The sequence below is a fragment of the Ruegeria sp. CDSA079 genome, assembly GCF_059612245.1.
The window spans coordinates 109233-223092 of record NZ_JBXWQF010000002.1; the positions used below are offsets into that span (position 1 = coordinate 109233).

Annotated in this window: 110 protein-coding genes (2 of these 110 only partly in view); 31 read left to right on the forward strand and 79 right to left on the reverse strand. The window is 58.2% G+C overall.

Going from position 1 to position 113860, the window contains the following annotated elements; all coding sequences use genetic code 11:
• Both AC2FJZ_RS02640 and AC2FJZ_RS02645 read right to left on the reverse strand, forming a co-directional pair.
• Window positions 1–621 carry the 5' portion of an HAD family hydrolase gene (locus AC2FJZ_RS02640; protein ID WP_050602744.1) on the reverse strand. The gene continues 75 nt to the left of window position 1, outside the view, so the window shows 621 of its 696 coding nt (coding positions 1–621); it begins with the start codon at window positions 619–621; the stop codon falls past the left edge of the window.
• 24 nt (window positions 622–645) lie between these two features.
• Window positions 646–930, reverse strand: a complete 285-nt coding sequence (locus tag AC2FJZ_RS02645) for a DUF3572 domain-containing protein (RefSeq protein ID WP_050602745.1) — start codon at window positions 928–930, stop codon at window positions 646–648.
• An 88-nt stretch (window positions 931–1018) separates the two neighbouring features.
• Between AC2FJZ_RS02645 and AC2FJZ_RS02650 the strand changes: the two genes are divergently transcribed.
• Window positions 1019–2419, forward strand: coding sequence for a diguanylate cyclase (locus AC2FJZ_RS02650; RefSeq protein WP_496775971.1), 1401 nt, complete (start codon window positions 1019–1021; stop codon window positions 2417–2419).
• Between the two features lie 5 nt (window positions 2420–2424).
• On the opposite strand, the gene AC2FJZ_RS02655 is transcribed toward AC2FJZ_RS02650, so the two are convergent.
• From AC2FJZ_RS02655 to AC2FJZ_RS02670, 4 genes are read right to left on the reverse strand one after another with little or no spacing between them, the layout of a single operon-like run.
• Window positions 2425–2898, reverse strand: a complete 474-nt coding sequence (locus AC2FJZ_RS02655; protein ID WP_496775972.1) for a periplasmic heavy metal sensor — start codon at window positions 2896–2898, stop codon at window positions 2425–2427.
• Entirely contained in the window at window positions 2895–3248 is a 354-nt protein-coding gene (locus tag AC2FJZ_RS02660; RefSeq protein WP_496775973.1) for a hypothetical protein, read from the reverse strand. The genes AC2FJZ_RS02655 and AC2FJZ_RS02660 overlap by 4 nt, the downstream gene beginning before the upstream one ends.
• Window positions 3238–3855 carry an RNA polymerase sigma factor gene (locus AC2FJZ_RS02665; RefSeq protein ID WP_496775974.1) on the reverse strand — a complete coding sequence of 206 codons (618 nt, stop codon included), beginning with the start codon at window positions 3853–3855 and terminating at the stop codon, window positions 3238–3240. Before AC2FJZ_RS02665 ends, AC2FJZ_RS02660 begins: the two co-directional genes overlap by 11 nt.
• Before the next feature lie 6 nt (window positions 3856–3861).
• Window positions 3862–4332, reverse strand: coding sequence for an EF-hand domain-containing protein (locus AC2FJZ_RS02670; protein WP_496775975.1), 471 nt, complete (start codon window positions 4330–4332; stop codon window positions 3862–3864).
• Window positions 4333–4554: 222 nt separating this feature from the next.
• Here AC2FJZ_RS02670 and AC2FJZ_RS02675 point away from each other — a divergent pair, with 222 nt between their 5' ends.
• Both AC2FJZ_RS02675 and AC2FJZ_RS02680 read left to right on the forward strand, forming a co-directional pair.
• Entirely contained in the window at window positions 4555–4953 is a 399-nt protein-coding gene (locus AC2FJZ_RS02675) for a DUF983 domain-containing protein (RefSeq protein ID WP_496667878.1), read from the forward strand.
• Window positions 4954–4978: 25 nt separating this feature from the next.
• Window positions 4979–5680 (forward strand): NUDIX hydrolase, encoded by a 702-nt coding sequence (locus AC2FJZ_RS02680; protein WP_496667877.1) that lies wholly within the window; start codon window positions 4979–4981, stop codon window positions 5678–5680.
• Between the two features lie 10 nt (window positions 5681–5690).
• On the opposite strand, the gene AC2FJZ_RS02685 is transcribed toward AC2FJZ_RS02680, so the two are convergent.
• The 30 genes from AC2FJZ_RS02685 to AC2FJZ_RS02830 all read right to left on the reverse strand — a co-directional run bounded on the left by AC2FJZ_RS02685 (window position 5691) and on the right by AC2FJZ_RS02830 (window position 34551).
• Window positions 5691–7358: a ribonuclease J gene (locus tag AC2FJZ_RS02685; protein WP_496775976.1), complete on the reverse strand. Its 1668-nt coding sequence runs from the start codon at window positions 7356–7358 to the stop codon at window positions 5691–5693.
• Window positions 7355–8134: a type III pantothenate kinase gene (locus tag AC2FJZ_RS02690; protein ID WP_496667874.1), complete on the reverse strand. Its 780-nt coding sequence runs from the start codon at window positions 8132–8134 to the stop codon at window positions 7355–7357. The genes AC2FJZ_RS02685 and AC2FJZ_RS02690 overlap by 4 nt, the downstream gene beginning before the upstream one ends.
• Window positions 8135–8145: 11 nt before the next feature.
• Window positions 8146–8895, reverse strand: coding sequence for a biotin--[acetyl-CoA-carboxylase] ligase (locus AC2FJZ_RS02695; RefSeq protein WP_496775977.1), 750 nt, complete (start codon window positions 8893–8895; stop codon window positions 8146–8148).
• Window positions 8896–8949: 54 nt separating this feature from the next.
• The gene (gene nuoN, locus AC2FJZ_RS02700) at window positions 8950–10392 is read right to left on the reverse strand and encodes an NADH-quinone oxidoreductase subunit NuoN (protein WP_496775978.1); all 1443 of its coding nucleotides are present in this window, start codon (window positions 10390–10392) and stop codon (window positions 8950–8952) included.
• A 15-nt stretch (window positions 10393–10407) separates the two neighbouring features.
• Window positions 10408–11952, reverse strand: coding sequence for an NADH-quinone oxidoreductase subunit M (locus AC2FJZ_RS02705; RefSeq protein ID WP_496775979.1), 1545 nt, complete (start codon window positions 11950–11952; stop codon window positions 10408–10410).
• Window positions 11952–14105, reverse strand: coding sequence for an NADH-quinone oxidoreductase subunit L (nuoL, locus tag AC2FJZ_RS02710; protein ID WP_496775980.1), 2154 nt, complete (start codon window positions 14103–14105; stop codon window positions 11952–11954). Before nuoL ends, AC2FJZ_RS02705 begins: the two co-directional genes overlap by 1 nt.
• Window positions 14106–14112: 7 nt before the next feature.
• Entirely contained in the window at window positions 14113–14418 is a 306-nt protein-coding gene (nuoK, locus tag AC2FJZ_RS02715; RefSeq protein ID WP_050602759.1) for an NADH-quinone oxidoreductase subunit NuoK, read from the reverse strand.
• A 4-nt stretch (window positions 14419–14422) separates the two neighbouring features.
• Complete coding sequence (locus tag AC2FJZ_RS02720) at window positions 14423–15025, reverse strand: NADH-quinone oxidoreductase subunit J (RefSeq protein WP_170348161.1); 603 nt, start codon at window positions 15023–15025, stop codon at window positions 14423–14425.
• Window positions 15022–15432, reverse strand: a complete 411-nt coding sequence (locus AC2FJZ_RS02725; RefSeq protein ID WP_496775981.1) for a carboxymuconolactone decarboxylase family protein — start codon at window positions 15430–15432, stop codon at window positions 15022–15024. The genes AC2FJZ_RS02720 and AC2FJZ_RS02725 overlap by 4 nt, the downstream gene beginning before the upstream one ends.
• Window positions 15429–15923, reverse strand: coding sequence for an NADH-quinone oxidoreductase subunit NuoI (gene nuoI / locus AC2FJZ_RS02730; protein WP_496775982.1), 495 nt, complete (start codon window positions 15921–15923; stop codon window positions 15429–15431). The genes AC2FJZ_RS02725 and nuoI overlap by 4 nt, the downstream gene beginning before the upstream one ends.
• A gap of 2 nt (window positions 15924–15925) precedes the next feature.
• Window positions 15926–16963 carry an NADH-quinone oxidoreductase subunit NuoH gene (gene nuoH, locus AC2FJZ_RS02735; RefSeq protein WP_496667867.1) on the reverse strand — a complete coding sequence of 346 codons (1038 nt, stop codon included), beginning with the start codon at window positions 16961–16963 and terminating at the stop codon, window positions 15926–15928.
• Between the two features lie 204 nt (window positions 16964–17167).
• Entirely contained in the window at window positions 17168–19189 is a 2022-nt protein-coding gene (nuoG, locus tag AC2FJZ_RS02740) for an NADH-quinone oxidoreductase subunit NuoG (RefSeq protein WP_496667866.1), read from the reverse strand.
• Window positions 19190–19192: 3 nt separating this feature from the next.
• Window positions 19193–19597 carry a DUF5333 domain-containing protein gene (locus tag AC2FJZ_RS02745; protein WP_496775983.1) on the reverse strand — a complete coding sequence of 135 codons (405 nt, stop codon included), beginning with the start codon at window positions 19595–19597 and terminating at the stop codon, window positions 19193–19195.
• A gap of 101 nt (window positions 19598–19698) precedes the next feature.
• The gene (locus AC2FJZ_RS02750) at window positions 19699–20049 is read right to left on the reverse strand and encodes a hypothetical protein (RefSeq protein ID WP_496775984.1); all 351 of its coding nucleotides are present in this window, start codon (window positions 20047–20049) and stop codon (window positions 19699–19701) included.
• Between the two features lie 37 nt (window positions 20050–20086).
• Entirely contained in the window at window positions 20087–20503 is a 417-nt protein-coding gene (locus tag AC2FJZ_RS02755) for an MAPEG family protein (RefSeq protein ID WP_496775985.1), read from the reverse strand.
• Window positions 20504–20508: 5 nt separating this feature from the next.
• The gene (nuoF, locus tag AC2FJZ_RS02760) at window positions 20509–21807 is read right to left on the reverse strand and encodes an NADH-quinone oxidoreductase subunit NuoF (RefSeq protein WP_496775986.1); all 1299 of its coding nucleotides are present in this window, start codon (window positions 21805–21807) and stop codon (window positions 20509–20511) included.
• A gap of 6 nt (window positions 21808–21813) precedes the next feature.
• The gene (locus AC2FJZ_RS02765; RefSeq protein WP_496775987.1) at window positions 21814–22041 is read right to left on the reverse strand and encodes a DUF5337 domain-containing protein; all 228 of its coding nucleotides are present in this window, start codon (window positions 22039–22041) and stop codon (window positions 21814–21816) included.
• Window positions 22042–22071: 30 nt separating this feature from the next.
• Window positions 22072–23211, reverse strand: a complete 1140-nt coding sequence (locus AC2FJZ_RS02770) for an NADH-quinone oxidoreductase subunit E (RefSeq protein ID WP_496775988.1) — start codon at window positions 23209–23211, stop codon at window positions 22072–22074.
• A complete protein-coding gene (locus AC2FJZ_RS02775; protein ID WP_496667858.1) occupies window positions 23211–24434 on the reverse strand; it encodes an NADH-quinone oxidoreductase subunit D in 1224 nt (407 codons plus the stop codon). Before AC2FJZ_RS02775 ends, AC2FJZ_RS02770 begins: the two co-directional genes overlap by 1 nt.
• Before the next feature lie 126 nt (window positions 24435–24560).
• Entirely contained in the window at window positions 24561–24737 is a 177-nt protein-coding gene (locus tag AC2FJZ_RS02780; protein ID WP_050602773.1) for a hypothetical protein, read from the reverse strand.
• 2 nt (window positions 24738–24739) lie between these two features.
• The gene (locus AC2FJZ_RS02785; protein ID WP_050602774.1) at window positions 24740–25342 is read right to left on the reverse strand and encodes an NADH-quinone oxidoreductase subunit C; all 603 of its coding nucleotides are present in this window, start codon (window positions 25340–25342) and stop codon (window positions 24740–24742) included.
• 11 nt (window positions 25343–25353) lie between these two features.
• A complete protein-coding gene (locus tag AC2FJZ_RS02790; RefSeq protein ID WP_010442777.1) occupies window positions 25354–25887 on the reverse strand; it encodes a NuoB/complex I 20 kDa subunit family protein in 534 nt (177 codons plus the stop codon).
• The gene (locus AC2FJZ_RS02795) at window positions 25878–26243 is read right to left on the reverse strand and encodes an NADH-quinone oxidoreductase subunit A (RefSeq protein ID WP_050602775.1); all 366 of its coding nucleotides are present in this window, start codon (window positions 26241–26243) and stop codon (window positions 25878–25880) included. The genes AC2FJZ_RS02790 and AC2FJZ_RS02795 overlap by 10 nt, the downstream gene beginning before the upstream one ends.
• 193 nt (window positions 26244–26436) lie before the next feature.
• On the reverse strand, window positions 26437–27219 hold the full coding sequence (locus tag AC2FJZ_RS02800; protein ID WP_496775989.1) for a crotonase/enoyl-CoA hydratase family protein: 783 nt from the start codon (window positions 27217–27219) through the stop codon (window positions 26437–26439).
• 1 nt (window position 27220) lies between these two features.
• On the reverse strand, window positions 27221–28072 hold the full coding sequence (locus AC2FJZ_RS02805; protein WP_050602777.1) for a hydroxymethylglutaryl-CoA lyase: 852 nt from the start codon (window positions 28070–28072) through the stop codon (window positions 27221–27223).
• Between the two features lie 78 nt (window positions 28073–28150).
• Window positions 28151–30082, reverse strand: coding sequence for an acetyl/propionyl/methylcrotonyl-CoA carboxylase subunit alpha (locus AC2FJZ_RS02810; RefSeq protein WP_496775990.1), 1932 nt, complete (start codon window positions 30080–30082; stop codon window positions 28151–28153).
• Window positions 30083–30085: 3 nt separating this feature from the next.
• The gene (locus tag AC2FJZ_RS02815) at window positions 30086–30511 is read right to left on the reverse strand and encodes an ASCH domain-containing protein (RefSeq protein ID WP_496775991.1); all 426 of its coding nucleotides are present in this window, start codon (window positions 30509–30511) and stop codon (window positions 30086–30088) included.
• A gap of 1 nt (window position 30512) precedes the next feature.
• Window positions 30513–32117: a carboxyl transferase domain-containing protein gene (locus AC2FJZ_RS02820; protein ID WP_496775992.1), complete on the reverse strand. Its 1605-nt coding sequence runs from the start codon at window positions 32115–32117 to the stop codon at window positions 30513–30515.
• Complete coding sequence (locus AC2FJZ_RS02825) at window positions 32114–33031, reverse strand: hypothetical protein (RefSeq protein ID WP_496775993.1); 918 nt, start codon at window positions 33029–33031, stop codon at window positions 32114–32116. Before AC2FJZ_RS02825 ends, AC2FJZ_RS02820 begins: the two co-directional genes overlap by 4 nt.
• Window positions 33028–34551 carry an AMP-binding protein gene (locus AC2FJZ_RS02830; protein ID WP_496775994.1) on the reverse strand — a complete coding sequence of 508 codons (1524 nt, stop codon included), beginning with the start codon at window positions 34549–34551 and terminating at the stop codon, window positions 33028–33030. Before AC2FJZ_RS02830 ends, AC2FJZ_RS02825 begins: the two co-directional genes overlap by 4 nt.
• Window positions 34552–34687: 136 nt before the next feature.
• Here AC2FJZ_RS02830 and AC2FJZ_RS02835 point away from each other — a divergent pair, with 136 nt between their 5' ends.
• Window positions 34688–35290, forward strand: a complete 603-nt coding sequence (locus AC2FJZ_RS02835) for an OmpW/AlkL family protein (protein WP_050602783.1) — start codon at window positions 34688–34690, stop codon at window positions 35288–35290.
• Window positions 35291–35341: 51 nt separating this feature from the next.
• Here the strand turns inward: AC2FJZ_RS02835 and AC2FJZ_RS02840 are convergent, their stop codons facing one another.
• The 3 genes from AC2FJZ_RS02840 to AC2FJZ_RS02850 all read right to left on the reverse strand — a co-directional run bounded on the left by AC2FJZ_RS02840 (window position 35342) and on the right by AC2FJZ_RS02850 (window position 38568).
• Window positions 35342–36505: an isovaleryl-CoA dehydrogenase gene (locus AC2FJZ_RS02840; protein ID WP_496775995.1), complete on the reverse strand. Its 1164-nt coding sequence runs from the start codon at window positions 36503–36505 to the stop codon at window positions 35342–35344.
• Between the two features lie 161 nt (window positions 36506–36666).
• Entirely contained in the window at window positions 36667–37857 is a 1191-nt protein-coding gene (locus AC2FJZ_RS02845) for a DegT/DnrJ/EryC1/StrS family aminotransferase (RefSeq protein ID WP_496775996.1), read from the reverse strand.
• 39 nt (window positions 37858–37896) lie between these two features.
• Window positions 37897–38568, reverse strand: a complete 672-nt coding sequence (locus AC2FJZ_RS02850) for an HAD-IA family hydrolase (RefSeq protein ID WP_050602786.1) — start codon at window positions 38566–38568, stop codon at window positions 37897–37899.
• 134 nt (window positions 38569–38702) lie between these two features.
• Between AC2FJZ_RS02850 and glmU the strand changes: the two genes are divergently transcribed.
• The 4 genes from glmU to AC2FJZ_RS02870 are packed head-to-tail and all read left to right on the forward strand — an operon-like array spanning window position 38703 to window position 43138.
• Window positions 38703–40058, forward strand: a complete 1356-nt coding sequence (glmU, locus tag AC2FJZ_RS02855) for a bifunctional UDP-N-acetylglucosamine diphosphorylase/glucosamine-1-phosphate N-acetyltransferase GlmU (protein WP_496775997.1) — start codon at window positions 38703–38705, stop codon at window positions 40056–40058.
• A 4-nt stretch (window positions 40059–40062) separates the two neighbouring features.
• On the forward strand, window positions 40063–41886 hold the full coding sequence (gene glmS, locus AC2FJZ_RS02860; RefSeq protein ID WP_496775998.1) for a glutamine--fructose-6-phosphate transaminase (isomerizing): 1824 nt from the start codon (window positions 40063–40065) through the stop codon (window positions 41884–41886).
• Window positions 41883–42452, forward strand: coding sequence for a GNAT family N-acetyltransferase (locus AC2FJZ_RS02865; protein ID WP_496775999.1), 570 nt, complete (start codon window positions 41883–41885; stop codon window positions 42450–42452). Before glmS ends, AC2FJZ_RS02865 begins: the two co-directional genes overlap by 4 nt.
• On the forward strand, window positions 42449–43138 hold the full coding sequence (locus AC2FJZ_RS02870) for a DNA alkylation repair protein (RefSeq protein WP_496776000.1): 690 nt from the start codon (window positions 42449–42451) through the stop codon (window positions 43136–43138). Before AC2FJZ_RS02865 ends, AC2FJZ_RS02870 begins: the two co-directional genes overlap by 4 nt.
• Here AC2FJZ_RS02870 and AC2FJZ_RS02875 read toward each other — a convergent pair.
• Window positions 43126–43557 carry a hypothetical protein gene (locus tag AC2FJZ_RS02875; protein WP_496776001.1) on the reverse strand — a complete coding sequence of 144 codons (432 nt, stop codon included), beginning with the start codon at window positions 43555–43557 and terminating at the stop codon, window positions 43126–43128. The two genes, AC2FJZ_RS02870 and AC2FJZ_RS02875, sit on opposite strands and share 13 nt — an antisense overlap.
• 91 nt (window positions 43558–43648) lie before the next feature.
• Here AC2FJZ_RS02875 and moaA point away from each other — a divergent pair, with 91 nt between their 5' ends.
• Complete coding sequence (moaA, locus tag AC2FJZ_RS02880; protein ID WP_496776126.1) at window positions 43649–44656, forward strand: GTP 3',8-cyclase MoaA; 1008 nt, start codon at window positions 43649–43651, stop codon at window positions 44654–44656.
• A gap of 1 nt (window position 44657) precedes the next feature.
• Window positions 44658–45980, forward strand: a complete 1323-nt coding sequence (locus AC2FJZ_RS02885; protein WP_496776002.1) for a 3-deoxy-D-manno-octulosonic acid transferase — start codon at window positions 44658–44660, stop codon at window positions 45978–45980.
• A 42-nt stretch (window positions 45981–46022) separates the two neighbouring features.
• Here the strand turns inward: AC2FJZ_RS02885 and AC2FJZ_RS02890 are convergent, their stop codons facing one another.
• From AC2FJZ_RS02890 to AC2FJZ_RS02910, 5 genes are read right to left on the reverse strand one after another with little or no spacing between them, the layout of a single operon-like run.
• The gene (locus tag AC2FJZ_RS02890) at window positions 46023–47186 is read right to left on the reverse strand and encodes a M20 aminoacylase family protein (RefSeq protein WP_050602792.1); all 1164 of its coding nucleotides are present in this window, start codon (window positions 47184–47186) and stop codon (window positions 46023–46025) included.
• A 17-nt stretch (window positions 47187–47203) separates the two neighbouring features.
• Window positions 47204–48367 carry a M20 aminoacylase family protein gene (locus tag AC2FJZ_RS02895; RefSeq protein WP_496776003.1) on the reverse strand — a complete coding sequence of 388 codons (1164 nt, stop codon included), beginning with the start codon at window positions 48365–48367 and terminating at the stop codon, window positions 47204–47206.
• A 15-nt stretch (window positions 48368–48382) separates the two neighbouring features.
• Complete coding sequence (locus AC2FJZ_RS02900) at window positions 48383–49549, reverse strand: M20 aminoacylase family protein (protein WP_050602794.1); 1167 nt, start codon at window positions 49547–49549, stop codon at window positions 48383–48385.
• A 43-nt stretch (window positions 49550–49592) separates the two neighbouring features.
• A complete protein-coding gene (gene argE / locus AC2FJZ_RS02905) occupies window positions 49593–50759 on the reverse strand; it encodes an acetylornithine deacetylase (RefSeq protein WP_496776004.1) in 1167 nt (388 codons plus the stop codon).
• Window positions 50760–50764: 5 nt separating this feature from the next.
• Complete coding sequence (locus AC2FJZ_RS02910; protein WP_050603016.1) at window positions 50765–52585, reverse strand: ABC transporter ATP-binding protein; 1821 nt, start codon at window positions 52583–52585, stop codon at window positions 50765–50767.
• A gap of 283 nt (window positions 52586–52868) precedes the next feature.
• On the opposite strand from AC2FJZ_RS02910, the gene AC2FJZ_RS02915 reads away from it, so the two are divergent.
• The 3 genes from AC2FJZ_RS02915 to AC2FJZ_RS02925 all read left to right on the forward strand — a co-directional run bounded on the left by AC2FJZ_RS02915 (window position 52869) and on the right by AC2FJZ_RS02925 (window position 56650).
• Window positions 52869–54575: a peptide ABC transporter substrate-binding protein gene (locus AC2FJZ_RS02915; RefSeq protein ID WP_050602796.1), complete on the forward strand. Its 1707-nt coding sequence runs from the start codon at window positions 52869–52871 to the stop codon at window positions 54573–54575.
• 94 nt (window positions 54576–54669) lie between these two features.
• The gene (locus AC2FJZ_RS02920) at window positions 54670–55677 is read left to right on the forward strand and encodes an ABC transporter permease (protein ID WP_496667838.1); all 1008 of its coding nucleotides are present in this window, start codon (window positions 54670–54672) and stop codon (window positions 55675–55677) included.
• Window positions 55670–56650, forward strand: a complete 981-nt coding sequence (locus tag AC2FJZ_RS02925) for an ABC transporter permease (RefSeq protein WP_050602798.1) — start codon at window positions 55670–55672, stop codon at window positions 56648–56650. The genes AC2FJZ_RS02920 and AC2FJZ_RS02925 overlap by 8 nt, the downstream gene beginning before the upstream one ends.
• A 7-nt stretch (window positions 56651–56657) precedes the next feature.
• Here the strand turns inward: AC2FJZ_RS02925 and AC2FJZ_RS02930 are convergent, their stop codons facing one another.
• From AC2FJZ_RS02930 to AC2FJZ_RS02955, 6 genes are all read right to left on the reverse strand, one after another.
• On the reverse strand, window positions 56658–57794 hold the full coding sequence (locus AC2FJZ_RS02930; protein WP_496776005.1) for an MFS transporter: 1137 nt from the start codon (window positions 57792–57794) through the stop codon (window positions 56658–56660).
• Window positions 57795–57862: 68 nt separating this feature from the next.
• Window positions 57863–59140 carry a DUF3422 family protein gene (locus AC2FJZ_RS02935; RefSeq protein WP_496776006.1) on the reverse strand — a complete coding sequence of 426 codons (1278 nt, stop codon included), beginning with the start codon at window positions 59138–59140 and terminating at the stop codon, window positions 57863–57865.
• Window positions 59141–59247: 107 nt separating this feature from the next.
• Window positions 59248–59604 carry a VOC family protein gene (locus AC2FJZ_RS02940; protein WP_496776007.1) on the reverse strand — a complete coding sequence of 119 codons (357 nt, stop codon included), beginning with the start codon at window positions 59602–59604 and terminating at the stop codon, window positions 59248–59250.
• A gap of 151 nt (window positions 59605–59755) precedes the next feature.
• On the reverse strand, window positions 59756–61210 hold the full coding sequence (locus AC2FJZ_RS02945) for an NAD(P)(+) transhydrogenase (Re/Si-specific) subunit beta (RefSeq protein ID WP_496776008.1): 1455 nt from the start codon (window positions 61208–61210) through the stop codon (window positions 59756–59758).
• Window positions 61211–61223: 13 nt separating this feature from the next.
• Complete coding sequence (locus AC2FJZ_RS02950) at window positions 61224–62795, reverse strand: Re/Si-specific NAD(P)(+) transhydrogenase subunit alpha (RefSeq protein ID WP_496776009.1); 1572 nt, start codon at window positions 62793–62795, stop codon at window positions 61224–61226.
• 127 nt (window positions 62796–62922) lie between these two features.
• A complete protein-coding gene (locus AC2FJZ_RS02955; protein ID WP_496776010.1) occupies window positions 62923–63372 on the reverse strand; it encodes a methyltransferase family protein in 450 nt (149 codons plus the stop codon).
• A 172-nt stretch (window positions 63373–63544) separates the two neighbouring features.
• On the opposite strand from AC2FJZ_RS02955, the gene kynU reads away from it, so the two are divergent.
• The gene (gene kynU / locus AC2FJZ_RS02960; protein WP_496776011.1) at window positions 63545–64738 is read left to right on the forward strand and encodes a kynureninase; all 1194 of its coding nucleotides are present in this window, start codon (window positions 63545–63547) and stop codon (window positions 64736–64738) included.
• Here the strand turns inward: kynU and AC2FJZ_RS02965 are convergent.
• On the reverse strand, window positions 64731–65309 hold the full coding sequence (locus AC2FJZ_RS02965; protein WP_496667831.1) for a TetR/AcrR family transcriptional regulator: 579 nt from the start codon (window positions 65307–65309) through the stop codon (window positions 64731–64733). The two genes, kynU and AC2FJZ_RS02965, sit on opposite strands and share 8 nt — an antisense overlap.
• A gap of 99 nt (window positions 65310–65408) precedes the next feature.
• Between AC2FJZ_RS02965 and AC2FJZ_RS02970 the strand changes: the two genes are divergently transcribed.
• Both AC2FJZ_RS02970 and AC2FJZ_RS02975 read left to right on the forward strand, forming a co-directional pair.
• The gene (locus AC2FJZ_RS02970) at window positions 65409–65873 is read left to right on the forward strand and encodes a (2Fe-2S)-binding protein (protein WP_496776012.1); all 465 of its coding nucleotides are present in this window, start codon (window positions 65409–65411) and stop codon (window positions 65871–65873) included.
• A gap of 3 nt (window positions 65874–65876) precedes the next feature.
• Entirely contained in the window at window positions 65877–68117 is a 2241-nt protein-coding gene (locus AC2FJZ_RS02975; protein WP_496776013.1) for a xanthine dehydrogenase family protein molybdopterin-binding subunit, read from the forward strand.
• 47 nt (window positions 68118–68164) lie between these two features.
• Here AC2FJZ_RS02975 and AC2FJZ_RS02980 read toward each other — a convergent pair whose 3' ends face one another.
• The 3 genes from AC2FJZ_RS02980 to AC2FJZ_RS02990 all read right to left on the reverse strand — a co-directional run bounded on the left by AC2FJZ_RS02980 (window position 68165) and on the right by AC2FJZ_RS02990 (window position 71804).
• On the reverse strand, window positions 68165–68944 hold the full coding sequence (locus AC2FJZ_RS02980) for a gamma-glutamyl-gamma-aminobutyrate hydrolase family protein (protein ID WP_496776014.1): 780 nt from the start codon (window positions 68942–68944) through the stop codon (window positions 68165–68167).
• 223 nt (window positions 68945–69167) lie between these two features.
• The gene (locus tag AC2FJZ_RS02985) at window positions 69168–69593 is read right to left on the reverse strand and encodes a GlcG/HbpS family heme-binding protein (RefSeq protein WP_496667827.1); all 426 of its coding nucleotides are present in this window, start codon (window positions 69591–69593) and stop codon (window positions 69168–69170) included.
• Window positions 69594–69668: 75 nt separating this feature from the next.
• Window positions 69669–71804 (reverse strand): malate synthase G, encoded by a 2136-nt coding sequence (locus AC2FJZ_RS02990; protein ID WP_496776015.1) that lies wholly within the window; start codon window positions 71802–71804, stop codon window positions 69669–69671.
• 208 nt (window positions 71805–72012) lie between these two features.
• Here AC2FJZ_RS02990 and pepN point away from each other — a divergent pair, with 208 nt between their 5' ends.
• The 7 genes from pepN (at window position 72013) to cysK (ending at window position 81339) form a co-directional block, all read left to right on the forward strand.
• On the forward strand, window positions 72013–74565 hold the full coding sequence (gene pepN, locus AC2FJZ_RS02995; RefSeq protein ID WP_496776016.1) for an aminopeptidase N: 2553 nt from the start codon (window positions 72013–72015) through the stop codon (window positions 74563–74565).
• A complete protein-coding gene (locus AC2FJZ_RS03000; protein ID WP_496776017.1) occupies window positions 74562–74990 on the forward strand; it encodes a hypothetical protein in 429 nt (142 codons plus the stop codon). The genes pepN and AC2FJZ_RS03000 overlap by 4 nt, the downstream gene beginning before the upstream one ends.
• A gap of 129 nt (window positions 74991–75119) precedes the next feature.
• Window positions 75120–76379 (forward strand): hypothetical protein, encoded by a 1260-nt coding sequence (locus tag AC2FJZ_RS03005; protein ID WP_496776018.1) that lies wholly within the window; start codon window positions 75120–75122, stop codon window positions 76377–76379.
• 81 nt (window positions 76380–76460) lie between these two features.
• Window positions 76461–78029: an Asp-tRNA(Asn)/Glu-tRNA(Gln) amidotransferase subunit GatB gene (gene gatB, locus AC2FJZ_RS03010; RefSeq protein ID WP_496776019.1), complete on the forward strand. Its 1569-nt coding sequence runs from the start codon at window positions 76461–76463 to the stop codon at window positions 78027–78029.
• 147 nt (window positions 78030–78176) lie between these two features.
• Window positions 78177–79433 carry a peptidase T gene (gene pepT, locus AC2FJZ_RS03015; protein WP_496776020.1) on the forward strand — a complete coding sequence of 419 codons (1257 nt, stop codon included), beginning with the start codon at window positions 78177–78179 and terminating at the stop codon, window positions 79431–79433.
• Between the two features lie 80 nt (window positions 79434–79513).
• Entirely contained in the window at window positions 79514–79933 is a 420-nt protein-coding gene (locus AC2FJZ_RS03020; protein WP_496667820.1) for a DUF4177 domain-containing protein, read from the forward strand.
• Window positions 79934–80262: 329 nt separating this feature from the next.
• A complete protein-coding gene (gene cysK, locus AC2FJZ_RS03025; RefSeq protein ID WP_496776021.1) occupies window positions 80263–81339 on the forward strand; it encodes a cysteine synthase A in 1077 nt (358 codons plus the stop codon).
• Between the two features lie 12 nt (window positions 81340–81351).
• Here the strand turns inward: cysK and AC2FJZ_RS03030 are convergent, their stop codons facing one another.
• Window positions 81352–81606: a BolA family protein gene (locus AC2FJZ_RS03030; RefSeq protein WP_496667818.1), complete on the reverse strand. Its 255-nt coding sequence runs from the start codon at window positions 81604–81606 to the stop codon at window positions 81352–81354.
• Window positions 81607–81713: 107 nt separating this feature from the next.
• On the opposite strand from AC2FJZ_RS03030, the gene AC2FJZ_RS03035 reads away from it, so the two are divergent.
• Both AC2FJZ_RS03035 and AC2FJZ_RS03040 read left to right on the forward strand, forming a co-directional pair.
• Window positions 81714–82340 (forward strand): J domain-containing protein, encoded by a 627-nt coding sequence (locus AC2FJZ_RS03035; RefSeq protein ID WP_050602819.1) that lies wholly within the window; start codon window positions 81714–81716, stop codon window positions 82338–82340.
• Between the two features lie 137 nt (window positions 82341–82477).
• On the forward strand, window positions 82478–83026 hold the full coding sequence (locus AC2FJZ_RS03040) for an NYN domain-containing protein (RefSeq protein WP_496667816.1): 549 nt from the start codon (window positions 82478–82480) through the stop codon (window positions 83024–83026).
• Window positions 83027–83180: 154 nt separating this feature from the next.
• Here the strand turns inward: AC2FJZ_RS03040 and AC2FJZ_RS03045 are convergent, their stop codons facing one another.
• The gene (locus tag AC2FJZ_RS03045; RefSeq protein ID WP_496776022.1) at window positions 83181–84026 is read right to left on the reverse strand and encodes a Hint domain-containing protein; all 846 of its coding nucleotides are present in this window, start codon (window positions 84024–84026) and stop codon (window positions 83181–83183) included.
• Window positions 84027–84404: 378 nt separating this feature from the next.
• On the opposite strand from AC2FJZ_RS03045, the gene cobS reads away from it, so the two are divergent.
• The 4 genes from cobS (at window position 84405) to AC2FJZ_RS03065 (ending at window position 89725) form a co-directional block, all read left to right on the forward strand.
• Window positions 84405–85391 (forward strand): cobaltochelatase subunit CobS, encoded by a 987-nt coding sequence (gene cobS, locus AC2FJZ_RS03050; protein WP_050602823.1) that lies wholly within the window; start codon window positions 84405–84407, stop codon window positions 85389–85391.
• A gap of 123 nt (window positions 85392–85514) precedes the next feature.
• The gene (cobT, locus tag AC2FJZ_RS03055) at window positions 85515–87392 is read left to right on the forward strand and encodes a cobaltochelatase subunit CobT (RefSeq protein WP_496667813.1); all 1878 of its coding nucleotides are present in this window, start codon (window positions 85515–85517) and stop codon (window positions 87390–87392) included.
• Between the two features lie 137 nt (window positions 87393–87529).
• On the forward strand, window positions 87530–89320 hold the full coding sequence (locus tag AC2FJZ_RS03060) for an aminopeptidase P family protein (protein ID WP_496776023.1): 1791 nt from the start codon (window positions 87530–87532) through the stop codon (window positions 89318–89320).
• Window positions 89321–89383: 63 nt separating this feature from the next.
• Window positions 89384–89725, forward strand: coding sequence for a DUF427 domain-containing protein (locus AC2FJZ_RS03065; RefSeq protein ID WP_496667811.1), 342 nt, complete (start codon window positions 89384–89386; stop codon window positions 89723–89725).
• 63 nt (window positions 89726–89788) lie between these two features.
• Here the strand turns inward: AC2FJZ_RS03065 and AC2FJZ_RS03070 are convergent, their stop codons facing one another.
• Entirely contained in the window at window positions 89789–91078 is a 1290-nt protein-coding gene (locus AC2FJZ_RS03070; protein WP_496776024.1) for a TAXI family TRAP transporter solute-binding subunit, read from the reverse strand.
• Between the two features lie 326 nt (window positions 91079–91404).
• Here AC2FJZ_RS03070 and AC2FJZ_RS03075 point away from each other — a divergent pair, with 326 nt between their 5' ends.
• Window positions 91405–92772, forward strand: coding sequence for a DUF3179 domain-containing protein (locus tag AC2FJZ_RS03075; protein ID WP_496776025.1), 1368 nt, complete (start codon window positions 91405–91407; stop codon window positions 92770–92772).
• 3 nt (window positions 92773–92775) lie between these two features.
• On the opposite strand, the gene AC2FJZ_RS03080 is transcribed toward AC2FJZ_RS03075, so the two are convergent.
• From AC2FJZ_RS03080 to AC2FJZ_RS03160, 17 genes are all read right to left on the reverse strand, one after another.
• The gene (locus tag AC2FJZ_RS03080; protein WP_496776026.1) at window positions 92776–94461 is read right to left on the reverse strand and encodes a chloride channel protein; all 1686 of its coding nucleotides are present in this window, start codon (window positions 94459–94461) and stop codon (window positions 92776–92778) included.
• 100 nt (window positions 94462–94561) lie between these two features.
• Window positions 94562–96211, reverse strand: coding sequence for a DNA repair protein RecN (gene recN, locus AC2FJZ_RS03085; protein WP_496776027.1), 1650 nt, complete (start codon window positions 96209–96211; stop codon window positions 94562–94564).
• Between the two features lie 36 nt (window positions 96212–96247).
• The gene (locus AC2FJZ_RS03090) at window positions 96248–97090 is read right to left on the reverse strand and encodes an outer membrane protein assembly factor BamD (RefSeq protein WP_496667806.1); all 843 of its coding nucleotides are present in this window, start codon (window positions 97088–97090) and stop codon (window positions 96248–96250) included.
• A gap of 126 nt (window positions 97091–97216) precedes the next feature.
• Entirely contained in the window at window positions 97217–98137 is a 921-nt protein-coding gene (gene lpxC, locus AC2FJZ_RS03095) for a UDP-3-O-acyl-N-acetylglucosamine deacetylase (RefSeq protein WP_496776028.1), read from the reverse strand.
• Between the two features lie 213 nt (window positions 98138–98350).
• Window positions 98351–99958 (reverse strand): cell division protein FtsZ, encoded by a 1608-nt coding sequence (gene ftsZ / locus AC2FJZ_RS03100; RefSeq protein ID WP_496667804.1) that lies wholly within the window; start codon window positions 99956–99958, stop codon window positions 98351–98353.
• Between the two features lie 347 nt (window positions 99959–100305).
• On the reverse strand, window positions 100306–100725 hold the full coding sequence (locus AC2FJZ_RS03105; protein ID WP_496776029.1) for a hypothetical protein: 420 nt from the start codon (window positions 100723–100725) through the stop codon (window positions 100306–100308).
• Window positions 100712–102046 (reverse strand): cell division protein FtsA, encoded by a 1335-nt coding sequence (gene ftsA, locus AC2FJZ_RS03110; protein WP_050603019.1) that lies wholly within the window; start codon window positions 102044–102046, stop codon window positions 100712–100714. Before ftsA ends, AC2FJZ_RS03105 begins: the two co-directional genes overlap by 14 nt.
• An 8-nt stretch (window positions 102047–102054) precedes the next feature.
• Window positions 102055–103062 carry a cell division protein FtsQ/DivIB gene (locus tag AC2FJZ_RS03115; protein ID WP_496667802.1) on the reverse strand — a complete coding sequence of 336 codons (1008 nt, stop codon included), beginning with the start codon at window positions 103060–103062 and terminating at the stop codon, window positions 102055–102057.
• Window positions 103050–103973, reverse strand: a complete 924-nt coding sequence (locus AC2FJZ_RS03120) for a D-alanine--D-alanine ligase (protein WP_496776030.1) — start codon at window positions 103971–103973, stop codon at window positions 103050–103052. Before AC2FJZ_RS03120 ends, AC2FJZ_RS03115 begins: the two co-directional genes overlap by 13 nt.
• A gap of 103 nt (window positions 103974–104076) precedes the next feature.
• The gene (gene murB / locus AC2FJZ_RS03125) at window positions 104077–105003 is read right to left on the reverse strand and encodes a UDP-N-acetylmuramate dehydrogenase (RefSeq protein ID WP_496776031.1); all 927 of its coding nucleotides are present in this window, start codon (window positions 105001–105003) and stop codon (window positions 104077–104079) included.
• A complete protein-coding gene (locus AC2FJZ_RS03130) occupies window positions 105000–105293 on the reverse strand; it encodes a hypothetical protein (RefSeq protein WP_050602836.1) in 294 nt (97 codons plus the stop codon). Before AC2FJZ_RS03130 ends, murB begins: the two co-directional genes overlap by 4 nt.
• A gap of 21 nt (window positions 105294–105314) precedes the next feature.
• Window positions 105315–105581, reverse strand: coding sequence for a DUF2484 family protein (locus tag AC2FJZ_RS03135; protein ID WP_496776032.1), 267 nt, complete (start codon window positions 105579–105581; stop codon window positions 105315–105317).
• The gene (locus tag AC2FJZ_RS03140; protein WP_050602838.1) at window positions 105578–105826 is read right to left on the reverse strand and encodes a DUF2484 family protein; all 249 of its coding nucleotides are present in this window, start codon (window positions 105824–105826) and stop codon (window positions 105578–105580) included. The genes AC2FJZ_RS03135 and AC2FJZ_RS03140 overlap by 4 nt, the downstream gene beginning before the upstream one ends.
• Window positions 105827–105900: 74 nt before the next feature.
• A complete protein-coding gene (gene murC, locus AC2FJZ_RS03145) occupies window positions 105901–107310 on the reverse strand; it encodes a UDP-N-acetylmuramate--L-alanine ligase (protein ID WP_050602839.1) in 1410 nt (469 codons plus the stop codon).
• Window positions 107307–108404: a UDP-N-acetylglucosamine--N-acetylmuramyl-(pentapeptide) pyrophosphoryl-undecaprenol N-acetylglucosamine transferase gene (locus tag AC2FJZ_RS03150; RefSeq protein ID WP_496776033.1), complete on the reverse strand. Its 1098-nt coding sequence runs from the start codon at window positions 108402–108404 to the stop codon at window positions 107307–107309. The genes murC and AC2FJZ_RS03150 overlap by 4 nt, the downstream gene beginning before the upstream one ends.
• The gene (gene ftsW, locus AC2FJZ_RS03155; RefSeq protein ID WP_050602841.1) at window positions 108404–109567 is read right to left on the reverse strand and encodes a putative lipid II flippase FtsW; all 1164 of its coding nucleotides are present in this window, start codon (window positions 109565–109567) and stop codon (window positions 108404–108406) included. The genes AC2FJZ_RS03150 and ftsW overlap by 1 nt, the downstream gene beginning before the upstream one ends.
• 166 nt (window positions 109568–109733) lie before the next feature.
• Complete coding sequence (locus AC2FJZ_RS03160; protein ID WP_496667797.1) at window positions 109734–110030, reverse strand: putative quinol monooxygenase; 297 nt, start codon at window positions 110028–110030, stop codon at window positions 109734–109736.
• Window positions 110031–110175: 145 nt separating this feature from the next.
• Here AC2FJZ_RS03160 and AC2FJZ_RS03165 point away from each other — a divergent pair, with 145 nt between their 5' ends.
• A complete protein-coding gene (locus tag AC2FJZ_RS03165; RefSeq protein WP_496776127.1) occupies window positions 110176–111357 on the forward strand; it encodes a BaiN/RdsA family NAD(P)/FAD-dependent oxidoreductase in 1182 nt (393 codons plus the stop codon).
• A 50-nt stretch (window positions 111358–111407) separates the two neighbouring features.
• Here AC2FJZ_RS03165 and AC2FJZ_RS03170 read toward each other — a convergent pair whose 3' ends face one another.
• The 4 genes from AC2FJZ_RS03170 to mraY all read right to left on the reverse strand — a co-directional run.
• Window positions 111408–111782, reverse strand: coding sequence for a glycine zipper family protein (locus AC2FJZ_RS03170; protein WP_253276814.1), 375 nt, complete (start codon window positions 111780–111782; stop codon window positions 111408–111410).
• A gap of 112 nt (window positions 111783–111894) precedes the next feature.
• Window positions 111895–113289, reverse strand: coding sequence for a UDP-N-acetylmuramoyl-L-alanine--D-glutamate ligase (gene murD, locus AC2FJZ_RS03175; RefSeq protein WP_496776034.1), 1395 nt, complete (start codon window positions 113287–113289; stop codon window positions 111895–111897).
• A gap of 4 nt (window positions 113290–113293) precedes the next feature.
• Window positions 113294–113635, reverse strand: a complete 342-nt coding sequence (locus tag AC2FJZ_RS03180) for a hypothetical protein (RefSeq protein WP_496667795.1) — start codon at window positions 113633–113635, stop codon at window positions 113294–113296.
• 14 nt (window positions 113636–113649) lie between these two features.
• Window positions 113650–113860 carry the final stretch of a phospho-N-acetylmuramoyl-pentapeptide-transferase gene (mraY, locus tag AC2FJZ_RS03185; RefSeq protein WP_050602846.1) on the reverse strand. The gene runs 872 nt beyond the window's last position, so 211 of the gene's 1083 nt are visible here — the last part of the coding sequence; its start codon lies beyond the right edge, outside the window — the gene reads right to left on this strand; it ends in the stop codon at window positions 113650–113652.

The window sequence follows — 113860 nt, forward strand, 5'->3', positions numbered from 1 at the left end:
ATCTGCCTCGGCCAGCCCCGTCAGAACACCGATGGTGGTCATCCCTGCGGCGCGTCCTGCCTGCAGATCATGGAGGCTATCACCCACCATTACAACGCGGGACGGCTCGACCCCAACATGGGCCGCAAAGGCCAGCAACTGACCGGGGCCCGGTTTGAATCCGTGCCCGCTGTCATATCCGGCGACAAAGTCGAAATGTTCCCGGATCCCTGCGGACTTCAGATGCTGCAGGGCCGGGTGTTCACTGTCATTGGTCGCGACACCAAGCTTGATTCCTGCATTTCGCAGAGCTTCAAGAAACGGGACCAGAGGAACAGCAGGGGCCTGCGGGGCCGCGGCGGCTTCGGCATTCATCACGTCCACAATCTGGTGTACGGTCATATCTGGAAAGTGATCGGCCAAAACGTCAGCGATTTCCTCGACGGTCGCGGCAATCACGATGCTGTCTTCGGCATATTGCTCTTGCTCAAGATCATAGCCGATAACACGCCCAATCTCGGCCGCACGGTCTTTGTCACCATCTGTCAGACGCAGCAACATAGAGCGTCCAAAGCCGCCCCATGTGTTTGCAAAATCAAACAGCGTGCCATCTTTGTCGAAGACGATTGCATCTATCGGCATCAGTTGCTCCTAAGGGTCAGGAATTCAGGTCCAGTGTATTTCTGCGCCGCCGGACAAAACCCCACGCGCCTGCGCGGGAAGATCATAGGCGATCGAGTTCGCGTCACAAAACGCCATGACCCACGAGTCGTCAAGCACCATAAAATCAAGCACCGATGCCAGAAAATCCCGATCCCCTGCCCGCTCACGCACATCGTCTATCGAAGCACCCGTCGATCCTAGGAATATGGGCAACAGCTCGTCGTTACCAACCAGCCAACCCAGGGCCGTCAAAGCAAGTGTTTCAGCAGAATCGGACGATATCGGCATAAATCGGGCTCATATCCAGTCGTGGAAAGGGTTTGTTAACCAGACTCATAAACACTTTGTTCACGCATGCAATCAATGGTGAGCAACTATGTCTGTGCAGGGAACCATCCTTGTCCTCGACGGGGTATCAACCAATCGCATCATGCTGAAGGTTCAGCTGACAGCGGCTTGGTATCACGTGGTGCAAGGTGAAAAGCTAGAAGGACTGCAGGCGCTTGTGCGCCGCACGCAACCTGATTTGGTACTGACCGCTCAGACTCTGCCCGATGGAACTGCTGCGGATGTCAAGAACGCGATTGCGACAGTTCCCGGCCTCGAGGATGTGCCTATCGTTGCCATCGCCGCACAAAACGACAGAAACGCGCGTCTGCGCGCCCTGAAGGATGGGTTTGACGATGTACTGACACACCCTTTCAAAGACACCTTATTGCTGGCGCGTATCCGCAGCCTGTTGCGCGCGCGCGCCGTCACACAGGACCTGCAGGCCAGCAACAGTTCACAACCTATCGGGTTCGGGGAACCTGCGCCAAGCATCATCCGCCCCCCCAAGGCGGCACAGGTCAGTATTCTGACACATGCGGTGCAAAACGGTGTCCTGTGGCACAAAGCGTTAAGCGAACAGCGGCAATATTCCCTGTCCTGGCACCTTCAGTCGAATCTTCAAAGCGTATTGTCAGGTGCGGTTCCCGATGCCGTTATTGTCGAACTGGGCACACATCCGTCCGATTTGAATATCCTGGCTGATCTAAGGTCGCGAAGCATTACACGAAATACCGTGCTGATCGGGGTGATGCAGGACAACGATACCCTTCAAGCGTCAGAGGCGCTGGACCGCGGCGCAGATGCCGTTTGCCTGGGCGGGTTCTGCACGCAGGAAATCTTGCTGCGGCTGGACAATCAGATCGCCCGCAAGGCGCGGTTGGATCATCTGCGGGTTTCGCTGAGAAAAGGCATCGCCGAGTCGTGGATCGATCCTTTAACCGGGCTGCACAATCGGCGTTTTGCCATGCGAGCACTGGATCAAATCGCACGCGAATCCGCTCGGACCGGGCGCGGATTTGCGGTCATGCTGGCCGATCTCGATCACTTCAAAGCCATCAATGACGACCATGGCCACGCCAGTGGCGATCACGTTCTGACGCAGGCAGCGGAACGTATGCGCGGTGCCTTGGGGTCTCGTGGCTTTGTCGCCCGTATCGGAGGCGAAGAATTCATGATCGGGATGCCCGACGTGTCACCCACTCAAGCCAAGCAAATGGCCGAAACCCTTTGCAGCAGCGTTTGCAGCACGCCGTTCAGGCTTTCGAACGAGGGACGACAGGTCGATGTGACAGTCAGCATCGGGTTGAAGATGTCTCAGCCCTCTTTACCCGCTCAGGACTGCGTATCCTCTTATGTTGAAACCCTGATAGATTCCGCCGACAAAGCGCTGTACGCAGCGAAAAAGGCCGGGCGCAATCAGGTGAGAATCCGGCAAAATGCAGCGTGAGCTTGTCAGTCCTTTTTCTTGTGCCCCTGCTTCCCGCGCTTGACGACGTCTTGTAACCGATCGGCATATGCCTGCCGTTCGCCGTCGCTCATGGCGGTAACACGCGCCAACCATTGAGATTGCAGCGCCTCTTGCAGGGCGGCTGTGGCGTCTGCCTGCTGCTGCAAAAGCACTTCGACGGCGACTGGGTCAAAAGGAACCCTGCGCAACGCCTGGCTCATCGCCTCAAAGTCCTGCGTGCGGCCTTTGCTTCCTTTTTTGTGAAGGCCCGACAGCTCGCCCCGCATTGCCTTGCGTTCGTCTTTTGGCAAAGCCCGGTACAAGGCTGGGCCAAATCCCGGTGGTGCCTTGGCATGATCTTCGCCTTTCAGGCGCAACACGGTTCCTAAGGCCACTCCAACGATCAACAGGTTCACAGCCAGAGACACGGCCAGGACAAGTGGCATCCACCGGCGTTTGGGTTTGGGGTCAGCGTTCATTCCGTGGTCTCCAGAAAGCTTGTGTCATATCCAAGGTCTGCCACAAAATACGCAGTCTCTTGCGACGTCAGCAGATTGACGGGATCGGGCAAAAAGGCAGGAGCTGAAAACCCGATCCAGACCCCGGCCGCACTGGCCGCCACCAGGCCACTCAACCCCTGCCAGCCGCCCAGATTGCGCACCAGCCTGTCCAACAGCGCAGGTCTTGGCCGCGGCGCGGGTTTCATTCGGTTCAGGCGCACGGCCTCGGCATCCGTCTGGATGCGCACGGCCAGATCATCCGGCAATGCGGGCCGTTGTTGCCGCGCCTGAGCAAACAATTGATCCAGTTCCAGGTTGTCATCTGCCATTGTCATACCCCAGTTCTTCACGCCGCCCCGCCAGAATGGCGGCCAGACTTCGTTTTCCCCGCGCTGTCAGACTTTCGACCGCTTCCACGGAAATGCCCATGATCCCGGCAATCTCGGGGTTGGGCAATTCTTCAATGTGGCGCAGCACCACCGCTTGCCGCTGCCGCTCGGGCAGTTCGGCCAACGCGATCTGCAAGGCATCCTTGCGCGCCTGGTCCTGCATCCGGTCAACCACGCTGGCTTTACCATCTTCAGGCTCAGGAACATCCGACAATCTGTCGGGTGTCTTCTTGCGCCGAAGGTCCACGCACAGGTTCAAAGTCACCCGGTACAGCCAGGTCGAGACTTTGGCCTGACCGGACACCCAATCCGGTGCCAATTGCCACAACCGCATCATCGCCTCTTGTGTCACGTCTTCCGCTTCGGCCCGATTGCCCAACATGCGCAACGCAACCGAGTAACAGCGTGGACCCAGACGGTCAGTAAGAACCCGAGCGGCCTCGGCATTGCCATCAGCAAAGCGGCCCAGCAACTCATCGTCGCTGAGAGTGCCCGCGCTGCTCATCGCACCGCGGGCGTCTTGTGGGTGGGAGGTCAGATCCTCCATCCTGCATCAGCTGTCGTCTGCGTCCGAGTTGTGATGCTTTTTCTTGTGGTGCCGCCCCATCCGGTCCTTGGCATCGGCATATTCCTGCTCCGAGATTCCGCCACTGTTATCCGCGTCCATCCGATCAAACATCTTGTCAGCACGGCGGGGTTTCGGCAACTCGTCCTGGTTTAGAAACCCGTCTTTGTTCACATCATTTTTTTCGAACATCTTGGCGACGCGGTCACTCGCCCTTTTCTGTGCAGCGGCTTGCATCTCTTCAAGGCTCAGCTGGCCATCACCATCGGTATCCGCTTGTGTGAAGCGCGCTGTGCGATGGGCCTCGATCTCTTGTTGCGTCACCTGACCATCACCATCGGCGTCGAGCTCTTGAAAGGATACAGGCTCGCGCCCGCCTTTTCCGGCAGCCAGGACAGATGTGCCGGTGACGGCAACTGCAGACAAAACGATGGCCGTGATGAATGTCGCGTTTTTCATTTCGGTTTTCCCTTGTTGACGCGGCCCCAGTGCCGCTGCTCATACCTATTCAAACGCAGGCGAACGGGAATTCCGTCGCAGGAAAGTGACACTTTTTTCTGGAATGAGTTGAGACGCTCATGATGTTCTTCTAGTTTCAAGCGTTGCAAAGCGACGCACCCCCCTTTCAAATCCACCCGTTCAGACGCATTATCCCGCAAAGATTAATGCGCGAGTTATATTATGACGGATCAGACGATCGACACCGCGACCGAGTCAGAGCGTGAAACATGGCCCGCCCTTGTCAAAGGGTTTCGGTGCAAATGCCCCAACTGTGGTGAAGGCAAGCTGTTGCACAGCTACCTCAAGGTCAATGATAGCTGCTCGAATTGCGGGCAGGAGCTGTTTCATCACCGCGCCGACGATGGGCCCGCCTACCTGACGATTCTTCTTGTTGGCCACCTGCTCGCGCCTGCTCTGCACGTGTCTTACGTCCATTGGCGACCAGACCCCTGGACCATGGCCATCACCTTGTCGATTGGTTGCATTGCTCTGTCGCTGTACCTTCTGCCTCGACTGAAGGGGGCCGTTGTCGCGTATCAATGGGCCCGCCGTATGCACGGTTTCGACACATCCAAGTAAACCCAATGGGCCGTTTAGCGTAGACATGACAGCAGACAAGACCGCCATCCGGGACGCCGCAACTGTGATCGTTCTGCGGGACAGATGGACCAACCCCTCGATCCTTATGGGTCAGCGCGGGTCCAAGGCCGCGTTCATGCCAAATAAGTTCGTGTTTCCTGGCGGGGCCGTTGATCCAACGGATTCAAAGATCCCCTTGGCCACCAAGCTGCCCGATCTGTGCCATGACCGCTTGGCCGAACAGGCAGAGCCAGGGTTGCAACATGCGCTGGCCGCTGCTGCCATTCGAGAGCTCTGGGAAGAAACAGGGCTTGTTCTGGGCCAGCCGAGTGCTTGGTCAGGTCTCGCACCTGACGACTGGCAGAGTTTTTCCGCCATGGGATACGTGCCGTCTGCAGCTGCGTTGCAGTTCGTATTCCGCGCGGTAACACCACCCGGACGCCCTCGTCGGTTTGACGCACGGTTCTTTTTAGTCGACGCAGACGCCCTTCAAGGTGATCTGGACGATTTCAGCCGCGCCTCGGATGAGCTGTCGCACCTGCAATGGGTGCAACTGGATCGGGCCCGAGATCTGGATCTGCCATTTATTACAGAAGTCGTTCTGGCGGAAATCGCGGCCCGGGTTACATCCCCCGAGCCGCCATCGTCAGTTCCATTCTACAAGAATAACGACGAATCCAATCTGTTCCTGCGCCTCAGGGGCTTGACCATGCCGGAACACGATTGACGGTTCCGGTTCACCGCATCCGGCTGACAACCACCGTCACTTCGGGCTTCTTGCCGATTTCCGTTCTTGCGGTCTGCCGAACGATCCGGCGCATTTCGTCTTCCAGCTTGTCGTCATCGCGCAGTGTTTTGGCAGCAGCCCGCATCAGGAACTGATTCAGGTCCTCTTCCAGAACCTCTACCAAAGCAGCGCGCGAGGTTCCGATCTCGGGCAGGCCCATCGTATCGCACCAAGGCTCGCCCAGCGGTTCATCTTCCTCGTCCAGAACCACGGTTACGGTGACATGCCCGTTCAAAGCCATGCGGATACGATCCCGCACCACCCCGTCCAACGCGCCGATCTTGACCGTCCCGTCCAGATAGGTGCGCCCGGTTTCGACATAATCGACAACCGTCGGGGCGTTACCGCTTAGATCCAGCATGGTACCGTTCACTGCCAGCACGCCGGTTCTGCCGCCTTGCTCTGCCAGTTTGACGTGTTCACGCAGATGACGGTGTTCTCCATGCATGGGAATCACGACCTGCGGATTGATCAGCGCATGCACCTTTTCAAGATCGGGTCGGTTGGCGTGGCCTGACACGTGATAGAGCCCCGAACTGTCATCCACCACATCCACTCCCTTCTCGCTGAGCTGGTTCATGATAAAGATCACGCCCCGTTCGTTGCCCGGAATGGTTTTCGAGGAAAACAAGAACAGGTCGCCTTCGGCCAGTTCCAGACCGCGATACTTGCCACGTGCCAGTTGGGCACTGGCGGCACGGCGCTCGCCCTGGCTGCCGGTCACGATCAGCATCAGGTTCTGACGCGGAAGATCCAGCGCCTCTTCCGCGCTGATCACCTTTGGGAAATCCACAAGGATACCGGTCTCGGTCGAGGCCTCAATCATCCGGCGCATGGCCCGGCCCAACAGGACTACCGAACGTCCTGCACGCGCCCCCGCCTCTGCAAGTGTTTTGACCCGCGCGACGTTTGAGGCAAAAGTGGTGGCCACAACCATACCTTCAGCGCTTTCGACCAGTTTGACGATCTCGGGGCCAACCTCAGATTCCGAACGACCCGGATGGGTGGAAAACACATTTGTACTGTCACAGACCAGCGCCTTGACACCCGGCTTGGCCACCTCGGCCCAAAGATCGGGATCAAAGGCTTCGCCAACGACCGGAACTGCATCTAATTTGAAGTCACCCGAATGCACGACGCGCCCGACAGGCGTATCGATGACCAAGGCCGCGCTTTCGGGAATCGAGTGCGATACAGGCAGAAAGCCAACCGTGAAAGGACCGGCCGTGACCTGTTCAGGCCAGGCAGATGCGGTCGTCACTGCCTCGGTCGGGTGCCCATGTTCTTCCATCTTGCGGCGTGCGATATTGGCCGTGAAGGCGCGGGCATAGACCGGGGCACCCAAGGCTTCATAGCAATGCGCCACAGCTCCGATGTGGTCCTCATGCGCGTGGGTGATGAAAACACCGTCCAGCCGGTCGGCGCGCTCTTTCAGCCACGAAATGTCCGCGTAGATGAGGTCAACGCCCGGCGTTGTGTCCATGTCCGGAAAGGTTACGCCCAGATCGACAAGAATCAGGCGTTCCTGACCGGGTTTGCCATAGCCGTACACATAGGCATTCATGCCAATTTCACCCGCACCACCCAGCGGCAGGTAGATCAATCTTTCACTGCTCATGTGGAGCCATTATCCTTGTTATAGCGATAGATCACGGTCAAGCCGTGCATCGTCAGATCGTCTTCGATTATGTCGAACCCTACATCGGCCTGATCGAACAAAGGGGCCAGCCCCCCCGTCCCGACAACTTTCATGGGCATTCCGTATTCGGTCTTGATCCGGGCGATCAGCCCTTCGATCAGGCCGGAGTAGCCCCAATACACGCCCGATTGAATACATCCAACCGTATTCGTCCCAATCACTTTGTCCGGTCGGGTAATGTCGATATGCGGAAGCGCTGCCGCCCCCTGGTGCAAAGCCTCGAGGCTCAGATTCACACCAGGCGCGATAATTCCCCCGACATAGGCCCCATCAGCAGCAACTACGTCAAAGTTCGTTGCAGTGCCAAAATCCACCACAACCACATTGCCGCCATGACGGTCAAATGCGCCGACAGCATTGGCCAGTCGATCCGGACCAGGCACTGTCCCTTCATCCACACGAGGCGGTACAGGTAACAGACAATCCGGCTTACCCACCACTAGCGGTCTGCAGGCAAAGAAACGGTCTGCGAAAATTCGAAGGTTGAACACAACACGCGGTACAGTCGAGGCAATGATGACATCGGTAATATCCGCCTCGATACCGTAGTGTTTCACCAGCGTCGAATACCAGGTGAAATATGCGTCTGCCGTGCGCGCGTGGTGGGTCGATGTGCGCAAGGTGCACAGGAACTTCTCACCGTCCCAAATCGAGAAAACGGTATTGGTATTGCCGCAATCGATGGCCAGCAGCATCTGCGCCCCTTTCAGAAATAGACATCCGCCGCAGGAATGCTCACGCGGCCCTTGGCGGTGTTTAAGACAAGGTTGCCGCTTTCGTCCACTGTTTCGAAGGTGCCTTTGGTCTCTGACGTCCCGGTACGTGCGGTGATGACCTCACCCAACCGGGCCGCGCGGGCCAGCCAAGCGGTACGGATTGGATCGAAACCATAAGTGGTGAATTGAGTTTCGTAGGTGGCGTAGGCGGCTGCAAGTTCGGTCAGAAAATCCTCTGGCGAGACATGCGCCCCGGTTTCCGACAGCAACGAGACAGGCCGCATAGCGCCGGATTCGACCGCATCAGCGTCCGGAGCATTGGCCAGGTTCACACCGATGCCGATAGCCAGATGCGCCACACCGTGCCCCTGCCCGGTGCTTTCCAGCAAGATACCGGCCAGCTTTCCGCCGTTTAGCAACACATCATTGGGCCATTTCAGCGACAGCCCTGCCGTGCGCCCGGTCACGGCGACACAGGCATCAAACAACGCCAGCGCGGCCACGAAACTGCGCAATGCCACCAGTTCTGGGGCACCTTGCGGACGCATCAGCAACGTCGCGGCCAGATTGCCCATGGGGTTGGCCCAGGCCCGTCCACGCCGACCGCGCGCTGCCGTCTGGTGATGCGCTATGATCCAGACAGGACCACGCGCATTGGGCGCAATCCGCGCCGCCTCGTTCAGGGTGCTATCGACTTCCTGCACCTCGTGCAGGCCGTATCCTTGGGGCCATTTGGTCATATCAAAAAGGCCCGGTCACACGACCGAGCCCCTCCTTCCGATTGCTCAAGACGTTCAGTTGACAAGCGTGGCTGCTGCGGCAGCTGCCGCGCCCTCGACGCCAAACTGATAGAAGATGCCGACCAGCATCAACGCCGCAGAACCCATAAGGGCAACCCACAGAACGGGCGTTGATCGGGTCTCGATTGGCTCTTCGTTTTCAGCCCCGAAATACATATAGAACACAATCCGAAGGTAGTAGAACGCACCAATGACGGACGCGATGGCCGAGACGATCACAAGGCCGGTCAACCCTGCGCTGACACCCGCTTGCCAAACTCCAAACTTGGCAAAGAAGCCCAGCATCGGCGGCACACCAGCAAGGCTGAACATCAGGATCAGAACGGCCAGCGCCTTACCCGGAACACGTTTGGAGTATTGTCGCAACGCATCAATGTCGGTGATGGGTTTACCGTCACGTTCCATCATCAATATGAAGGCGAAGGTGCCGATATTCATGGTCACGTAAATGGCCAGATACATCAGCATCGCTTTGATGCCCAACTCGGTGCCCGCTGCAAGACCGATCAGCGCATAACCCATATGCGCAATCGACGAGAACGCCATCAGACGTTTGATGTCGCGCTGACCAATCGCGGCGACAGCACCCAGCAGCATCGACAGCACCGAAAGCAGTACGATCACCTGCTGCCAGTCTTTCACAATGCCTCCGAAAGCATCATGCATCAGCCGCGCAAAAAGCGCCATGGCGGCCACTTTCGGCGCGGTCGCGAAAAAGGCTGTAATCGGTGTCGGCGAGCCTTCGTACACATCCGGTGTCCACATGTGGAACGGCACGGCAGAAACTTTGAAGGCCAGACCTGAGATCATGAAGATCAGACCAAACAGCAGACCAATCGAGACGTCTCCGGCCTGAACGGTCGTGATGATACCCGAAAAGAGCGTGGTGCCGGTGAAGCCATACACCAGCGACGCACCATAAAGCAGCAGACCCGAGCTGAGCGCACCAAGCACGAAATACTTCAAGCCCGCTTCGGTCGATTTTGCACTGTCCCGGCGCAGTGCCGCGACAACATAGAGCGAGAGCGATTGCAGCTCGAGACCCATATAGAGCGACATCAGATCGCCCGCGCTGACCATCATCATCATACCTACGGCAGCAAGAGCCACCAGCAGCGGGTATTCAAAACGCAGCAGATCACGGCGCGCCATGTATTCCTGGCTCATGACCAGAACAGCACCGGCCGAAAGCAGAATGGCAACCTTTGCAAAACGGGCGAACCCATCATCGACAAACATGCCGTTGAAGGCCACATTGGTGCCCTCACCCTGTGTGGCGATCCAGATCGCCAGAAGTGCCATCAAACCTGCCGTAGTCCAAACCAGCAGCGGTGCCAGCCCATCCTTCGTCGTGTAGACAGCCCCCAAAAGCGCCGCCATCGCATAGAGCGCCAGAATGATTTCCGGCAGGATAATTGTCAGATCAGCCTGGATCATGTCTCCAAAGCTCCCTTAATGCGAAGCGGCCGTCTGGGTCGCAGCTTCTGCTGCGGCCAGAGCCGTGTCATAGTTCGAAATCAGCGCGGCAGTGGATTGACCGATCACATCCGTTACCAGCGAAGGATAGACCCCCAGAAGGATGGTCATCACGATCAGTGGGGCAAAGATCAACCGCTCGCGCGAGCTCATGTCGGTCATCGCCTTCAGGCTTTCCTTGATCAGGTCGCCAAAAACCACGCGGCGGTACAGCCACAGTGCATAGCCGGCCGAAAAGATCACACCGGTCGCAGCCACTGCCGTTACCCAGGTGTTGACCTGAAACGCGCCCATCAGGGTCAGGAATTCGCCGATGAACCCGGACGTGCCAGGCAAGCCGACATTCGCCATCGTGAACAACATGAAGACCAGCGCATAAGCAGGCATCCGGATCACCAGACCGCCATAGGCTTCGATATCCCGAGTATGCATTCGGTCATAGATCACGCCTACGCAAAGAAAGAGCGCCGCCGAGATGAAGCCGTGACTCAGCATCTGGAAAATCGCGCCATCAATCCCTTGCTGGTTCGCCGCAAAAATCCCCATGGTCACAAAGCCCATATGCGCGACCGAGGAGTAAGCGATCAGCTTCTTCATGTCCTCCTGCACCAACGCCACCAGCGAGGTGTAGACAACCGCAATGGCCGACATCCACAGCACCAGATCGGTCATCACAGCCGAGCCCACTGGGAACATCGGCAGGCTGAACCGCAGGAAGCCATAGCCGCCCATCTTCAGCAGGATCGCAGCCAGAACAACTGAACCCGCGGTCGGAGCCTGCACGTGTGCATCCGGCAACCAGGTGTGGACCGGCCACATCGGCATTTTCACCGCGAAGCTGGCGAAGAAGGCCAGGAACATCAGCGTCTGCATGCCGCCGACAACATAGATGCCCAACACACTGAAGCTCTCGGACGAGAACTGATGGGTCATCAGCGCCTCGATATCCGTGGTGCCCGCATCTGCATACATCGCAACCATCGCCACCAGCATTAGAACCGAGCCGAGGAAGGTGTAGAGGAAGAACTTGAAGCTGGCGTAAACGCGATCCTTGCCGCCCCAGATGCCGATAATCAGGAACATCGGGATCAGGCCTGCTTCGAAGAACAGGTAAAACAGCACCAGATCCAGCGCCATGAAGACGCCCAGCATCAACGTTTCCAGCAGCAGGAAGGCGACCATGTATTCCTTGACGCGGTCAGTCACGTTCCAGCTGGCCAGAATGGTAAGCGGCATGATGAAGGTGGTCAGCAGTACAAACAGAACACTGATGCCATCAACGCCCATCTTGTACTTGAGGCCCATCAGCCATTCGCCCTCTTCCACCATCTGGAAGCCGGGGTTTGACGGTTCAAAGCCCGTATAGATGCCGATGGAAACCAAGAATGTCACAGTGGTGGCCAGCAGAGCAATCCATTTGGCGTTCCGCTGTGCCGCTGCATCGTCACCGTGCAGGAACAGGGCCAGAATACCTGCTGCAATAGCCGGGATAAACGTAACAATGGAAAGGATGTTGTCCATTAGTGGGCCCCTCCGCCGATAGACATCCAGGTCACAAGGGCCGCGATGCCCAGCACCATCCAGAAGGCATAGGTAAAGATGTACCCGGTCTGTGCCTTGCCAGCGAGGCGGGTAAAGAAGGGAACAACGCCCATTGCTACTCCGTTAAGGAAGCCATCGATTGTATTGCCGTCACCGCGTTTCCACAGGAAGCGGCCAAGCGCCACAGTGGGTTTGACGAAGATCGCATCATAGATTTCGTCGAAGTACCACTTGTTCAGCAGGAACAGGTACAACGGACGCTGATTTGCAGCCAGACGGGCTGGAAGCGTCGTGTTCACGATGTAGAACCAGTATGCAACGACAAAGCCAAGTAACATGGCGACGAACGGTGAAACCTTGACCCATTTCGGAGCCGCATGCGCATCGTCCAGAACGTGGTTGTCTGGGGCCATATAGAGCGCACCTTCACCCGGTTCACCAGCGAACACATAATGATGGTCACCGCCATGCGCGTCTTTCTCGCCATGCGCGGCATCGTCGGCATGGCTGTCATCTGCATGGCTTTCATCGGCATGGCTGTCTTCACCGTGCGAAGCATCCGCCGCCGCATGATCACCAGCCTCGGCATGCTCCGATGCTTCTGCAACCGGAATACCGTAGAACTTGCCGACCTTGTCCGCATGGCCAAAGAAATTGCCGTACCAGATCATCCCGGCAAACACCGCACCCAGTGACAAGACGCCTAGTGGCACCAGCATGGTCATCGGGCTTTCATGCGCATGGTCGTGCGTATGCTTGTCCCCGCGCGGTTCGCCAAAGAAGGTCAGGAAAATCAGGCGCCAGCTGTAGAACGAAGTGAACATCGCCGCGATGACCAGCATCCAGAACGCATAGCCTGTTCCGCCGGCATAGGCGCTTTCGATAATCGCGTCCTTGGACAGGAACCCGGCAAAACCAAAGGTCGTCAACGGGATACCGACACCCGTGATGGCCAACGTACCGATCATCATCGCCCAGAACGTATAGGGGATCTTTTTGCGCAGACCACCATACTCCGTCATCTCTTGCTCGTGATGCATTGCGTGGATCACCGAGCCCGCACCAAGGAACAGCAGCGCCTTGAAGAACGCGTGCGTGAATAGGTGAAACATCGCCGCCGAATACATGCCGACGCCAGCTGCGACGAACATGTAACCCAGCTGGGAACAGGTCGAATAGGCGATGACCCGCTTGATGTCGGATTGAACCAAACCCACGGTAGCCGCAAAGAACGCGGTCGAGGCACCAAGGAAGGTGATAAAACCGGTCGCACCCGGAGCGAATTCCATCAGCGGCGACATACGGCAGACCAAGAAGACACCCGCAGTAACCATGGTCGCGGCGTGGATCAGCGCCGACACAGGCGTCGGGCCTTCCATCGCGTCTGGCAACCAGGTGTGCAGGATCAACTGCGCCGATTTACCCATCGCGCCGATGAAGAGCAGGACGCAGATCACCTCGATCGCGGTCCATTCTCCCCATAGGAAGTGCAGCTTCTCTTCCGCCAGTGCAGGGGCCGATGCGAAGATGTCCGCGAAATTGATGCTATCGGTCAGGAAGAAGATCGCGAAGATACCCAGCGCAAAGCCAAAGTCACCCACACGGTTGACAATGAACGCTTTCATCGCCGCCGCATTGGCCGAAGGCTTGCGATAGTAGAACCCGATCAACAGATAGGACGCGACACCCACGCCTTCCCAGCCAAAGAACATCTGAACAAGGTTGTCTGCTGTTACCAGCATCAGCATGGCGAAGGTGAAGAAGGACAGATAGGCAAAGAATCGCGGCTTATAGCTTTCGCCCTCACGCCATTGCGGATCGTGATCCATGTAGCCGAAGGAATAGAGGTGCACGAGCGCCGAGACGGTCGTCACAACGATCAGCATGATCGCGGTCAGGCGGTCCAGACGGATCGCCCAGCTTGTCGACAGCGACCCGCTCTCGATCCAGCGCATGATCTCGATTTGCTGCGTCACCCCGTCAAAGGTGAAGAACACGATCCATGACAGCAGACAGGCCAGGAACAGCAAACCGGTGGCGGTCCACATGGCGGCTTTCTCGCCAATAAATCTCCAGCCGAAACCGCAGAGCAGCGCGCCCACCAGCGGGGCAAAGAGGATGGTGGTTTCCATGGTTCTCTTAGCCCTTCATCATATTGACGTCTTCAACCGCGATCGAGCCGCGGTTGCGGAAGAAGCAGACCAGAATGGCCAGACCAATCGCCGCCTCGGCCGCCGCCACGGTCAGCACGAACAGCGTAAACACCTGCCCGACCAGATCGCCGAGAAAGCTGGAAAACGCCACGAGGTTGATGTTCACCGCCAGCAGCATCAGTTCGATGCTCATCAGCAGGATGATGACGTTCTTGCGGTTCAGGAAGAGACCGAAGATGCCGATGACGAACAGCGTCGCCGCGACCGTAAGATAGTGTTCAAGTCCGATCATCGCCTCAAAGTCCCTGCCCCGGTTTCACGTCCTTCAACTCCATCGCCTTGGCCGGGTCGCGCATCATCTGGCCGATGATGTCCTGACGCTTGATGTCCTGACGGTGGCGCAACGTCAGCACGATGGCACCGATCATAGCCACCAGCAGGATCAGGCCCGCCAGTTGGAACAGAAGGAAGTATTGATCATAAAGGATGACACCCAGCGCCTCGGTGTTGTGGCGATCCACTGGCACCGGCTGGGCCAGATTAGCCGCCGCGCCCTGCGCGCTGTCCCAGGCGCCGAAAGCCATGACGAACTGCATCAGGATGACCAGACCAATCAGCAGCGCCAGCGGCATATAGCGCGCCATCTCGGCCTTCAGCTCGGCAAAGTCCACGTCCAGCATCATCACCACAAACAGGAACAGCACCGCGACTGCACCGACATAGACGATGATCAGCAGCATCGCCACGAACTCGGCCCCCAGCAGCACGAACAGCCCCGCCGAGGACAGGAAGGACAGGATCAGCCACAGCACAGAATGCACCGGCTGACGGCTGATCACCGTGAACAACCCGCCGGTGATGGCGCTGATGGCAAACAGGTAGAAGGCAAAGACGGTCATTGATCCTCATCCTCGTTGTCGCCCATGACCTCTTGCGCCAGATCCAGCGCGCGGGTCATGGCCGGGATGCCGGCAAAGACCGACATCTGACCGATCGTTTCCACGATCTCTTGTTTCTTTGCGCCCGCTTCCAGCGCGTGGCGCACGGTCTGGCGTACCGCCGCATCCGCCTGAGCGCCCTGACAGGTCAGTCCAGCCAGCGTCAGCAGCAGGCGGGTTTTGGCGTCCAGCCCATCGGTGTTGACGGTGTTGCCGAACATCATTTCCATGACCTCTTTGGGCATGGTCGGCCACAGCGCCTCGAACCCCTTGGGCGAGAAATTCTCCATCGCCGGGTTCATCGCCTTGGCCATGTCTTGAGCCTGCTTCATCATCAGCTCAAACGGATTTGTCGGAGCGTCACTCATCTGTACGGCGCGTCCATTTCCAGATTGCGGGCAATTTCGGCTTCCCAGCGCTCGCCGTTATCCAGCAGTTTTTCTTTGTCGTAGAACAGCTCTTCACGGGTTTCCGTGGCAAATTCGAAATTCGGGCCTTCGACGATGGCATCGACCGGGCAGGCCTCTTGGCAGAAACCGCAATAGATGCATTTGGTCATGTCGATGTCATAGCGCGTAGTGCGGCGACTGCCGTCTTCGCGTGGCTCGGCGTCGATGGTGATGGCCTGCGCGGGACAGATCGCCTCGCAGAGTTTGCAGGCAATACAGCGTTCCTCACCGTTGGGATAGCGACGCAGGGCGTGTTCACCGCGGAATCGAGGCGACAGCGGGCCCTTTTCGTGCGGGTAGTTGATGGTGGCCTTGGGGGCAAAGAAATACTTCATCCCCAGCTTCATGCCGACCCAGAAGTCCTGCAGAAGGAAGTACTTGGCGGCGCGAGTATAGTCGATTTGGGTCATGATCAGCCTCCTACGCTCCACCGGGCGAAGATGCCCCAGAACCACTCGAATTTCGCCGCAAAGGCCACGAAGACCACCCAGGCCAGCGAGAAGGGCAGGAAGACTTTCCAACCCAGCCGCATCAGTTGGTCATAGCGGTAGCGCGGCGTGATCGCCTTGACCATCGCGAAGATGAAGAAGAAGAACGCCATCTTGCCGACCATCCACAACACGCCATCCGGCAGACCCGGGATCGGCGACAGCCAACCGCCAAAGAACAGAAGCGTGGTCAGGGCGCACATCAGGAAGATGGCGATGTATTCACCTGCCATGAACAGCAGGAACATGGTGGCGGAGTATTCCACCTGATAACCGGCCACAAGTTCCGATTCCGCTTCGGGCAGGTCGAACGGCGGGCGGTTGGTTTCCGCGAGTGCCGAGATGAAGAACAGGAAGACCATCGGGAAATGCGGCAGCCAGTACCAACCGAAGAAACCGTAGCCAGTATCTTGCGCCCCAACGATGGCACCGAAATTCATGGACCCGGTTGAAATGATCACGCCTATGATGATCAAACCGATGGACACTTCGTATGAGATCATCTGGGCCGCAGACCTCAGCGAACCGAGGAAAGGGTACTTTGAGTTCGACGCCCAACCGCCCATGATCACACCATAAACCTCAAGCGAGGATACGGCAAAAACATATAGAACGGCCACGTTCAAATCGGATAGAACCCAGCCGTCATTGAACGGGATCACCGCCCAGGCGATCAGCGACAGAACAAAGCTGGTCAATGGTGCCAGTATGAACACGGCACGGTCGGCCCCGGCGGGAATGACAACCTCTTTCACCACGTATTTCAGTGCGTCGGCCACCGATTGAAGGATGCCATAGACGCCAACCACGTTGGGGCCGCGGCGCATCTGGACAGCGGCCCAGATCTTGCGGTCGCCATAAACGAGGAACAGCAGCGAGATCATCACGAACGCAACGACTGCAAGCACTTGCGCCAGAATGATGATGGCTATTCCGCCTGGGGTGTTAAAGAATTCTGCCATTGGTCCTCACACCGTGGGTATTCCGTTTTCCGCGCGCGATGCAAAGGCCAGATGCCTGCGCAAAGAGCGACTGGGTCGGCGCGTTGGTGTAAACAGCATCTGCCGCTTCAGCGCTACCCTTAATCTTCAGTTTCACACACAAATCCAGCGCGGCGAACTGCCACCCGGCAGTCGCCTTTGCCTGCGATATGAAACGGTTCTGCTTCATTCCGCAGCGATCTTTCCGGCTTGACGCGCCTGGACTTGCGCCGAAAGCTCGGCCATCAGTTGCGACGCGCGTGCAATCGGGTTGGTCAGGTAGAAATCCTTGACCGCGTTGCGGAACGTGGCCTGACCCAGCGACGCCGCGTCGATCGGCTGAGCTTCGTTCTCGATGACCTCATCGATCCGCGCCAGATGCGGCACAGCCTCGATGAGCACGGTCCGCAATTGCGCCAGCGAGTCGAAAGGCAACGTTGCGCCCAGCTCAGCCGACAGCGCACGCAGGATCGCCCAGTTCTCTTTGGCTTCGCCTGGTGCAAAACCGGCGCGCATAGCCAGTTGCGAGCGGCCTTCGGTATTCACGAACAACCCGTTTTCTTCGGTATAGGCCGCACCCGGCAGGATCACGTCGGCGCGGTGCGCGCCCCGGTCACCGTGGCTGCCCTGATAGATCACAAAGGCCCCTTCGCCGATCTCGACCTCATCCGCGCCGAGGTTATAGATCACGTCGGCTGCGCCCACGGCCTCCATACCGCCTTGGTTGGTGGCGTCCACATCCATCGCGCCGACGCGCGACGCGGCGGTGTGCAGGATCAGCAGACCGCTTTCAGTATTGGCCGCAATGGTCTGAGCAGCGGCCAGAACGGCAGAGCCGTCCGCCTCTTGCAGGGCACCCTGACCGACGATAACCAGTGAGGCTTTGCCCTTGATCTCATCATCGCCGCCCATGTCCACAACCTGTTGCAGCGCCGCGCGGTCATCGCCCATGTGGTGATAGTCATAGGTCAGATCGGCGGCAGGCCCGACCAAGGCCACCTCGGCCCCATGCGCCCAGGCCTTGCGGATGCGCGCGTTCAGAACCGGCGCTTCATCGCGCGGGTTGGTGCCGACCAACAGAATGCGCTCGGCGCTGTCGATGTCTTCGATGGCAGCGGTCCCGGCATAGGCCCCGCGATTGCCCGAAGGCAGCTTGGCCCCATCCGTACGGCATTCGACAACACCGCCCTGCCCTTCGATCATCTGCTTCAAAGCAAAGGCCGCCTCGACCGAGGCCAGGTCACCGACGATACCAGCAGGCTTTTCAGCCGCTTTCAGCGCCTCAGCAGCCTTAGTCAGTGCTTCTGGCCAAGTGGCCGGGCGCAACTTGCCGTTTTCGCGGATGTAAGGCTTGTCCAGACGCTGACGGCGCAGGCCGTCCCAGACAAAGCGGGTCTTGTCGCTGATCCATTCTTCATTCACGCCGTCATGGTTGCGCGGCAGGAAACGCATTACTTCGCGCCCCTTGGTATCCACCCGGATGTTCGAGCCCAGAGCGTCCATCACATCGATGCTCTCGGTCTTGGTCAGCTCCCACGGGCGGGCGGTAAAGGCATAAGGTTTCGACGTCAGCGCCCCCACCGGGCACAGGTCGATGATGTTGCCCTGCAGGTTCGAATCCAACGTCTGATTCAGATACGAGGTGATCTCGGCATCTTCACCCCGGCCGGTCTGACCCATCTGGGCAATCCCGGCCACCTCGGTCGTAAAGCGCACGCAGCGGGTGCAACTGATACAACGCGTCATCGCGGTCGAGACAAGCGGACCAAGATCAAGATCATCGACCGCCCGCTTGGCTTCCTTGAAACGCGTCCCGGACATGCCATAGGCCATCGCCTGATCCTGCAGGTCGCATTCACCACCCTGATCGCAGATCGGGCAATCCAGCGGGTGGTTGATGAGCATGAACTCCATCACCCCCTCGCGGGCCTTTTTGACCATGGGTGAGTTCGTCTTAACCACAGGCGGCTGACCTTCCGGCCCGGGGCGCAGATCACGCACCTGCATCGCGCAGGACGCCGCAGGTTTCGGCGGGCCGCCGACAACCTCAACCAGACACATCCGGCAGTTCCCGGCAATCGACAAACGTTCGTGATAACAAAAACGCGGCACTTCAACCCCGGCTTGCTCACAAGCCTGGATCAGGGTCATCGCGCCTTCGACTTCGATTTCCTGCCCGTCGATATTGATCTTGCGGAGGTCAGACATGGTCTAGTTCGCCCTCAAATAAACGCCGATGGCGCTGTTTCTTTGGATTTCCTTCTGCCCCAGGGTGCAGAATGTGGTGGGGTTTTCATACGACACGCCGTTTGAGGTCAAATAAGCCTCGCCCTTTGCACGCATCCGGTCTTTTTCCGCATCCGATTCCACGAAAGACCGGATTTCTGTGTCCGAATACCCCAATTCGTTTGCTTTGGACCGTAGCCCCCACATCACACTGATCGCCTTCAGTCGCCGCCCGCTGATCGACGGGCAGAATTCCGAAATCTCGTTTGCGATTGCGATGTAGTAGAGTTCGTTGTCGATCTCTTTGACATCCCTCAAGGGCGGCTTTGCCTCTGCTGCGACAGGGACAGCCATCAAAGCGGCCAGAGCGACTGTTTTTGCAAATGACATGGGTTTTCCTTTCGTCTTGGAATATCCAAGACGAAGGAATGCGCGTCTGCTATGCAATAACGCCGTGCGCGCCCAGTCATGATATGCAAAAACAGCTGTCATCATGGCCGCTGACAGGTCCCCGCAAACGTAAGCTGATCATCAGAAATGGTAAGCTGCTGTGGCTCAGTGTCCGGGCCCACTTTCCAGTTGATGCGCGACGATCCGAAGTTCTGGACACAGAATTTTGTGCCTTCGTGCCGCCCGGCTTCGCGCGCGCCGTCCAGCGAAGCCGACACGCCTTTGACAACAATTGTAAAGTCAGCGGGCGAATTCTTTTTATCGACCGCTTTCGCCTTGGTTCGAAACGCCTTGCCATCAAACAGAATGCGATCATCTGACGGTCTGATCAAACCACAGGCGGACACGCTCGCCAAAGCCAGCACAACAATAAGGGTTCTTGGGGCCTTCATACATTCCCTCTTTGTTTTCTGTTCCGCCGTGTCGCTATCAAAACGCTGCCACCAATGCCATAAGCCCGATCACAAACATGCAGGCCCAGCCCAGCACATACAGCACGGATCGCAGACCGCTGTTCGGCTTGCCGATGCCCCTGAGATGCACCACCAGCATGAGCAGACGCGCAACCAAGGCGACCGACGCCAGAAGGTTGACCCAGAATGGGCTGACCCCAAGCAAAATTGCCGCCACAACAACAGTCAGAAACGCCGGAAGCGTTTCGGTTCCGTTCAGATAGGCCCGGTTCAGGCGATAGGCCTGATCCCCATAGTCCTGCTCGGGCGTGGCACCTGGTGCCAGACCTTTGCCCTGCTTGGCCAACGCAGAAAACGGGGCCAGAAGCAAAACAACCAATGTGAAAAACACAACGGATGCTAGGGCGTGTGAATATTCAGCTAAGGCTTCCATCGGGTTTACTCCGCTGCCATCGCACCCATGCGACCCGATTTTTGGGCCTTGATGCGGTCCTCGATCTCTTCTCGGAAGTTGCGGATCAGGCCCTGGATCGGCCAGGCGGCGGCGTCGCCCAGGGCGCAGATCGTGTGACCCTCGACCTGCTTGGTCACATCAAACAGCATGTCGATCTCTTCCAACTCGGCCTCGCCGCGCACCAAACGGTCCATCACGCGCATCATCCAGCCGGTGCCTTCGCGGCAAGGCGTGCACTGGCCGCAGCTTTCGTGCTTGTAAAACTTGGACAACCGCCAGATCGCCTTGATGATGTCCGTAGATTTGTCCATCACGATCACAGCCGCCGTTCCAAGGCCCGAGCCCAGATCGTTGCGCAGATAATCGAAATCCATGATCGCGTCGCGCATGTTCTCACCGCGCACGCAAGGAACCGACGAGCCACCCGGGATCACTGCCAGCAGATTGTCCCAACCGCCGCGAATTCCACCGCAATGGGTCTCGATCAGGTCCTCGAAGGAAATCGACATCGCTTCTTCGACGACACAAGGGTTGTTCACATGGCCCGAGATCGCAAACAGCTTGGTGCCCGCGTTGTTCTGACGGCCAAAGCCTGCGAACCAATCGGCACCCCGGCGCAGGATGGTCGGCACAACAGCGATGGATTCCACATTGTTCACCGTGGTCGGGCAACCATAAAGGCCAGCGCCCGCCGGGAACGGAGGTTTCATCCGCGGCATACCCTTCTTGCCCTCAAGGCTTTCGATCAGGGCGGTTTCCTCGCCGCAGATATAGGCCCCTGCCCCGTGATGCAGGAAGATATCGAAATCCCAACCTGAACCGGCGGCGTTCTTGCCCAGCAGGCCCGCTTCATAGGCCTCATCAATCGCGGCCTGCAGCGCCTCGCGCTCGCGGATGTATTCACCGCGCAGGTAGATGTAGCAGGTATGCGCATTCATCGCGAACGACGCAATCAGGCAGCCCTCGATCAGCGTATGCGGGTCATGGCGCATGATCTCGCGGTCTTTACAGGTGCCCGGTTCGGATTCGTCGGCGTTCACCACCAGATAGGACGGACGCCCGTCGCTTTCCTTGGGCATGAACGACCATTTCAGACCGGTCGGAAAGCCAGCGCCGCCGCGACCGCGCAGGCCCGAGTCCTTCATCGTCTGGATGATCCAGTCGCGGCCCTTATCAATCAGGCCAGAAGTGCCGTCCCAATGCCCGCGGGCCTGCGCGCCTTTCAGCGTACGCTCATGCATCCCGTAGATGTTGGTAAAGATCCGGTCCTGATCCTTCAGCATCGCTAGTTACCCTTGGCTATCCTGACGCATGCGCCAGAGTTGAAAAATGTTGATGCCCGCATAAATGAATCCCGCCAAAGCGGCGAGATCAAACAGCAGAGCGTGCCGGGTCGTCAAACCCAGCGCGGGTCCAATGAACAGGTTCATCGCAAGCCAGATCAGCATGGTCACAGCTATGACCACTCCGATGTGTCGGCCCTTGCGGGCTATGGCTTGTTCGTTGTCCTTGTCCATTTTCCCCCGATGCCCCGGATGGGCATCCGCCTAGTCTTCGTACGTACCGTCTTCCTTGGCACGTTTGGCAAATTCGGTTTCTTCACCCGCAGCAAGCTTGGCCGCCTGCGCAATCCAGCCATCGCGTTCGATACGGCCTTTGAATTTCAACCGCGCATCGACCCAAACCACCTGTTCGGGTGTCCAGGCTGCGATCTGGTCGTAGTGATAAAAACCCAGTTCGTTCAGCGTCTCTTCCAGCTTGGGACCAACGCCTTTCAACAGCTTCAGGTCATCTGCCTTGCCGTTGCGTGCGGCGGTCAGAGTCTCGGGCTGGTCTTCTTTGACGTCTGCGGGCTTGGCATCGGCTTCTTTCGCAACAGGTTTGGCTTTCGCCTCAGCCGCTTGTTTCACTGCCGGTTTCGGAGCCTCGGGCGCTTTCGGAGGTTTTGCTGCCGCCGACGCACCCGCCTGCTTGCCATCCTTGCCAAGCCACGGCGTCAGGATCGGAACTTCGGTCCCGTCAATTCGCTTGACCGTGTCGCCCAGATCTGTCGCCAACTCAACGCTGGCGTTGTGTTGCGGCTTGCCAGCTTCATACTCGGACAAGCTGCTCAGCCCTTTCAGCGGCTCAGCCGCGTAGCGTCCGTTTTGAGGACCGGGCGTCGGCACCTTACCTGCCGCCAGATCGTCGATGATCTTGCCAAAGCTCTCGGCAGTCAGGTCTTCGTAGTAATCCTTGCCAATCTGCGCCATCGGCGCGTTGGTGCAGGAACCAAGGCATTCGACCTCTTCCCAGCTCAACTTGCCGTCGGCAGAGAGTTCATGCGGCTTGGCTGCGATCTTTTCTTTACAAACGGCAATCAGATCCTCGGCCCCGCAGATCATGCAGGAAGTTGTGCCGCAGACCTGAATATGCGCAACGGACCCAACCGGTTGCAGCTGAAACATGAAGTAGAACGAAGCGACTTCGAGCACGCGGATATAGGCCATGTCCAGCATATCCGCGACGGATTCAATCGCCGGGCGGCTGAGCCAACCCTGTTGTTCTTGCGCGCGCCACAGCAAAGGGATGACCGCGCTGGCCTGACGCCCCTCGGGATACTTGGTGATCTGCGCTTCGGCCCATTGCTGGTTGGCAGCGGTGAAGGCAAAGCTTTCGGGTTGTTCGGGATGCAGACGGCGGAGCATTAGCGGTCAATCTCTCCAAATACGACGTCCATGGTGCCGATGATGGCGGCGACGTCGGCCAGTTGGTGGCCTTTGGCAACGTGGTCCATGGCTTGCAGGTGAAGGAACCCCGGCGCACGCAGTTTTGCGCGGTAGGGTTTGTTGGAACCATCGGCGACCAGATAGACGCCGAATTCACCCTTGGGGGCTTCGACGGCGGCGTAAACCTCCCCTGCGGGGACGTGGAAACCTTCGGTGTACAGCTTGAAGTGATGGATCAGGCTTTCCATCGAGGTCTTCATGTCCGAGCGTTTCGGCGGGGTGATCTTGCCACGCGCCAGAACGTCGCCCGGGCAGTCGCGGATTTTGGCGATGGCCTGACGGATGATCAGCAGAGACTGGCGCATCTCTTCCATTCGGACGAGGTAGCGATCATAGCAATCGCCGTTCTTGCCGACGGGGATCTGGAACTCAAACTCGTCATAGCATTCATAGGGCTGCGCGCGACGCAGATCCCAGGCCAGACCCGATCCGCGCACCATCACGCCGGAGAAGCCGAATTTCAAAATATCGTCTTCGGTCACGACGCCGATATCGGCGTTACGCTGTTTGAAGATGCGGTTTTCCGTCAACAGGCCGTCGATGTCGTCCAGAACAGCGGGGAATTCGTGGCTCCACGCCTCGATATCGTCCAGAAGTTCGGGCGGCAGGTCTTGATGGACGCCTCCAGGTCGAAAATAGGCGGCGTGCAGTCGGGCACCACAGGCGCGCTCATAGAACACCATCAGCTTTTCACGCTCTTCAAAACCCCAAAGCGGCGGGGTCAGCGCACCCACGTCCATCGCCTGCGTGGTCACGTTCAGCAGGTGGTTCAGGATGCGCCCGATCTCAGAATACAGCACCCGGATCAGCGAACCACGGCGCGGCACTTCGACTCCGGTCAGCTTTTCGATGGCCAGACACCAGGCATGTTCCTGATTCATCGGCGCCACGTAGTCCAGACGGTCGAAATACGGCAGGTTCTGCAGATAGGTCCGGCTTTCCATCAGCTTTTCGGTGCCACGGTGCAGCAAGCCAATATGCGGGTCACAACGCTCGACGATCTCACCGTCGAGTTCGAGCACCAGACGCAGAACCCCGTGCGCCGCAGGGTGTTGCGGGCCGAAGTTGATGTTGAAGTTGCGGATCTTCTGTTCTCCGCTCAGCGCGTCCGTGCTGCCGTCATCGTATCTTGAGCCGTCCATCAACGCCCTCGTTTCTTCTTTGCCTCAGCCCGAACCCGGACTTTTTCAGCCTCAGCCGCTTTCGCCGCGGCCCCTGCAAGCAAGACGCCCAATGCGCCCAATATGATCAGTTCGCCCATTATCACGTCAGCGGCGCTCCATCTCTTGCAGTTTCATGGCCATCATCCACAGCAGGACAATAACAACCGGAGAGATGATACATGCAAACGCCCAGTTCTTGTTGATCCCGAAATGCGGCAGCAGCTTGAGCATCGGTACGACCGTCGCCACCACCAGAACAATCCAGATCAGGAACTCAAACATGATTACGTCTCCTGTTTTTCATCCCCTGGCAAAATGTAGTTCGCACCTTCCCACGGGGACATGAAATCGAATTGACGGTATTCCTGCACCAACGAGACCGGTTCATAGACCACGCGTTTCTGCGCCTCGTCATAGCGAACCTCGGTATAGCCGGTGGTCGGGAAATCCTTGCGCAGCGGATAGCCGCGGAATCCATAGTCGGTCAGGATGCGCCTCAGGTCGGGGTGACCCGAGAACAGGATGCCGAACATGTCGAACACTTCACGCTCGAACCAGTTGGCCGAGGGGTGAACATCGACGATCGAGGGCACCATGTCCTCTTCGCGGATCGACACCCGCAGGCGGATGCGCTGGTTCTGGTACATCGACAGGAAGTGATAAACCACATCGAACCGCTTGGCCCGTTCGGGATAGTCGACACCGGTGATGTCGACCAAAGTCGAGAACTGACAGTTGCGGTCGGATTTCAGGAATTCAATGAATTCCACAAGGTTCGACGGCGCAACATCCACGTTCAACTCATCATGGGTCACATCCCAGGACAGAACGCAATCGGCCCGCTTCAGTTCCAGCTGTGCGCCGAGTTCTTTGAGTGCTTCGCTCATCAGCTCTCTCCTCAGCGGACGATGGTGCCGGTACGGCGGATTTTACGTTGCAGCTGCATCAGGCCATACAGCAGCGCCTCAGCGGTCGGAGGGCAGCCGGGCACATAGATGTCTACGGGTACAACACGATCGCAGCCGCGTACGACCGAATAGGAATAGTGATAATAGCCGCCACCGTTGGCGCAGGATCCCATCGAGATCACGTAACGTGGTTCGGGCATCTGGTCGTAGACCTTGCGCAGCGCCGGGGCCATCTTGTTGGTCAGCGTCCCTGCCACGATCATCACATCCGACTGACGTGGAGAGGCGCGCGGCGCGATGCCAAACCGTTCCGCATCATAACGCGGCATCGAGGTGTGCATCATCTCGACCGCGCAGCAGGCCAGACCAAAGGTCATCCAGTGCAACGAACCGGTCCGCGCCCAGTTGATAATGTCCTCGGTCGAGGTCAGCAGGAACCCTTTGTCCTGCAGCTCGGCATTCAGGGCCTGGGTCGCGACTTCCTTGTCGACGCCGGCAGTGTTTGCACCCGTCATCACTCCCATTCCAAGGCCCCCTTCTTCCATTCATAGGCAAAGCCGATGGTCAGCACGCCCAGGAACACCATCATCGACCAGAACCCTACATCGCTGATATCCTTGAAGCCGACGGCCCAGGGAAACAGAAAGGCGATTTCCAGATCGAAGATGATGAAGAGAATCGATACCAGATAGAACCGGACGTCGAATTTCATCCGCGCATCGTCGAAGGCATTGAAACCACATTCATATGCGCTGACCTTTTCAGGGTCGGGATTGCGGACGGCCAGAACCACAGCAGCCAGAATCAGGACGATCCCAAGGCCCACCGCAACGGCCAGAAACACCAGAATCGGGAGGTACTCCCGCAGCAGGTCTTCCACGAATAGCTCCTTTCCTGCGCACGCCCCAAAACGGGTGCGCCGTCAATTGGCGTGTTGACTGGACATTCTCTATCCGCGCGGGGTCAGAGGGTCAACCGAACACAGCCCCCTTCGCCATCAAACCTTCGCTTGACAGCGCGGCATAGAATCGCAGCGAGGTTTCTTGCCAGGGCCTAGCGGATCTTTGTTAAACCTACCTATTCCATGCAGGTTTACGTTTTTCGAAAAACGCCGCAATGCCTTCGCGCGCCTCTTTCGTTTCCCAGCGTTCGACCAGTTCCCCAATGGTCTGATCGATCACGGCATCGTCAATGCGCGGACCCAGGGTTCTGATCAGCGCCTTGGCAGAGGCGACCGCGCCGGGCGCGCAAGACAAATAGGGGCGAATTTCATCTTCTATTGCATCCGAAAGCCGGTCTGCTGACACCGTCCTTGCCAGCAATCCCAGATCAACAGCCTCTGCAGCATCGAACAATCGGGCGGACATAAACACCCTGCGCGCACGAGCTTCGCCCATGCGGGCAATGACATAGGGCCCGATTGTTGCCGGGATCAGCCCTAGCCTTGTCTCGGTCAAACCCATTTTCAGACTGTCGATGCCAATTGCGACATCGCACACCGCGGCCATGCCCACACCGCCTCCGAAGGCATTGCCTTGCAGCGCCCCGATCAACGGCTTGGGCATTGTGTTCAAAGCCTGCAACATCTCGGCCAGCTTGCGCGCTTCCACAAACCGCGTCTCTTTATCAGCAGCCATCTGGTCCTGCATCCACCCCAGATCACCGCCAGCACAAAACGTCTTTCCGGCCGCAGCCAGAACGACCACTCGGACAGCATCATCTTTACCCAGTTGTGACGCAGCCTCGGTCAGTTCAGTGATCATTCGCCCTGACAAGGCGTTATGTTTGTCCGCCCTGTTCAGAGTGAGAATGGCAACACCACGCGCATCTGTCGAAATCGTTATGGTTTCAAACATGTCAGCCCCTTAGTGCCTTTGCCATCCGTGCAGCTTCTTCAACCACATCAAGGTCCAGCCCGGTCTCATATCCCAATCGCTGCAAATGCCCGGCGACGGCTTCGGTGGCTACATTGCCTTCAGCCCCTGGCGCATAGGGGCAACCGCCCAATCCGCCCGCGGCTGCGTCGAATACGCGCACACCCAGCGCGAGTGCCGCATCGATATTGTCAATCGCGCGACCATTGGTGTCGTGGAAATGCCCTGCCAGCCGCGTCACGGGAACCCTTTCGCGCACCGCCAGAAGCATATGCGCGATTTTGTCCGGCGTCCCCTGCCCGATCGTATCACCCAACGAGATCTCGTAGCAGCCCAGCGCAAACAACCGGTCCGCAACTTCGGCCACTTGCTCGGGCGGGGTCGGGCCATCGTAAGGGCAATCCGTCACGCATGAGACATAGCCCCGCACCGGCAGGTCGATATGACGTGCCGCTTCCAGGATCGGAATGAACCGCTCAATCGACTCTTCGATTGACGCATTGACATTGGCTTTTGAGAACCCTTCCGAGGCTGATGCAAACACCGCAATCTCGTCTGCCTTGGCGGCCAGCGAATCCTCATACCCGCGCATATTGGGTGTCAGGGCCGCGTAGCGGACCCCATCTGCGCGGGTAATCCCGGCCAGCACCTGCGCCGATCCCGCCATCTGCGGCACCCATTTGGGGGACACAAAGCTTGCTACTTCGATCCGACGAAACCCGGCACGGCTGAGACAGTCGATCAGTGCTACCTTGTCAGCAACTGGTATCTCACGCTTTTCATTCTGCAACCCATCGCGCGGTCCAACCTCATAAATTTCGACCTGATCGCCCATGTCTGTGCCCCTTCCAGCTGCATTTTGTTCTCAAAACGAATGATTCGACCGTGCCACGTGTCGCGACCCGGGTACAGATCACTCTTCCTCCAACCGCACCAAAGCTGCCCCGGCTTCGACCTGAGCGCCATCTTCGACCAGCACCTCGGCCACCACGCCATCGCGTGCAGCCAGCAGGGAATGCTCCATCTTCATCGCTTCAAGAATGGCCAATCGGTCACCCTCCTGCACGGCCTGACCTGCTGTCGCAAAGACCGCTTTGACCAGACCCGGCATTGGGGCCTCGATCACGTTGGTATCGCCCGTGGCACTGGCATCCCGGTCCAGCGGATCGATCAGGTCGAAGCTGCGTCCATAGTCCGCAAACACGGTCAGGGTCGATCCGCTGACTGAAACTTCGGGCATCGGCGTCTCGTTCAGTGCCCAGCGACCCGAGGTCCGCTCGGCCAAGACACGATCCTCTCCGATCTGCCAAAACTGGCGATCTGACCCGTCGACTTGCACATCCAGATCCAAGATTTCGCCCCCAGCAGACAGTTGTACAGCGCGATGCAACGGAGCCCATAGCGAGAACCCGGCTTCAGGTGCGACGTCCACAAGGTCCAAAGCCGTCATCGCGGCTGCAACGCTTGCCACGACCGAAGGTTCTGGTTCCTGCACCAATGCCTCAAGGTCACGTCCGATCAATCCCGTATCCACATCCCCCGAGGCGAACCCCGCGTGGCGCGTCAACGCGCCCAGGAAAGCCAGGTTTGTTACGGTGCCTGCCACTTCGGTTTTCTGAAGCACGCGGTGCAACGTCTCAAGTGCAACAGAGCGAGTCGGCCCATGTACCACCACCTTGGCAATCATCGGGTCGTACCAGGGGCTGATCGTATCCCCGGCCCGCACGCCACTGTCGGCACGGCAATTGACCGGGAAATCCAGATGGGTCAGCGTACCCGTCGCGGGCAGGAACCCTTTCGGAACGTCCTCTGCATAAAGCCGTGCCTCGAACGCATGGCCTTGAATAGACAGATCTTTCTGCTGCTTCGGCAAGCGTTCACCCGCCGCGACACGCAATTGCCATTCGACAAGATCGACCCCTGTGATCGCCTCGGTCACTGGGTGTTCCACCTGCAAGCGCGTGTTCATTTCCATGAACCAGAACCTGTCCGGGCGCAGCCCGTCCGAGGCATCCACAATGAACTCAACGGTGCCCGCGCCCTTGTAGCCAATTGCTTCAGCTGCGCGCACGCCCGCCTGCCCCATAGATTCCCGCATTTCACCCGTCATGCCAGGGGCCGGAGCCTCTTCGATCACCTTCTGATGTCGGCGTTGCAGAGAGCAATCGCGTTCAAACAGATGCACAGCATGGGTGCCGTCGCCAAAGACCTGCACCTCGATATGGCGCGGCTTGGCGACGAATTTCTCGACCAATACTGCATCGTTGCCAAACGCGGTCTTGGCCTCGCCTCGTGCGCTGTCCAGCGCGGCGGTGAAATCCTCGGGCCGTTCGACCAGCCGCATCCCTTTACCGCCACCGCCTGCAACGGCTTTGATCAGAACCGGATAGCCGATGGTATCCGCCGCGCCAGCCAAATGCTCAGGGTCTTGATTGTCACCGTGATAGCCAGGGACCACTGGAACACCGGCTTGCTCCATCAGAACCTTGGCGGCATCCTTGAGGCCCATCTTGCGGATCGCGTCCGCCGAGGGGCCAATGAAGGACAGACCCGCCGCCTCAACCGCATCCACAAAATCGGGGTTTTCGGACAGAAAGCCATAGCCGGGATGGATCGCCTGCGCGCCGGTCTCCAGCGCCGCCTGAATGATCACGTCGCCCTTCAGATAACTCTCCGCCGGGGCCGCACCGCCGATATGCACGGCCTCATCCGCCATCTGCACATGCTTGGCCGAGGCATCCGCGTCCGAATACACAGCAACGCAGGACACACCCATCTTTTGGGCCGTTTCCATCACCCGGCAGGCAATCTCGCCCCGGTTGGCAATCAGGATTTTATTGAACATTGTCTACTCCTCAACCGCCAGATCTTCGACAAGGTGGAACCGTTCACAGAGCAATTCCATCTTGGCATCAAACCCGCCATTGCGCTCGAAATACCGGCGGTGGTTTTCGCGCCAGTCTTCCAGGGTCTCATTCTCGCCTTCGGCCAACGCAAAGTCTTCGGCCACGTCGCAATATCGACAGATCGACACGTCAACCTTTTCGATCACCAATGCCGGGCGATCATCCCATTCCAGAGCGATATCCCGCCGCCCCACTACCGGCGTCGCAGAACTGCCTTCAGGGTAGTCGCGTAAAGCACCGCAAGTCGCCGTTTTCCGACCTGTTCGCACGAGACGCAACAGCTCAGAGCTCAATGAAGCATTGTCGCCAAATTTGAAGGTCTGCGCGCCCGGATAGCGCGCCATTACATCATTCAAAGAAACGCTCATCTTACATCCTGAACACGCCGAAACGTGTCTCCTCAATGGGTGCGTTCAGCGCAGCACTCAGCGACAAGGCCAGCACGTCGCGGCTTTTGCGCGGGTCGATGATGCCGTCATCCCATAGGCGGGCCGAAGCAAAGAGCGGGTGGGACTGCTCCTCAAACATCTCCAACGTCGGCCGTTTGAATTCGGCCTCTTCCTCGGCGGACCAAGTGCCACCCTGCCGTTCGATCCCGTCGCGTTTGACAGTGGCCAGTACGCCCGCCGCCTGCTCACCGCCCATCACGGAAATCCGCGAATTCGGCCATGTCCACAGGAACCGGGGCTGATAGGCGCGTCCGGCCATACCGTAGTTTCCAGCCCCAAACGAGCCCCCCACCAGCATCGTAACTTTTGGCACCGAGGTCGTTGCCACCGCCGTCACCAACTTGGCCCCGTGCCGTGCGATACCTTCGTTTTCGTATTTCCGACCGACCATGAAGCCGGTGATGTTCTGCAGGAACACCAGCGGGATTTTGCGCTGCGAACACAGTTCCACGAAATGCGCACCCTTCTGGGCGGCCTCGGAAAACAGCACGCCATTGTTGGCGATGATTCCGACGAGGCAGCCTTTCACATGGGCGAACCCGGTTACCAGCGTCTCGCCGAACCGAGGTTTGAATTCATCAAAGCGCGAGCCATCAACCAGGCGCGCGATCACCTCGCGGATGTCATAGGGCGTGCGCAGGTCAGCTGGGACCACGCCGAGGATTTCCTCGGGGTCGTAGGCCGGGTCTTCAGGGCTGGCCCAATCCACGGTCTGCAGTCTGCTCAGGTTCAGCGACCCAACCGCGCGGCGGGCCAGCGCCAACGCATGGGCGTCATCCTCGGCCTGATAATCCGCCACACCGGACAGGCGGGTGTGCACGTCTCCGCCGCCCAGATCTTCGGCGCTGACAACCTCGCCCGTTGCGGCCTTGACCAGAGGCGGCCCGGCCAGAAAAATCGTGCCCTGCTCTTTCACGATGATCGTCACATCGGACATCGCAGGCACATAAGCGCCACCCGCCGTGCACGACCCCATCACCACAGCGATCTGCGCAATCCCCTTCGCGCTCATCCGCGCCTGATTGTAGAAGATACGGCCAAAGTGGTCGCGGTCGGGGAAGACCTCATCCTGATTGGGCAGGTTCGCACCACCGCTATCAACCAGATAGATGCAGGGCAGATGGTTTTCCTCGGCAATCTCCTGCGCGCGCAGGTGTTTCTTGACGGTCATTGGATAATAGGTGCCGCCCTTCACGGTGGCGTCGTTGCACACCACCATGACATCGCGCCCTTGCACCCGGCCAATGCCCGCGATCACCCCGGCACAAGGCGCGGCATCGCCATACATTCCATGCGCCGCCGTCGCCCCGATTTCGAGGAACGGAGACCCCGCGTCCAACAGGTTCGCCACCCGGCGGCGCGGCAGCATCTTACCTCGCGATCCATGCCGTGCCCGGGATTTCTCGCCGCCGCCCATGCGGGCTGCTTCAGCGGCAGCAGAGATTTGGGCCAGTGCGTCCAGATGGGCTGCGCGGTTTGCCTTGAAGCCCTCAGAGGCGGGCACGGCTTTGGATGTGAGCTTCATTGTCCCTGTGTTCCTGTTTTCCTAAATTTGAATTTGAACTTCTGCCTTTTTACGGACAGGCCGGTTTCAAAGTCACTTGGGAGAGTAACGTTAACTTGTGCCTCCCCTCTCAAAACCGCTGTTCTGACATTGCAAATCGAATGAAGGAGCAACGAAACAGCCATGAGACGCTTCAAGTCCTGCTCTGAATTCAACTCTTCGGTTCCGAAAGACACAGAGAAGTCCCCATTCTTGCTTTCGTACCAATCCACCCAATTCAGCCCATCGACCACTTCATTGAGTGGACCAAAAGCGCCGATTTCGTTTTTGAGTTTCAACGCAACACCAGCACCAAAATACGTGGGTTTACCATGTTTGAAGGCATTTATTGCGCCGCGCTCCGAAAGCAGACTAACTTCCTCAACTATCAGCTGCTGGATTTCCCCAAGAGTTTCAGAACCCAACTGATGCGTAGTCCCAAATAGTTGGTAAGAAAGCCAGTCTTGAAAAGACAATGATTGTCCATCCAATGCAACCTCAAACCCTGCAGGCACTTTCTGATCACTCAGTGCCCGATAGACCTCGGCCAACTGCTTTTCGCGGATGATTGATGCGATTCTAGCAAATGGTCCGAAATCTGAGCCGCACAAGATAAACAACACTAAGGTTTCTGAGGAAAAGTGGCGCAACGCCCTGATAGTATGCGTGGCATATTCCTCGTAGTGATCGCGCGATTTCTGAAGTTCACTAAGCAGGGAATGATCGTTTAGCACCTTTCCGGAAACGACGTCCTGAATTTGCAGGTTGCTCGGAGTTGCTTTGCTCAGACATTCAGCTAGCGTCCAGAAATAAAACGGATCAAATTCGGAATAGAACTTCCGATCTACGTCCTTCAGAAAACGCCGCATGTCATCGATGGGGTCATCGAAGTTCATAGCACTTCCCCCGCCGCCCGCGCCTTCAATTCCTTCCGGATCACCTTCCCCGTCACGGTCATCGGCAATTCCTCCAGAAACGCGACCTCACGCGGGTAGGAATACTGCGCCAGACGGTCTTTGACCCAATTCTGCAACTCCCGCTCCTCTGCCTCAGCCCCCGGTTTCAGCACCACATAAGCCTTCACGATCTCGGTCCGCAGCGAGTCGGGCTTGCCGACCACACCCACCGTCGCCACGGCCGGGTGGGTCAGCAGGCAATCCTCGATTTCGGCCGGGCCGATGCGGTATCCGGCCGAGGTGATCACGTCATCATCGCGGCCAACGAAGCGCAGATAATCCCCCTCCCACACGCCGCGGTCGCCGGTGATCAACCATTCGCCCCGGAACTTCTCAGCCGTCGCCTCAGGTCGGTTCCAGTATTCCAGCAGCATCGCGGCTGAACCGCGCCGGATGGCCACGTCGCCTTCCTCGGTCGTCGGGTTGCCGTCATCGTCGATCACCGCAACCTCATGCCCCGGCACCGGCTTGCCGATGCAACCGGGCTGAACGGGAAAGTCCTCGGCACAGGATGACACGACCATGTTGCATTCGGTTTGGCCGTAAAACTCGTTTATGGTCAGGCCAAACGCTTTTTGCCCCCAGGCCAGCATCTCGGCGCCCAAGGGCTCTCCGCCAGAGGCGACCGAACGCAGGCCGGGAATCCCCTGATCGGCTGCTTTCAGCATCCGCAACGCCGTGGGTGGGAAGAACACGTTGCGCGCCCCGCCGCGCGCGACAATATCGGCGCAGGCTTCGGGCGTGAATTTCTCAAGCCGCGCCGCGACCACGGGAATACCAAGCGCCAGGCCCGGCATCAGCACATCGAACAAACCACCGATCCACGCCCAATCCGCCGGCGTCCAAAGGCAATCGCCCGAACGCAGATGATTATGGCTGATCGAAACACCGGGCAGATGCCCCGTCAGCACCCGATGCCCGTGCAGCGCGCCCTTGGGGCTGCCGGTGGTGCCCGAGGTATAGATCAGCACCGCAGGGTCCTCGGGGCCAGTGTCGGCGAATGGAATAGGCGCGCCAGCCTCAGCTATTTCCGATGCAATCAGAGCCTCAACCAGATCGCCCAGAAGCGCAGCCCCTTCGGCATCGGTCAGCACAATCTTGGCACCCGCATCACCGACCCGCGACCGCAGGGCATCCTGTTTGAACAGTTTGAACAACGGGACAGAGATCGCTCCGATCTTCCAGATCGCCAGATGCGCCGCGGCGCACCAGGGGGACTGACTTAGCAGCACGCCGACACGGTCTCCGGGCTGCACACGGTGCAACAGTGTGCGGGCAAGATCGTCCGTCATCTGGGTCAGCTGACCATAGGTGATATTGCACGCGTCCGAACCGGTCAGATCAATCAGCGCCACCTGATTGTCGGGACGGCGCAGGCATTGCCGCGCCATGTTCAATCGCTCAGGTACGTCCCAGCCACCCTCTGGGTGCAATCCCGGTATGCGTTCAGTGTTTAACACCTAAAATTCCCGTTATATTTCTGATGCTTAACTGGTTTTTATCCAGCCTCGCAGTCACCGAAATTTGATGCAGATCAGAGCGAGGCGGACACCGCTCTGCGACTTCGGTCCCATCAACAGAACCAAAGGCAACAATATGACTAAGAAACTCGCCGCATTGACCCTGTCCACCGCGCTGCTGGCGATGGCCGCCCCTGCGTTTGCCCAATCGCAAGGCGATTGGACCGTTGGCGTTGGTTTGGGCTATCTGGACCCGAAATCCGACAACGGCACGATCGCAGGCGCGCCTGCCACGATCGACGCAGATACGCGCCCGATCTTCACCGCTGAATACTTCATCCGTGACAACCTGGGCATCGAGCTGCTGGCCGCGACGCCGTTCAAACACACCATCGCCCTGGGCGGTGTTGATGCGGCCACGGTAAAGCACCTTCCGCCCACCCTTTCGGTGAACTATCACTTCCCGACCAACAGCGCTTGGAAACCCTATGTGGGTGCCGGTTTGAACTACACCATCTTCTTTGACGAACAAACCGCTCTGGGCGATCTCAAAGTCGATGACTCCTTCGGTGTCTCGCTGCAGGCCGGTCTGGATTACATGGTCAGCGACAACGGCGCGGTCCGCCTGAACGTACGCTGGTTCGACATCGACTCGGACGTGTCGCTGAACGGGACCAATATCGGCACCGCAGAAATCGATCCGTTCCTGGTCGGCGTTTCCTACGTCCATAAGTTCTGATCCCATCTTCAAAGCGCCCCGCGGTTCCCTCGTCTGCGGGGCGTTTTTTCCTCAGAGCATTTTGCTCATCATTTCACGACCAATCAGCATCCGGCGAATCTCGCTGGTGCCTGCACCAATTTCCATCAGCTTGGCATCCCGGAAAATCCGGCTGACTGGTGAATCCGACAGGAACCCCGCCCCGCCCAGCGCCTGAACAGCCTGATGCGCCTGCACCATCGCCTGTTCTGATGCATAGAGGCAGCAGGCCGCCGCATCCTGCCGGGTCACATCACCCCGGTCGCACGCCTTGGCGACCTCATAGACATAAGCCCGCGCCGAATTCATTGCGGTGTACATGTCGGCGATCTTGCCTTGCATCAATTGGAAGCTGCCGATGGGTTTGCCGAACTGTTTTCGCTCGGCCAAATAGGGCATCACCTCATCCAGACAGGCCGCCATGATGCCGGTGCCGATCCCGGCCAGAACAACACGTTCATAGTCGAGCCCCGACATGAGCACGGCAACGCCCTTGCCTTCTTCACCCAGCACATTCTCGAATGGCACTTCGACATCTTCGAAGATCAGTTCAGCTGTATTCGATCCGCGCATCCCCAACTTGTCGAAATGGGGTGAGGTCGAAAACCCGTTCATCTCTTTTTCGATTAGAAAGGCCGTGATGCCCTTGGACCCGGCGTCGGGGTCAGTCTTGGCGTAGACGACCAGAGTATCCGCGTCCGGCCCGTTGGTGATCCAGTATTTATTGCCATTCAGGCGGTAGTGATCGTTCCGCTTTTCAGCACGCAGCTTCATCGACACAACGTCCGATCCGGCCGACGGTTCCGACATGGCCAGCGCGCCGACATGCTCGCCCGAGATCAGACGCGGCAGGTATTTCTGCTTCTGCTCATCGGTGCCGTTCAGCTTGATCTGGTTCACGCACAGGTTCGAATGCGCCCCGTATGACAGAGATACCGACGCCGACGCGCGCGCGATTTCTTCAACAGCAATCGTATGCGCCAGGTAGGACATCTCAGCACCGCCATATTCTTCGGGCACGGTGACACCCAACAGGCCAAGCTCTCCCATCTCTTTCCACAGTTCGTTCGGAAAGGCATTGGTCGAGTCGATTTCAGCCGCCATCGGCTTAACCCGTTCCTGCGCCCAGCGATGCACCATCTCACGCAGGGCATTCACATCCTCACCCAGATCAAACTTCATCGTGGCCATGAACATCTGCGTCTTCCCTCCGCGTTAATGAACAAGTGTTCAATAAACAAGTATCAGCGAATTCCTGCCCGGTCAATCTTTGTGAAACACCGCAAATGCAAAACGCCGCCCAAACGGGGGCGGCGTTGCAAAAGATTGAGCGTACGCCGCAGGCGCACTCTGCTGAGTTATGATTGGTAAACCGCTCCTACTTCAGTGCGGATGATGCGGGCAATCAGTTGGCAGTCCTCAATCGAAAAGGTCAGTGGCACGCGCATATCCATGACACCAGCCAGAACACGATCACTTTCAGGCATACGCTCACTGTCGAAATACCGCCAACTGTCATAACGCGACGTAAACCCGGATGGCTCTGCCCCTCCGAACCATTTCAGTTCGACACCACGCGCCGCGCAACGGCTGAGGACGTCGGCAATCCTCTCAGGTGACCAATCCAGCAGCAAGAACTGGATCGAAGACCCGACATAGGTTTCCTCCTTGGGCCGCTCAACAATGGTCAGGCCCGGAGTGCCGCGCAATCCGGCCTCAAGCGCGCGATAGCGCTCGTTCCATCGTTCCACCTGCCGGTCCAGATCCCGCAATTGCGGACGCAGGATCGCCGCGCGTAGATTGTCCATCCTGCCAGACACGTTGGGCGTCGTATACTTGATCCGATCGAACACCTCGGGTCCTGGTGCGGCAAGATGGCGTTCATACAGCATGTATGACCCCGACAGCATGGTGGCCTTGGCCGCCAGCTCCTCATCATCGGTGACCAGTAAACCGCCCTCGCCCGAGTTGACATGCTTGTAGGTCTGGCAAGAAAAACACCCGATTGCGCCCTGCCGCCCCGACAACTGACCGCGCCAGGCCGCACCCATCGTATGCGCGCAATCTTCAATCACGATTACCCCGGCGGCGTCGCACATCTGCATCAGCCGGTCCATGTCACACAGATGCCCGCGCATATGGCTGAGCATCAGCACGCGCGCCTGATCCAGCTTGCACTCAAGATCATCCAAATCGATAGTCAGGTTTTCCGTAACACCCACAAAGATGGCCCGCCCCCCGACCGAGGCAATCGACCCCGGTACCGGTGCCAGTGTGAACGCGTTTGTCAGAACCGGATCACCGGGTTGAACGCCGACCGCGCGCAAGGCCGTGGCCAGTGCATATCCGCCAGAAGACACAGCCAAACAGTATTTCGCCCCCATCTGAGCCGCGAATTCCTGCTCTAGCAGGGCCGTTTCCCCCAATTCGCCTGGGGCCACGTTATATCGATGCAAACGCCCATGACGCAGAACGACCAAAGCCGCCTCAATCGCATCTTCGGGAAGGGGTTCCTGCTGCGTGAAATTGCCAGAGAATTTTTCGGTCATAGTTTTGTTCTTAGGCTCCGACTGGATCCGGTCAAGGTTTCAGGCTGCCGCACCTATCAGATCGGGCACGAGGCCGGGCAAATCGTCAAAATGGTGCAGCAGGGCTTCTGGCTCCAGTGCCGCCATATCATCCCCCGATGGACCAAAGGTCACCAGAACCGAAGGCACCCCCGCTGCTTTGGCGGTATTGCGGTCGGTATCCGAGTCACCGATCAGCACGCACCGATCAGGATCACCCCCGGCGCGACGCGCCGCTTCGCGCAGCGGAGCCGGATCAGGCTTGCGCACCGGCAGCGTATCGGCCCCGACCAATGAGGCAAAGCGGTCTCGTACCCCCATGCGGGTCAGCAACAATTCGGCCAGATGTTCCGGTTTGTTGGTGCAAATGCCCACACCGTAACCTGCACTGCACAGCATTTCGACCGCCTGCAAAGCGCCGGGATAGAAACTGGTGTGGGTGTCGATATCCTGCGCATAGGCCTCTAGCAGAACTGGATAATAGGCGTGGACGGTGTCCTCATCATAGGCCCCAACGCGCTTTAACCCCTGGGTCAACATCATGCGCCCGCCACGCAGTGCTATACCGGAATCCGGCCCGTGGACCAGTACATCGCCATGCCCCATTTCGCGAAAACAATGGTTCGCCGCAGCCAGCAAATCGCCCGATGTATCCGCCAAAGTGCCGTCCAGATCGAAAATGACTGTACGCATTTAGCCTCCTTGTTCGGCAGGTTTTCGCCGTGTCCTGTTTCAATCGGCAATCTTGTTTGATGGCCGAACGACTTGCGCCTTTGCCCTCAGCGGATAAAACGGTCCGCAACAAAACACAAAGAGAAAACGATTTCATGAGCACTGCCCTTGTCATCCTCGCCGCCGGAAAAGGCACCAGGATGAATTCGGATCTTCCCAAAGTCCTTCATCCCATCGCGCAAGTTCCGATGCTTGTCCACGCGATGCGCGCCGGGTCTGTCCTGTCGCCCGAGCGGACGGTGATCGTCACGGGCCATGGGTCCGAAGCTGTGGCAAAGGCTGCGAAGGCAGAGGATGATACCGCTCAGATCGCGGTTCAGGAAGAACAGCTTGGCACCGCGCATGCCGTCGCGCAGGCACGTGAGGCCTTGGCAGGGTTCCGTGGCGACGTCATCGTTCTGTACGGCGACACGCCCTTCATCGACCCGTCGACTCTGGAACGTATGATCGAGGCACGCGAATCCTTTGATCTGGTCATGCTGGGCTTTGACATTGCCGAAGTTCAGCCCCGGTACGGGCGGCTGATCATGGACGGTGATCGGCTGGTCGAGATTGTCGAATACAAGGACGCCACTGAAGAACAGCGCGCCATCCGCTTTACCAACAGCGGTTTGCTGGCCTGCGATGCCGACTTGCTGTTCGACCTGATCGATCAGGTCAGCAATGAAAACGCATCAGGCGAGTATTATCTGACCGAACTGGCTGCTTTGGCAAATTCACGTGGACTGAATGCCACCGCGATCAAGTGCGACGAGGCGGAAACCCTGGGTGTGGATTCGCGCGCAGATTTGGCCGCCGCGGATGCAGAGTATCAAGCCCGCGCGCGCGCAGCTCTGCTGCAACAAGGTGTTACATTGATGGCCCCGGAAACGGTGTATCTGGCGGCCGACACAGTGATCGGGCGGGACACGGTCATCGAACCCAATGTGGTGTTCGGGCCCGGCGTCACGGTTGAAAGCGGCGCGACGATCCGAGCGTTTTCCCATCTGGAAGGTTGCCATGTTAGCCGTGGTGCCATCATAGGGCCCTATGCCCGACTACGCCCCGGCGCCGAACTTGCGGAAAACACGCGGGTCGGGAACTTCGTCGAGATCAAGAATGCCGAAATCGCCGAAGGCGCGAAGATCAATCACCTCAGCTATATCGGCGATGCATCGGTCGGTGCCGCAACAAACATTGGCGCGGGGACGATCACCTGTAACTATGACGGCGTGATGAAGCACAAGACCACCATCGGTGAGAACGTCTTTATCGGGTCGAACACCATGCTCGTAGCCCCGGTCACTGTGGGTGATGGCGCGATGACCGCGACGGGCTCCGTCGTGACCAAGAATGTGGACCCTGACGCGTTGGCTGTTGCCCGCGCCAAGCAGGAAAACAAACCCGGATACGCGCGCAAATTGTTTGATATGTTAAAGGCGAAGAAGGCTCGCCGCGATAAAAAGGCCTGAGAATATGTGTGGAATTGTAGGTGTTCTGGGGCAGCATGAAGCGGCCCCTATTCTGGTAGAGGCCTTGAAACGGCTGGAATATCGCGGCTATGACAGCGCCGGGATTGCAACCGTCAACGACGGCGCATTGGGCCGACGGCGCGCGGTCGGAAAGCTGGTCAATCTCAGCGACCTTCTGGTGCATGACCCGCTGCCCGGAAAATCAGGTATTGGCCACACTCGTTGGGCCACCCACGGCGCGCCTTCGATCAACAACGCGCATCCGCACAAGGCCGGCCCCGTGGCTGTGGTACATAACGGCATCGTCGAAAACTATCGCGACCTGCGGGCCGAACTTGCCGAACATGGCGTCGATTTTCAGACCGAGACGGATACCGAAACCGTCGCCCTGATGACGGAACACCACCTGAATTCGGGCCTGTCCCCGGTTGAAGCTGCATTCAAAACGATCGATCAGCTGGAAGGCGCCTTTGCGCTGGCGTTTTTGTTTGACGGTGAGGACGACCTGATCGTGGCTGCTCGTAAAGGGTCACCTCTGGCCATCGGCCACGGGGACAGTGAGATGTATGTCGGTTCCGATGCCATCGCGCTGGCTCCACTGACCAATCAGATCACGTATCTTGAGGAAGGCGACCGCGCGGTCCTGACCCGCACGTCTTTGGAGATCCGAAATGAGGCCGGTGAGCTTGCCAACCGTGAAAAGCGCCAGATCAAGCTGGATCATGCACGCGCCGACAAGGGCGAGCACAAACACTTCATGGCCAAGGAAATCGCCGAGCAGCCCGTCGTCGTGGCCGAGGCAATCCGGTCCTACCTGCCCACAGGCGTTGACCGTGTCGTGTTGCCCGATACAGATCTGGACTTCAGCAAGCTGGACCGCCTGACCATGGTGGCCTGCGGCACCGCGTTCTACGCTTGCCTGACCGCAAAATACTGGTTCGAACAGCTGGCCAAGATGCCCGTTGAAGTCGATATCGCCAGCGAGTTCCGCTATCGCGAACCTCCGATCACCGACCGTACTCTGGCGCTGTTCGTCAGCCAGTCGGGGGAAACCGCAGACACGCTGGCCGCGCTGCGCTATTGTGAAGGCAAGGCTGACAAGGTCGTTTCGGTCGTCAATGTCCCCGAAAGCTCGATTGCACGGGAAAGCGATATCGCTCTGCCGATTCATGCCGGTGTCGAAATCGGCGTCGCCTCGACCAAGGCGTTTACCTGCCAGCTCAGCGTGCTGTTAATGCTGGCCCTGAAGGCCGCCGCCGACCGGGGCACACTGACGGCTGAGGAAATCGCTGATCACGCCGCCGCCCTGCGCGGGTTGCCGACTGTATTAAATGCGGCTTTGGATCAGAACCGTGCGATCCGTAAGGCGGCCCAACGACTGTCCGAAGCACGCGACGTTCTGTTTCTGGGCCGCGGCCTGATGTTTCCGCTGGCAATGGAAGGCGCGCTGAAGCTCAAGGAAATCAGCTATATCCACGCGGAAGGCTATGCATCGGGCGAGCTGAAACATGGCCCCATCGCCCTGATCGACAAGCATATGCCCGTGGTTGTCATGGCCCCACGTGACACCGTGTTCGACAAGACCGTATCGAACATGCAGGAAGTGATGGCGCGCAAGGGCAAGGTGATCCTCGTGTCGGATGATGATGGGATTAACGAAGCCGGCGATGGCGTTTGGAGCACCATCCGAATGCCACACGTTCACACCAGCCTTGCGCCAATCCTTTATTCCGTTCCCGCGCAACTGCTGGCCTATCACACGGCCGTTGCCAAAGGCACGGATGTGGATCAGCCGCGCAACCTGGCCAAGTCGGTCACTGTGGAATGACCTGGCCCGCCCCTGTCACGCTTGTCGGAGATCACGTCCGGCTGGAACCACTGGATATCGCGCATGCCGAAGACTTGAAAGTCGCGGCAGCGGATCTGGGACAGCTATGGTACACCTCCATCCCAACAGCTAACGGGATGAAAGCCGAGATCACACGCCGCCTGGGGTTGCACGATATGCAGCCCTTTACGCTAATGACTCCAGATAGCACCCCGGTTGGAATGACCACCTTCATGCACACTGATGAGGTCAACAGGCGTGTCGAAATCGGGTCGACCTGGATCGGACGAGCTGTCCAGCGCACACCGCTGAACACCGAAGCGAAACTATTGATGCTGCGTCATGCGTTTGAAGATCTGCGCTGCAATGCGGTCGAATTCCGGACCCATCGGATGAACTCCCAGTCGCGACGGGCCATCGAACGGCTCGGCGCGCAGCTTGATGGCATCCTTCGGGCCCATATGTTGGTGCCCAACGGCACTGTGCGCGACACGGCGGTCTATTCGATCATTGCACCGGAATGGCCCACAGTGCGCGCGCATCTGCTTCACAAGCTGAGCCGATGACACTGGACGAGGCGCTGTCCGCGCTACAGGCCCAAGCCGACCCCGAACGCGCCCAGCAGATGGCGGCCTATCATAAGGTCGCCCGCCCCTATCTCGGTGTAGGGAACCCGGTGCTCAACGACTTGACCAAAGCGTGGCGGCAAGAGTTGGACGTTCCCACTCGTGTCGCACTGGCGGATGCCCTTTGGCAGACCAATATCCACGAAGGCCGTCTTAGTGCCGCCAAACTCCTCACCCAAGCGCGAATCCGGCCCGACGACGCGGTTTGGGCGCTGCTCCAAAGCTGGTTGCCTGATTTCGATGCCTGGGCGGTTGCTGATCATGCCTGCATTGCCATGCAAAAGCGGCTTTCAGCCGACCCTGAACGGCTTGACGAAGTTGAGCAGTGGACCCGGTCAGACCACATGTGGGCTCAGCGGGCAGCCTTGGTCGCAACTTTGCCCTGGACCAAGCAGAACCACCCCAAACCTGACGACCTTCAGCGCCGTGACCGCATCCTCGGCTGGGCCGCCTTGTACGTTCCCGAGCGCGACTGGTTCATTCAGAAGTCCATCGCCTGGTGGCTGCGTGAACTGTCCAAACACGACCCGGATCGCGTGATTGCATTTCTGGCAGAACATGGCGACGCCATGAAACCCTTCGCCCGCCGTGAAGCAGGCAAATACCTGAAAGATCAGTCGGCGTAGACCTCTACTTCGACAAGCTCATCGAAGGGCACCAACAAGGCCCGCATGGCGTCCAGCGACAAGCGGCTACCGCCACTTTCGGGACCTGAAACTGGGACGAGTGTAATATAGGCCTGCGCTCCGGTTTTGGGTACGACAACTCGTGCCGTCACCTCACTATCCACCAGCGGTGTCTGCATCCAGCGTCCCGGAGTGGTCGGATCTCCCAGCCCCGCAATGGTTGTTTTCGCCCCGGTCCAACTGGGACGCGCGGAAACGGGCTCGGGTCGCATCACTTCTTCTGCCACTTCGGTGGCTGCTTCGGTGTCAGACACTGTCTGCGCAGGCGCGTCGCCCCCGCCGAACACACGGTCAGTCGTCGACCGTACTGCGTCGCATCCGGCCGTCATCACACATAACAAAACAAGTGTTTTCTTCATCCCTGAAACCTACAGGCCTGCGCCCATCTGTTCCAGCGCAAAGCGCAGTTCGCCCTTGTCGCGGGCAGGTTCCGGCTTTACCTATTACGTCATGACAGCTCCGCTTATCGACCCATTTGCCCGCGCCATCACGTATCTCCGCGTCTCCGTCACAGATCGCTGCGATTTCCGCTGTGTGTATTGCATGTCCGAGAACATGACCTTTCTGCCCAAGAAAGACCTGCTGACGCTGGAAGAGCTGGACCGGATGTGTTCGACCTTTGTGAAGATGGGGGTCGAAAAGCTGCGAATCACGGGCGGCGAACCCCTTGTGCGCCGCAATATCATGAGTTTTTTCAATTCTATGACACGTCATCTGGACAGTGGCGCGTTGAAGGAACTGACGCTGACAACGAACGGCTCGCAACTACACCGTTTCGCGGAGGACTTGTATGCGGCTGGCGTGCGGCGCGTGAATATCTCACTGGATACGCTGGACGATGACAAATTCGCCGAGGTTACGCGCTGGGGACGTCTGAAACAGGTCCTCAACGGCATCGACGCCGCGCAAAAAGCGGGCCTGCGGATCAAGATCAACGCCGTTGCTCTCAAAGGGTTCAATGAACCTGAATTGCCAAAGATCACGGAATGGTGCGCCGAACGTGACATGGACCTGACCTGGATCGAGGTCATGCCCATGGGCGACATCGGCAACGAAGACCGCCTGGATCAATACTGGTCTCTCAAGGACGTGCGCAAGGAATACGAAAACCACTATACGGTCACCGATCTGGCTGAACGCACCGGTGGCCCGGCCCGCTATGTCCGGCTGGAGGAAACGGGTCAGAAGATCGGTTTCATCACACCGCTGTCACATAATTTCTGCGAAAGCTGCAACCGAGTGCGCCTGACTTGCACAGGTGAGCTTTACATGTGCCTCGGTCAGGAGGATATGGCCGACCTTCGGGCTTCGCTGCGCGATCATCCGGATACTGAACTGCCGCTTGAAGAAGCGATCCGTTCTGCAATCAATCTCAAGCCCAAGGGGCATGACTTCGACTATTCCCGCCAGGCTGTCGATGGTCAGATGAGCCGTCACATGAGCCACACAGGCGGCTGACATGCACGGCGCAAGCGACCGCCCGACGCTGCTGTACCGGCTGTACTGCGGCTTCACTGCTCTTGCCCAGCCGTTGGCATGGCGCATCGTTCGCAACAAACTGCGCGCAGCAGAAGTGCCTGAGAACCGCCAGAAGGAACGGCTTGGCCATGCCAGCCTGCCCCGCCCTTCCGGGCGTCTGATCTGGTTTCACGCCGCCAGTGTCGGCGAGAGCCTGTCGGTCCTCAGCATGATCAAACGGCTGGGAGTCCGCCTGCCAGATGCCGAGTTCCTGATCACCTCCGGCACCCCCACCTCGGCCGCCCTGATTGCCAAACGCCTGCCCCCACGAACGCGGCATCAATATCCGCCGCTGGACACTGCAGGCCCGGTAGGACGCTTCCTCGATCATTGGCAGCCAGATGCGGGCGTTTTTGTGGAAAGCGAGATTTGGCCGCAACTGATCGTGGAAAGTCATCAGCGGAACACCCCATTAGCGCTTTTGAACGCGCGGCTTTCAGACAAGTCCGTCGCGGGCTGGAAAAAACGCCCGGACACCGCGCGTTTCATCTTGTCCAAATTCCGCCTGTTTCTGACCCAGAATGACAAAACCGCAACTAACCTGATCGACATTGGCGCAGCGCCGAACCGCGTGCTTCCAGGCACTAACCTCAAGGCAATGTCAGATCCGTTGCCCGTGGATCAGGCCACTTTGCAAGACATCCAGACGCAGATCGCAAACCGTCCCGTCTGGATCGCAAGCTCAACCCACGCAGGCGAAGAAGAAATCGTTCTGGCCGCGCACAAAACCTTGCTCGAGCGGTGGCCTGACCTGCTGTTGCTCTTAATACCGCGCCACCCTGAACGCCGAAGTGAAGTCGCCACGCTGATCCAAGATGCCGGGATGACGGCGTCTTTCCGCTCCAAAAGCGAAGCAATCCACGAAAGCACCCAAATCTACGTGGCCGATTCATTGGGCGAGACCGGAACATGGTACGCGCTTTGCCCGATCGTGTTTCTTGGCGGGTCTCTGAAGGAAATCGGAGGCCACAATCCCTTTGAACCGGCGCAGGCCGGGGCTGCCGTGATCACCGGCCCGGGTTATTTCAACTTTTCTGAAACTTTTGCCCCGCTGATCGCATCCGGTGGTGCAGTCGAAGTAAAAACCGCTGCTGACCTGTCCGAAATCGTGGCAAACTGGTTGTCAGATCAGAACGCTCTGCAATCCGCGCAACAAGCAGCCCAATCCTGCGTAAACACGCAGTCAGATGCTCTGGAAGCGGTCATCAACACCCTCTGTACAGAGCTTGATCTGCACACACAGGATCCATCTTCATCTGGCTAGAAATATCCCGGGGGTGTGGGGGCAGAGCCCCCACCCTGCTCATCAGGCTGCTGGCATCCGCTGTTCAACAATCTCCGCCCACCAGCTACAGCCGGCCGGAATGGCTTCATCGTTGAAATTGTACTCCGGGTGATGAACCATGGCCGTATCGCCATTGCCCACCAAGATGTAGGCACCTGGACGCTCTTCCAGCATGAAGGCGAAGTCTTCTCCGCCCATGACCAACGGCGCATCGTTACAATCTCCGGACACCGACCGGGCAACATCGGCGGCAAACTCCGTCTGCTCGTCACTATTCACCATCACCGGATACCCACGGATATAGGTCACATCAGCGGTACCGCCGAATGTGGCCGCAACGCCGTTGCAAATCTCGTTGATCCGCTTTTCAGCCAAGTCGCGCATGTCCTTGCTCATCGTACGCACGGTTCCTTTGATCTGAACGGTCTGCGGGATCACGTTGAAGGCTTTCGACGAGGTCTCAAACGACGTCACTGAAACCACAACCTGATCGATCGGGTCCGCGTTGCGCGAGGAAATTGTTTGCAGCGCCAAAACCGCCTGCGCAGCCAGCACCGTCGTATCTATCGTCTCATGAGGCTTGGCCGCGTGACCACCGCGTCCTTCAAAAGTGATGTCGAACTGATCGGTCGCAGCAAAGAACGAGCCCGGACGGATTGCAAACTTGCCGACAGGCTGCCCCGGCCAATTATGCATTCCGTAAACTTCCTGAATGTTCCAGCGGTCCATCATGCCGTCTTCGCACATTTCGCGACCACCGCCGCCGCCTTCTTCCGCAGGTTGGAAGATCACAACAACGGTGCCATCGAAATTGCGGGTTTCAGACAGGTATTTCGCCGCGCCCAGCAACATCGCCGTATGTCCATCATGGCCACACGCATGCATGGCACCCGGCGTTTTTGAGGCATAATCCAATCCAGTCGCCTCGTGGATCGGCAGCGCGTCCATATCCGCGCGCAGGCCAATCACCTTGCCCTTGTTGTCCGACTTACCCTTGATCACACCCACAACACCTGTTCGGCCAATTCCGGTGACGACCTCGTCACAGCCGAACTCTTCGAGCTTCTCGGCCACAACTGCGCTGGTGCGATGGGTTTCGAACAGGATTTCCGGGTTCTCGTGAAGGTCCCGTCGCCATGCGGTGATCTCATTCTGCAATTCGGCAAAGCGGTTTTTGACTGGCATATCTTCTCTCTCCTAATTCAAGCTGCCGGCATCCGGCGCTCGACCATTTCTGCAAACCATGAGCACCCAATCGGGATAATCTCATCGTTGAAATTGTATTCGGGATGGTGCAACCCGGCGCTGTCGCCATTGCCCAGAACGATGAAGGCTCCGGGTCGTTCTTCCAGCATGAACGAGAAGTCTTCGCCCCCCATCACCATCGGCGCATCGATGCAACTGCCCCCAACCGAGACTGCGGCTTCTTCGGCAAATCCCGTCTGAGCTTCGGCATTGATCGTCACGGGAACGCCGCGCGTATAGTTGACGTTCACCGAACCGCCAAAAGTCGCGGCGACCCCTTCGGCCACCTCTTTGAGGCGCTGTTCGATCAGATTGCGCATCTCGTTGGAATGGGTCCGGACCGTGCCGCGTATCTGCGCCGATTGCGGGATCACGTTGAACGCTTTCGAGGACGTCTCGACCGAGGTCACAGACAGCACGGCTTGCAGGATCGGATCCGCATTGCGCGATACGATCGTTTGCAACGCTACGATCAGTTGCGACAGCATCACCGTCGTATCAACTGTCTCATGCGGTTTCGCCGCGTGACCCCCGCGTCCTTCGAGGTGAATGTCAAACTCGTCCGCCGCAGCCAGCAGCGGGCCCGAGCGGATGGCAAACTGCCCAGTCGCTACGCCCGGGACGTTGTGCATCGCATAAACTTCCTGAATGCCAAACCGGTCCATCAGACCGTCCTTGCACATGGCTTCAGCCCCATTGCCACCTTCCTCGGCGGGTTGAAAAATCACGATTGCAGTGCCATCGAAATTGCGCGTTTCAGTCAGGTACTTTGCCGCTCCCAAAACCATCGCCGTGTGCCCATCATGCCCGCAGGCATGCATCGCATTTGCTGTTTTCGAGGCGTAGCCCAGCCCGGTCTGCTCCTGCATCGGCAGGGCGTCCATGTCGGCGCGAAGACCAATCGCACGGCCCTGCGTGTCGCTTTTACCGCGAATGACCCCAACCACGCCGGTGCGGCCGATACCGGTTACGACCTCGTCACAGCCGAATTCCTTCAGCTTTTCGGCCACCAGCGCACTTGTGCGGTGTGTATCGTACAGAATTTCCGGGTGTTGGTGAATGTCACGCCGCCACCCGGTGATTTCTGCGTGCATCTTTGCAAGGCGGTTTTTGATCGGCATGGCATTCTCCCTGATTTAAGCGACGGGCAATCGTCGTTCCACAAGCTCGGCAAACCAACTGCAGCCGGCGGGGATCGCGTCGTCGTCAAAATTGTATTCCGGGTGATGACACATGGCCGTGTCCCCGTTCCCGATAAAGATGTAGGCTCCGGGCCGTTCTTCAAGCATGTAGGCGAAATCTTCAGACGGCATGATCGGGTCCGTACTGTCGTTGACCTTGCCCGCAACAGCCGCCGCCGCTTCGGCCGCGTATGTTGTCTCTGTCTCGGAATTCACGGTCACAGGATATCCCGGTGTCCAGACGACCTCTGCCTTTGCTCCAAAGGCCGAGGCCGTATCTTCGGCAATCCGGCGCACCCGTTCTTCCGCGATTGAGCGGTATTCGGGATCCAGCGTCCGAACGGTACCCTGCAAACGTACAGTGTGCGCAATCACGTTTGACGCAACACTGTCTGTTTCAAAGGTTCCGACTGTCAACACAACGCGCTTGATCGGGTCAACCGTGCGCGACACCACGGATTGCAATGCAACAACGATATGCGAGGCAACCAGCGTCGTATCCACTGCGTCATGCGGTGCGGCAGCGTGCCCGCCCTTGCCCGTAACAGTGACTTCGAACTCATCAGATGAGGCCAGCAACGCACCGGGTCGAATGGCAAACTCACCCACGGGCAGGCCGGGCATGTTGTGCATACCGTAGACTTCCTGAATGCCCCAGCGCTCCATCAAGCCGTCCTGACACATGGCCAGCCCCCCTGCGCCACCTTCCTCGGCTGGTTGAAAGATCAAAACCACATTGCCATCGAAGTTGCGCGTCTCCGCCAGGTACTGCGCGGCCCCCAACAGCATCGAGGTATGCCCGTCGTGCCCGCAGGCATGCATCTTACCCGAAACGGTCGAGGCGTAGTCCAGCCCTGTCGCTTCTTCAATCGGCAGCGCGTCCATGTCAGCCCGCAGGCCAATGGCACGCCCCTGTGTATCCGTGCGCCCCTTGATAACGCCGACCACGCCTGTCTTGCCAATCCCCGGAGTAATCTCGTCTACACCAAACTCTTTCAGGCGGTCCGCAACAAATGCTGCAGTTTCGTGGACGTCATACATTAGCTCAGGATGCGCATGCAGGTGACGACGCCACTTGGCAATCTCGCCGTGCATTTCCGCAAGTCTGTTTTTCACGGGCATCTCAAGATCTCCCTTTTGACTAACGTCACTGCTTTACGTCGGATCAGGTGCCCAGCTTTTCAACCAGGCGCTGCATGAACTTTTGCCCAGCTTCGAACTGCGCAATCGAGATGAACTCATTCGGCTGGTGGGCCTGCGCAATATCGCCCGGCCCACAAATCACAGCAGAATACCCTGCCTCCTGAAACTGGCCCGCCTCCGTCCCATAACTGACAACGTGACTTGCATTGTCCCCGGTTAGCACGCGCACCAAAGCTTCGGCCTCGCCGTCCTGTTCAGGCACAAGCCCCGGAATCGCGAAGTTTTCAGACAGCTCAATACGGGCTTCCGGACGCACAGCCTGAATACGAGCCTCAATCGCGCGCACCTGCTGAAAATACGCATCCTGCCATTGCGCTTTGGTTTCATCCGGTACGGTTCGGAAATCCATCATGAACCGGCAATCTTTGGCCGTAATGTTATGGGCTGTGCCACCTTCAATCATGCCGACGTGACAGGTCGTCCACGGTGGATCGAACACAGAGGCGATCGGGCTAGGTTCTGTCGCCATGTTCTCGGCGTTCTGCTGGTTCGCCCAATCGATCAGAGGCGCAGCCTCCATGATCGCGTTTACCCCTGTATGCATGATCGAGCTATGAACTTCGAATCCCATGATGTGCGTGTCAAAGCCAAACCCGCCTTTGTGCCCCGTCACGGCCTGCATCATCGACGGTTCACCCACGATCACGGCGGAACCTTTCGGCAGAACCTCCTGCATCGCCTTGATCATCGGCGGCGCGCCGGTACAGCCGACTTCTTCATCAAAGCTGAGCGCAAGCTGCAATGGTCGTTGGACCCCTGCGTGATGTGCTTCGACAAGGGTCCATATGGCCAGAGCATCAAAGCCTTTCATGTCGCAGGTGCCGCGTCCGAAATACTTGCCGTCCTTCTCGGTCACGGTGAACGGGTCCGTATCCCACGGCTGCCCATCCACCGGCACGACGTCGGTATGGCCAGAAAGAATCACCGCGCCCTCTTCCAATGGACCAACATGCGCAAAGATAGCGGCCTTGTGCGGTTGATCCGGATCTGGCCAACGATGCGGTTCGATCCCATGAACTTGCAGGTATTCCTCAACCCAATCCACCAGTGGCAGATTGGTTTCACGGCTTACAGTCGGAAAAGAGATCAGCTTGGTCATGATCTCAAGCGGCGTCAGGCGTTTTGCCATTGGGATTAGTATCCGCTGTCCGTCGTCAAGATGAAGTGACCCGCCTCAACCTCGCGATATTTAGAAGGTTCCGGCATGTGACCGACAGGATGGATCGGAGACGGGATCGGTTTGAAGTTCAGGTCCTTTTCCGATTTCCGCTTGTTCGGATCCGCGATTGGAACCGCCTTCATCAGCGCCTGCGTATAGGCGTGCTGCGGGTTCTCGAATACCCGAGCGCGCGGGCCAAGTTCGACGATGCGACCCAGATACATGACCCCTACATAATGGCTGACCCGTTCGACAACGGCCATATCGTGGCTGATGAACAGATAGGACAGGCCCAGTTCGGATTGCAGCTCCATCATCAGGTTCAGCACCTGCGCCTGTACCGACACGTCGAGAGCGGAAACCGCTTCATCCGCGATGATCAGCTTTGGGTTCAGGGCCAAGGCCCGGGCAATCGCGATCCGCTGGCGTTGACCGCCCGACATTTCATGCGGGAAGCGGCGCATGAAACTGCGCGGCAACTGCACCTTGTCGAACAGTTGTGCCACGCGGTCCTGTAGCTCCGACCCAGACGCAACACCATAATTGCGCATCGGCTCGGCCACCTGGTCCACCAGCTGCATCTGCGGGTTCAGTGAGGCGAACGGATCCTGGAAGATCATCTGCATGTCCAGCCGCGCCTTGCGCAATCCGGACGGATCCAGTTTCTTGATGTCGACGCCATCCAGATTGACTTCGCCCGACAGCGGCTCGACCAGCCGCAGGATCGAGCGCCCCGCCGTAGACTTGCCGCAACCGGATTCACCCACAAGGCTAAGGGTCTGACCTTTGTTCAGCGTAAATGACACGTCTTCGACCGCATGAACGTTCGAAATCGTGCGTCGCAGCAGCCCGCCCTTGACCGGAAAGCGCGTCGTCAGATTCTTGACGGTCAACAGAACCTCTTCAGTCCCGGGGATCGGCGCGATGTTCTGCCCTTCCACACCCAGCAGTTTCATTGGCTCAGGCGCGGATTTACCCTGCATTTCACCCAATTTCGGAACTGCTGCCAGCAGGGCCTTGGTGTAGTCATGCCGCGGGTTTTCAAAGATCTCTTTGACTGTGCCTTCTTCGACCTTATTGCCGCGGAACATGACCACCACACGGTCCGCCATCTGCGCAACCACAGCCATGTCATGGGTGATGAACATCACCGCCGTACCGGTTTCCCGCTTGAGCCGGTCCATCAGAGCCAGAATCTCGGCCTGAATGGTTACGTCTAGAGCTGTGGTAGGTTCATCCGCGATCAACAGACGCGGTTCGCACGCCATGGCCATCGCAATGACAACACGCTGACGCATCCCACCTGACAGCTCGTGCGGATATTGCTGCAAACGGCGCTCGGGTTCGGGGATCCGCACTTGGCGCAACAGTTCCAGCGCCCGTTCTTCGGCCTGGGATTTCGACATGTCCTTGTGGATGCGTAACCCTTCGGTCAACTGACGTCCGACGGTGAAAACGGGGTTCAAGGCGGTCATCGGTTCCTGGAAGATCATCCCGATCTCGTTTCCGCGAATCTGTTTCATCAGATCCTGATCGGCATTGGACAGGTCCATCTCTTCGCCATCACGGCGATCGAACAACAGTTCGCCACCCGCAATCTCGCCCCCGCCGAATTCGACCAACCGCATCAGAGACAGCGATGACACAGACTTTCCAGAGCCAGATTCGCCAACGATACAAACAGTTTCGCCCGGATTGACCTCGAACGAGACGTCCTCGACGCCGACGACAGGGCCGTCCTTGGTCTGAAATTCCACCCGCAGTTTTTTGATTTGTGCAATAGGCTGATCCAGCACGCGCACGCTCCCCTGACGTTGTCATTTTTGTTCTGAGTGCCGAACGCTACGGTGGGCTGTCGGGAAAAGTCAAACCCATTACACATTTTCGCGACGGCACCACTTGCATTTTTTTTAAGTTCTGTTTCGATACCCATCGTAACTGCTTTGGGGAGAGCACGCGTTAAAACACGTTAGAGCTATTATCGTTATCGATCAAAACCTTGCCCAAGGCAGCAACGCCAAGTCCGCAGGCCTTGCGGAAATAATCGAGACACAAACGTGTCCAATTCGGGAGTAAACTATGAAAATCAAAACCCTTTTGCTTGGTGCGATTGCAAGCACGGCAATGGCCCCGGTGGCCTTTGCTGAGCGCGGGTCGGACGGCAATGTCAGCATCATCTATTGGCAGGCCCCGTCGATCCTGAACCCATTCCTGTCGGGCGGCACAAAAGATGTGGAAGCAGCGTCGCTGGTGATCGAACCGCTCGCGCGCTATGACCAAGACGGCAACATGGTTCCGTTCCTCGCGGCGGAAATCCCGACTGTTGAAAACGGCGGCGTCAGCGAAGACCTGACCTCGATCACCTGGAAAATTGCTCCGGGAATCACCTGGTCGGATGGCTCACCTTTCACCTCGGCGGACGTGAAATTCACCGCTGATTACTGCATGCACCCCGAAGGTGGCTGTGCGCAGGTCACAAAGTTCGAAGGCGTCACCTCGATTGAGGCCGTGGACGACCTGACTGTGAAAGTCACGTTCGATGCTCCGACTCCTTTCCCTTATGGCCCCTTCGTAGGTGGTGAGAGCCCGATCATTCAAGCCGCTCAGTTCGCCGATTGTGTGGGCGCGAAGGCACCTGAGTGCACCAATCAGAACTTCAACCCGATTGGCACCGGCCCGTTTGTCGTCACCGAGTTCAAACCCAACGACGTGATCACCTTCGCTGCCAACGACAACTATCGCGATCCGGCCAAGCCGGCCTTTGCGAGCGTGACTTTCAAAGGTGGCGGCGATGCAACCGCTGCGGGCCGCGCGGTCATGGAAACAGGCGAGTTTGACTATGCCTGGAACCTGCAACTGGCACCCGAAGTGATCGCGCAGATGCAGGAAGGCGGCAAAGGTACACCCGTTGCTGGCTTCGGTCCACTGGTCGAGCGTATCATGCTGAACCAGACCAATCCGTCGCCCGATCTGCCGGAGGGTGAGCGTTCGACAGCTGCGCATCCGCACCCGTTCCTGCAAGACCCTGCGGTTTACAAAGCCATGTCCATGGCCATCGACCGCCCGCTGCTGGTTGAGATCGGCTATGGTCAGGCAGGTAAAGTAACCTGTAACTGGGTTCCTGCTCCGGCTGCGTTCAACTCGACATCGATGACCTGCGACACACAGGATATCGAAGGCGCGAAGAAACTGCTGGATGATGCCGGTATCGTCGACACTGACGGCGACGGCGTGCGTGAAAAAGACGGCGTTCCTCTGAAAATCGTCTACCAGACCTCGACCAACGCTGTCCGTCAGGACTTCCAGGCACTGGTCAAAGAGTGGTGGAGCCAGATCGGAATCGAATCCGAGCTGCGCAACCTCAACGCGTCGGTCTTCTTTGGTGGTGACCCGGGTTCGCCTGACACCTTCCAGAAGTTCTATGCGGACGTTGAGATGTACGCCAATACCTTCAACGGCACCGACCCGCAGTCCTATCTGGGCAACGGCCTGTGTGATAAAGCCCCTCGCCCCGACACACAGTGGCAGGGTGAAAACATCAGCCGCTTCTGCAACGAAGAGTTCGACAAGCTGCATGGTCAGCTGGCCGAAACTGCCGGTCTGGAAGCCCGCGCCGAGATCGCGAAAAAGCTGAACGACATCATGGTTGAAAACGGCGGCATGATCCCGCTGGTTCACCGTGGTCGTCTGTCGGCGCACGCAAACACCTTGGGTGGCGTTGTCCTGAACGTTTGGGACAGCGAGCTTTGGAACATTGCGGACTGGTACCGCAAAACCGGTTCCTAAGAACTGATCTTGCAAAGCCGCGCCCCGATCGTTATCGGGGCGCGGTCATTTGCACACCACCCCAACAAGAAGACGCATATAAAGGCGCCTCTTAATGCTCAATTTTACAATCAGACGACTGGTGCTGGCCGTTCCAACACTGCTGTTCATCAGCCTCGTCATCTTCCTGCTCCTCGAACTCGCACCCGGCGATCCGATGGCGCAGGTTCCGCTCACTGTCCCCCCCGAAGTCAAAGAGAAGATGCGCGAGGCCCTGGGCCTTGGCCAACCGATGCATATCCGGTTCTGGAAATGGATCGTACAGTTCTTCTGGATTGAACCGCAGGTTCTGATCGACGCAATGTTCGGCACCACCTTCTCTGAAGGCGACTTGCGCGTGATTTCCTGGCAGACCCGTTCGCCGGTCATGGACATCGTTGTTCAGCGTATCCCGCAGACCCTGTGGGTTGTCGGCACCGCCTATATCGTTGCCATCCTGATCGCGCTGCCGATCGGTATCTATTCGGCCTACCGCCAGTATTCCTGGTTCGACCAGATGGGCACATTCGTGTCTATGGTCGGCTTCTCGGTCCCGCCCTTCTTCTCGGGCGTTCTGGTGATCGTGATCTTCTCAGTGCAACTGGGTTGGTTTCCGTCGATCTATGATACCACTCTTGTGGTGAACAGCTGGGACAGCTTTATGCTGCAACTAAAGCAGATGATTATGCCGGTCATGGTTCTGGCCTTGCAGATCACCGCGCAGCTCAGCCGGTTCATGCGCGCCTCGATGCTGGACAATCTCAACCAAGATTACGTCCGCACTGCGCGCGCCAAGGGGCTCAGCGAATACACCGTGGTTATGGTCCATGTCCTGCGCAACTCGATGATCCCGGTGGTTACCGTTATTGCGCTGGGTATCCCGGCCATCTTTGGTGGCGCCATCATCACCGAGCAGGTGTTCAAAGTGAACGGCATCGGTCAGTTGTTGATCGGCGCAATTCAGGCCAACGACCTGCCGATGGTGCAAACACTGACCTTCATCTTTGCCGTGCTGATCGTGCTGTTCAACCTGATCGCCGACGTTCTCTACGGCATTCTGGACCCGAGGATTCGCTATGACTGATCATGACAAATCAGACACGCTGATCCCGGATGAAGGACTAGCCCCGGCCTCTACCGCTCTGCCGACGGCGGATGTGATGGAAGAGCTGGCAACCCCACCCCGCAGCCAATGGCGCGATGTGTGGGATCAGTTCAAGACCCACAAGGGCGCGATGCTGGGGGCGATCCTGTTCTTCTTCATCGTTGCAGGTGTCTATCTGGGGCCATATCTCTGGAGCATTGATCCGACGCAGATCGACATCCGCTCGCGCAATCAGGGCCCAAGCTGGTCGCACCCGTTCGGCACCGACCAACTGGGCCGGGACATTCTGGCACGCATGATGTCAGGCGGGCAGACCTCGGTTTCCGTGGGTATCACCGCGATGCTGCTGGCGCTGTTTCTGGGTTCGTTCATCGGGGTTCTGGCCGGGTTTTTCAGACGGCTGGACGGGCCGCTTATGCGCCTGACCGATCTGTTTCTGGCCCTGCCCCTGCTGCCCCTGCTGCTGGTCATGATGCTGCTGTTCCGCGAGCCTCTGTCCGCAGCATTCGGGCTTGAGCGCGGGATATTCATCCTGATCGTCTGCGCCATTGGCATTACATCGTGGATGCCCACGGCACGGATCGTGCGTGGCGACGTATTGGCCATTAAAGAGCGTGAATTCGTTCTGGCCGCCCGGTCCATCGGTACCAGTAACTCGCAGATCATCACGCGGCACATTCTACCCAACGTGCTGTCCCCGATCATGGTGTCGGCGACGCTGGGGATTGCCACGGCGATCATCACCGAAAGCGCGCTGTCCTTCCTTGGGCTGGGTTTCCCACCCGACTTCCCAACCTGGGGGCGCTTGCTGTTCGATGGGGTCGACTACCTGCAGCAATACCCCGAGCGCGTGTTCTGGCCCGGCCTGGCAATCTCGTTGACCGTTCTCAGCGTCAACTATCTGGGCGATGGCCTGCGCGACGCGCTGGATCCGCGTATTCGCGGACGTTAAGTCAAACTCAGCCGGCGCGCCTCAGCGCGCCGGCTGACAAAACGATCAGAATTGCCAACGGCAACAACACCGAGAACGCCAGACGCAGGCCAAACAACTCGGCCAGAAACCCGATCAACGGCGGGCCGATCAGCAACCCCCCATATCCCAGCGTTGCGACACTTGCGATGGCCCGCCCCGGCGGAACGTCCGGATCGCCCGCCGCACGGCTGAACGCCAATGGCATGATCACGGCATACCCCGCCCCCATCAGAGCAAAGCCCGCCAGTGCAGGCAGCGGTGTCGCCGCTGAAACCACTCCGAATACACCCAGCGCGGCGCAAATGCCCCCGAAACGGGCTGTAGAAACGGGACCGAACCGAGTAATCACGATGGCCCCCCCAAGGCGGCACGCCACCATGGCCACAGAAAAGACTGCGTAGCCCAGAGCCGCAACGCTTTCAGTTGCGTCCGTTATGTCACGTAGAAAGATCGCACTCCAATCTGCAACGGCCCCTTCGCCCAACGCGCCGCACAGGGCTGTAAACCCAACCAGAACCAACACCCCGGATGGCAGCGCAAAAACCTTTCCGCGTGCTCCTTCCGATCTTTTTGACGTCCAACGCACCCTGGACATTGCCAAAGCGAGACCGACAACGATTCCCCCTGCCACAAGGAAATGCACAAGAACGGTCAGCCCCAATTGCACCGCGAGGTATCCGCTGATCGCGCCAAGTCCGGCCCCAAGGCTCCACATCGCATGAAACGACGACATCACGGGCTTGTCGTATGCCTGCTCGACTTCGGCCGCCCAGGCGTTCATCGCAACGTCCATGGATCCGTGGAAGGCACCAAAGACAAACAAGAAGGCTGCAAGCCCCCAGAACCCTCCAGCCAAGGCAAGCAAGATCAGCGACAGCGTGTAAAGAACGGCAATGACGCGGGTGATCGAAACCGCACCAAAGCTGTCCGTCAACCGCCCTGTAATGGGGAACGAACAGACTGCACCTGCCGCCATGAACAAGAGCCCGTAGCCCAACGCCTCATGCGACAGATCCAATTGGTCGCGCATGGCCGGAATGCGCGACGCCCAGATACCGAACAGAGCTCCGTTGAGGATAAACATGGCGGCAACAGCCCGCCATGCTGCAAATATGGTAGTCACCGAAAACCCTCATGCCGCTCGCCAAACGCCCCTGTTCTACAGGTCCAGCAAGATTTGGCAATTGACGCTCAACCAAGCCGCTTACGGATCCGTCGGATTGCGAACCATACTCCGGCCACAACGGGGATTGTAACCGCCGCTGTCAACATACCTTTGCTGATGCCCGAAGCCGTCAGCGGATACAGAAGATAGCTCACCAGAGAAACCGCGTAGTAACTGATGGCAACAACAGAAAGCCCCTCGACCGTATGTTGCAGCCGCAAGGCCAGATCGGCCCGACGGTCCATGCTTTCCAACAGCGCCTGGTTCTGCTCACTGCGCTCCACGTCCACCCTGGTCCGCAACAACTCGCCCGCACGGATGGCCCGGTCGGACAATGCCTGAAGACGGCGTTCGGTGGATTTTACGGTACGGATCGCAGGGTCATAGCGCCGCATCATGAAATCGGCAAAGTTCTGACCGCCCTGGAACCGCTCTTCGCGCAGCACTTCAATCCGCTGGTTAACGATAGCTTCGTATGCACCCGTTGCTCCGAACCGGAACGAACACCGGGCTGACAAAGTTTCGAGTTCAATCGAGGTCGACAAGAGATCGTTCAGAAGCGCGTCAGGCTGGGCCGTGTTGTCGGTCATTTGCCCCATCAACTGGGTCAGCTGCCCGTCCAATTCTCCGATACGCGGCATCAGTTGCTTAACGCGCGCGAAACCCAACATGGACATCGCCTTGTAAGTCTCAATCTCGCAGAGGCGCTGGAGAACCCGCCCCGTCCGACGCCGACCCGTCCCCTCGGCCACAAACATTGCAAAGCGCATGTGACCTGCCGGATCAATACGAAAATCGCTCGCGCACACGGCGGCATCATCCAACACCCTGGCCACAGCCAGGCTTTCAGGCTCGAACCAATCCAGCAATTTGGATTTGATCGCATCGTCACTTTCACGTTCTATCACGCGAACCATCACAGACGTGACCCTTTGCCCCGGGCTGGCCATCAGCCAATCCGGCGGAAAGACTTCGAAATCGGCCGGGTTGAACGCGCGGTCGCTCACGTTCTGCGCGATTGCAGTATAGGTGACAAACTCTGTGTGTTGCTCCCATTTCAGCCAATGTCTACCGATCTGACCGGCGTAATGTGTGGCATCAGGCTGCGGATGCTGTGCACCATGGCGATCCAGAAGGTTGATCAAATGGGCCAAATCCTCACGCCTATCACGGGCGACGGCAGCTTCCGGTTTCTTGATCGCCAGAAAGGTCACCGTACAGGGCATTGATGCGACCGGGAACGGTCGCGCGTGCAACTCATTGGCCAACGCATAGCGAAGGGGATGGTCATCTATCGGTGTCATTCAGTGCTCCGCCTCATCCCGCGCACTATACGACACAAAGGATTTACATCAATTCTCTTTTTATTTCATATACTTACAGGGATACAATGGTATACAAATCTGCTATCTCATTGATTTGGCTGCCACAGCTCAATGGGATTGCCTTCCGGATCATGGATGCGGGCAAATTTCCCAACCTCACTGTTCCAGTCCGGATTGGTTTCGACCCTGATTCCCGAAGCCTGCAACTGCGCTATCATCGCAGCCAGATCATCAACACGGAAATTGATCATCCACTGTTGATCTGCCCGCCCGAAATACTCGGTATCCTGCGCAAACGGGGCAAATACCGTATAACCTTCACGCTGCTTCCAAGGTGCGGGATCGTAGTGATTGACACCTAAGTGAGTCTGATACCAAGCGCTTAACGCCTGTGGGTCCTTTGCCCGAAAGAACACACCGCCTATTCCATTCACCTTCTGCATCATCGACCTCCTGATCCATCACCCAATCATACCACGTGCTACGGCTTCATCTGGCTAAAAATATCCTGGAGGTCAGGAGGCAAAGCCTCCTCCAGTACAAAAGAAAAGGGCGCCCTCAGGCGCCCTTTGCAATTTGATTACAGCTACTGGCTCAATCGATCATCGGCAAAAGCTTGTCCAACGATGCTTTGGCATCGCCATAGAACATGCGAGTGTTCTCTTTGAAGAACAGCGGATTTTCGATGCCTGAATAACCGGTGCCCTGGCCGCGTTTCGATACGAACACTTGCTTTGCCTTCCAGCATTCCAGAACCGGCATTCCAGCAATGGGGCTGTTTGGGTCTTCCTGCGCCGCTGGGTTCACGATGTCGTTGGAACCAATGACGATGGCCACATCCGTGTCCGGGAAGTCCTCGTTGATCTCGTCCATTTCCAGAACGATGTCATACGGCACCTTGGCCTCGGCCAGCAGAACGTTCATATGTCCTGGAAGACGACCGGCAACAGGGTGGATTGCAAAACGAACGTTCTTGCCCTTGGCGCGCAGCTTGCGGACCAGTTCGCTGACTGACTGCTGCGCCTGAGCCACGGCCATACCGTAGCCGGGGATGATGACAATGCTGTCGGCGTCATTCAGAGCCGCAGCGACGCCATCAGCCTCGATTGCGATCTGTTCACCCTCAACGGCCATCTGCTCGCCTTGCGGGCCGCCAAAGCCACCCAGGATCACGCTGACGAAATGCCGGTTCATCGCCTTACACATGATGTAGGACAGGATCGCACCCGACGAACCCACAAGCGCACCGACCACAATCAGCAGGTCGTTGCCCAGCGAGAAACCGATCGCCGCAGCCGCCCAGCCCGAATAGCTGTTCAGCATAGACACAACCACCGGCATGTCAGCACCGCCGATACCCATGATCAGGTGATAGCCAATAAACAGCGCCGCCAAGGTCATCAGGAAAAGCGGGAAGAAGCCGCCGGTCGAAGTGTACCAGACCAGGCAGATCAGCGAGAGACCCGCAGCCGTGGCGTTCAGCGCATGGCCACCGGGCAGTTTGGTCGCCACCGACGTCACTTTGCCCGCCAGCTTGCCATAGGCCACAACCGAGCCTGTAAAGGTAATCGCACCGATGAAAATGCCCAGGAACAGTTCCACGTGCAGGATTGCCAGTTCCGCCGGTGTCTTCTTGGCAATCAGCTTGGCAAAAGCGCCCAGATCATGCAGATCAGCCTCTTTCGCGGAATCCGCGATTGCCATGACCTGCGCCACGTTGCCGATCTCGAAATGCGCGTTGAAACCCACAAACACAGCCGCCAGACCAACCAGCGAGTGCATCGCAGCGACCAGTTGCGGCATCTCGGTCATCTGGACGCGCTGCGCCACATATTGACCGATCAGGCCGCCGCCCGCGATCAGCAGCAACGACAGCAGCCACAGACCGGAACCGGGGCCAACAAGTGTGGCGAAGACCGCCAGTGCCATACCGACGATGCCGTACCAGACCGCGCGTTTCGCGCTTTCCTGGTTCGACAGACCGCCGAGCGAAAGGATGAAAAGGACAGCCGCAACAACGTATGCGGCAGTAGTGAAGCCATAATCCATGTGCCCGGCCTCCTTAAGATTTCTGGAACATGGCGAGCATGCGCCGGGTTACGAGGAAGCCGCCGAAGATGTTGATCCCGGCCATGAAGACGGACAGCGCCGCCAGCAGAATGACCAGGAACGATCCCGACCCGATCTGCATCAAGGCCCCGACGATGATAATCGACGAGATCGCATTGGTGATCGCCATCAGCGGTGTGTGCAGCGAATGTGAGACGTTCCAGATCACCTGGAAGCCCACAAAGATGGCCAGTACGAAGACGATGAAGTGCTGCATGAAGCTGGCCGGAGCAATTAGCCCCACCAGCAGCATCAGCACACCGCCCACCCCCAGCAAGGTGAACTGCTGCTTGGTCTGCGCCTTGAAGGCTGCAATCTCTTGCGCTTTTTTCTCTTCCGGGGTCAATTCCTTGACCTCGGGCTTCTTCTGCGCCGCAATCGCCTGCACCTTGGGTGGTGGCGGCGGGAAGGTGATCTCACCCTCATGCGTCACGGTCGAGCCGCGGATCACGTCATCTTCCATGTCGTGATTGATCTGACCGTCCTTTTCAGGCGTCAGGTCGGTCATCATGTGACGGATGTTGGTGGCATAAAGCGACGAAGATTGCGCTGCCATCCGGCTGGGGAAGTCGGTATAGCCGATGATGGTCACGCCATTATCGGTCACGATCTTCTCATCCGCGACAGTCAGCTTGCAGTTGCCGCCTTTTTCCGCTGCAAGGTCAACGATGACCGAACCCGGCTTCATGCTCTCGACCATATCCTTGGTCCAAAGCTCAGGCGCTTCGCGGTTCGGGATCAGCGCGGTGGTGATTACGATGTCTATTTCCGGAGCAAGTTCGCGGAACTTGGCCAGCTGCGCGTTGCGGAATTCCTCGGACTGGACCGAGGCATAGCCGCCGGTGGCCGCTCCGTCCTGCTGGTCTTCCTCGAAATCCAGATAGACGAACTCGGCGCCCATCGATTCGACCTGTTCGGCCACTTCGGGGCGCACGTCGAACGCATAGGTGATCGCACCCAGCGAGGTCGAGGTTCCGATGGCGGCCAAGCCAGCCACACCCGCGCCCACAATCAGCACCTTGGCAGGCGGCACTTTACCGGCAGCCGTTACCTGACCGGTGAAAAAGCGGCCAAAGTTGTTGCCTGCTTCGATAACCGCGCGATAGCCCGCGATATTTGCCATCGAAGAAAGCGCGTCCATCTTCTGCGCGCGTGAAATACGTGGCACCATTTCCATGGCGATGACGTTGGCACCCTTGGACTTTGCCAGCTCCATTCCTTCTTCGTTGCCCGCAGGATTGAAGAATGAAATCAGTGTCTTACCCTTGGTCAGACGCTTCATCTCAGTTTCAGTCGGAATGCGCACCTTGGCGACGATGTCGGCAGCCTTCCACAGCGACGCTGCCGTCTTTACGACCTCGACACCTGCGGCTTCATAGGTAGCATCCGAAAAGCCCGCAGCAGCACCTGCCCCTTTTTCGATCAGGCAGTCATAGCCCAGTTTCTGCAATTGCACGGCAGACTCAGGTGTCATCGCAACCCGGTTCTCACCGTCCAGTCTTTCTTTTGGCGTGCCTATCTTCACTGGCAGTCCCCCTAATTCTTACTCTGTCTGAGCGGGTGGTCGGTATTCTTTGTTAAGCAAAGATGTATCCTGCGCAATATTATTTCGCAAGTGCAGCATTTTTTATGTGAAATCATAAAGAGCATCACTAGATCCATCGCCGGGTCTTACGCTCATAGCGGGCAAAGTCAGCCCGGAATGTTCGGCGCAGGCGGTTTTCTTCCGGCAGGATGAACCGGCGTTCCAGCACCCAGACAAAGACTGGTACAAGAACCAAAGACAACACGGCGTCAAACCGCAGCACAAGACCGGCCAAAATCAGAACGTCACCCACATAGATCGGATTTCGGCTCCGCTTGTAGATGCCCGACTGGACCATCGACGATGGTGTTTCATGGGGAATTACGGTTGTCTGGTGACGGCGGAATTCGACCACGGCCAGAACTGCCATCAAGATCCCGCCACCGATCAGCACGCCGCTGAGCAGATTGGTAAAACCACTTTCAAGGGACAATCCGAACGACAGGTACTTTGCCTGCATCCAGGCCGCCACAGCAAAGGCGATCAACCAAACTGGCGGTACATCTATCCAGCGCATGTTATGCCCTCATAAGTGGCGACAAGACCGGGGCCACGTCGCTTCTGGGCCATGTCCTACCGCTTTTGACCCAAAATGGCAAAAGACCAGTATGTCGCATCGATAGACACGCATCTGAGGATGGGCTACCTCAGAAGCAAGCACATGAAATTTCACAAATTAGCGAGCCTTCATGACCGACTTTGCAGCAACCAAAGCCATGTTCGACCTGCCCGAGGGTGTGATCTATCTGGACGGCAACTCATTGGGCCCTCTGCCCAAATCCGCAACCTCGCGGGTGCAGGAGATGCTGACAAACGAATGGGGTCAGATGTTGATCACCGGTTGGAACAAGGCCGGGTGGATGGGTCTGCCCACCGGGCTGGGTGACCGCATCGGCCGCCTAATCGGTGCCGAACAAGGCAGCGTCGTCACGGGCGACACCTTGTCGATCAAGGTCTATCAGGCCGTGGCCGCCGCGCTCGAGCTCAACCCGACCCGCAAGGTTGTCCTGTCAGATAACGGCAACTTCCCGTCGGACCTGTATATGGCGGATGGTCTGCTGCGCTCGCTGGGCGAAGACCGTGAATTGCGCGTTGTAGACCCCGAAGACGTTGCCGATGCGATCACAGAAGAGGTCGCGGTTTTGATGCTGACCGAGGTGGATTACCGCTCGGGTCGAATGCATGACATGAAAGCGCTGACCGAACTGGCCCATGCTAACGGGGTGGTGACGGTCTGGGATCTGGCCCATTCCGCCGGGGCAATTCCGGTCGATCTTGCAGGCTGCAATGCCGACTTCGCTGTGGGCTGCACGTATAAGTACCTCAACGGCGGCCCCGGCGCACCAGCGTTTATCTATGTCGCACCGCGACTGGCTGGTACGGTGCGACCGGCTTTGTCTGGCTGGCTGGGTCACGAATCCCCCTTTGCTTTTGACCTGGACTATCGCCCCGGCAACGGGATTGAGCGGATGCGCGTGGGCACACCCCCCGTGATCCAGATGACGGCCTTGTCTGCGGCCATGGATATCTGGGATATGGCAGAGATGGCGGATGTTCGCGCGAAGTCTATTGACCTGACTGAGCTGTTCATCAGCCGCGTCGAGGCATCCTGCCCCGATTTGCAATTGGCCAGTCCTAGAACGCCAGAGGACCGCGGCAGCCAGGTTTCATTCCGCTTCAAAGAAGGATATGCCGCGATGCAGGCCCTGATCGCCCGGGGTATGATTGGCGATTTCCGCGCGCCTGACATTATGCGCTTTGGCTTTACACCGCTCTATATCGACGAGGGCGACGTGATCCAAGCGACGGAAATTCTGGCCGATGTGATGCAGAACAAACTGTGGGACGCGCCGGAATACAAAGTCCGCCAGCGCGTTACCTGACTTCAAGCCCGGCGCCGAAAAGGGCAGCAACCTGTGCCACTTGTTGTTCATAGACCTCGGCCCCGGCGCCGATCAGCTTTAACCCTTTGAGCGTGGCCGTAATCGTTCGGCCCGTCTCTGACGCGTCGGCCCGCAAATGCACACGGCCCGCCTTTTCCTCTTGCGTCAGCCAATCCGTGTAAAGCCCGGCCAGTTTAGCCTCGCCCGCCGCGATGATTTCAGAAGACAGGGACTTGGTGTTGTCCAGCATCTCAAGCCCGTGAGGTGAGGCCAGAATTCTAGCCATCCCGTCAGTCTGCGCCTGAACCGCTCGGGTCAATACCTCGGGCACCGAACCCTTTGTCGCCAGCGCCTGCGCCACCGCGACGCTTTTTTCGGCATAGTATAACTCGGTCAGTTTGCTGACGATCGCCTCTTTGTTCTTGTAGTGCAGATAGACCGCAGGTCGCGACATCCCCGCCCCACGCGCGATATCGTCCATCGAGGTCTTTCGGTACCCATAAGTGGAAAAGGCTTGAAACGCCGAATTCAGGATCGCCTTTTGCCGTGCATCGTCACTTGAATCTTTCATATCAAAAGCACTGACATTTATTGTTTAAATTGTCAATTGACATCCTGACACTTTAAACTCATTATGTCAGAAATAAGCCACAGCAACAAGAGGTGCGCCATGGCGACGGCCCTGAAGATCAACGGAAAGCAACATCAGGTGGATCTGCCTGATGACGTCCCCCTGCTCTGGGTTCTGCGGGATGAGGTCGGTTTGACCGGCACCAAATTCGGCTGTGGCGTGGCCGCTTGCGGGGCATGTACTGTTCATATCGACGGTGAGGCCGTACGTTCTTGTCAGGTGGCGCTGTCGGATGTCTGGGGTGACGTAACCACAATCGAAGGCATCGGCTCGCCAGACTCGCTGGCCGCGATTCAACAGGCCTGGGTCGATCATCAGGTGGCGCAATGCGGTTACTGCCAATCCGGACAGATCATGCAGGCCGTAGCTTTGCTGGCTGAAAACCCTTCACCCACCGATGCCGATATTGATGACGCAATGCAGGGCAACCTTTGCCGCTGTGGCACCTACCCCCGAATTCGTGCAGCAATTCACGACGCTGCCGGCAAGCTGAAGGAGGTATAAGTCATGGGTAAAGTTGGAAAAATCCTCCGTCGCACGTTTCTGATTGGCTCTGCCGCGATTGTCGGCGGTGTGGCCTTTGGCGCCTATTACGTCACCCGTCCTGCCGCCAATCCGCTGAAACCCGGCGAAGGTGAAGCGGCACTGAACCCTTTTGTGCTTATTGACCAGAATGGTGTTACCCTGTTTGCCCCGCGCGCTGAAATGGGTCAGGGCGTGAAAACCACTTGGGCCGCTCTGATTGCCGAAGAACTCGACGTCGATCTGGACCAGATCACCGTTCTGCATGGTCCGGCTGCAGCGGCTTATTACAACTCTGCCCTGGTGGGTGAGGGGCTGCCCAACAAAGGGTATGACATCTCGAACTTCCAGCACAATCTGGGTGAGGCATTGGGTGTTCTGGGTAAGGCGCTCAGCCTGCAAGTCACTGGCGGTTCGACGTCTATGAAAGACGGGTTCGAGAGGATGCGACACGCCGGTGCTTCGGCCCGCGAAACTCTGAAACGCGCGGCCGCAGACCGTCTGGGCGTTGACCCTTCGGACCTGCAAACGGCCTCGGGCCACGTCATTGCCCCTAACGGCGACAAGATCGCCTATTCCGATCTGGCCATCGAAGCAGCCGGATTGGAACCGGTGGACGTGCCTTTGCGCGATCCGTCCGAATGGCGCTATCTGGGCCGGACCCAACCGCGTCTGGACATGACGGGAAAGGTGACCGGCACGGCCGAATTCGGCGTCGATGTTCGCCTGCCGGGCATGAAATTCGCCAGCGTGCGCATGAATCCCAAACTGGGCGGCGCGATGAATGGCTTTGATGACAGTGCTGCCCAATCCATGCCGGGGGTCGAGAAGATTGTCGATCTGGGCACAGGTGTCGCCGTGATCGCCAACAACACTTGGCTGGCAAACCAGGCAGTTGAGGCCATCGATGTTGATTGGGGCGATGCGCCCTATCCGCCAGAAACCGACGGCATCTTTGCCAAGATAGCCGAGGCGTTCGACGACGCCCCGAACTCGACCATGCGAAACGTTGGCGATGTCGGCGTGACCCCCGAGGGCGCGACCGAAATCACCGCCGAATACCAAGTGCCCTATCTCGCCCACGCCACGATGGAGCCTATGAACGCCACCGCGCTTTATACCGGAAACGCCGTTGAGCTGTGGTGCGGCAACCAGGCCCCGACCCTGATCCAGTTCCGTGTTGCGAACACCGCCAATCTGGACACCGAAGCAGTGCAAATTCACACCACCTATCTTGGTTGCGGATTTGGCCGTCGGGGTGAGCTGGACTTTGGTGAGATCGCCACCAAGGTCGCCATGGCAATGCCCGGCACGCCGGTTCAAACGACCTGGAGCCGCGAAGAAGACATGCGTCATGACTATTACCGCCCCGGTGCTATCGCCCGGATGCGCGGCGCGGTTCAGGACGGCAAAGCCGTGCTGATTGACGGCAAGCTGGCGGCGCAGTCCTGCACGCAGCAGGCGGTCGAGCGCTACACCGGCTTCCCCGGCGGTGGCCCCGACAAAGTATTGGTCGAAGGGTTCTTCAACCAACCCTACGCCGTGCCAAACTACCGCATGAGTGGTCATATCGCTGATCTGGCCGTTCCGGTGGGCTTTTGGCGCTCGGTCGGTAACAGCCACAATGGTTTCTTCCATGAGACCTTCATGGATGAAATGGCCCACGCCGCAGGGCGCGACCCACTGGATTTCCGGCTTGAGCTGATGAAGACCGAACATGCCCCCTCCGCCGGATGCCTTGAAGCCGTGAAGCAGATGTCGGGCTGGACTGGCAAAACGCCTGAAGGCGTTGGCCGGGGCGTTGCCTTCAGCTACAGCTTTGGCACACCCGTGGCGCAAGTGATCGAAGTCGTCGACGAAGACGGAACCATCCGCATCAATAAGGCATGGATCGCCTGTGACATAGGGCTGGCGCTGGATCCTGACAACGTCAAGGCGCAGATGTTCGGCGGCATGATGTATGGTTTGTCCGCAGCGTGCTATGGCGAGATCACCTTTTCAGATGGTGAAGCTGAACAGTTCAACTTCCCCGACTATGACGCCCTTCGCATGCATACTGCCCCGCAGGTCGAGGTGCGCGTTCTCGAGACCAACCGCCACATGGGTGGCGCAGGTGAGCCAGGCACGCCCCCTTCGATGCCAGCGCTCGGAAATGCCCTGTTTGATCTGACCGGAGAACGCGCCCGCAGCCTGCCACTGATCAATCAGTTCAACCTGCTGGTTTGATCGCAAATCGCCGGTCCGTCCTCCCCTCGGCGGGCCGGCGTAAAAAACTACGCAGTTTTCTGGAACACCTGCGCGCCCGTCCCCCTGGACCAGGCTTGGACCGCAGAACCAAACGCCTCGAACAAGGGGCGTGACACCGGGTCATTGATCGCATCCCATTCAGGGTGCCACTGAACGGACAGTGTAAAGCCAGGCGCATCTTTTATATATATCGCCTCGGGCGTGCCATCGGGCGCGTGACCGTCGATAACGACACGTTCACCAATGGTCTTGATGCCCTGCCCGTGCAGCGTGTTGGTCATGACCTCGGTTGCGCCAAACAGGTCATGGAACACACCGCCTTCATCCAGTTTCACCACATGTCGAAGCGCAAACTTCTCTTCCAGCGTGCCTTCAGGCGGCATGCGGTGGTTCATTCGCCCCGGAAGATCCCGAATTTCAGGATAAAGCGTTCCACCCATCGCCACGTTGACCTCTTGAAACCCTCGGCAGATGCCTAGGAACGGTTGGCCACGCTCGACACAGGCCCGAACCAGCGGCAGTGTGATGGCGTCGCGCGCCCGGTCGAAATCTCCATGTGCTTCGGTTTCGGGCTCGCCGTACTCCTCAGGATGTACATTGGGGCGACCGCCGGTCAGCAGAAAGCCGTCGCAGACCTTCAGCAACTCATCGACCGTCACATATCGGGGATCAGCAGGGATCAGCAGCGGCAGGCATCCCGACACATTGGCCACCGCATCCGAGTTCATCGTCCCACCCGCATGTGTCGGGTATTGGTCATTCATGAGATACGAGTTGCCGATGATACCGACGACGGGACGAGACATTCTGCTTTCCTTATTGTTCCAGCGATTAACATGGAAGCTACCGGCAGCCTCTCAGACGTGCAAGAATACACGCCCTGCGTGACAGCGCAGGGGCGTGTTCAGGTGCGCACAGCTCAGTTCCGAAATTTTCCCAAAAGAGGGGGGGGGGATTTCCCCCTATATGTCACAGACTTGGGAAATTATCCCAATTACCGACGATCTTCAGGATGAAATACTCGGAGAATTAGACCTCACCAATCAGACCTGCCGTCTCAATGCCCGCCATTGCAGCAATTGCATCATTGTCCGAGGTGTCCCCTGTCACGCCGACAGCCCCGATAACAGCGCCTTTCCGGTCACGCAGCAGAACACCGCCCGGAACCGGCACAACCTGCCCGCCATAGACGCCATTCACTGCGGCCATGAAATATGCCTGCGCCTCGGCGCGCTGCATCTGCGCGGTCCCCGCCATGCCCAACATGACCGAACCATAGGCTTTGCCGTGCGCAATCGCGAAACGGCCCGGGGCGGCACCGTCTTCACGCTCGAACGCGATGACATGACCGCCCGCATCCAGAACCACGGCAGACAGAGGCTTCAGCTCCATCTCGCGCCCTTTTTCCAGCGCCTTACGAATGATGGTGCGCGCCTTGCGCAAAGAAATAGCCATCCTTAATTCCTTTCATCTGTCCAAGATAATATTGGGATACGATAAGGGATACCCTCTCGCTCCCTCCAGTTCCGTTTAAGCCTGACTTGCTTTCAACTCCAGACGACGGGCGTGCAAAACAGGCTCAGTATAGCCCGAGGGCTGAACCCGCCCTTTGAACACCAGATCACAGGCCGCCTGAAAGGCAATGCCATCAAATCCCGGCGCCATAGGCGTATAGCTGGGGTCGTTTTCGTTCTGGCGATCCACGACGGCCGCCATTTTCTGCATCGCTGCCATCACTTGCGCCTCGTCCACGACGCCATGATGCAGCCAGTTTGCCAACGCCTGAGATGAAATCCGGCAGGTGGCGCGGTCTTCCATAAGTCCGACATCGTTAATGTCCGGCACCTTGGAACAGCCGACGCCCTGATCGACCCAGCGCACTACATATCCCAGAATGCCCTGTGCGTTATTCTCAAGCTCGCGAGTGATCTCATTTTCACTCAAATTGCGTCCACCCAACAGTGGAATGGTCAACAGATCAACCAGAGTACCGCGCGCGCCTACGGCAGCAAGCTCATCCTGTCGGGCCAGCACATCAACCTTGTGGTAATGCGTTGCATGCAGGGTCGCGGCGGTCGGCGACGGTACCCAGGCGCAGGTCGCGCCAGACATCGGGTGCCCGATCTTGGCCTCCAGCATGTCGCCCATGCGATCCGGCATCGCCCACATGCCTTTACCGATCTGCGCCTTACCTTTCAGGCCGCAGGCCAGACCGATATCGACATTGCGGTCCTCGTAAGACGCGATCCAAGGCGTATTCTTGATGTCGCCCTTAGGCAGCATTGGACCGGCTTCCATCGAGGTATGGATCTCATCGCCGGTCCGGTCCAAAAACCCGGTGTTGATGAAGGCCACGCGTGACTTAGCCGTCCGAATACATTCCTTGAGATTGGCAGACGTGCGCCGCTCTTCATCCATGATACCCAGCTTTACGGTGTTGCGGGGCAAACCAAGAATGTCTTCCACCATGTCGAATATCTCGACCGAGAACGCAACTTCCTCGGGCCCGTGCATCTTGGGCTTGACCACATAGACCGAACCTTCGACCGAGTTGCCGCCTTCGCGCTTTAGATCGTGCATGGCGATCAGCGTGGTGCAGAGCGCATCCATCAGCCCTTCGCCAATCTCGCGCCCTTCGGCATCCAGCACAGCCGGGTTACTCATAAGGTGACCTACATTGCGCACCAGCATCAGCGAACGGCCTTTCAGCGTGGCCTGCCCCCCCGACGGCGCGGTGAAGCTCAGGTCGTCCGCAAGCTTACGGGTGAACGTGGTACCGGCTTTAGTAACCTCTTCGGTCAGGTCGCCCTTCATCAGGCCCAGCCAATTTCCGTAGGCGACAACTTTGTCAGCGGCATCGACACAAGCCACCGAATCCTCGCAATCCATGATCGTCGACAACGCCGATTCCAACCGGACGTCTGCGATACCGGCGGGATCGGTTGCGCCAATATTGCTGGACGCATCGATGATGATCTGGATGTGCAGGCCATTGTTTTTCAACAGCACAAAATCCGGCTCGTCAGCCGAACCACCAAACCCTGCAAATTGTGCAGGATTGCCCAGCGCCGGGACCAACCCTCCATCTTTCACTGTCAGGTTGGACACGTCCGCCCAGGACCCGGATGCCAGTGGTACAGCCTCATCCAAAAAGGCCTTGGCCCATTCGATCACGCGCGCCCCACGCGCCGTGTCATAGCCACCGCTCGTTGGCAGATCCCCCATTGCGTCGGTCCCATAGAGCGCGTCGTACAGGCTGCCCCAGCGCGCGTTGGCTGCGTTCAATGCAAAGCGCGCGTTTGTGATCGGCACCACAAGTTGCGGTCCAGGAGTCAGCGCGATCTCGGGGTCAACATTAGTTGTTTCGACCTCAAAGCTGTCCCCTTCCTGGACCAGATAGCCGATTTCTTTCAGGAAAGTTTGATACTCGGCGGGATCAATCGCCTGCCCCTTGCGGGCCATATGCCAACCGTCGATACGGCTTTGAATTTCGGACCGCCTCGCCAGAAGGTCGCGGTTCTTTGGCCCAAGCTCGTTTACCAGCCGCGCCAAACCTGTCCAGAACTGCTGCGGCGACACTCCCGTTCCCGGCAGTGCCTGCGTCTCGATAAACTCTGCCAAAATCGGATCGATCTGCAGCCCGTTCAGGGTGTGTCTGTCCGTCATATTCCTGCTCTCCCGCGATTGTGTGCCACTGTATGCTTTGGTGCATTTAGGCCGAAAGTTTCCTATAGGCAACTTGTTCGCTTGATTTGCTGCATTTGGTCTGCCCTTGAGGTTGCTTCAAATCAGCAAAGGAATGGCGCAGGCCAGTTGCAGCCCCTGACCGAAGCCCCTAACGTCGCGCCAAACCCGTACGGATACGAGGCCACAAATGCGCGACGCTGCCCCCACAACAATTTACCTGAAAGACTACACGCCGTTTGGCTATCTGGTGGACAACGTGCACCTGACATTTGACCTTGCAGACCACGCCACCCGTGTCACATCGCGCATCGCATTTCGCCCAAACCCCGATGCCACAGACCGGACGTTCTTTCTGCACGGGGAAGATCTGACGCTGATCCGCGCCTCGGTCAATGGCGCAGAGATCACGCCGGACGTGACCGACAAGGGCCTGACCGCCGCCGTGCCAGATGCGCCGTTCATCTGGGAGGCCGAGGTTGAGATAGACCCCGGCAACAACACCGCATTGGAAGGGCTTTACATGTCAAACGGCATGTACTGCACCCAGTGCGAGGCGGAAGGCTTCCGCAAGATCACCTACTACCCCGATCGCCCGGACGTGATGTCCACCTTCACCGTGTGCATCAACGGCGACCTTCCCGTACTTCTGTCCAACGGCAACCCGTCTGGCAAGGGCGAAGGCTGGGCCGAATGGACCGACCCGTGGCCCAAACCGGCCTATCTATTTGCTCTGGTTGCAGGTGACCTGATCGCCCATCCCGGCAAATTCACCACCAAGTCGGGCCGCGATGTCGAGTTGAACCTGTGGGTCCGTCCCGGTGATGAGGGCAAATGCGCCTTCGGAATGGAAGCCCTGAAAAAGTCGATGAAATGGGACGAGGACGTCTATGGCCGCGAATACGATTTGGACGTGTTCAACATTGTCGCTGTGGACGATTTCAACATGGGCGCAATGGAGAACAAAGGGCTGAACATCTTCAACTCATCAGCTGTTCTGGCCAGCCCCGAAACCTCGACCGACGCGAATTTCGAACGCATCGAAGCCATTATCGCGCACGAGTATTTCCACAATTGGACGGGCAACCGCATCACCTGCCGCGACTGGTTTCAGCTGTGTCTGAAAGAAGGGCTGACGGTTTTCCGCGATGCTCAGTTCACATCCGACATGCGCTCGGCCCCGGTGAAACGCATCCATGACGCCATCGACCTGCGCGCACGACAATTCCCCGAAGACAACGGCCCTCTGTCGCACCCGGTGCGGCCCGAGAGTTTTCAAGAGATCAACAATTTCTACACCGCGACGGTCTATGAGAAAGGCGCCGAGGTGATCGGGATGCTGAAACGGCTGGTTGGCGATGATGCCTATACCAAGGCACTGGACCTGTACTTTGACCGCCATGATGGTCAGGCCTGCACCATCGAGGACTGGATCAAGGTCTTCGAAGACACCACGGGCCGCGATCTGACTCAATTCAAACGCTGGTACAGCCAATCGGGAACGCCGCGCGTCACGGTTTCAGAAGACTGGACAGACGACACCTATACTCTGACGTTGAAGCAGCAAACCGAGCCAACGCCGGGGCAGAATGAAAAGCATCCTCAGGTGATCCCGGTTGCCGTGGGCCTGTTGGGGGCCAACGGTGATGAGGTCCGTCCAACCGAAGTGTTGCAACTGACCCAAGCTGAGCAGAGCTTTCAGTTCACCGGACTGACTGCAAAACCCACGCCCTCGATCCTGCGCGATTTTTCAGCGCCGGTGATCCTTGAGCATGACGTCAGCAACGCCGCGCGTGCTTTTCTGTTGGCCCATGACACCGATCCCTTCAACCGCTGGCAGGCCGGGCGGTCGTTGGCGCAAAATGCATTGCTGCGGATGATCCTGGATGAGGCCGCGCCGGATGCCGATTACCTTGACGGGTTGCTGGCTGTGCTGCGCGATGGCGAACTGGATCCGGCCTATCGGGCCTTGATGCTGGGACTGCCGACGCAGTCCGAACTGGCGGCGACCCTGCATGAGCGCGGCCACACCCCCGATCCGATGATGATCTGGACCTCGGTTGAGACACTGCGGCAGGCCACGGCCCAGCACGTACAGGATCTGTTGCCCCGGCTGCACAGCGAAGCCTTGGTGGATGGCCCCTATGTGCCAGATGCCGCGCAATCCGGCAAACGCGCGCTTGGCAGCGCAGCACTGGCGCTGACCACCCGACTGGATGGCGGGGCAATGGCGGCTGGGGCGTATGCCAAAGCAGATAACATGACCCTGCAACTGACCGCTCTGTCCTGCCTGCTGCGCGCACGCAAGGGTGAGGCCGAGCTGACCGCGTTCTATGATCAGTGGCAACATGACCGCCTTGTTATGGACAAATGGTTTGGCCTTCAGGTGGCAATGGCTGCACCCGAGGCGACCGCCGACGTGGCGCAGGCCTTGACCCAACATTCCGATTTCAATTGGAAGAACCCGAACCGTTTCCGTGCCGTTATGGGTGCGCTGGCGATGAACCACGCCGGGTTCCATCAGCCTGACGGAGCCGGCTATGCCCTGCTGGCTGATTGGCTGATCCGGCTGGATCCGTTGAACCCGCAAACCACAGCGCGCATGTGTTCGGCTTTTCAAACGTGGAAACGGTATGATGCCAATCGTCAGGACATGATGCGTGCGCAGCTTTCCCGTATTGCGGAAACCCAAAACCTGTCGCGTGATACCAGTGAAATGGTGTCGCGTATCCTCGGCGCATGACGGAGTACACCTTCGCCCGCCAGAACCGGAACACGCGGACACTGGTCATTCTGGCCAGCGTCTATGCCGGTTTGATGGCTCTGGTCGTGTTGTTTGATGCCGCATGGTGGATCGTGTGGTTACTGGCTTTGGTCACCCTGCCCGCGGTTTGGGATGTGGTTCAGAACACGCGCGCAGGCGTTCAGATGGATCAGAACGCCATACGCTGGTTTACTGGCAAGCGTCAGGGCGAAGTCATGCTGCGGGATATCGATTTCTTCCGTTTTGACACCCGCTGGGACTTTTCCGTGCGCGTCTCAATCATTTTGCAATCCGGCAAGCGAATCCGTCTACCTGATGAGTCGCTTCCCCCGCACCACGATCTGGAATCCATTCTGACGGAAGCCGGGTTCCGTATAGAGCGCCATCATTTCACTGTTTTCTGAAACACTGAACCTCTGATCGGGGAATTGGACACCAAAACCGAAATCTGTTAAGTATTTATCTTGATCTGAGCTCGATATCTCGCCAGATTTAACAAACGTTCAGTGTTTTTACAGTTTTTGAGTTTCGCCATGTTTCGGTCTTTCAGGGCATTGTTTGCCCCATCCTTAACCACCCCAACCCCCGCCGCACCAGATGTGTGCGCGACACAATCCGCGTTGGCTGCCGCTTTGCCCGAGCAAGGGCAGCTCAACATTCCGGTTGCGCAAACGGGTGGTGATAACCTGATCGGCCATTCCACAATCGAACATGGGCGTTACCTGGCCAGACAGGATCGTTGGGAAGACCTGTCACAGGAGATGCGCGCCGCTGATCAGGATCGTGCCGCCGTATCGGATGGGATGCCAATTGCCGATCTTCTGGCATTTGGAGCCAGATCAGATGTGGTTCTGGCTGCGGAACATGCACTAACGGATGGCAAGGCCATTTCGGATTACGACCTGCTGGGAGGCATATCTGAGCTTGAAGGCGAGATGTCGGACAATCCGGATGATCCCATGATTGCTGCCGTTGTGGCCCTTGCCCATATCGATCTGGCCTGGGCGTGGCGCGGAACGGCCTCGGACGCGGCGCTGCCGCCGTTGCACCGGTCGCGCTGTGCGGCCCATTTTGACCGGGCTGCGTCGATCTTGCCGAAATGCCGTACCGACGCCCCGGACAGCCCGTTGATTGCTGCGGCAAGCTGCGCGCTTTTGGCCGGTCAACGCCGATCCAACGCGCGTGTGTCCGACGAATACGAGCGCCTGATCACGCTGGATCCACGCAACCAACGGCACATGCGCGCCATGGGCAGCCATCTGTTGCCCCGGTGGTTCGGAAGCTACGAAGAGCTGGAATTGCAAGCGCTGCGCACTGCGGCCCGGACCCAAGACGTATGGGGCGCGGGCGGCTACACCTGGGTTCAGTTCGATGCCATCGCGTTGGATGAAGAAGCCTGCGCGCGCGTTGATGTCGAATATTTCCTGGACGGTTTGCGCGACATCGTGCGGCTGCAACCCGATCAGCAAATGATCAATATGATGTCGGCCTATTGCGCGATCACCATCCAGAACGGCCAGAGCCAGAACGAACAAGCCGATCAGTTCCGCGCGCAAATGCGCGAGACGGCAAACTGGCTGATCCGCGACCACCTGACCGAGTTGCACCCCCTGATCTGGGCCCACGCGACCGCAGGGTTCAACAACTCGGTGCGCATCAATTCGCCCGAGCGGTTTGCGGCGCGTGGGCAGCGGGATGCATTGCGGGCCATCTCGGATCTGTTCCGGGATGAACTGCGCAGTGGTATGGATGTGACGTTCACACCATCGGGCCTGCAGTTTTCCCAGAACTAAAAGCGTCAGGATTCCCCCTTGCCCCTAGGCCCAGCCGGGCCTAATACGCAGGCTTAGACTTCTGCGGAAATGAGGCGCGCCATGCTCGATCTGACATACGAAATGCCCAAACCCAAGACCATTGCCGGGGCCAAGCACGACTGGGAACTGGTAATCGGGATGGAGGTGCACGCTCAGGTCTCATCCAATGCCAAACTGTTTTCCGGCGCGTCCACCCAATTCGGCGCTGAACCGAACTCGAACGTGGCCTTTGTGGACGCGGCGATGCCGGGGATGCTGCCTGTGATCAACGAATACTGCGTGGAACAGGCTGTGCGCACCGGGCTGGGCCTGAAAGCGGATATCAACCTGAAATCGGCGTTCGACCGCAAGAACTATTTCTACCCCGACCTGCCGCAGGGGTATCAGATCTCCCAGCTGTATCATCCGATTGTGGGTGAAGGTGAAGTACTGGTTGAGATGGGTGACGGCACCGCACGTATGGTCCGTATTGAACGTATCCATATGGAGCAGGATGCCGGCAAGTCGATCCACGACATGGACCCGCATATGTCCTTCGTGGACCTGAACCGAACCGGTGTCTGCCTGATGGAAATCGTGTCGCGCCCCGACATCCGGGGCCCGGAAGAGGCAGCCGCCTATATCGTCAAGCTGCGCCAGATCCTGCGCTATCTGGGCACCTGTGATGGCAACATGCAGAACGGCAACCTGCGGGCGGACGTCAACGTCTCGATCTGCTTGCCCGGCGCCTATGAAAAATATCAGGAAACGCAGGATTTCTCGCATCTCGGCACCCGCTGCGAAATCAAGAACATGAACTCGATGCGCTTTATTCAGCAAGCGATCGAGGTCGAAGCCCGCCGACAGATCGCCATCGTCGAAGGTGGTGGCAAGGTCGATCAGGAAACCCGCCTGTATGACCCGGACAAGGGCGAGACCCGCTCGATGCGGTCCAAGGAAGAAGCGCATGATTATCGCTATTTCCCTGACCCGGACCTGTTGCCGCTGGAGATCGAGCAGGCATGGGTCGACGACATCGCCGCCAAACTGCCCGAATTGCCCGACGAGAAAAAGGCGCGTTTTATCAATGACTTCGGCCTGACCGACTATGACGCTTCGGTGCTGACGGCGGAGGTCGAGGCCGCTGATTTCTTCGAATCCACAATTGAAAGAGTGAACCGTGATCCAAAGTGGAAGGTGAAGTCGCCACAACACGGAAATGGCTTTCTAATTGACGCAAAGGGTATTGCCAACTGGATTATCAACGAACTGTTTGGGCGGCTGAACAAAGAGGGCCATGACATCACTGAAAGTCCGGTTACACCCGAGCAATTGGCTAAAATCATATTGCTGATTGCCGAGGGTGATATCTCGGGCAAAATCGCGAAAGACCTGTTCGAGATCGTCTATACCGAAGGTGGCGATCCAGCACAGATCGTTGAAGAACGCGGCATGAAACAGGTGACCGATACTGGCGCCATTGAGGCTGCTTTGGACGAGATCATCGCCGCCAACCCGGCGCAGGTTGAGAAGGCCAAAGTGAACCCGAAACTGGCGGGCTGGTTTGTCGGTCAGGTCATGAAAGCGACCGGAGGCAAAGCGAACCCAAAGGCTGTGAACGAACTGGTCAGCAAAAAGCTTGGGTCGTAAAACTATCAATTTGTGCAGGTCAGGCATCGTCAAGTGTCGGAATTGGACAAACGGTTTTCTCACGAAATCTTAAGACTTGGGGTCAAGCCATCGGCTTGACTTCCCACTGTTCGCGCCCTTTCCTCCGCCACAGAGAGGTTAGGTATCATGCAGAACAGATTTGATCAGGAACTCCAAGACCGGCTGATGCGTTACGCAGCCATTGACAGTCAGAGTGACGAGACATCCCCCACAACCCCAAGCACGCATATCCAGTTCGACATGCTGAACCTTTTGCGCGATGAACTGACCCAGATCGGCGCGCAAGATGTCGAGATTACAGGCGACAGCGTGGTGGTTGCGACCATTCCCGGAACCGCTCCGGGGCCGACGGTGGGCTTTCTGGCCCATGTCGATACGGCTCCTCAGTTCAACGCAACCGGCGTCAAACCGCGGGTGATCAAGGGATATAACGGCGGCGATATCTCATTCCCTGACGATCCCGAACTGGTTTTGTCACCGGAAGAAAACCCTTATCTGGCCGAGAAGATTGGCCATGACCTGATTACCGCTTCGGGCACGACCCTGTTGGGTGCAGACGACAAGGCGGGCGTGTCAATCCTGATGACCATGGCGCGGCACCTGATCGAAAACCCGGATATTTCGCACGGACCGATCCGCATTGCCTTTACACCGGATGAAGAAATCGGGCGCGGTGTGACCGAACAGCTGCCCAAGGATCTGGGCGCGGATTTCGCCTATACTCTGGATGGCCAGGAAGTGGGTGAGATCGAGTATGAAAGCTTCTCGGCTGACCGCGCGGTGATCAGGATCGAAGGTGTTTCGATCCATCCCGGACTGGCCAAGGAAAAGATGGTGAACGCGGCACATTTGGCGGCAAAGATCGTGCAGACGTTGCCGCAGGCCACCATGACGCCAGAAACCACCGACGGGCGCGACGGGTTTATCCATGTCACCGACATGAATGGCGGCTCGTCCACGATGGAAATCAAGCTGATCCTGCGTGATTTCGAAATGGAGGCCCTCGAGTCGCAGCGCAACATCGTACGTCAGGTCTGCGCTGCCGTGCAGGCCACCGAACCACGCGCGACCATCACCTGCGACATCAGCCATCAGTATCGCAACATGCGCTATTGGCTGGAAAATGACATGACGCCGGTGGATCTGGCCCGCGATGCCTGCCGCGAGTTGGGGATTGAGCCGCTGTCTGTCCCGATCCGAGGCGGCACCGACGGGTCGCGCCTGACCGAGTTCGGCACCCCCTGCCCCAACATCTTCACCGGGATGCAGTGCATTCACGGACCGATGGAGTGGATTTCGGTGCAGGACATGGCACTGGCGACCGAACTGTGCCTGTCGGTTGTGGCTAAGGCGGCACAGGCGGACGGGAATAGTCAGGGCTGAAAACCGCCAGTTGGGCAACGGCTCTTTCACCCGGGGATCAGCGTGTTAAGTTGGCGCGAACAGGTGTTTAGGAACAGTTGATGCAGCGCTACGAATACAAGGTGATCCCCGCCCCGCAAAAAGGCGTCAAAGCAAAGGGCGTTAAAACGGCTGAGGGCCGCTTTGCGGTTTCGGTCGAGCAGGTTCTGAACCAGATGGGTCAGGACGGCTGGGAATATCAGCGCGCCGAGTTGCTACCCAGCGAAGAGCGCACGGGCCTGACCGGGTCGACCACGAACTGGCGTAACGTTCTGGTGTTCCGCCGCGTCGTGGCCGAAGAAATAGATGCTGCAGAGGTCGGCGGGGCGCCTGAGATGGATGACACCCCTCTGGCCCAACCGATTCCGGGCCCCGACGAAGTGCAGGCCCCTCAACCAATTGCGGCCGAGGCGGATGAACCGCCCTTGTCATTGAAACGGTCCGATGAAGCACCCGAGGCCGACGACACCTCAAAAACCTGACATTTTATGGAAGGGTTTAGGATCTGCTCCACCACACCTGGCCCTGCCATTCCAGAAAATTAATAGATATTAGATAGATACCAACCGTTTCTGCCACTGTATGCCTACCGACATCAGTAATTTTTGGTGTTCCGGCGTGTGATTCTATGTATGCCGGTCACGCATAACCGAAACCGGCACATCCCCGTGCATGTGCTCGCAGCACGCAGCACAGCAGTACCTAAAAGCTGGCTGCGATTAGAGCGAACACAGTACTCACGATCGGAAAAAAGGAATTTCACCCAAGAATTCTGTGGCATGTTAACCGAACAACCTGGAGGGACATCGAAATGGCTATTCGACAGACGCAAGGGCGGGAACGCCTGTATGACAGCATCCTGGAAACGGTGGGTGACACGCCGTGCATCCGGGTCAACCGGATCGCGCCGGATCATGTGACTGTTTACGTGAAGTTCGAAGCCTTCAACCCGGCCGGTTCGGTCAAGGACAGGCTGGCGCTGAATATTATCGAAGCGGCGGAACGCGACGGACGATTGAAGCCCGGTCAGACCGTTGTCGAAGCGACCTCGGGCAATACCGGAATCGGCCTTGCCATGGTTTGCGCCGCCAAGGGCTATCCGCTGGTAGTGACGATGGCTGAAAGCTTTTCGGTCGAACGGCGCAAGCTGATGCGTTTTCTGGGCGCAAAGGTGGTTCTGACTCCCAAAGCGCAGAAAGGGTTTGGCATGTACACCAAAGCCAAGGAACTGGCCGAGGAAAACGGGTGGTTCCTTGCCAGCCAGTTCGAGACCTCTGCCAATGCCGATATCCATGAAAACACGACGGCGCGGGAAATCCTTGCCGATTTCGAGGGGGAACGGCTGGATTATTGGGTGACGGGCTACGGCACCGGCGGCACCGTTTCCGGTGTTTCCCGTGTGTTGCGGCAAGAAAGACCCGACACGAAGATCATTCTGACCGAACCGGCCAACGCCGCGATTGTGTCATCCGGGTACGTTAACACTCGAAACGGCGATCATCAGCCCACCGAAAGCCACCCCAATTTCGAACCGCACCCGATTCAGGGATGGACGCCCGACTTTATTCCTTGGGTTCTGCAGGAAGCCATCGACAATTCCTATTACGATGAACTGACCCCTGTTTCCGGACCTGAGGGAATCGAATGGTCGCGTCGCCTTGCCTCGGAGGAAGGCATTTTCACTGGTATCTCTGGCGGATCAACATTTGCAGTGGCGATGAATCTGGCAGAAACCGCGCCAGAAGGGTCTGTCATACTGGTCATGCTGCCGGATACGGGTGAGCGTTATCTTTCGACCCCCTTGTTCGATGGAATCGAAGAGGGCATGACGAAAGAAGAATATGCAATCTCGGCCTCGACACCTTCCGCGCAGATGAGCGCCGACTGACGTCAGAAGGGCTCAGGCGCCGATATCCAACGCCAGCGCATGGATTCGAGGTACGATGTCGCCCAACGCCTTGTGCACGGCACGGTGGCGGGCGACGCGAGATTGGCCCTCGAACACAGCGGCACGGATGCGGACGTTAAAGTGGCTTTCACCACCGTCCTGATAGCCCGCGTGGCCGCGATGGCTTTCGCTGTCATCAATCACCTCAAGCTCGCGCGGGTCAAAGGCGGCTTGCAGGCGGGTTCGGATTTCGTCGGTCACGCTCATTTTTTAGCTCAGCGGCAAAAATTTTACCGCTCCCCTCTTCTACTTTCGGCTGCTTAGACTAAACTGCTGCCTCCGAGTCGAAAAGATGCGTTCGTAAGGATTAGAGCATGGCGAAGTCAGACCCCTTCGGATTCGATATGTCCGTTTCCAGCGCCAAGAAGAAGAATCCGCGCGGGCGCCGGGGCATGTCGGGCGCATCCGAAACCTCGGTGCGCATTTGTGATCACCCGGGATGCGAAGAGCCTGGCAAGTTTCGCGCGCCCAAAGCGCCGGATGTGCTGGATGACTTCTTCTGGTTCTGCCAGCAGCATGTGCGCGAATATAACCAGAAATGGAACTTCTTCGACGGCACCACCGAGGCCGAACTGAACGCGCAGCGGTCGAAAGACAAGGTGTGGGAGCGTGAGACCAAGCCGATGGGCGACCCCGAAGCCCGCGCGTGGGCCCGCCTGGGGATCGAAGACCCGCATCAGGTGCTGGGCGCCAACAGCACCCAGAACAAAGGCCGTACCGGTGGCGGTGGCGGACGTCGCTTGCCGCCCACCGAGCGTCGTGCGATTGAAATTCTCGAAGCCAATGACAGCTGGACCAAGGCCGAGGTGCGCAAGGCATACAAGAAGCTGATCAAAGTGCTTCACCCGGACATGAACGGTGGCGACCGCAGCCAGGAAGAACAGCTGCAGGAAGTCGTCTGGGCTTGGGACCAGATCAAGGACAGCCGGAACTTCAAATAAATCCACGATCCGACAGCTGTTGCCTTGTGTGTACACAGCTTGGACCGATTACAATCAAGCCCGCTGGAAACCTTGTTCAAATCCCGCAATAGTGGTGGAGTTTGAACACGGGTTTCAACGGAGCAGCCGCTGTGCGTATGCCATACCTCCTCTTGCTTTTTTCGCTGGGCGTTTATTTCGCAGCCCCGTTTCTTCCACCTGAATTCGCGTTCACCCGGGCTCTGAGCCTCCTGTTTATCGTCATCAGCCTGCTCTGGGGGCTGCGCGCGTGGCTCAGGTGGCGCAAGGCGAACACATGGATCATCGTGGATGGGTCCAACGTGATCCATTGGAAAGAGGGCCAGCCGGATCTGGGCACATTGCGGCTGGTGCTGTCGGCCCTGAAGACAGCCGGGTTCAAACCGGGCGTCGTGTTCGATGCAAATGTCGGCTACAAGCTCGAGGGCGAATACATGAACGACCGGGCGCTGAGCCGCGCTTTGGGCCTGCGTGCCAGGCAGGTCATGATCGCCCCCAAGGGCACGCCAGCGGATCCTTTGATTTTGCAGGCATCGCGGGACAGCAAGGCATGCATTGTCACAAATGATCGGTTCAAGGATTGGGTGGACGAGTTTCCGGATGTTTTGAAAGCGGACCGCCTTGTGAAAGGTGGCTTTCGCAACAATGAGCTTTGGTTTTCGCTATGACCATGAAATTGTTGATTCAAAGCCGAAAGACACAAAGCCCATGTGAACTGCTCGGATGCAGAATCTAGCGGCCAGTCTGAGGAAGAGTTGCGACCCGATTTTGTTTGGCCGAAGGATCAGTTCAAGGTCAGGCAGAATTTCAACTAGACAGGCTTTAATCCGGATACGTACTTCGCAATGCAATTGCTTCCCGGCGCTTCAAGCAAACTAAGCGAGTTTGTGGGGACACTGTCGAGTGACCACTTAACTCCGAAAATAGCGTTAGCAACTCTTTTACGTCTTCGCGGTGGAAGGATTTCAGCGCTATATCACCCAGAAATAAACTTTCAGTTGGCAAACCGTTGGACATCAGTATTGCGTGGCGACAGCAAGCAATGTGGTAGTACGTGACTGGCTCATTGAAATAAACCTGACGAATGGTTTTGTCGTTCACCAGATGGATTGCTGCGGCAAAGACCCTCGACTCTCCGTAAAACAGTTCTGCGCGCCATCCTTCCAGAACAATTCTGTGTTGCGGAGATACGTACAAATCGCGGTGAGGAATGCCTTCTCCCAATGCTCCCTTTTGGATGCAAACGGGGTGCAATTGAGGGTTGCGCTTCAAATCCTCCGCGCTCAGGGTCTTTTCTCCAATCCATTCAATAGGCAGCAGATCACCGCTGGAAAGGCGCACTTTATCCCCAACTGACAGATCCTCGACAGCGCAATACCCTTTTTCGGTCGCTATCATAGTGCCTTTAACGAAACACGGCACAGTTCCAGCGGGAAGCGCGACGGTCGCTATAAGAGAGTCGTTATTCCCATTACCAGGACCCGTAGACGCGAATATTTCGACGGTCAGCTGCGTGTTGGTAGGAATGAAGGTGCCAGGGGTGAGGTCGATAGTTAAAACCCCGCTCGACGAAATCGATACAGAATAATCTGAAGGGTTCAATCCTCCTGTCCCCGTAACAACAACACTCCATGAAGCTCCGGCCTTGGTCGCGGTGTATTGTTGCATAACCGAAGACGACCCACTGGGGATTGCGATTGAAGAAGGGCCTAGAATTGTTAGAGCCATTCGAACTTTTTCCGTTAACCAACACCGAGAGCAGATTATACATGAACATATCGCCAATTTAACCTATTATATTTTGTTATTGCAATTTTGAGATATGTGGTAGCTTTCAGGCTGCGCGTCTCAAAGGCAAAACATCCCTTTTTTGGGTTTGAGCCGAAAGTCACGAGCCTCGTCGCGCTATGCCGATAAGGCCAGTTTCAAAGAAACATCCCCTCAGCGTTTCCGCGCTGCCTCTTTCCCTTGCCCTTGCCCGCAATATGTTGCACCACACACGGGTTCAAACCCGGCAAGGCGGGTCAAGGTATAAGGACAAGGCGAATGGCTGACGGATCGAACGACGTAAACGCAAAACCCACCGAAGACATCTCGGTCCGCGACGTATTCGGCTTTGACACGGAAATGAAAGTCAAAGGCTTTGCCGAGGCCACAGACCGCGTTCCGGTCGTCGACCCGACCTACAAGTTTGACCCTGAAACAACGCTGGCCATTCTGGCAGGTTTTTCGCACAACCGTCGCGTAATGATCCAAGGCTATCACGGCACCGGCAAATCGACCCATATCGAACAGGTCGCGGCGCGACTGAACTGGCCTGCCGTTCGTGTAAACTTGGACAGCCACATCAGCCGGATCGACCTGATAGGCAAGGATGCAATCAAGCTGCGTGACGGCAAGCAGGTCACTGAGTTCCACGAAGGCATCCTGCCCTGGGCGCTGCGCAATCCCGTCGCCATCGTATTCGACGAATACGATGCGGGTCGCGCGGACGTGATGTTCGTGATCCAGCGCGTGCTGGAGCATGACGGCAAGCTGACCCTGCTGGACCAGAACGAGATCATCACCCCGAACCCGAATTTCCGTCTGTTCGCCACCGCCAACACTGTAGGTCTCGGCGACACCACGGGCCTCTATCACGGCACCCAGCAGATCAACCAGGCCCAGATGGACCGCTGGTCGCTGGTTTCGACACTGAACTATCTGAGCCACGACGCCGAAACGATGATCGTGCTGTCGAAAGCCCCGCACTACAACACCGCCGAGGGCCGCAAGACCGTCAGCCAGATGGTCACCGTCGCCGACCTGACCCGGACCGCCTTCATGAACGGCGATCTGTCCACCGTCATGAGCCCACGAACCGTGATCAACTGGGCCCAGAACGCAGAGATTTTCCGCGACGTTGGCTATGCTTTCCGCCTGTCCTTCCTGAACAAGTGTGACGAACTGGAGCGCCAGACCGTGGCCGAGTTCTATCAGCGTTGTTTTGACGAGGAATTGCCCGAGAGCGCGGCGAGCGTGAGCCTGGGATAAGCCACTGAATTGCGCCCGCTTGCGGCCGCAATGCCTCCGGCGGGGATATTTTTAGCCAGATGAAGGCGGATCCGGTTTCTCTGCTATTGGATATTGGGTCTGCAATGTGAAAGGCTTGGGGACATGGTACAAAAGAACGACAACCCCGCTGATCCGTTCAAGAAGGCTCTGGCCGAAGCCACCAAGGTCATGGCCGATGACCCCGAGTTGTCGGTAACCTACACGGTTGATCCTTCTGGCATGTCCGGCGAGTCGATGCGCCTGCCCCAAGTGTCGCGACGAATGACACGCGAAGAGGTGCTTCTGGCGCGCGGCACGGCGGATGCTCTGGCATTGCAGCGCCGGTATCATGATGACGCGACCCATGCGCGCTATGCGCCTCCGGGTGATATGGCGCGGGATCTCTATGAGGCGATGGAGACCGCTCGCTGCGAGGCGATGGGCGCGCGGGATATGCCCGGCACCGCCAGCAATATCGACGTCAAAATCGGGCATGAGGCGATCCGGCGCGGCTATGACCAATGCAAGCAACCTGCCGATGCACCTTTGGCAGTGGCCGCGGGGTATTTGATCCGGCATCTGGCCACCGGGCGCGATCTGCCCCCTGCTGCCGAAAACATCATGAACCTGTGGCGTGGGTTCATCGAGGAACAAGCTGGTGGGACATTGGAGAATCTGGACGAGATTCTCTCGGATCAGGCCGAGTTTGCCAAGTTCGCGCGCCAGATGATCAAGGATCTTGGCTATGGCGACCAGCTGGGTGATGACCCCGATGAGCTGGATGACGAGCAGGAAGATCAGGGCGAGGAAGACGCAGAGGAGCAGCCCGATCCCGACAGCACCGGTCAGGATGATCAGGACGAGCAGGACGCGGATGCGACCCCTGAGCAATCTCAGGAAGAGCAGCAGGATCAGTCACAGGCTCAGGTCTCGATGGACGAGATGGCCGAGGATGAGTTGGGCGATGAAGCGGAGATGCCCGAAGGTGAAGCTCCGCTAGAGCCCCCTGCACCGTCTCCTGCGTCCGAGGCGGACCCGGATTATCGGGTTTATCTGGACACGTATGATGAAGAGATATCGGCAGAGGATCTGGCAGAACCGGCCGAGTTGGAACGTCTGCGGGCTTATTTGGATCAGCAGTTGGAGCCTCTGAAGGGGGCGGTTTCGCGTCTGGCAAACAAACTGCAACGCCGCCTTCAGGCGCAACAGAACCGTAGTTGGGAATTCGACCGCGAGGAAGGTATTCTGGACGCCGGTCGTTTGGCACGCGTTGTGGCGAACCCAACCACACCGCTGAGCTTCAAGGTCGAGAAAGATACCGAATTCCGCGATACAGTGGTGACGCTGCTGCTGGACAATTCGGGCTCGATGCGAGGACGCCCAATTTCCATTGCCGCCATCTGTGCGGATGTTCTGGCGCGTACATTGGAACGTTGCAATGTGAAGGTCGAGATCTTGGGCTTTACCACGCGGGCGTGGAAAGGCGGTCAGGCGCGCGAGGCTTGGTTGAACGATGGACGACCACAGCAACCCGGGCGCCTGAACGATCTGCGTCACATCGTCTACAAGGGTGCCGATGCGCCCTGGCGTCGGGCGCGACCCAATCTGGGCCTGATGATGAAAGAAGGCCTGCTGAAGGAAAACATTGACGGTGAGGCGCTGGAATGGGCGCACCGGCGGATGCTGGCGCGGCGCGAGCAGCGCAAGATCCTGATGGTGATTTCAGATGGTGCCCCGGTCGATGATTCCACGCTGAGCGTGAACCCGGCCAACTATCTGGAAAAACACCTGCGCGATGTGATCGCCATGGTGGAAAAGCGCAAGATAGTCGAGCTGCTGGCCATCGGGATCGGCCATGACGTGACCCGGTATTATGACCGCGCCGTGACCATCACAGATGTGGAACAGCTGGCAGGTGCAATGACCGAGCAACTGGCGGCCCTGTTCGACAGTGATCCACGTGCACGGGCGCGTGTAATGGGGATGAAAAAGGCCAGCTGAGGCTGGCCTTACCTCCGGTGGGAGAATTTTGGAAAAGAGGAAGCACCAGAGGGGTGTTCAGATCATGGCATCCTGATCTGGACATTTCCCCAGTTGCGCCTCAGGGTCTGCCGGAAACGCAGCGAAAGAGGCCTGTTATGTTCCAATCCTTTCAAGTGACCGCGCGCCCGGAACAGGGTCCACCAAGATTGGCCGCATTGCGGGCGGAGATGGCGCAGGCAGGTTTGGACGGGTTTCTGATCCCGCGCGCAGACGCCCATCAAGGGGAATACGTGGCCCCACGTGATGAACGCCTGGCCTGGTTGACCGGCTTTACGGGCTCGGCCGGGTTTTGTGTCGCACTGCGCGATGTGGCGGGGGTGTTCATTGACGGGCGGTATCGCACTCAGGTCAAGGCTCAGGTGGCCGAGGATTTCACACCGGTGCCCTGGCCTGAGGTCAGCCTGAGTACCTGGTTGAAAGAGCAACTGCCCGACGGGGGTAAAGTTGGGTTTGACCCTTGGCTGCACGCGGCAGGGCAGATTTCCAATGCAGAACAGGATTTGAAAGGCACTGGCATAAAATTGGTGCGTTGTGACAATCTTGTAGACCGGATCTGGGCGGATCAGCCCGCCCCGCCGATGAGCCCGGTCAAGGCGCATCCGATTGAGTTCGCCGGGGAAACGACAGACAGCAAGATTGCTCGTCTAGCTGAGGGTTTGCAAAGGGTTGGGTGCTGCGCGGCAGTGATCACCCTGCCGGACTCAATCATGTGGCTGTTGAACATTCGCGGATCGGACATAGCATATAACCCCGTGGCTCATGGGTTTGCTGTGTTGCACGCCGATGGCCGGGTCGATCTGTTCATGGCGACCGAAAAGCTGGCAGAGGTACGGGATCATTTGGGGCCGAGTGTGGCTGTCAACGACCCGCGGACGTTTCTGGATGCGATCGCGGTATTGGAAGGGCCGGTGCAGGTAGACGACGGCACGCTGCCTCAGATCGTGGCAGACGCGTTGGGCGACGCCATGACAGACAGGGGTGATCCTTGCGCCTTGCCCAAGGCCTGTAAAAATCCCGCTGAGATCGCAGGCACCGCCGAGGCACATTTGCGCGACGCGGTGGCTGTGATCGAGACCTTGTGCTGGCTGGACGAACAGGCCCCCGGCAGTGTGACCGAGACGCAAGTTGTCACACAACTGGAAGAGAACCGGCGCAAGGACAATGCGCTTCAGGATATTTCGTTCGACACCATAGCAGGGACTGGACCAAACGGTGCCATCATGCATTACCGCGTGACCGAAGAGACCGATAACCGGCTGGAAAACGGTCATATTCTAGTTCTGGACAGTGGCGGGCAGTATCTTGACGGCACCACCGACATTACCCGGACCGTTGCCATCGGTGATGTCGGCACAGAAGAAAAAACCTGTTTCACTCGTGTGCTAAAGGGCATGATTGCCATGTCGATGCTACGTTGGCCCGCCGGGCTGGCGGGGCGCGATATCGAATGCGTGGCGCGCGTGCCGTTGTGGTCGGCGGGGCAGGATTTCAATCATGGGGTTGGCCACGGGGTCGGTGCTTATCTGAGCGTGCATGAGGGGCCGCAGCGCCTGTCAAAAGTCAGCCATGTACCGCTAATGCCCGGTATGGTCCTGTCGAACGAACCGGGTTACTACCGCGAGGGAGCGTTTGGCATCCGCATCGAAAACCTTGTGGTCGTGGAAGAAGCCCCCGCCCTGCCCAGCAGCGACGCAGAGCGCACCATGCTGAACTGGCGCACACTGACTTTCGTGCCGATTGACCGCAGGCTGATCCTGGTGGATATGTTGACGCCTGACGAACGCGACTGGCTGAATGCCTATCATCGCGACGTCGCGGAAAAAATCCGCCCCAGGCTGGGACATGACGCGCAACTGTGGTTGGATGCCGCAACTGCGCCAATCTGACATCGACCTGTTACATAGAACGGGCAGAGGAGTGGCCCTAATACGACGACGGAAGGAAATGGAATGACTGAGATCACGATCCAAAAAGCGCCAGGCAAATGGAGTGTCCGCTCGGGCGGTGCGATTCTGGGCGAAACAAACAATGCGCTGGAACTGCATGAAGGCGACAAGGATCCTGTGATCTACTTCCCACGCAACGATATCGCGATGGCGTTTCTGGACCAGACTGACAAGGTGACCCACTGCCCCGGCAAGGGCGATGCGACCCATTTTTCCATCGTCAACAAATCATCCGTGACCCAAAACGCGGTCTGGAGCTATGAGAGCCCGATCCCGGCTGTGGCCGAGATCAAAGGTCATCTGGCGTTTTACCCGGTCGACTCGGTGAAGGTGGAGCAGATCTAGCGCAGCCTGAGACACATTGTGGGCCGCAGTTGACCTGTTGGTTATGAGGCGAACTGGTTTGAATCAGAAGCCCGCGACCGGATTGGGCTCTTGTTCGGCTGCTCTGCGGCGCGTGATCTCTTGTCGAATTAAACCAATATGCAATCGCGCGTCATATGCACCTTGACGGTAGGCAAGCGGTAACTTGAGGTTGGCAATGCTGGTGTCCAGTTCTTCGATGCTGTCGGCCACTGCATCCACGTCGCTTAGCGTCCGAGCCTGCCCCAACTCTTCCTCAAGCGCTGCGATCCGCTGATAAAAACGCCAGACACGGCGTTTCTGGAACCACACATACCCAGATGGAACGATCCGCAAAAGCGGTGCGAGGAAAAGTAAAGGCAACAGTAACAAAAGAACACGACCAAACTGCGCAGCAATCCAATAGGGCAAAATGGAATGCAACAAGTTTGGCCCGGAGTTTATCAGTTCCTCAGCAACTTCGTTTAATGGAGCGGGCGGAGACTCCGTTTTCGGGTATTCCCTTGAACCCTGCAGAATGTCGGGCTGTCCATGAATGATCTTAGCTGCGGTAACCAGCCGATCTGCGACGGCCGGGTGCAGATCAGGCCCGGCAATCATTGATGCCCTCAATGCAAGGATCTTTACATCCTCGGGCGGTCTTGGAGGATCAAGAGTGATCGACCCAGCAGGCACGGTCACCGAACTCGCCCCTCGGAGCTTCAGTGCAAGCGCGTCGACCAAAGCCATAGGGACGAAGTCTATGTTAGGATCAAAAATCGCGTCCATCAAATAAGGCGCATCCAGAGGTGCGACAAACAAAGCTGCATCAGCTTCGTTTGAATAGAGAGCATCGATGGCTTCTGAGCCACCCGCATCTACCAGCGTAATTCCCGTATCCTCAAGCTCTGCCGCTTCGATCAGGGCAATGGCAGCCGCGCGGGTTCCCGACCCTTCTGCCCCAGCGGCAAGGCGGATGCCCTCCCATTTCCCTGCATTTCCACCGATGGAGTTGGGCTTTCCGCGAAACACCACCATTGGTTCAAGAAAAATGGCTCCCAACGAATGCAAGTCACCATCTTGAGGAAGATCGAGACCACCTTGAACGAACGCGACATCGACGTCACCGGAAACAAGCTTCTCTATGTTCTCTACAGAACCTGCGGTCTCAACCAAATCAATGTGAATGCCGTCTCGGGCCAGTTCTGCTTTGTAAAGTTGCCCGATCTGCCAATAGCCCCCTCCGCTCACTCCGGTCGCAAGCCTTATGCTGCTGGGCGGTTTCAATCCAAGAATCAGAAACGCAATCATCCCGACAAACAGGATAGGAAGGAGAAGAAAGATGAGTACACGCATGAATTCTCACATTCAGATGATGCGAACTGTTTCTTAAATCTCGCTTGTCCGCATTCTTCGCGTCAATGAAAATCAATCGAGCGGAGCATTGAATAACGCGTTAGGCAAAAAGCCGGGCTGATCTTTAACTGGCAGAATTGGGGTAACCTTGGTCGCACGAAAGCTCAGTCGGCCAGCAACCATTTCCAGAAACGCCTCATCAATCAACCAGCCGGTTCTTATTTACGTGGCCACGGATCTTACGTCGGAACCGACCTCACACATCTGTGGTATGCAAGTGAGCGGTATTTACGGCACACTTCCTTCGGGTACTACCGGAGGGTCTCATGTCGATTACACGTCGCGGTTTTACAGGGCTGATCGGGGCCGGTGCACTTGCACCCGGCATGCTGTGGGCGCAGCAGGATCCGGTTCTAGAGGCATTGCGCAGCACATTGGACGGGCGCCGGACCGCGTTTGAGGACCAGATGGCTTACCTCAGGGATCGCGACCAGCCGGACGTTGTTCCCGGGTTGTTGACCGCGATGCGCTATGCAGATCGCCGACGGGATGAGATTGTCGAGGTGATGGAGGCCCTGACCGGACAGCGCTATGGTAACGACTGGTTCGAGTGGATGCTGTGGCAAGAACGGAACTCGCAGATTGTCCCCCACCCCTCGCTGATCCCGTTCAAACGCGAAGTTCTGCTGCAGATCGATCCGAACTTCGATGTGTTCCTGCGGCCAGAATATCTGCAACGCGACCGGATGAAGATACGGCTGGAAGAAATCGCGTGGGGCGGGGTGCATAAGGATGGCATTCCTTCGCTGGACAACCCGACCCTTATCTCGCCTTCGAATGCCGGATATCTGAAAGGCGACGATCTTGTTTTTGGCGTGGCCATCAACGGGGATGAGCGTGCCTATCCGCTTCGGATTATGGGGTGGCACGAGATGTTCAACGAGGTGATCGGCGGTGTGCCCGTAGCGCTGGCTTATTGCACGCTCTGTGGATCGGGTATCTTGTTTGAAACACAGGTTTCGGGGCGACGAAAACCGTTCGTTTTCGGATCGTCAGGTTTCCTCTATCGGTCGAACAAGCTGATGTTTGATCGCGAGACACATTCGCTGTGGAATCAATACACCGGCAAACCTGTTGTGGGGCCCTTGGTGAACAGCGGGATCGCGTTGAAACAGCGCCCGGTGGTGATCACAACTTGGGACAGTTGGAAAAATTCGCACCCCAAAACGCGCGTCCTGTCGCTGAACACCGGGCATCGACGCAACTATGGCTCGGGGGTTGTGTACCGGGATTATTTCGCCTCAAGCGAGTTGATGTTCCCCGCTGTAGTGGAAGAGTCACGACATCGGCAGAAAGATTACATTTTTGCCGTGCGTCAGTTCGGGGCCGCGCGGGCCTGGCCGCTGAAGGCATTTGAAAGCAAGCCGGTGATCAATGACGCCATTGCGCAGACACCGCTGGTTCTGATCGGCGATCCAAAGGAACGCAGCGTGCGCGCCTACGAGCGTAAGGGCCATACGTTCAAAGCTACGCAAAGCGGTTTGCAAGATGGCGCAGGTCAAAGCTGGACCGTGACCGAAGACGCGTTGATCGGACCGGATGGCACGCGCTTGTCGCGGGTTGCAGGTCATATCTCGTACTGGTTTGCATGGGACAATTACTTGGGAGATGCCGCCAGCGTTTTTGGCGGGTAACGCTTAGGAATGCTCCTCTGCCGCCGTTGCAGCCAAAGCTCGGTTATACGCCTTGAGCGCGTCAACGTGATAGAGCGCCCCTACAGGCGTTTCTGATCCATCCGATTCGATAATGACAACCGGGATACAAGGGATGTCATCATGGGCAAAATAGGGCATCGCAGCTTCCAACGTGGCGCTGGCTTGAATGCACATGCCCTGCTCGATCAATTCCAGGGCCTGTTCCTTTGTAATCGAACGCGGATCGCCGATAGGGCGCATCACCGTCCCGGCGCGCAGCATGGCCAAAAGGTAAGCCTGCGGTCCGGCAGCCAGATGAACATCACGCCGTTCCAGCTGTGTCAGGAAAAAAGACCGGTCCACAAGACGCGAGGCCAGTGCCGTGGACATGGAAACCGTCACCATCACGGCAAGACCGATCTGCCAGTCACCAGTCAGTTCAAAAACAATCAGTGTGGTTGAGATAGGGGCGCCCAGAACCGCCGCAGCTACAGCACCCATTCCGGCAAAGGCATAAAGCGTGTGGGTGCCGGAGACATCCGGCAACAACCCTGTGGCGATCAGACCAAAGGCCAGTCCCGTCAGCGCACCTACCATAAGAGAAGGAGAGAACACCCCACCCCCCATGCGCCCGCCCATGGTAATCGCCACCGCAACTGTCTTGGTCACCGCAAACAGAATGGCCGTGGTCAGCACTAAATCACCGGTCAGGGCGCGAATTGTCGTCTCATACCCCACGCCGATGATATGCGGGAACCAGATTGCCATCAGCCCCAGCATCGCGCCAGACACCGCCGGGCGCAGCCAACCCGGGATGGACAGACGATTCTGGATATGGCTGCCGATATCCTCGGCAAAAAAGATTGACCGCATCAGCAGCAGCGCCACAAAGCCGCAGATCAGGCCAAGGATCAGGAATGCCGGAAGCTCGACATAGAATTGCAGCGATCCCGGCGTCTCCAGTGTGAATTCGGTAACGTCGCCATATTCCAGCCGGTTGATCACCGTTCCGGCAACCGAGGCGATGACGATTGGTGCAAAGGCATGAACGGCGAAATGGCGCAGCACAACCTCGAGCGCGAATAAAGCCCCGGCGATGGGCGCGTTGAAGCTGGCTGATACGGCGGCTGCGACCGCACAGCCCAGCAGGTCGCGGCCCGTGATCCCATCCGCGTGAATGCGGTTGCTGACCCATGTGGAGATGACACCGGCCATATGCACCACAGGGCCTTCGCGCCCAGTTGACCCCCCGGAACTGAGCGTGATCAGCGAAGCAAAAAACGAAGCGATGCCCGCCTTGACCTCGACTCGCCCGTCAGTGACCGCAGAGCCTTCGATGACATCAGCTACGGACCGTACACGCCCGTCATTGGTGAACCGGTTCAAGATCACGCCCACAACCAGACCACCGATGATGGGAATGATCAGGACCATGAACCAGGGTAGTTTTTCGACATGGCTGTGCAGCAGCAGGATATCATCGGTGTCATAAAGATAAGTCTGCAAGGCTCGGATGGCTTTACGGAAACCAAGCGCCATGAACCCTGCCGCGATACCGATGGCCAGTGCGATGAACCAGAACTGGATCTGGCTTGGGCCCCGATGCAGCATCACCCGCCACGCATCCTTGATCGCGGCCAGAGCCTGATTGAACTGGTTGCGCAGAACGGTGCGGGTCGATTGGGTCATTGGCCCTCGGGGATCATCACTTACACCTTAGTAAGCCACGGAGCGCCCATATAAAAGTGAGATAGCGACAGTGTGAGCATCAATTCACGCCATAGGCACGTCAGGTCTGCAGCAAGGCCCGGGCGGCAGCGCGCGCTTCTTCGGTTATGCTGTCGCCTGCCACCATGCGCGCGATCTCGTCCACACGGTCCGGTTCGGCCAAGGGAATAACGGTGGACAGGGTTTGCCCCTCTGTCACATGTTTCTGCACGCGCCAGTGATGCGCGGCGCGGGCGGCCACTTGGGGGGAATGGGTGACAACCAGCACCTGTCCGCCCTGTGCCAGCGATGCCAGCCTGCGTCCAACCGCATCCGCCGTAGCGCCGCCAACACCGCGGTCGATCTCGTCAAAGATCATCGTACGGGCGCTGTCATCCCCTGTCAGGCAGACCTTGAGCGCCAGCAGGAAGCGGCTGAGCTCGCCCCCCGAAGCAATCTTGTTCAGCGGCCCTGCCGGAGCACCGGGATTGGTAGCCACGGTGAAGGCCACCGCGTCGGTGCCCTCGGGGCCCGGCTCAGACGGGGTGACTTCAGTTTCGAACACAGCGCGTTCCATCTTGAGTGGGGCGAGTTCGGCCATGACGGCCGTGTCCAACCGCCCTGCTGCGGCAGTACGGGCTGCGCTGAGCGCGGCGGCGACAGTGTCATAGGCAGCCTTCGCCGTATCCACGGCTGCACGTTTATCTGCCAGATCGGCATCACCTGCATCCAAGCGATTCAGGCGGTCGCGCAGCGTTTCGGCAAAAACCCCCAGCTCATCCGGAGTCACGTCATGCTTGCGGGCCAACGCACGGATGGCAAACAGGCGTTCCTCGGCCTGTTCCAGTTCCACCGGGTTGAAATCCAACGCCTGAAGGCAGGCGTTTACACCGTCCTGCGCCTCACCCAGTTCGATCATTGCACGCCCCAACGCGGCAATCGGATCCTCCAATTGGCCACCCGCATTGTCAGACGCACCTTCCAGCCAGCGGATGGCGTCGGACATCGCCCCTTCGGCCCCATCGCCGGACAGCAAGGCAAAGGCACGCGCAACGTCGTCGCGGATACGCTCGGCCCCTTGCATCATGCGGCGGCGAGCATCCAGTTCGGCGTCTTCACCGGGTTGTGGATCCAACTGGTCCAGTTCGGCCACAGCGTGGCGCAGGAATTCTTCTTCGCTACGGACAACCGCCAGAGCGGCCTCTGTCTCTGCCAGGGCTTTGCGGGTGCGCGACATTTCAGTCCAGGCCGCGCGGACCTTGGCCAGTTGGTCCGAGACCCCGGCGAAGTCGTCCAGCATCGCCCGGTGACCGCGCGGGTTCAGCAGCCCTCGGTCGTCATGCTGGCCGTGCAGTTCGATCAGAGTCTCGGAGAGCGCCCGCAATACCTCGCCCGAGCAGCGGCGGTCATTGACCCAAGCGGTCTTGCGCCCCTCGGCGGTGTTGACGCGGCGCAGAATCAGTTCTTCACCACCCGGCAGGCCAGCTTCGGCCAGAATCGAATGCGCTGGGTGATCGGTGGAGAGTTGAAACTCGGCGACAACTTCGCCCTGTGCAGAACCTTGCCGCACCAATTCGGCCCGTCCGCGCCAGCCCAGAACGAAACCCAGCGAATCCAGAAGAATCGACTTGCCCGCACCGGTCTCGCCCGTCAACGCGTTCAGCCCCGGTTGGAACGTCAGCTCCAACCGATCGATGATCAGCATGTCGCGGATATCAAGGGCGCGTAGCATCCGGTCGTTAGCGTCCCAGACCAAAGGCCATGGCGATTACAACCACTCACCTTTGATGGTTTGACGATAGATCGTGTTCAGCCAGTTGTTTCCACGGCTCTTGAGTTTCAGCCCGCGCGAGGTCAGCAGCTTATAGGCATCGTCATACCATTCCGTGGATTGATAGTTATATCCAAGGATTGCCCCCGCAGACTGCGCTTCATCCAGCAGTCCGAGGGACAGATAAGCCTCGACCAGACGATACAGCGCTTCGGCGGTATGAGAGGTGGTCTGGAAGTCTTCGACGACAACGCGGAATCGGTTGATCGCCGCGATGTAGTGATCCTGACGCAGGTAATAGCGCCCAATCTCCATCTCCTTACCGGCAAGATGGTCGAAAGCCAGATCGAATTTCAGAACCGCCGAGGTGGCGTATTCGCTGTCAGGGTAGACCTCGATCACAGTGCGCAACGATTGCAGTGCCTGGAAGGTCAGGCCCTGATCGCGGCCAACCTCATCGATCTGGTCATAATAGCTGAGTGCCAGCAGGTATTGCGCGTAGGCTGCGTCTTCATCCGTCGGGTAGAAGTCGATATAGCGCTGCGCCGCAGCCCGGCTTTCTTCGTAGTTCTTGTCCGAATGGAATGAAAACGCCTGCATGATCAGCGCGCGTTTGGCCCAATCGGAATAAGGATACAGACGTTCGACTTCCGAGAAGTACCACGCTGCATCGTCCGAACGATTCTGCGACAGTTCGTATTCACCACGCGTAAAAATCTGCTCGGGCGTGAACCCTTCCAGATTCTGATCGCGGTCAGCGCCTTTGTTACTGCATGCTGTCAAAACTGCTGCCAGAAGAATCGCACCTGCGAACCTGACTGCCGCTTTGCTGCCAACCATACCGCCCATCCTTGTCGTCTTACTTAATGGGGCTCGCCCCGAATTGAGCCATGGTCTAGCACAGAAAATTCCGGTGCAAAACGCCTTATGCAACTTCTGGCGTAAATGTCGTCAGAGTTGATCGGCTCAGGCAACTTCGGGAATTTCGTTCACGATCAACCCTTGCCCCGGCAGACGCGCGGCCTGTTGCGGTGTGCACAGAACCGGACGCACGGCACCCGGCGTTTCAAACAGGTTGCACAACAAGGTGTTGGTCAGGGAATGGCCCGACTTGTTACCGGTGAAGTGGCCCAGAATCGGACCACCTGCCAGATAAAGATCGCCCAGTGCATCCAGCATCTTGTGACGCACAGCTTCGTCCGCACGGCGGAAGCCGCCGGGCGTCAGCACCTCGTCGCCCTGAACAACAACGGCATTGTCCAGTGTACCACCCAAGGCCAGACCGTTGGCACGCATGGCTTCGACATCGGTGCGACGGCAGAACGTACGGCAATCGCTGAGCTCGCGTGCAAAAGAACCGTTGCGCATATCCAGCGTTTTCGTCTGGCTGCCGATGGCGCTGTCTTCGAAATCGATGTGGAAGTCGATGATCAGGCCGTCCGCAGGCACGATGCTGGCGTCTGCGCCTTCGCGTGACGCGGTCACGGGTTTCAGAACTTCATAGGCCAGAACCGGGCTGGCCTGGCGGCGCACGCCCTTGGACATGATTCCGCGCACGAAATCGATCGACGACCCATCCATAATCGGAACTTCGGGACCGTCAATCTCGATCAACGCGTTGTGGACACCACACCCGGCCAGCGCAGCCATGATATGTTCGATGGTCGAGACCGATACACCCGCCTCATTCACCAGGCGGGTGCAGAGCGGCGTACGCTCGACCGCATGGTAGATAGCAGGGATCATTGCATCGCCCAGATGAATATCCGTCCGTTTGAACCAGATTCCGTGACCGGCGGCAGCGGGCTTGAGAACCATGGTGGCGGGTTGGCCGCCGTGCAGCCCAACGCCTTTGAACGTGACCGGAGATTTGAGCGTATGTTGCAAAATGGGCCTCGGTGAGCAGTGTCCAGCCTGCGAGGGCTGTGTTGGACACTCAGTTAAGGAAGCCTGCGTCAAGGCTCAACTCACTCTTTGTAACCGAATGAAACATGTATGTAACAGATCGGCAAAACCCTGCTTACATCTTCGTAAGATACCATTTTCAAACAATAAAGGGCCGCTGAGAAGCGGCCCTGTGAGTGGATTTTGTTACCGCGATCAGTTGGCTTGACGGCGCAGGAAGGCGGGAATTTCAATACGATCCTGTTCCGGGTCGGCCTCATCCTGGGCCGGTGCGGTGGCTTCGGACTGGCGCAAAACGGGCTGCTGACGTGGTGCTTGCGCCGGTGTATCCGCAGCATGGCCGGTCATCCGATCAATCAGTCGATTGAAGCCAAAACGCGAGCGTTCTTCAGGTTCAGGCTGCGAACCAACCTCGGGCTGACGCGGCTCAGCCGGGCGTTGCGGCGCTGAAGGAACCTTTTGAACCGCCGCCTGCAAACGTTGGAGCGCTTCGGGCGACGGTGTGCCTGCGGCCTGATGCCCGCGTGGCGCGACATAGCTTTCGGGCGCATGTTCGATATGCTCGGGCTGAGGTTCGAATTCGGCCACGCGCGGCTGGTAAGCCGGCGGTGGCAGGTCGTCGCTCTCACGCTCGTCACGCGGTTGGAACTGCGGTTGCGCAGGCTCTTCTGCGGCCTCAAACAGCGAAGGTTCGCGAGTTTCTTCCATCTGAGGCGCCGCGTCCGCCACTTCTGCTGCAACAGGTGCTTCTTCCTGAACGTGCTCTTCCGCCGAAACGGTGCGGGTCAGCGGCTCGGACATCGAGCGGCGCGCAACCGGCACATCTGCGGATTTTTCGCTGGCGTCGATGCCGGTGGCAACGACCGATACGCGCATTCCACCTTCCATCACGGTGTCCAGAGTCGACCCTACAATGATGTTCGCTTCTGGATCCACTTCCTCGCGAATACGATTGGCGGCTTCGTCCAGTTCGAACAGGGTCAGGTCGTGGCTGCCAGTGATGTTGATCAGCACGCCCTTCGCGCCCTTGAGGCTGATTTCGTCCAACAGCGGGTTGGCAATGGCTTTTTCCGCCGCCTGAACAGCGCGATCTTCACCGGTCGCTTCACCGGTGCCCATCATCGCCTTGCCCATTTCGTCCATCACCGCGCGAACGTCGGCAAAGTCGAGGTTGATCAGGCCCGGACGCACCATCAGGTCCGTCACCCCCTTAACCCCTTGGTACAGAACGTCGTCCGCCATCGAGAACGCCTCGGTAAAGGTGGTTTTCTCATTGGCCAGGCGGAACAGGTTCTGGTTGGGGATGATGATCAGCGTGTCGACAACCTGTTGCAGCGCTTCAACACCGTCTTCGGCCTGACGCATCCGCTTGGCCCCTTCGAACTGGAAAGGTTTGGTGACAACACCAACGGTCAGAACGCCCAGTTCACGGGCGGCTTGTGCGATGATCGGTGCGGCGCCGGTGCCGGTGCCACCGCCCATACCAGCAGTGATGAAGCACATATGAGCCCCAGCCAGATGATCGACGATCTGTTCAATGCTCTCTTCGGCAGCAGCAGCCCCCACGGTCGGACGTGCCCCTGCCCCCAGACCTTCGGTGACTTTCACGCCCAGTTGCACACGTGCCGAGGACTGACTTTGCTGCAGTGCTTGCGCGTCGGTGTTGGCGACCACAAAGTCGACACCGTCCAGCTGTTTCTCAATCATGTTGTTGACAGCGTTCCCGCCTGCACCGCCAACGCCAAATACTGTAATCCGAGGCTTCAGTTCGTCGTGCCCGGGCATCGAAAGATTCAATGTCATGCTCTGTCCGCCTGTATTTTTGTCCCGCCAAAGCGGTGTTTTTCTTACCTATCCTTGGACGATTCTAGCCGGATGATGCGAAAAGGTCACGTCAAAAATCGCGTTTCACCACAAAATATGGAGGAAATAAGGCACGAACCGGCGGCATTTTGCAGGCTCTGCCAGATGTAGCGGAAACATTGGCGATCATCACAAGACACCCGACAGGCCGCGAAGGTTTTGCTACCCTTCACGCTCTGATAGATCGTCATTCACACTGCGGAAAACTGCTCAGGTCCTGCCGCGAGACCTCTGACGGGCCTTGTGGATATCTTGAGGGATAAATCGTCCTGCCGCAACCGGATTTTTCAACTGGTCGGGGCATTTGGGCAGTTCAAGCTGCTTTCCGTAATGCTGCGCACTTCTTGAATCTCTCCGTCCACGAAGGAGGCGAGCCGCACCATCAGGCGGTCTTCGTGCAAGAAGGGCCACCAACAGACAGGAATTCCATCCGGGTCGTTGTCATAGAGAAAGCAGATCTGACCGTTTTGCGTGGTAATTTGCCCATAAACACAGCCACGCCCTTCTTCCCGCCAAACCGAGACGTGGCGGTTCAGAAATTGCTCGGTCCCGACCAGTTCTCCACTGCGAATCTCATAAAACATGAGTGATTTGCCAACAGCCGCATCTAGAAATGCGTCCGGCGTGATCATGCTCTGGGCCATGGCCCAACCGGGCAGCAGGGCAACGCTCAGCGCGGCCCCTCGCAGATGTTTACCAATTATCACGAAACCACCGCACGGCGCGCTTGAACGGGCGCGCAGCATAGGTGTCGACTGGGATCTCGAAGTCCCACCATTCATCCTGCGGGTGGGCCGCAAACAGGCTGAGACCCACGGCAGAGGAAAACGCGGGACCCGTTGCCGATTGCGGCAAGCCATGTACACGCAGCGGGCGTCCCAGGCGCACGCGCTGCCCCAGAATGCGGGTAGCAAGCCCATCCAGCCCCATGATCTGACTGCCGCCCCCGGTCAGAACGATCTGTTGGCTTGGCATATGTTCGAACCCGGCGGCATCCAGCCGCACGCGGACTTCTTCCAGAATTTCTTCGACGCGCGGACGCATGATGCCGATCAGCTCGGCCCGGCTGACAGTGCGACGGTCATGTTCCCAGTCGCCCGTGTCGCCACCAATGTCGATCATGTCCCGGTCATCGGCCCCGGTTGCGTGAACGCCCCCATTGAAGGTTTTGATCCGTTCGGCCACTGCCGCTGGCACACCCAGACCCATCGAGATGTCGCTGGTCACATGATCGCCGCCCATGCCGACGCAATCCGCGTAGATCATGTGTTTTTTCATGAAGATCGACACGCTGGTGGTGCCACCGCCCATATCAATACAGGCTGCGCCAAGCTCTTGTTCATCTTCGACCAACGCTGAAACGCCCGAGACATAGGCCGAGTTGGCAATGCCTGCCAGCTCAAGGTCACAGCGCTTGATACAGCGCACGATGTTCTGGATCGCCGTCGCATCGACAGTCAGCATATGCATGTCGACCGCAAGGCTTTGGCCCATCTGTCCGCGCGGATCAATCAGGCCAGAACGGTTGTCCAGCGCAAAGTTCACTGGTTGCGCATGCAGTACCTCGCGCCCCTCGCCGTAATCGGGCACGTCACAGGCGTTCAAAACGCGTCCAACCTCGGCCTCGGACACAAGCTGACCGTCAAGGTCCACCTGCGCGTCCAACCCGTATGAGCGAGGGTTGGCCCCCGAGAAACAGGCAATCACGTGATCAACACGGATATCGGCCATTTTCTGCGCCGCCTGCAGCGCGGTGCGAATGGCGCGTTCGGTTTCCTGCATGGCGGTGACTTCGCCAAATTGCACTCCGCGAGAGCGCGTGGTCGCCGCTCCGATGACGCGGAACCCAGTCTGACCGGCCATCGAGCCGATGGTGTTGTCTTCACTCAGTCGGCCAGTGCCGTCAAAACGCAAAACAAGGCAGGCAATTTTGGAACTGCCCACGTCCAGAATGGCGATCACACCGCGTTGCAAAGCCTGCCGCCGCATCTGCCGCATGGCACGTTGGGACTGATAAAGATCGGTCATCATTGTCGTTACTGCCCGTTACTCACATTCACTTTTGTATTCCACCAGTCTTCGCTGGCGGCTTTGGTCATTCGGATGGTTGGACGCTGGCCAAGGCGCATATCCACCACGGCCACGTCGCGTTCCAGAAGGTCCTGCACTTCGTTCACAGCAAGCACGCGCTCCAGCGCGCGCACCGGGCGGTCGGTCGGCAGCATGATGCGCTGACCGCGGTCCAGAACCAGATCCCAGCGCCGCTCGCCCACACGTACAAGCCCGCGCACTCGATTGCCCAGGCTGCGCGAAGTCCGGAATAGCTCGAGCGCTTCAGCCACATGGGCATCCGCGCCCCTGCCCGCAATCAACGGCAGGTCAACATGATCCTTGCGCGAGGGGGTTTCCTTGACATGGGCTCCGGTTTCATCCAGCAGCTCCAACCCATCGCGGGTGCGCCAGACGATCACGGGTTGCCGCTCGACCACATCCACTTGCAGGATGCCGCCCGGGCGGATGCGCACGGTTGCGGATTTCACCGGGTCCAGCCCAGTGATCGTGTCGCGCATATGCTCGACGTCCAGATCCCAGGAACTGATCGGGAAATCCAGAGGCACAACCTCGCGAATATCCTCGGACAGGCTGGTCCCCGCCCCATCGATGGCCATCAGATTGACCATGAATTCGGGGCGGTCCTGAATCGAGGTGCGGATATCGGCGGCAAAGGCCATGACAGCCTCGCGTCGCTCTTCCGAGGCGAAGTAAAGCCCAACGGCTGCCGCAACGGCGCAGAGTGGCAGACCCACTTTGACGCCCATGCGAATGCCCGGCGTCAGCATCCATCGCTGGAGCCGATAGCTGAGACGCGAAGGCGCCGGATCGCTGCGGCGCGCAGTGCGTGAAAACACCCGTGCCCCACGCAGGCGCAAAAGCGGCTCGGTCTCATGCGGTTCTGTGTCCGCCGAGGCGAAATCAGCATCCGGCCCCGAAAGGGGTTTGGACCGATGGATTTCCAACGAACGGCTGGCGGTCAGCGGTCGCATGTGGCGTCCTCCACCATCCAGGCGCAAAGCTGGCCGAATGTCATGCCCAGATGGGCGGCCTGTTCCGGGGCCAGCGATGTAGGCGTCATGCCGGGTTGAGTGTTGGTCTCCAGCAGAAACAGACCATCGGCGCCCATGCTGTCATCCCACCGAAAATCGGTACGGCTGACGCCCCTACATCCCAAGGCATCATGCGCCCGCCCTGCGTAGTCCGTGCAGCGGTCAAAGATGTCTTGCGGGATATCGGCGGGCAACACATGCCAAGACCCGCCGGGCTTGTACTTGGCATCATAATCGTACCAACCGCCATCAATCATGATCTCGGTCACGGTCAGGGCGCGGTCGCCCATCACGGTCACGGTCAGTTCGCGCCCTGCCACGTATTTTTCGACCATGATCTGATCGGGCATATCTTCAGACAATTGCGGCGGGCCGTTGGCGTTTTCGTGCACGATGTAGATGCCGACGCTGGAGCCTTCGTTGTTCGGCTTGGCCACGTAAGGCGGTTCCAGCACGTGCGCTTCGATCACTGCAGTTTTCGGAACGATCAAACTGGGAACTACGGGCAGCCCTACGGCCTGATACACTTCCTTGCTACGCTGTTTATCCATCGCCAGGGCCGAGGCCAGCACGCCAGAGTGCGTATAGGGAATCCGCATCCATTCCAGCAGACCCTGAACGCAACCGTCTTCACCCCAGCGGCCATGCAGGGCATTGAAAACCACATCCGGCTTGATGTCCAAAAGGCGCGCATAGAGGTCGGGACCTGCGTCCAGCTCGACCACTTCAAAACCTTCTCCCACAAGGGCGGCTGCGCATTCGCGCCCAGAACTGAGAGACACCTCGCGTTCCGCCGAGGGTCCACCCATCAATACCACCACTTTGGGGTTTGTCCTGCTCGACATACCCAACGTGCGCCTCAATGTCCCCGGACCTTATGTCTTGGTCCGTACTGCGTTTATGCCTTTGATCCGTCGCCTGAATTTGCCTGTTATTGGTCTGACGGTTGGGGCTTTATTCTTTCAGCGGATCTCCGACCCGCATGATTTCCCACTCTAGCGTGATGCCGCTTGTTTCGTAAACCTTTTTTCGCACTTCTTCACCCAAACCCTCAAGGTCAGCAGCGGTGGCGGTGCCGGTATTGATCAGGAAATTCGAGTGTTTGGAACTCATCTGCGCACCGCCAAGCGTCGCGCCACGCATCCCTGCATCGTCGATCACTTTCCACGCCTTAAGATCATGCACGTCATCCGCCTGACCCGTCGAGGAAAACCCCGCCGGGTTGCGAAAGGTCGACCCTGCGCTACGGTCCTTGGTCGGCTGGGTTTCGTCGCGCTTTTTCAGCTGCGCTTCCATGCGGGCATGGAGGTCTTCGGGACTGCCCGACGGGCCTTCAAACGTGGCGGAAACTAACACTGCTCCTTCGGGCAGGTCTGTTTGTCGATAGCGGAAATTTAGGTCATCCGGCGTGAGGTTCAGAACCTCACCGCACCTTGTGACAATGGTGGCCTTTTGCAGCACATCCGCCGTGTAGCTGCCATAGCATCCCGCGTTCATCCGCACTGCCCCACCGATCGAGCCGGGGATGGTCCTCAGAAACGTAAGGTCCACCCCCGCGTCCGCCGCCTTGCGTGCCACATGAGCATCCAGCGCGGCAGACCCGGCAGTGACGGTGGTTCCGTCGACCTCAATCCTGTTGAATCCGCGCCCCAACCGAATCACCACTGCGCGCAGGCCACCATCCCGCACGATCAGGTTCGAACCAACCCCCATTGGGAAGACAGGAACATCTGACGGAAGATCACGCAGAAACGCCTGCAGGTCTTCGAGGTCGGCAGGTTGGAACAGGTAGTCCGCCGGGCCGCCAACACGCAGCCAGGTGAGGTCGTTCAGCGGGCGTGCCGAGTTCAGGCGCCCCCGAACTTCAGGCAGGTTGCTCATGCGTTTGACTTTGCGGCCAGCCCGCGCCCACCAACGCCGCCGGCGATCACAGCAAGCAGGAAGGGCAGGACCGAGCCGGTCAGCCAGACGAAGGGTCCGAATGCCTGTTCTTCTTCACCTGTTCCGACGCCCGCCAGCATTACGATCAGCACCAAGGCACCAGCCGAGGTCAGGCCGATGAGCCATAACAAACCCCTGATTCCGATCCACCGCCCGGCAACAAACCCGGCTACAGCACCAAGGATCAAAGAAATGAGCGGCAGATAAGCGAAAGTGGCGATGTCGACCATGGAGCCTCCTGAAAACGACCGTTACTTATTGGCCGCCTTCATGCCCTGCATTTTTGTCTTTGTCCAACGGGTCAGGTAAATCATCGGCCAGCGCAGCATGGACATGCCCATCCCCAGTACCAACAGGCCGATCCACGGGCCGTGCTGGTACGTGACATAGCCCAGGATCGGGATTCCCACGGCGATCAGGATGTAAGCCCGTGTCCAGTGGTTATCCTTGCTGGGGATCATCGCAAGAATATTGGCAGACAAGCCCCAAAGAGCGGCCAGAGCGAGGGACCAGCTCATTCTGCCACCTCTCGGCCCGTCCATTTGCGCCAGTAATAGCGGATCGGGTTGCGGAACATCGACACGAAGCCACCAAAGGCGAGAACAGACCAAACCCAGCCGTGGCCATATCCCAACCAAACGATCAGAACCGGCGCGCAGATCAAAAGGACGATCCCAGGAGGGAATTGCAGCCGCATCGGCAGCATCGCCACAACGGTCGCACAGATCACCCAGAGGGCCGCAAAGATTACGGAATAATCCATTTCCCCTCCGAAGGTCGGTGATGGCGGGTAGCAGGTTGGTTCACCCTATGGTTGCACACCAATGGACCGGAATGTCAAACAGCTTGTTTTCTTAACAGTCTCTCGGGCAGAGCATTGGCCCAGGCGCTGATCGTACCGGCCCCGAGGCAAACGACCATGTCTCCTGGACGGGCCTGTTCCCGCACCAAACGCTCAAGATCGTTTTCGTCCAACAGCGCCCGTGCGTGGCGGTGGCCATGGCGGATCAACCCCTGCACCAGATCGTCGCGGGAGGCCCCTTCGATCGGCTCTTCACCAGCCGCGAAGATATCAGCGATGGCCACGACATCGGCGTCGTTAAAACAGGTGCAGAAATCGTCGAACAGGTTGGACAGGCGTGAGTAGCGGTGAGGTTGGTGAACGGCGATGACGCGGCCTTCGGTCGCTTGGCGCGCAGCCTTTAGGACAGCAGCGATTTCGACCGGATGATGGCCGTAGTCATCGATGATGGTGACACCGTCAACTTCTCCAACCTTGGTGAAGCGCCGATTGACCCCGCCAAAATTGGCCAGGGCCTCGCGAATCTCAGTCGCTTTCATACCCAGATGGCGCGCAACGGCCACAGCAGACAGCGCGTTCGAGACATTATGATCACCGGGCATCGGCAGGGTGCAGCCTTCGATCACCTTGTCTTCGTATTGCAGGTGAATGTCGAAATGGGCGACGCCGCCCTTATATGTCAGGTTTTCCGCCCGCACATCGGCCTGTGCATTGAACCCATAGGTGCGCACGCGGCGGTCGGCGATACGACCAACCAGAGCCTGAACCTCGGCATGGTCAGTGCAGCAGACAGCGAGGCCATAGAATGGCAGGTTCGAAACAAACTCGTGGAAACCGTCCCGCAATCTGTCGAAATCGCCCCAGTGCTCCATATGCTCGGGGTCGATATTGGTGACGATGGCGATGGTAGCGGGCAGACGGTTGAAGGAGCCGTCGGACTCGTCCGCCTCAACCACCATCCATTCGCCCTGCCCCATGCGTGCATTCGAGCCATAGGCGTGGATGATGCCACCATTGATTACAGTCGGGTCAAAATCTCCCGCCACCATGAGTTCCGCCATCATCGTGGTTGTGGTGGTCTTGCCGTGCGTGCCGGCAATGGCGATGTTCGAGCGCAAGCGCATCAACTCGGCCAGCATGTCGGCCCGGCGAACGACGGGCAGCCCTTGCGCGCGCGCTTCATCCAGTTCCGGGTTGCCCGGTTTGATCGCGGTCGAGACGACCACAACGGCGGCGTTTTCCAGGTTTTCGGCCCGTTGTCCGACAAAAATCTCTGCGCCCAAACTTGCTAAGCGGTCGGTGATCTTGGAAGTCTTGAGGTCCGAGCCCTGCACCCGGTACCCCAAATTGAGAAGAACCTCGGCGATCCCGGACATCCCGATCCCTCCGATCCCAACAAAGTGAATCGGTCCTACGTCTTGCGGCAGTTTGGTTGCAGGATTCATGCGGTCTCCTTCTGCGCCAGTTGTTCGACAAGATGCACCAGACGCTCGGTCGCGTCGGGGGCACCGGTCGAAAGGGCGGCATGGGCCATTTTCTGTGCGGCTTCGGGGTTGGTCAGAACCGTGGTGATTTGCTGCGTCAATGCGTGAACGTCAAGGGCGTTTTCGGGGACCATGATCGCACCGCCAGCCTGTACCAGTCCGCGCGCATTGGCGGTTTGGTGATCTCCGGCGGCGGCGGCAAACGGGACCAGGATCGAGGGTCGCCCAATGACAGAGATATCGGCAACACTGGACGCGCCCGAGCGCGAGATCACCAGTTGAGCATCCGACATCCGGCGAGGCACGTCCGCGAAAAAGGTCTGAACTTCGGCGCGGATGCCATGATCATTGTAGAACGCTGTGACGCGCGCACTGTCCTCATCCCGCGCCTGATGCGAAACACGGATGTGGTTACGGATGTTTTCAGGCAAGGCGGCAATGGCCTCGGGCACCACGTCGCTCAGGATACGCGCGCCTTGTGAGCCCCCCATGACCAAAATCGACATCGGGTAGTCGCCGGGCGGGATGTATCCGGCGGCAGCGCGGTCCAGTACGGCGGCGCGCACCGGGTTGCCGGTGTGGACGCCCTGTGCCCCTTCGGGCAAGTCCGTTGGCCAGACACCGCATGCAACCTGCGCAACTCGGGTGGCGAAAAGCTTGTTCACACGGCCCAACACACCGTTCTGTTCGTGGATCATGCGTGGGATCTTTAGCAGTGTTGCCGCGCCCAACGCAGGGATCGACGGATACCCGCCAAACCCAACAACCACGTCGGGCTTATCACGCATCATCTGGAACGCCATGCTGGTTACACCGCCCACGATCTTTGGGCCGACCAGCGCCTTGGCTGCCAAACCGCCGCGCGCGAAGGTAGCCGAGGACACCTCGGTAATCTCGGTCGCATCCGGGAAGCCACCTGTATAACGCGCACCGCGTGGATCGGTGGACAGGCGCACCCGCCAGCCCTTCTGCAGCAAAGCCTCGGCCAAGGCCTGAGCGGGGAACATGTGGCCCCCGGTTCCGCCAGCCGCAATCAACAGGTAAGGGCTCCCCATTATCCTCGTCCGCGTAAAATATCGCCAAGTTCGCCTTGAGGGCGGGTTCGGGTGAAGGCCAGTAACATGCCGATGGCAATGCCGCCCGCAATCAGGGACGACCCGCCATAGCTGACAAACGGCAACGTCATGCCCTTGGCGGGCAACAGGCGCACGGCGACACCCATATTGATCATCGCCTGAACCCCAAACATGCAGGCCAGACCAGTGCCTGCCAGACGGATGAACATGTCGCGTTCGCGCATCAGGCGAAGCAGAGACCGCACCACGATCAGTGAGTACACCGCAATGATGATCAGCACCAGGATCAGGCCATATTCCTCGGCCGCAACCGCAATGATGAAGTCGGTATGGGCATCGGGCAGAGACCATTTCACCTGCCCCTCGCCCACGCCAACGCCGAACAGCCCGCCTTCGCGGATGGCATTGGTGGCATAGCCCAACTGGGTGGTCGGATCGACCTCTTGGTTCAGGAAGCCATCGATGCGGCGGGCGAAGTGTTCGGAGTTTGAATAGGCAAACATGCCGCCCAATACGACCGCCCCTGCCATGCCGACGAGCAGAAGCATTGGGGCCCCCGCCACAAAATACATCACACCCCAACCGAACAGGATCAGGCAGGCCTGACCGAAATCGGGCTGCATCACCAGCATCCCGACAATCGCCATACACAGTGCAAAGGACCAAATCCGCCCCGGAGGGCCGTTAATTTGTTGCGAGGCAGCCAACAGCCATGCAGCCACGACAATGAAACCGGGCTTCAAGAACTCGGACGGCTGCAGCGAGGCGAAGCCCAGCGAATACCAGCGCACAGCACCCTTACCAAAGTCGGTCCCGAAGACCGGCAGAAAGACCAGCGCCACAAATGACGCCAGAAACCCAAGAACGGCCAAACGCCGCACCAAGGTCGGAGACATCATTGATGTCAGCAACATCGCGATCAGCGCCAATCCGCCGAAGATGGCCTGACGCTCGACATAATGGAAAGGATCGAACCCGTTGCGCCCAGCCAGCGGAGGGGATGAGGCCAGCCCCAGCAACAACCCGATGGTAAAAAGAATCAGAACGCAGGACATCGTCCAGCGATCAATTGTACGCCACCACTTCGGTAGAATCGGTTCTCCGCGCTGGTCCTGGACCGCGCCATACACCATCTCAGTCATGAGATACCGCCACTCTCTGCCTCGTTCACGTCCCGTTTTCGGGATCTGATTGAGAGTTTACAGGGTATTTTGCGTTTGGGCTAGTAGGATGACAGAGCCATTGCCAAAATTACCCCCAGGACCAATGATCTGAAAACTGGCACTTGAACTTCAACAGAGTCTTGGATCACGAACCAACAAGATCGTAGTGCTTGATGGTTCTGGCTTCGACCAGTTCAGCTTCAGCGGGATCGATATGCGGGCTTGTGTAATCCTCGCCGACGAATGCTTTCAGCGCGTCCAGGCTGTTCCAAACCATGACAAAACTGAATTCGCGCGGCGAATCCGAGCGCGGCGCGCCCGGCAGAACCTGCACGATACCTTCGGTGTTTTGCATCAGGGGTATCGCGGTCTCGCGGAAGAATTTCGAGAATTCGGCCTCTTTACCGGGTCGCACCGTGACTTGGAAAATGCGCATGATCATTGCGGGACGCTCCTATGCAATAGACAGATTTGGGGTCCTTCGTGAAACGAGTTTACCACAAGGTTGTCGCTTCTGATGAACTGACGCCGGGTCTGCCAGTGTGCTGCCTCTTGCCATCCGAACCAATCCAAGCCATCCCCCGCCCATGAACTATGACACGATCATCCTTGGCGCCGGGGCAGCCGGCATGATGTGCGCGGCCCATTGCGGCGGGCGCGTGCTGGTGATCGACCACGCCAAGGCACCGGGTGAGAAAATTCGCATCTCGGGCGGTGGGCGCTGCAACTTTACCAATATGTATGCGGGGCCCGGCAACTTCCTGTCGCAGAACCCGCATTTCTGCAAATCCGCGTTGGCGCGCTATACCCAATGGGACTTCATCGATCTGGTCGGTCGGCATAACATCGCATGGCACGAGAAAACCTTGGGGCAATTGTTCTGCGACGGGTCTTCGAAACAGATCATCCAGATGTTGCTGGACGAGATGGGCAATGCAGGAGCCGAGCTGTGGGTGCAGACCTCGCTAAGGGATCTTCGCAAACAGGAAGGCGGATTTGCGCTGGAGGTAGAACGTGAGGGACAACGCCAACACCTGACCTGTGCCAATCTGGTGCTGGCCACGGGCGGCAAATCAATCCCCAAGATGGGCGCGACCGGGTTGGCCTATGACATTGCCGGGCAGTTCGGCTTGCGCATGACCGATACGCGCGCCGCGCTGGTACCGTTCACCTTTTCGGATGGTCGGTTCAAGGACCTGTCCGGTGTTTCCCTGGCCGCTCGCCTGTCAAACGACCGCACCAGCTTTGACGAGGCGCTGCTGTTCACGCATCGCGGCCTGAGCGGGCCGTCGGTGTTGCAGCTGTCGTCTTACTGGAACGAAGGCGAAACGATCCGGGTGAACCTGATCCCCGAACTGCCGCTGTTCGACCTTCTGCGAGCCCAACGACAGAGCGCGGGCCGCAAGGCGTTGACAACAGAGCTGGCGCGCCACTTGCCTGCGCGTCTAGTCGACCATCTTCGTCAGGTCATTCCCATGTCCGGGAACCTGGCCGACCAATCGGACACAAAACTGTCTGCATTGGCTGCGTCGTTAGCGGACTGGCGGTTGGTGCCGTCAGGAACCGAAGGGTATCGCACGGCTGAGGTGACACTGGGCGGGATCGACACCGACGATCTGTCCTCAAAAACGATGGAGGCCAAGGATGTCCCTGGCCTCTATGCCATTGGCGAAGCGGTGGATGTCACCGGCTGGTTGGGCGGCTACAATTTCCAGTGGGCATGGTCCTCGGGCCATGCTGCTGGTGTTGCCATTGCCGCCAAAAGCTAAACGACACTTCCGATAGCGCGGCCTTAGCCGACACCTGAGATCGCGCGGCCTTAGCCGACGACGTTATACCCGCGACCGCGCATACAGTTGCGCACGATGACTTCTTTGTTCTGGTTCTTGTTGATCACGTCCGCACCGGCACCCACAAGCGCGCCTGCAACAGCTGCACGACCCAGATTGTCGCTGCTGTCCTGAACGATTCCGGTGACGGCAGCCGCACCCGCCGCACCGATAGCAGCGTTCCCAGCCGTGGATCCATCAACGGACGCCTGCGACGCGGCCAGTTGCTGACACTGCTGCAGATCAACATTGTAGTTCGGACCAATTGGACCATCGACAATAGGTTGGTAATTGGCACCGGTGTTGGTGCACGCCCCAGCCACCAGGATGGCAGGCAGGATCATAGAAAGTTTACGAAATGGCATAGTCATGACCTCGTTTTGAAACTCTGCAAGGCAAAAACCAATAATCATGGCGCGTCAAGCTGATAGACCGCCAGCTTCCCTCAACCGGCGGTCATTTGCAACCAGAGGTCGGCTACACCCTTTTTCGAACCTCGGCGACAAAGTCATCACCGCGCTGTTCGAAGTTGTCATACTGATCGAAGCTGGCCGCTGCCGGCGCCAGCAACACGGTGTCACCCGCTTCGGCATCCTTCATCGCCTGCGACACGGCGGCCTCCATCGTGGTACAAACCTGCGCGTCAGCATCAAGCTGCATCGCAAAACCAGCCGCTTCGCGACCAATCACATAAGCCTTGATGACCCGGTCCGCTGCCGCGTTCAGGGCTGAAATACCGCCCTCTTTCTCAAGCCCACCGCAAATCCAACGGATATTCTTGAACGCGGTCAGCGCTTTCAAAGCGCTGTCGACATTGGTCGCCTTGGAGTCGTTGACGTAAGTGACCCCATCCGCCTCGGCAATGATCTGGCTGCGGTGTGGCAGGCCCGGATAGGAGTGCAGCGCATCCTCGATCACGCGCGGGGCAAGGCCAAGCGAGCGGCAGGCAGCATAAGCTGCACAAGCGTTCTGATGGTTATGCGCACCCGGCAGGCCCTTGATCATGCGCAGGTCGATGGAGCCTGCCTGCCGCCCTTTGCGGTATTCCGACAGGAAGCCCTTGCGGGCAAAAACCTGCCAACCCGGACCGGTCAGTTTGCGCGCGACCGAGACACGGATCACCCGGTCATCCGCTGGCCCTTCGGCCAGTTGTCCCGCCAGAAATGCGCCCTCGGTTTCGTCAATGCCGATGATCGCACGATCCGGTCCGCCTTCGGCAAAGAGGCGCCGTTTGGCCGCGAAGTAGCCCCCCATCCCACCATGACGGTCCAGATGGTCGGGCGAGAGATTGGTAAACACCGCCACATCGGGGGTCAGCGCGCGGGCCAGTTCCGTCTGATAGCTGGAAAGTTCCAGCACCACGACCGACCCGTTACCGCCCGGATCGATATCCAGAACCCCGCGCCCGATATTGCCTGCCAACTGCGCCTCGCGCCCCGCCTCGGTCAGAATGTGATGGATCAGCGCGGCAGTGGTTGATTTTCCATTCGATCCCGTCACCGCGATCACGCGCGGAGGCGTGTCGTAGTTGTTCCATTCCGACCCCGCGAACGAACGGAAGAACAGGCCGATGTCATTGTCCACCGGCACGCCTGCGTCCAAGGCTGCGGCCACCACGAGGTTCGGTTCAGGATAGAGATGTGGAATGCCCGGTGAGACGATCAGCGACGCGATGTCGTCAAACGCCCCATGCTTGCGCAGGTCAGCGCAGATGAAGCCTTCTTCCTCGGCGGTATCACGGGCCGCTGGGTTGTCATCCCAGCAGACCGGTTCTGCCCCACCTGCGTGCAAGGCGCGAGCTGTGGCCAAGCCGGACCGGCCCAGCCCCAGAACGGCCACTTTTTGTCCTGAAAAGCCTTTGACCGGGATCATTTGTTCAAGACCCGTGATATCTGGTGCAGACAATTGCAAAGGTCGCAATCACAAAAACGGAAACAAGAAGAAGTCTCCGACCGAAGTAATTAATAAAGTGGTTCTCAAGGCTTTTACCTTGTGTGATCGCTTTCAGAAGACTGTCATATGCATAAGCAGCAACTGTCAACGTGCACATGGCAAATACGACACCGCAAACAAAGTGCAGAGCACCCAGTTTCGAAAACTCAGCTTTCTCAAAAAACCAGAGCGTCGCCAAGGCAAGACCGAACGTGCCGCCAAATCCACGGAAAAAATTCGCAATCCGGCCCTCGTCTCTGGTGGAATCTGTGAAATCGAGGTGCATTCAATGGCTCCTTCTTAGCGCACTTTCAGCGTTGCCAGACCGATCATCGCCAGGATCAGCGAGATGATCCAGAAGCGGATTACGATAGTTGGCTCGGCCCAACCTTTTTTCTCATAGTGGTGATGGATCGGGGCCATCAGAAAGACCCGCTTTCCGGTGCGCTTGAAGTAGAGGACCTGAATGATCACGCTCAGCGCCTCGACCACGAACAGACCTCCGACCACG

What these genes read in the sequence shown, in the direction of transcription:
- AC2FJZ_RS02645 (WP_050602745.1), bottom strand. Translation starts at nt 930, where the DNA reads ATGCCGATATCGTCCGATTCTGCTGAAACACTTGCTTTGACGGCCCTG.
- AC2FJZ_RS02650 (WP_496775971.1), top strand. Translation starts at nt 1,019, where the DNA reads ATGTCTGTGCAGGGAACCATCCTTGTCCTCGACGGGGTATCAACCAAT.
- AC2FJZ_RS02655 (WP_496775972.1), bottom strand. Translation starts at nt 2,898, where the DNA reads ATGAACGCTGACCCCAAACCCAAACGCCGGTGGATGCCACTTGTCCTG.
- AC2FJZ_RS02660 (WP_496775973.1), bottom strand. Translation starts at nt 3,248, where the DNA reads ATGGCAGATGACAACCTGGAACTGGATCAATTGTTTGCTCAGGCGCGG.
- AC2FJZ_RS02665 (WP_496775974.1), bottom strand. Translation starts at nt 3,855, where the DNA reads ATGGAGGATCTGACCTCCCACCCACAAGACGCCCGCGGTGCGATGAGC.
- AC2FJZ_RS02670 (WP_496775975.1), bottom strand. Translation starts at nt 4,332, where the DNA reads ATGAAAAACGCGACATTCATCACGGCCATCGTTTTGTCTGCAGTTGCC.
- AC2FJZ_RS02675 (WP_496667878.1), top strand. Translation starts at nt 4,555, where the DNA reads ATGACGGATCAGACGATCGACACCGCGACCGAGTCAGAGCGTGAAACA.
- AC2FJZ_RS02680 (WP_496667877.1), top strand. Translation starts at nt 4,979, where the DNA reads ATGACAGCAGACAAGACCGCCATCCGGGACGCCGCAACTGTGATCGTT.
- AC2FJZ_RS02685 (WP_496775976.1), bottom strand. Translation starts at nt 7,358, where the DNA reads ATGAGCAGTGAAAGATTGATCTACCTGCCGCTGGGTGGTGCGGGTGAA.
- AC2FJZ_RS02690 (WP_496667874.1), bottom strand. Translation starts at nt 8,134, where the DNA reads ATGCTGCTGGCCATCGATTGCGGCAATACCAATACCGTTTTCTCGATT.
- AC2FJZ_RS02695 (WP_496775977.1), bottom strand. Translation starts at nt 8,895, where the DNA reads ATGACCAAATGGCCCCAAGGATACGGCCTGCACGAGGTGCAGGAAGTC.
- nuoN (WP_496775978.1), bottom strand. Translation starts at nt 10,392, where the DNA reads ATGATCCAGGCTGATCTGACAATTATCCTGCCGGAAATCATTCTGGCG.
- AC2FJZ_RS02705 (WP_496775979.1), bottom strand. Translation starts at nt 11,952, where the DNA reads ATGGACAACATCCTTTCCATTGTTACGTTTATCCCGGCTATTGCAGCA.
- nuoL (WP_496775980.1), bottom strand. Translation starts at nt 14,105, where the DNA reads ATGGAAACCACCATCCTCTTTGCCCCGCTGGTGGGCGCGCTGCTCTGC.
- nuoK (WP_050602759.1), bottom strand. Translation starts at nt 14,418, where the DNA reads ATGATCGGACTTGAACACTATCTTACGGTCGCGGCGACGCTGTTCGTC.
- AC2FJZ_RS02720 (WP_170348161.1), bottom strand. Translation starts at nt 15,025, where the DNA reads ATGACCGTCTTTGCCTTCTACCTGTTTGCCATCAGCGCCATCACCGGC.
- AC2FJZ_RS02725 (WP_496775981.1), bottom strand. Translation starts at nt 15,432, where the DNA reads ATGAGTGACGCTCCGACAAATCCGTTTGAGCTGATGATGAAGCAGGCT.
- nuoI (WP_496775982.1), bottom strand. Translation starts at nt 15,923, where the DNA reads ATGACCCAAATCGACTATACTCGCGCCGCCAAGTACTTCCTTCTGCAG.
- nuoH (WP_496667867.1), bottom strand. Translation starts at nt 16,963, where the DNA reads ATGGCAGAATTCTTTAACACCCCAGGCGGAATAGCCATCATCATTCTG.
- nuoG (WP_496667866.1), bottom strand. Translation starts at nt 19,189, where the DNA reads ATGTCTGACCTCCGCAAGATCAATATCGACGGGCAGGAAATCGAAGTC.
- AC2FJZ_RS02745 (WP_496775983.1), bottom strand. Translation starts at nt 19,597, where the DNA reads ATGTCATTTGCAAAAACAGTCGCTCTGGCCGCTTTGATGGCTGTCCCT.
- AC2FJZ_RS02750 (WP_496775984.1), bottom strand. Translation starts at nt 20,049, where the DNA reads ATGAAGGCCCCAAGAACCCTTATTGTTGTGCTGGCTTTGGCGAGCGTG.
- AC2FJZ_RS02755 (WP_496775985.1), bottom strand. Translation starts at nt 20,503, where the DNA reads ATGGAAGCCTTAGCTGAATATTCACACGCCCTAGCATCCGTTGTGTTT.
- nuoF (WP_496775986.1), bottom strand. Translation starts at nt 21,807, where the DNA reads ATGCTGAAGGATCAGGACCGGATCTTTACCAACATCTACGGGATGCAT.
- AC2FJZ_RS02765 (WP_496775987.1), bottom strand. Translation starts at nt 22,041, where the DNA reads ATGGACAAGGACAACGAACAAGCCATAGCCCGCAAGGGCCGACACATC.
- AC2FJZ_RS02770 (WP_496775988.1), bottom strand. Translation starts at nt 23,211, where the DNA reads ATGCTCCGCCGTCTGCATCCCGAACAACCCGAAAGCTTTGCCTTCACC.
- AC2FJZ_RS02775 (WP_496667858.1), bottom strand. Translation starts at nt 24,434, where the DNA reads ATGGACGGCTCAAGATACGATGACGGCAGCACGGACGCGCTGAGCGGA.
- AC2FJZ_RS02780 (WP_050602773.1), bottom strand. Translation starts at nt 24,737, where the DNA reads ATGTTTGAGTTCCTGATCTGGATTGTTCTGGTGGTGGCGACGGTCGTA.
- AC2FJZ_RS02785 (WP_050602774.1), bottom strand. Translation starts at nt 25,342, where the DNA reads ATGAGCGAAGCACTCAAAGAACTCGGCGCACAGCTGGAACTGAAGCGG.
- AC2FJZ_RS02790 (WP_010442777.1), bottom strand. Translation starts at nt 25,887, where the DNA reads ATGGGAGTGATGACGGGTGCAAACACTGCCGGCGTCGACAAGGAAGTC.
- AC2FJZ_RS02800 (WP_496775989.1), bottom strand. Translation starts at nt 27,219, where the DNA reads ATGTTTGAAACCATAACGATTTCGACAGATGCGCGTGGTGTTGCCATT.
- AC2FJZ_RS02805 (WP_050602777.1), bottom strand. Translation starts at nt 28,072, where the DNA reads ATGGGCGATCAGGTCGAAATTTATGAGGTTGGACCGCGCGATGGGTTG.
- AC2FJZ_RS02810 (WP_496775990.1), bottom strand. Translation starts at nt 30,082, where the DNA reads ATGTTCAATAAAATCCTGATTGCCAACCGGGGCGAGATTGCCTGCCGG.
- AC2FJZ_RS02815 (WP_496775991.1), bottom strand. Translation starts at nt 30,511, where the DNA reads ATGAGCGTTTCTTTGAATGATGTAATGGCGCGCTATCCGGGCGCGCAG.
- AC2FJZ_RS02820 (WP_496775992.1), bottom strand. Translation starts at nt 32,117, where the DNA reads ATGAAGCTCACATCCAAAGCCGTGCCCGCCTCTGAGGGCTTCAAGGCA.
- AC2FJZ_RS02825 (WP_496775993.1), bottom strand. Translation starts at nt 33,031, where the DNA reads ATGAACTTCGATGACCCCATCGATGACATGCGGCGTTTTCTGAAGGAC.
- AC2FJZ_RS02835 (WP_050602783.1), top strand. Translation starts at nt 34,688, where the DNA reads ATGACTAAGAAACTCGCCGCATTGACCCTGTCCACCGCGCTGCTGGCG.
- AC2FJZ_RS02840 (WP_496775995.1), bottom strand. Translation starts at nt 36,505, where the DNA reads ATGTTCATGGCCACGATGAAGTTTGATCTGGGTGAGGATGTGAATGCC.
- AC2FJZ_RS02845 (WP_496775996.1), bottom strand. Translation starts at nt 37,857, where the DNA reads ATGACCGAAAAATTCTCTGGCAATTTCACGCAGCAGGAACCCCTTCCC.
- AC2FJZ_RS02850 (WP_050602786.1), bottom strand. Translation starts at nt 38,568, where the DNA reads ATGCGTACAGTCATTTTCGATCTGGACGGCACTTTGGCGGATACATCG.
- glmU (WP_496775997.1), top strand. Translation starts at nt 38,703, where the DNA reads ATGAGCACTGCCCTTGTCATCCTCGCCGCCGGAAAAGGCACCAGGATG.
- glmS (WP_496775998.1), top strand. Translation starts at nt 40,063, where the DNA reads ATGTGTGGAATTGTAGGTGTTCTGGGGCAGCATGAAGCGGCCCCTATT.
- AC2FJZ_RS02865 (WP_496775999.1), top strand. Translation starts at nt 41,883, where the DNA reads ATGACCTGGCCCGCCCCTGTCACGCTTGTCGGAGATCACGTCCGGCTG.
- AC2FJZ_RS02870 (WP_496776000.1), top strand. Translation starts at nt 42,449, where the DNA reads ATGACACTGGACGAGGCGCTGTCCGCGCTACAGGCCCAAGCCGACCCC.
- AC2FJZ_RS02875 (WP_496776001.1), bottom strand. Translation starts at nt 43,557, where the DNA reads ATGAAGAAAACACTTGTTTTGTTATGTGTGATGACGGCCGGATGCGAC.
- moaA (WP_496776126.1), top strand. Translation starts at nt 43,649, where the DNA reads ATGACAGCTCCGCTTATCGACCCATTTGCCCGCGCCATCACGTATCTC.
- AC2FJZ_RS02885 (WP_496776002.1), top strand. Translation starts at nt 44,658, where the DNA reads ATGCACGGCGCAAGCGACCGCCCGACGCTGCTGTACCGGCTGTACTGC.
- AC2FJZ_RS02890 (WP_050602792.1), bottom strand. Translation starts at nt 47,186, where the DNA reads ATGCCAGTCAAAAACCGCTTTGCCGAATTGCAGAATGAGATCACCGCA.
- AC2FJZ_RS02895 (WP_496776003.1), bottom strand. Translation starts at nt 48,367, where the DNA reads ATGCCGATCAAAAACCGCCTTGCAAAGATGCACGCAGAAATCACCGGG.
- AC2FJZ_RS02900 (WP_050602794.1), bottom strand. Translation starts at nt 49,549, where the DNA reads ATGCCCGTGAAAAACAGACTTGCGGAAATGCACGGCGAGATTGCCAAG.
- argE (WP_496776004.1), bottom strand. Translation starts at nt 50,759, where the DNA reads ATGGCAAAACGCCTGACGCCGCTTGAGATCATGACCAAGCTGATCTCT.
- AC2FJZ_RS02915 (WP_050602796.1), top strand. Translation starts at nt 52,869, where the DNA reads ATGAAAATCAAAACCCTTTTGCTTGGTGCGATTGCAAGCACGGCAATG.
- AC2FJZ_RS02920 (WP_496667838.1), top strand. Translation starts at nt 54,670, where the DNA reads ATGCTCAATTTTACAATCAGACGACTGGTGCTGGCCGTTCCAACACTG.
- AC2FJZ_RS02925 (WP_050602798.1), top strand. Translation starts at nt 55,670, where the DNA reads ATGACTGATCATGACAAATCAGACACGCTGATCCCGGATGAAGGACTA.
- AC2FJZ_RS02935 (WP_496776006.1), bottom strand. Translation starts at nt 59,140, where the DNA reads ATGACACCGATAGATGACCATCCCCTTCGCTATGCGTTGGCCAATGAG.
- AC2FJZ_RS02940 (WP_496776007.1), bottom strand. Translation starts at nt 59,604, where the DNA reads ATGCAGAAGGTGAATGGAATAGGCGGTGTGTTCTTTCGGGCAAAGGAC.
- AC2FJZ_RS02945 (WP_496776008.1), bottom strand. Translation starts at nt 61,210, where the DNA reads ATGGATTATGGCTTCACTACTGCCGCATACGTTGTTGCGGCTGTCCTT.
- AC2FJZ_RS02955 (WP_496776010.1), bottom strand. Translation starts at nt 63,372, where the DNA reads ATGCGCTGGATAGATGTACCGCCAGTTTGGTTGATCGCCTTTGCTGTG.
- kynU (WP_496776011.1), top strand. Translation starts at nt 63,545, where the DNA reads ATGACCGACTTTGCAGCAACCAAAGCCATGTTCGACCTGCCCGAGGGT.
- AC2FJZ_RS02965 (WP_496667831.1), bottom strand. Translation starts at nt 65,309, where the DNA reads ATGAAAGATTCAAGTGACGATGCACGGCAAAAGGCGATCCTGAATTCG.
- AC2FJZ_RS02970 (WP_496776012.1), top strand. Translation starts at nt 65,409, where the DNA reads ATGGCGACGGCCCTGAAGATCAACGGAAAGCAACATCAGGTGGATCTG.
- AC2FJZ_RS02975 (WP_496776013.1), top strand. Translation starts at nt 65,877, where the DNA reads ATGGGTAAAGTTGGAAAAATCCTCCGTCGCACGTTTCTGATTGGCTCT.
- AC2FJZ_RS02980 (WP_496776014.1), bottom strand. Translation starts at nt 68,944, where the DNA reads ATGTCTCGTCCCGTCGTCGGTATCATCGGCAACTCGTATCTCATGAAT.
- AC2FJZ_RS02985 (WP_496667827.1), bottom strand. Translation starts at nt 69,593, where the DNA reads ATGGCTATTTCTTTGCGCAAGGCGCGCACCATCATTCGTAAGGCGCTG.
- AC2FJZ_RS02990 (WP_496776015.1), bottom strand. Translation starts at nt 71,804, where the DNA reads ATGACGGACAGACACACCCTGAACGGGCTGCAGATCGATCCGATTTTG.
- pepN (WP_496776016.1), top strand. Translation starts at nt 72,013, where the DNA reads ATGCGCGACGCTGCCCCCACAACAATTTACCTGAAAGACTACACGCCG.
- AC2FJZ_RS03000 (WP_496776017.1), top strand. Translation starts at nt 74,562, where the DNA reads ATGACGGAGTACACCTTCGCCCGCCAGAACCGGAACACGCGGACACTG.
- AC2FJZ_RS03005 (WP_496776018.1), top strand. Translation starts at nt 75,120, where the DNA reads ATGTTTCGGTCTTTCAGGGCATTGTTTGCCCCATCCTTAACCACCCCA.
- gatB (WP_496776019.1), top strand. Translation starts at nt 76,461, where the DNA reads ATGCTCGATCTGACATACGAAATGCCCAAACCCAAGACCATTGCCGGG.
- pepT (WP_496776020.1), top strand. Translation starts at nt 78,177, where the DNA reads ATGCAGAACAGATTTGATCAGGAACTCCAAGACCGGCTGATGCGTTAC.
- AC2FJZ_RS03020 (WP_496667820.1), top strand. Translation starts at nt 79,514, where the DNA reads ATGCAGCGCTACGAATACAAGGTGATCCCCGCCCCGCAAAAAGGCGTC.
- cysK (WP_496776021.1), top strand. Translation starts at nt 80,263, where the DNA reads ATGGCTATTCGACAGACGCAAGGGCGGGAACGCCTGTATGACAGCATC.
- AC2FJZ_RS03030 (WP_496667818.1), bottom strand. Translation starts at nt 81,606, where the DNA reads ATGAGCGTGACCGACGAAATCCGAACCCGCCTGCAAGCCGCCTTTGAC.
- AC2FJZ_RS03035 (WP_050602819.1), top strand. Translation starts at nt 81,714, where the DNA reads ATGGCGAAGTCAGACCCCTTCGGATTCGATATGTCCGTTTCCAGCGCC.
- AC2FJZ_RS03040 (WP_496667816.1), top strand. Translation starts at nt 82,478, where the DNA reads ATGCCATACCTCCTCTTGCTTTTTTCGCTGGGCGTTTATTTCGCAGCC.
- AC2FJZ_RS03045 (WP_496776022.1), bottom strand. Translation starts at nt 84,026, where the DNA reads ATGCAACAATACACCGCGACCAAGGCCGGAGCTTCATGGAGTGTTGTT.
- cobS (WP_050602823.1), top strand. Translation starts at nt 84,405, where the DNA reads ATGGCTGACGGATCGAACGACGTAAACGCAAAACCCACCGAAGACATC.
- cobT (WP_496667813.1), top strand. Translation starts at nt 85,515, where the DNA reads ATGGTACAAAAGAACGACAACCCCGCTGATCCGTTCAAGAAGGCTCTG.
- AC2FJZ_RS03060 (WP_496776023.1), top strand. Translation starts at nt 87,530, where the DNA reads ATGTTCCAATCCTTTCAAGTGACCGCGCGCCCGGAACAGGGTCCACCA.
- AC2FJZ_RS03065 (WP_496667811.1), top strand. Translation starts at nt 89,384, where the DNA reads ATGACTGAGATCACGATCCAAAAAGCGCCAGGCAAATGGAGTGTCCGC.
- AC2FJZ_RS03070 (WP_496776024.1), bottom strand. Translation starts at nt 91,078, where the DNA reads ATGCGTGTACTCATCTTTCTTCTCCTTCCTATCCTGTTTGTCGGGATG.
- AC2FJZ_RS03075 (WP_496776025.1), top strand. Translation starts at nt 91,405, where the DNA reads ATGTCGATTACACGTCGCGGTTTTACAGGGCTGATCGGGGCCGGTGCA.
- AC2FJZ_RS03080 (WP_496776026.1), bottom strand. Translation starts at nt 94,461, where the DNA reads ATGACCCAATCGACCCGCACCGTTCTGCGCAACCAGTTCAATCAGGCT.
- recN (WP_496776027.1), bottom strand. Translation starts at nt 96,211, where the DNA reads ATGCTACGCGCCCTTGATATCCGCGACATGCTGATCATCGATCGGTTG.
- AC2FJZ_RS03090 (WP_496667806.1), bottom strand. Translation starts at nt 97,090, where the DNA reads ATGGTTGGCAGCAAAGCGGCAGTCAGGTTCGCAGGTGCGATTCTTCTG.
- ftsZ (WP_496667804.1), bottom strand. Translation starts at nt 99,958, where the DNA reads ATGACATTGAATCTTTCGATGCCCGGGCACGACGAACTGAAGCCTCGG.
- ftsA (WP_050603019.1), bottom strand. Translation starts at nt 102,046, where the DNA reads ATGACCGATCTTTATCAGTCCCAACGTGCCATGCGGCAGATGCGGCGG.
- AC2FJZ_RS03115 (WP_496667802.1), bottom strand. Translation starts at nt 103,062, where the DNA reads ATGCGACCGCTGACCGCCAGCCGTTCGTTGGAAATCCATCGGTCCAAA.
- murB (WP_496776031.1), bottom strand. Translation starts at nt 105,003, where the DNA reads ATGAGCAACCTGCCTGAAGTTCGGGGGCGCCTGAACTCGGCACGCCCG.
- AC2FJZ_RS03130 (WP_050602836.1), bottom strand. Translation starts at nt 105,293, where the DNA reads ATGGTCGACATCGCCACTTTCGCTTATCTGCCGCTCATTTCTTTGATC.
- AC2FJZ_RS03135 (WP_496776032.1), bottom strand. Translation starts at nt 105,581, where the DNA reads ATGAGCTGGTCCCTCGCTCTGGCCGCTCTTTGGGGCTTGTCTGCCAAT.
- AC2FJZ_RS03140 (WP_050602838.1), bottom strand. Translation starts at nt 105,826, where the DNA reads ATGGATTATTCCGTAATCTTTGCGGCCCTCTGGGTGATCTGTGCGACC.
- murC (WP_050602839.1), bottom strand. Translation starts at nt 107,310, where the DNA reads ATGAATCCTGCAACCAAACTGCCGCAAGACGTAGGACCGATTCACTTT.
- AC2FJZ_RS03150 (WP_496776033.1), bottom strand. Translation starts at nt 108,404, where the DNA reads ATGGGGAGCCCTTACCTGTTGATTGCGGCTGGCGGAACCGGGGGCCAC.
- ftsW (WP_050602841.1), bottom strand. Translation starts at nt 109,567, where the DNA reads ATGACTGAGATGGTGTATGGCGCGGTCCAGGACCAGCGCGGAGAACCG.
- AC2FJZ_RS03160 (WP_496667797.1), bottom strand. Translation starts at nt 110,030, where the DNA reads ATGATCATGCGCATTTTCCAAGTCACGGTGCGACCCGGTAAAGAGGCC.
- AC2FJZ_RS03165 (WP_496776127.1), top strand. Translation starts at nt 110,176, where the DNA reads ATGAACTATGACACGATCATCCTTGGCGCCGGGGCAGCCGGCATGATG.
- AC2FJZ_RS03170 (WP_253276814.1), bottom strand. Translation starts at nt 111,782, where the DNA reads ATGCCATTTCGTAAACTTTCTATGATCCTGCCTGCCATCCTGGTGGCT.
- murD (WP_496776034.1), bottom strand. Translation starts at nt 113,289, where the DNA reads ATGATCCCGGTCAAAGGCTTTTCAGGACAAAAAGTGGCCGTTCTGGGG.
- AC2FJZ_RS03180 (WP_496667795.1), bottom strand. Translation starts at nt 113,635, where the DNA reads ATGCACCTCGATTTCACAGATTCCACCAGAGACGAGGGCCGGATTGCG.